Origin of the sequence: Actinokineospora sp. NBRC 105648 (genome assembly GCF_030269645.1) — a bacterium.
Lineage (GTDB): Bacteria > Actinomycetota > Actinomycetes > Mycobacteriales > Pseudonocardiaceae > Actinokineospora.
Map to the genome: position 1 here is coordinate 1 of NZ_BSTR01000024.1, position 83363 is coordinate 83363.

The window sequence follows — 83363 nt, forward strand, 5'->3', positions numbered from 1 at the left end:
CCACCCCGTACAACCGCGTCGCGACCTGGGCCTGGTCCCACTGGCGCCGGCGCCACCAATACCGCGCCCAACAAGCCCACTACCAGCGCAGACAGACCCAATACTACGAAGTGCGGCTGGAGTACTAAGCCGTAGCGACCGCCGAGGACGGGACACCGTCCTCGGCGGCTTTCGGCGGTATCCCGGTCGAGGACCGCGAGCGCGCGGACTACGCTCACGACCCGTGATTGACCTCAAGGTTCTGCGCGAAGACCCGGAGACCGTGCGTGCCTCGCAGCGCGCCCGCGGTGAGGACCAGGCCGCCGTCGACGCCCTGCTCTCCGCCGACGAGCGCCGCCGCTCGGTGATCTCCCGCGCCGACACGCTGCGCGCCGAGCAGAAGCAGTTCGGCAAGCAGGTCGGCAAGTCGCGCGGCGAGGAACGCGACGCGCTCCTGGTCAAGGGCAAGGAGCTCGCCGCCGAGGTCAAGGCCGTCGAGGCCGAGCAGTCCGAGGCAGAGACAGCTTTCGAGCAGGCCCACCGCGCCCTGCCCAACCTGGTCCACCCCGCAGCCCCGGTCGGCGGCGAGGACGACTACACGGTCCTCGACCACATCGGCACCCCGCGCGACTTCGACTTCACCCCACTCGACCACCTCGACCTGGGCGTCCGCCTCGGCGCCCTGGACATGGAACGCGGCGCCAAGGTGTCCGGCTCGCGGTTCTACTTCCTCACCGGCATCGGCGCCCAGCTCCAACTGGCCCTGCTGAACATGGCCGCCGCCCAGGCCACCGCGGCGGGCTTCACCCTGGTCATCCCCCCGGTCCTGGTCCGCCCGGAGATCATGGCGGGCACCGGCTTCCTCGGCGAACACGCCAGCGAGATCTACCGCCTGCGCGACGACGACCTCTACCTGGTCGGCACCTCCGAGGTCGCCCTCGCCGGCTACCACGCCGACGAGATCATCGACCTGACCGCAGGCCCCCGCCGCTACGCGGGATGGTCGACCTGCTTCCGCCGCGAAGCGGGCTCCTACGGCAAGGACACGAGGGGCATCATCCGCGTCCACCAGTTCGACAAGATCGAGATGTTCTCCTACTGCAAGCCCGCGGAAGCCGAAGCCGAACACCAGCGCCTGCTCGACTGGGAGAAGGAGATGCTGGCCAAGATCGAGGTCCCCTACCGGATCATCGACACCGCCACCGGCGACCTCGGCACCAGCGCCCACCGCAAGTTCGACTGCGAGGCATGGATCCCGACTCAGCAGGCCTACCGGGAACTGACGTCCACATCGAACTGCACGACCTTCCAAGCCCGCAGGCTCGGAGTCCGCTACCGCGACGAGAACAACAAGCCGCAGACCGCCGCGACCCTGAACGGGACACTGGCGACCACCAGGTGGATCGTGGCTATTCTGGAGAACCACCAGCAGGCAGATGGCTCGGTAGTGGTCCCGGAGGCACTACGACCATTCCTGGGCCTGGAAGTCCTCAAGCCGGTCAACTGATTTCCATCCTGGGCGCTGGTTTCTGACTTGGCTAGATTGCTCCCTGCTCCCTGCTCCCTGCTCCCTGCTCCCTGCTCCCTGCTCCCTGCTCTGTTCTCGGTTCTTCTGCTTTCAGCTCCCTAATAGCTAAGCCCTACGGAACGCAACACCCGTTACGGATGTGCTCGATCTGGCGGACTCCCTTTGTGTGGGGGAGGAGTGCCGCTAACCTTGACCTGGTGGTGGGGATGCCCTTCACCCCACGCTTTTTCCCCACAGCGGTGCTCTAGGGGCCCCGCGCAAAGGGAGTTCGCCAGATCGAGCCTGCGTCTTAGTCGGGCAACCTGTACGAGCTACGCGTCCTGAACCGGGTGTAGCTCATCCAGGTTGCCCGACTTAAGAGCGAGCTCGATTCAGTGAACTCACTTCGTGCGGGGCCCCTAGAGCACCGCGGTGGTGAAAAAAGGGCGGGTGAAGGGCATCCCCACCACACGGCAAGTTTAGCGGTGCTCTCCCCCCACACGAAGTGAGTCCACTGAATCGAGCACATCCGTAGCGGGTGTTGTGTAGCGTTGGGCTTGATTTTTCGAGACAAAGACAAAAGAGTAATAGCCAGCAGGGCCGGGGAATTCTTCAATTGGGGATTGCGAGTCGGGTGTTAGGCGTTTTCCAGCACCTGATTTGCGATGTGGTTGCCGATTTCCAGGGCGCTCGTGGCTGCCGGTGATGGTGCGTTGAGCACGTGCACCTGGTCGCGGGCCGTCTCGATCAGGAAGTCGTCCACAAGGGATCCGTCTGGCAGCAGTGCCTGTGCTCGCACCCCTGCTCCACTTCGGACCAGATCATCCGCCGTCACCGCAGGGACCAGTCTGGCCAGGCTTGCGGCGAAGCGGGTCTTGGACAGGGAGCGGCGGACTTCGTCCAGTCCGACCGGGTACGCGTACTTGCGTGCCAGTCGCCAGGTGCCTGGGTAGCGGGCGGTGTCGACCAGGTCTGCCAGGGACACGTCTCGCCAGCGGTAGCCCTCGCGGCGTAGGGCGAGGACGGCGTTCGGGCCTGCGTGGACGCTGCCGTCGAGCATTCGGGTCAGGTGGACGCCGAGGAAGGGGAGGGTCGGGTCGGGGACCGGGTAGATCAAGCCCCGGACCAGGGAGGCGCGTTCGGGTCGGAGCTCGTAGTACTCGCCCCGGAAGGGGACGATGCGGGCGCGCGGGGTCAGGCCCGCCATCTGGGCGACCCGGTCGCTGTGCAGTCCTGCGCAGTTGACCAGGGCGTCCGCTCGGATGACGGCGTCGCCGGTGGCCACCTCGACACCGCCGCCCAGGCCGGCGCGGATCGCCAGTGCCGGGGTGTCCAGTCGCAGGTCCGCGCCCGCCGCCGACAGTTCGCGCACGATCGCGGCGCAGACGGCCGGGAAGTCGATGATGCCGGTGCTCTCGACCCGCAGTGCCGCGACGGCCGCCACCTCGGGCTCGTACTCGCGTGCTTCCTCGGGGGTGATCAGCTTGGCCGGTACGCCGTTGGCCTCGGCGCGCTCGGCCAGGACGCGCAGCGCGGGGAGTTCGTCGGTCGAGGTGGCCACCACGAGTTTGCCGCACACCTGGACCGGTACGTCGTTGGCCTGGGCGTATTCCACCATCGAGTGGTTTCCGGCGACGGACATCCGCGCCTTCAGCGAACCCGGCTTGTAGTACAGCCCGGCGTGCACGACGTTGGAGTTGTGGCCGGTCTGGTGGGCGCCCCAGCGGTCTTCCTTCTCCAGGACCGTGACCGAGAGTCCACGACTTACCAACGATCGGGCGACCGCCAGTCCGACGATCCCCCCGCCAATGACGACTACGCTCCGCAACAAATACCCCATCCCCGGTTACGCAATGGAAACACCCGGCCTCTAGCTTTGCGCGATCTGCTACCCATCGAAGGAAGCGGGTTCCATCGTGAGCGCCACCGAGACCGAGGATCGGCTCGAGAAACCGGCCCCAGAGCGAAGTGTCGCACCAGCCCGGCCCGCCGTTTCTGTGAGACATCGCATCGGTGCGGTCGCCGCCGTGGTCACCGGGGTCGTCCTGCTCGCCGGGCACGCCGCGCTCTACGGGCACTGGATCATGGACGACGCGGCCATCACCTTCGGCTACGCCCGCAGTGTGGCCGACGGCCTCGGGCCGGTGCTGCAGCCCGGCGCGGAACCGGTCGAGGGCTACTCGAACCCGGTCTGGCTGCTGCTGCTCGCCCTGGGCTCGGTGCTGGGCCTGTTCGACCACGGCACGATCCTCGGCGTCCCCGACTACGTGCTCTTCCCCAAGGCGCTGGCCCTGGCCTGCTGCGCCGGGGTGCTGACCCTCTTCTACTTCACCGCCAAGGCCATCACCGCCCGGCCGCGGACTGCCACGCTGCTGGCAGGCGGCGCGCTCGCGGCCACGCCGTCTTTCGTGATCTGGTGCTTTTCCGGCCTGGAGAACTCCGTCTACGCGCTGTTCGTCACCGCGATCGCCGCGGTCCTGGTCCGTGCGATCGCGTCCGACCGCCTGCTGCGCCCCGGCACCGCCGCGCTGGCCGGTGTCCTCGCCGCGGGCGCCGCGTTGAGCAGGCCGGACGGCGCGATCTACGCGGGCGCGTTCAGCCTGGTCGCCCTCGTCCTGCTCCGGCGCGAACGGCTCCGGGCCACCCTGGTCGCCGCCGCGGTGTCCGTCGCGGCCTTCGCGGTGCCCTTCGGCGGGTACGTCGCCTGGCGGTGGTCGGTGTTCGGCCTGCTGGTGCCCAACACCGCGGTGGCCAAGTCCCAGCCGCTCCCCGAGATCGAGGACCTCGGGACCGCTGGCAACCTGGTCGTCTACGCGGGCTGGCCGATCGTGCTGCTGGTCGTGGGCTGTCTCGCCGCCGTGCTCACCCGGCCCGTGCCCGAGCGCGCGCGGTTCACCGGGCTGCTCGTGCCGCTGGCCCTGGCCGTCGTCGCGTTCTGCGTGCTGCTGCCGGACTGGATGGGGGAGTACCGCTTCGCCACCCCGGTGTGGGTGCTGGGCGCGCTCACCGGCGCGACCACGGTCACCGCGGTGTGGGACACCGTCCGGCCGCGGTCGAAGGTGCTGCTCGCCGGTGGGCTGGTGATCGCCGCGGTGCTCTCGCTCACCCAGCTCGTCGCCGCGGGCCGGGCGTTCCGGGCCGCGGTCAAGACCCCGATGTGCGTCGTGGTGGAGCGCGACGCGCGCACCCTCAACGGCTTGGCCGACATCCTCGGCGGCGACGACCTCAGCGCGGGCGTCATCGACCTGGGCGGCGTGGCGCTGGTCAGCAGGCTCCGGCTGGTCGACCTGGCCGGTCTGGGCGACCGGCGGATCGCGCGGTACCTCGGCGCGGGCGACCTGCCGGGCTTCCGCGACTACGTCCTCACCGAGGCCAAGCCCGATTTCATCACCCTGATCGGCACCTGGGACCGCACCCTCGGTCTCCCCGCCGACCCCCGCTTCGCGCAGGCGTACGACCTCGTCTACCACTCGCCACCTGCGGAGGTCCTGAGCCTGGCCACCGACAACGTCGGCTTCTGGGTGCGCAAGGACCGCGTGCCCGACCCGGCCACCCTCGACGAGATGCGCGCCTACGCCGCCGCCCGGGTCGGCTCGCTGCCCGCCCGCAACGCGGCGGCCCCGCGGCGCGCCTGCGGCCCGGTGCTGCGCCGTGGTCAGACGTGACTTGGAGCGGGTGAACCCGGACGGGGTACCTTCGCCCGGACGTACAGCCCGGGTGTGAACAACCAAGGAAGATCCCATGATCCCGATCTCCGCCGTCGATGTCGTCGGCGCTGAACCGTTGGTCCTGGAAGTCCTGCGGTCCGGAATGATCGCGCAAGGACCGATGGTCAAGCGGTTCGAAGACGCGTTCGCCGAGGTCGCCGGTGTGCCCCACGCGGTGGCGGTCAACAGCGGCACCACGGCTCTGGTCGCCGCGCTCCAGGTGCTCGACCTGCAGCCGGGGGACGAGGTGGTGACCTCCCCGTTCACCTTCGTCGCCACGCTCAACGCGATCCTCGAGGCGGGCGCCACCGCGCGCTTCGCCGACATCGGCGAGACCGACTTCGCCCTGGACCCGGACGCGGTGGCCACCGCCGTCGGCCCGCGCACCAAGGTCCTGATGCCGGTGCACCTCTACGGGCAGATGGCCGACATGGGCAAGCTCGCCCCGCTGGCCGAGGAGCACGGGCTGGCCGTGGTCGAGGACGCCGCGCAGGCCGTCGGCGCGTCCTTCGGGGGCCGCCAGGCGGGCAGCTTCGGGCTCGGCTGCTTCTCCCTCTACGCCACCAAGAACGTCACCACGGCCGAGGGCGGCGTGATCACCACCGCCGACGACCAGCTGGCCGACCGGCTGCGCGTGCTGCGCAACCAGGGGATGCGGGCGCGCTACCAGTACGAGGTCGCGGGCCACAACTACCGGATGACCGACCTGCACGCCGCCGTCGGCATCCCGCAGCTGGAGCGGCTCACCGAGCTGACCGCCGCCCGCCGGGCCAACGCGATCGCGCTGACCGCCGGGCTCGCGGGAATCCCGGGCCTGCGCACCCCCGACGTGCTTGCGGGCCGCACCCACGTGTGGCACCAGTACACGGTGCTGCTCACCGACGAGGCCCCCGTCGACCGCGACGAGTTCGCCGCCAAGCTCGCCGAGCGCGGTGTCGGCAACGGCGTGTACTACCCGAAGCTGGTCTTCGACTACGACTGCTACCGCGACCACCCCGGGGTGATCTCCTCCCCGGCCCCGGTGGCCGCCTCCGTCGCCGCGCGGGCGCTGTCGCTGCCGGTGCACCCGAAGGTCACCGCCGAGAACATCGACCACATCGTCGCGACCGTTCGGGAGGTGTTGGGCGCGTGAGCACCGGTCCCCGGATCGCCCTCGTCGGCGTCGGCTCGATGGGTTCCCTGCACGCCAGGGTCATCGCCCAGTCACCGGACTGCGAGCTGGCCGTGCTGGTCGACCCGCGCGAGGAGATCGGCACCGCGGTCGCCGAGCGCTTCGGCACCCGCTGGCGGCCCGAGCTCGGCGATCTGTCCGATGTGGACGCCGTGGTGGTGGCCGCGGCCACCGAGGCGCACCACGAGCTCGCCCTCCAGGTGCTCGGCCAGGGCACGCCGCTGCTGGTCGAGAAGCCGGTGTGCGCCAACCTCGAGCAGACCACCGAGGTGCTCGAGCTGGCCGAGTCCGCCGGTGTGCCGATCATGTGCGGGCTGCTGGAGCGCTACAACCCGGCGGTGATGACCGCGCTGAGCCTGATCGACGCGCCGGTGCACGTCGCGGCCAAGCGGCACTCGCCGTACGCGTCCCGGATCAAGACCGGGGTCGCCTGGGACCTGCTGGTGCACGACGTGGACATCGCGCTGCGCTGCTTCGGCGGCGCCGAGCCGGTGGCGGTCTCGGCCGAGGTGGGCCAGTTCCACCCGGAGTCGGTGCCCGGCGCCGAGGACGTCGTCGACGCGGTGCTGCGCTTCCCGACCGGCGTCGCGGCTGTGTCGGCCAGCCGGATCGGCCAGCGCAAGATCCGCACGCTCGCGGTCTACGAGCTCGACCGGCTCATCGAGGTCGACCTGATCAGCCGCACGGTGACCATCAACCGCAGCGTCGCCCAGGACGCGTTCACCCCGGACGGCCGCGGCTACCGGCAGCAGAGCATCATCGAGATCCCCGAGCTGCTCACCGCCCGCGAGCCGCTGGCCACCCAGCTCGACCGGTTCCTCGACCTGGTCGCCGGCCGGGTGGACGCCGACGAGGAGCGCCGCTCGATCCTGCCCGCGCACCGCACCGTGGCCGCCGTCATGGCGCGCACCCAGGGCTGACATGGGCAACCGCATCCACCCGACGGCGATCATCGGGCCGGGCGTCGAACTGGGCGAGGGCAACGTCATCGGCCCGTTCTCGGTGCTGGTCGGCCCGGCCCGGATCGGCGACGGCAACTGGTTCGGCCCGCGGGTCGACATCGGCCAGCCCGCCGACTACCGGGGCGGACCGCACCCGGTCGGCTGGGACGGCGAGACCGAGGGCGGCGGGGTCGTCATCGGTGACCGCAACACCCTGCGCGAGTCGGTCTCGATCACCCAGGGCATGTTCGCCACCACCGTCCTGGGCGACGACTGCTACCTGATGGGCCGCTCCTGGATCGCGCACGACTGCGTGGTCGGCAACGCGGTGACGATCACCAGCGGGGTGCAGGTGGCCGGGCACTGCTCGGTCTGGGACGGGGCGAACCTGGGCCTGGGCACGGTCGTGCACCAGCGGACGAACATCGGCCCGTGCGCCATGGTGGGCATGGGCGCGGTGGTGACCCGCGAGGTCGGCGCGTTCGCCAAGGTCGTGGGCAACCCGGCCCGCTCGATCGGCTTCAACACCGTGGGCCTGTCCCGCCGCGGCTGCGACGACGAGACCGTGCTCGCCCTCCAGCCCTACCTGTCGGGGGAGTCCGAGGTGCTGCCCGCGGGCGTGCCCGCCGAGGTCGTGGACCTGCTCAAGGCCTGGTCAGAGCGCTGAAACGCCGTTCGCCCGGTCGCGTGAGCACGCGAACCGGGCGAACGGCGACCAGGCGTCAGAGCAGGCTCAGCAGTGGCCGAGGCGCTGCAGCGTCTCGGCGATGATCTCGCTCGGCTGGTACTGGTCGACCAGCGACGGGCCGCGGCGGTTCTGGTAGGTCGAGAGGAAGTCGGTCAGCTTGTCCTGGCGCATCTCGGTGAGCACCACGGTCTCGCCGATGTGCTGCGGCGACTCGGTCCGCTCGCGGTGGATCGCGCACGGCAGGCCGAGGTAGTAGCACTCCGCGCCCAGGCCGCCGGAGTCGGTGACCACGAACTTCGCCCGGGCCACCACCGGCAGGAACCGCAGGTAGCGCAGCTTCGGCTGGATGATGAACCGCTTGTCGTCGAACAGCCCGCCCAGACCCAGCCGCTCGATGCGCTCGCGCTCGGGGCCACCGGCCATGTACAGGATCGGGATCTTCTCGCTGTGCGCCCGCAGCGCCTCCAGCGCCTCGCGGTACTTGTCCGCGCGCGACACCAGCTCGAACCGGTGCAGCGTGGCCAGGCCGTACTCGTCGGGCAGGTTCAGATCGGCGGGCGGCGGCTCGCTGACCGCCATCCGCAGCGCGTCGATCGCGGTGTTCGCGCCGGTGTCGACGACCGCGCCGCGGGCGTGGCGCAGGTTGTGCGCCTCCCGCTCGCTCGGCGCGAAGTGCAGGTCGACCAGCTTCGCGGCGACCTTGCGGTTGATCTCCTCGGGCAGCGGGCTGAGCAGGCTGCCGCTGCGGCACCCGGCCTCGACGTGGGCGACCCGGGCGCCGAGGAAGCGCTTGCCGACGAACGCGCCGCCGGGGGTGGTGAAGGTGTCGCCGTGCACGATGACCAGCGGCGGCTTGCCGTCCTCGGCCAGGATCGCGCGCAGCTCCGCGCGCCTGCTCCAGGCCGTCCTGGCCACCGTCAGCGCCCAGCCCGGCACCTGCTTGGGCGTCTCGAGCCCGTGCGCCTTGGAGCGCGGCACGAACCACATGTCCGGCTCCGGCAGCCGCAGGTCGGACAGGACGTCGGCGACCTCGTCGACGTGCTGGGCGGTGAACCAGATCTTCGGCTTGGTGCCCCGGTTGACGAGCGCGTGGTACACCGGGGCGATCTTGATCAGCTCAGCCGTGGTGCCGAGAATGAAGGAGATCACGGGTCAACCCTTTGGGCTCGACGGTGAAGAGTGGCCAGAATAGGTGAGCACCGCGCGCCCGCGGCCCCCGGGTATCCTCGCGGCCGATGTCCACCAACGGCCCCGCGCCCACCCTGAGCGTCATCATCCCCGTCTTCAACGAGGAGACCTGGATCGTCCGCTGCGTCGAGGCGCTGGTCGCCTCGCTGGCCCGTGCCGACTGGTCCGCCCAGGTCGTGGTGGTCGACGACGGCAGCACCGACGGCACCGCCGACGTGCTGGCCGACCTCGCCCGCAGGCATGGGCTGACCGTGGTGAGCCAGGCCAACCTCGGCCGGTTCGAGGCCCGCAAGGCCGGGCTGGGCAAGGCCACCGGCGAGCGCGTGCTGCTGCTCGACAGCCGGGTGATCGTCGAGCCGGAAGCCCTGGGCTACCTGCGTGACCAACTCGTGGCGCACCCGGAACGGCTGGTGTGGAACGGGCACATCACCGTCGCCTCGGCGGGCAACCCGTACGCCGGGTTCATGGCCGGGCTGGTCAAGATCCCGTGGCGGGCCTACACCGCCGACCCCAGGCTCACCTCGTTCGGCGAGGACGAGTTCGACCTCTACCCCAAGGGCACCGGTTTCTTCGTCGCCCCGCACGCCATGCTCGTGGGCGCGATGGCCGAGTTCGACTCGCTCTACGACGACATCAAGCTCGCCAGCGACGACACCAAGGTGCTGCGCTGGATCGTCGAGCGCGAGCGCATCCACCTCTCGCCCGGTTTCGCCGCCGTCTACAACGGCCGCGACACCCTGCGGAAGTTCGCCGCGCAGTCGCTCTACCGCGGTACGACCTATGTGGACAGTTACCTCACCTCGGCTGGCCCGGCCCGCACGGCGCTCTTCGGCGCGCTCGGGGTGGGTGCGCTTTCCTTGGCAGCGCTGGTGAAGCGGCCCAAGTCGACCATCGCGGCCGGGGTGGTCGGCTGCGCCGCGGCCGGGGTCGCGGTGCGCCGCTGCGGTGCGACGCCGGGGGAGGCGCGCGCGGTCAGCGCGCTGCTGCCGCTGTTCGCGGGCGGCTTCGGCCTCGGCGTGCTGCGCGGGCTGCTGATGGCGGCGAAGGCGCGGTTGCGCAAGTGAGCACCGAGCCCGAGGTCGCCACCACGGTCACGGGCCGCTCGGTCGGGCGGATCAGCGGCGCCATCCTGATCGGCTCGGCACTGGGCTTCGCGGTCGTCATCCTCACCGGTCGGGTCTTCAGCCCCGCCGACTACGCGGTCTTCATGACCTTCTGGGGTCTGCTGTTCGGCCTCGGCAGCGCGCTCTCGCCGCTGGAGCAGGAACTGGCCCGGGTGTCCGCGGTCGCCACCCAGAACCAGGCGAAGATCAGCCGCGACGCGGTGACGGCGCTGCTGGTCGGTCTGGGCGCGGTGGCCGTGGTCGGGCTGGTGCCGCTGGTCCCGGCGGTCAGCGACCGGCTGTTCCTCGGCCACTACGGGCTCGGCGTGGTCGTGCTCGTCGCCGGGGTGGCCTTCGCGGCGCAGTTCGCCGTGCGCGGCCTGCTGATCGGCAACGACCAGGTCGGCTCGTACGCCGGGCTGATCGTCGTCGAGGCGGCGGTCCGGCCGCTGCTCATCCTCGCCGCGGTGCTGGCGGCCGTGGCGGATCTGGTGCCGGTGGCCGTGGCGGTGGCCGTGGGCTCGTTCGCCTGGGTGCTGTTCGTGCCCAAGGTCCGCGCGCACATCGACCCCGCGCTGCCCGGCGACCCGTCCGGCGTGGTCGTGCGCCGGATGCTGATGCTGCTCTCCAGCGCCGCGCTCACCGCCAGCGTGATCACCGGCTACCCGGCGATGGTCAGCCTGCTGGCCCCCGGCGGCGACCCGAACGCGCTCGGCGGGCTCTACGCCGCGCTCGGCGTGGCCAGGGTGCCGCTGCTGCTGTTCGCCGCCGTCCAGGCGCTCGCCGTGCCGGTGGTGGTCCGGCTCTCCGCCTCGCCGGAGGGGTTGCGCAAGCTGCGCAGGCTGCTCGCGGCGGGCACCGTCGGCGCGGTGGCGCTCGGCGCGCTCGGCGCCCTCGTCGGCTACCTCGTCGGCCCGTGGCTGGTCGACCTGGTCTTCGGCCACAAGTACGTCGTCGCCGACTGGGCGGTCGCGGGCCTGGTGTGGTCCTCGGTGATCGTGGCCATCGTGCAGCTGCTCGCCGCGGTGCTGGTCGCGCGGGTGCGCCCGGCCCAGGTCCTGGCCATCTGGGCGGTGGTCGCGGTCGCCTCCGCGCTGGTCCTGGCCCTCGGCCCGGGCGACACGATCGCCCGCGCGGTGCTCGGCCTGGTGACCGGTCCCACCCTCGGCCTGCTGGTCGCGGTGGGCTTCGTGGCCAAATCGGACCCCCGGGACATCTCGGTGCAGGTCGCCGGCCCGGCGGCCGAACCCCCGCGCTAAGGTGTTCGGGCGCCGGGTACCGCTGAGCTGTCGCACGGGCGCGGAGAAGCCGTGATCGGCCGTCGACCGACTGTGGGTAGTTACTAGATGAATGTCCTCGTGGTTCTCCTGGCGTTCTGGCTCCCCGGGCTCGTCCTGGGCACCGCCATCCGACTGCGCGGCTGGACGCTCGCCGCGATCGCCCCGGCCCTGACCTTCGGCGGCGTCTCGCTGGGCGTGGTCTTCTTCGGCAAGCTCGGCATCACCTGGAACCTGCTCACCGTCGCCGCCTGGTTCGTCGGGCTCTCGGCCCTCGGTGCCCTGGTCGTCTGGCTGGTCGCGCGCCGCTCGCCCGCCGAGCCGGTCGAGGAGTACGAGACCGAGCTGAGCCCGCGCAGGCTCACCACCGGCGGCCACCTGGTCATCGGGCTCGGCGTGGCCGCGGGCATCGGCGTCGGCGTGCTGACCTTCCTGCGCGGCATCGGGAACCTGAACTGGCTCAACCAGGACTGGGACGCCCCGTTCCACGCCAACGCGATCCGCTGGATCGCCGAGCACGGCAACGCCTCGCCGTCCGGGCTGGGCACCATCGCGAACCTGCCCGCGCAGTCCGACTACTTCTACCCGGACACCTACCACGCGCTGCTCTCGCTGGTCCTCGACCGCGTCGGCATCGACATGCCGCACCTGCTCAACTTCGGCGCCATGGCCGGGGTCATCGCCTGGCCGCTCGGCGTCGCCGCGCTCGGCGTGGCGTGGCGGATGCCCTCGGTCGGCGTCGCCGCCGCCGCGGCCGTGTCCACCTGGTTCGGCACCTTCCCCTACGACTCGCTCTGGCGCGGTCCGCTGTGGCCCTACGTCGCGGGCATCGCGCTGGTCCCGGCCGTGCTGGCCGCCGTGCGGCTGCTCTTCGTCGGCCGCGGCGTCGGCGGCCCGATCGCGATCGCGCTGGCCACCGCGGGCCTGGTCGGCCTGCACACCAGCATCGCGTTCGTGCTCGCGGGCTACTTCGCGGTGATCCTGCTGACCGTGCTGATCCGGCTGGAGCCGATCGACTGGGCCCGGTCCTGGAAGCCGCTGGTCGGCACCGCGGTGCTCGGGATGGTGTTCGTGGTCATCCTGGTGCTGCCGTCGCTGTACAACGCCGCGGGCGTCACCTCGGCGATCTGGCCGTCGGAGGCCACCCCGGCCGAGGCGTTCGGCCAGTTCGTGCTGTTCTCCCCGTCGAGCGCGTTCCCGCAGTGGTGGCTGGGCATCCCGGCGGCCATCGGCCTGATCCTGATGTTCCGGCACCGCAGCATGGTGTGGCTGGCGCTGTCCTACCTCGCCTTCGGCGGCCTCTACGCGGTGACCGTGTCGCTGGAGTCCCCGCTCATCCAGAAGATCACCGGCCCGTTCTACAACGACGCCTGGCGGCTGGCCGCGCTGATGGCGCTCGCGGGCGCGCTGGCCATCGGCGAGTTCGTCTGGACCATCACCGAGGCAGCCGTCGCCCAGTGGCACGTCTTCGCCGACCGGTCCAAGACCACCCCGTACATCGCCGTCGGCGCCGCCGCCCTGGTGCTGCTGATCCTCGCCGGTCTCAGCGGCGCCTACGTCAACCGCAACGCCACCCGCCTGGCCGCCCAGCACCACGACGGCCCCACGGTCAGCACCGGCGAGCGCGAGGCGTACGCCTGGCTCGGGCAGCACGTCAAACCCGGTGAGCACGTCATGAACGACAACCTCGACGGCTCGGTCTGGATGTACGCCCTGGCCAAGGTCCAGCCGGTCGAGTGGACCTACTACGGCAACGTGGCGGGCACCGACGCCGCGCTGCTCACCCAGGACCTCAACAAGCTCGACTCCGACGAGGACGTGCGGGCCGCGGTGCGCAGGCTCGGGGTGCGGTACGCCATCCTGGGCTCCGGCTACGTCCGGCCGGGCAAGAGCCGGGCGGCGGGCCTGATCGAGCTGCCCAGCGTCCCCGGGGTGAAGCAGGTCTTCGAGAACGCCGACGCGATCATCTTCGAACTGCCCGACGTCTCGGGCGACCCGGTGCCCCGCGGCCAGGCCGCGGTCGGGAACAAGTGACCCACCTGCCGACGAGGATAGGTCTTCCCCATGACTGAGGTTGCCAGCAGGCGAATCCTCATCGTGCTACCCGCCCTGAACGAGGAGAACAACGTCGGCCCGGTCGTGCGGCACGTCCGCGAGACGCTCCCGGACGCCGGTGTCCTGGTCGTCGACGACGGTTCGTCGGACCAGACCTCGGCCAAGGCCCGCGAGGCGGGCGCCACCGTCGCCCGGCTCGCGGTCAACCTCGGCGTCGGCGGCGCGATGCGCACCGGCTTCCGCTACGCGGTGGCCAACGGCTACGACGTGGTGGTCCAGGTCGACGCGGACGGTCAGCACGACCCGGAGCACGTGCGCGAGCTGGTCGACAACCTGGTCGACGCCGACCTCGTGATCGGCGCCCGGTTCGCGGGCAAGGGCGAGTACCGCGCCCGCGGCCCGCGCCGGTGGGCGATGTGGGTGCTGGCCTTCGTGATCTCCCGGCTGGCCCGGACCAAGCTCACCGACGTCACCTCCGGCTTCAAGGCCGCGGGTCCGCGCGCGGTGAAGATGTTCGCGCAGTACTACCCGGCCGAATACCTCGGCGACACCGTCGAGTCGCTGGTGCTGGCCATCCGCGGCGGGCTGGTCGTCAAGCAGGTCCCGGTCGAGATGCGGGTGCGCAGCGGCGGTCAGCCGAGCCAGACCCCGATCCGGGCCGCGGTGTACCTTGTCCGTGCCGGTTTGGCCTTGCTCCTGGCGCTGGTGCGCCGTCGTCCGTCGGTCGAGTCGGCTGACGCTGCCTAGGAGGTCGCAATGGCTGGATGGCGTTTGCTCAGCGTCGTCGTCGCCTGCCTGGTGCTGCTCGTCGTCGTCGAGATGATGCGCCGCCGCAAGCTGCGCGAGAAGTACGCGGGCCTGTGGATCCTGGTCGGCATCGGCGTGGTCGTGTTCGGGATCTTCCCGAACACCGCGCAGGGGCTGGCCGACATGGTCGGGGTGCAGACCGCGTCCAACTTCGTGTTCTTCCTCGCCGGGACCGTGCTCGCGATCGTCTGCCTGCACCTGAGCAGTGAGGTCGGCCACCTCGAGGAGGAGACCAGGACCGCGGTCGAGGAGATCGCGCTGCTGCGCACCGAGCTGGAGCGCGCCCGGGCCGAGCTGGACGCCCGGATCACCGCCGTCGAGGACACCCGGGCACCGGCTGCGACCAGGGTCAACGGCACACACGCCACGACCGCGCAGCGCACGTGAGCGCGCCGGGTCCGCGGCCGACCCGCCCGGTCTGCGGCCGACCGGGTCGGACTCGGGCGAGCAGGTAGCCTTGGAGTGCCTCGGGCGCCGTGGAGCGCCCGCACCAGCCCCACGATCGGTCACCCATCGCGCCCGAGACCGCGGGTCCTGTGACCGGTCGACGACTGAGAAGGCCGCCCGGCGGCTCTCTGGAGGACCGAACCCGTCATGTCCCGTAGTGCGCCCAGTGCTGCTGTCAATGCCGACCCTGTCGTCGTGACCGAGGCGCCCGCACGCCTGGTCGCCCAGCGCGGTCTCTTCCGCGGGCCGGACCCGGTGTGCCCGGACGGGCTCTACACCACGGTGGTCTCCGGCGCGGCCGACCGCGAGCGCGCCCGGCTGACCGTGCGGCCCTACTCCGCGGTCAGCACCGACACCTACTTCGGCCGCTTCCCCGCCTCGTACTGGCAGCGCTGGACGGTCGTGGCCGAGGTCACCGTCGAGCTGGTCGTCACCGGCTCGGCCCGGCTGGCCCTGGTCGCCTCCGACTTCCGCGGCGAGTCCCGGCCGGAGAGCGTGCTCGACGTCGAGGGCGCCGAGGCCGAGACCGTCACGCTGACCGCCAAGCTGGACAAGTTCCTCGACGGCGGCTTCCTCTGGCTGGACATCACCACCGAGGGCAGCGCGCTGGCGGTCGAGCGGATGAGCTGGACGGTCGAGGCCCCGGAGCGGGCCAGGCAGACCTCGGTGGTCATCTGCACCTTCAACCGCGCCGACGACTGCGTGCGCACCCTGGGCGCGCTCGCCGCCGACGCCGACGCGCTCGCGGTGATCGACGCGGTCTACGTCGTCGACCAGGGCACCGACCTGGTGCAGTCCCGGCCGCAGTTCGGCGAGGTCGAGCTGGGCCTGGGCGACAGGCTCAACTACCTGCGCCAGCCCAACCTCGGCGGCGCGGGCGGCTTCGGCCGTGGCATGTACGAGGTCACCAAGTCCGGTGACGCGAACATCCTGCTGATGGACGACGACGTGCTCTGCGAGCCGGAGATCGCCGTGCGGCTCTCCGCGTTCGCCAACCGCAGCACCCGGCCCACCCTGGTCGGCGGCCAGATGCTGCGCCTGCTGCACCCCACCCGGCTGGTCGCGGGCGCCGAGTACGCCGACTTCGAGCAGCTCGTGCCGGGCAAGGTCGTCTACAACGGCCTCGACGACGTCGACCTGCTCGAGGAGGAGATCGACGAGGAGGGCGAGTCCACCGGCCGCCCGCCGCGCGGCGACCGGCGCGTCGACGCCGACTACAACGCCTGGTGGTCCTGCCTCATCCCGAACGAGGTCGTCCGGGAGCTGGGCCTGCCGATCCCGCTGTTCTTCCAGTGGGACGACGTCGAGTACGGCTACCGCGCCCGCGCGCGCGGCTACGCGACGGTGACGTTGCCCGGCGCGGGCCTGTGGCACGCCGACTTCGACTGGAAGGACGGCGACAAGTGGAACGAGTACTTCGCCGTCCGCAACGCGATGATCATCTCCGCGCTGCACTCGCCGTTCCCGCCCAAGCAGATCGCCCGGGTGATCATGTCCCGGGTGGCCCGCGCGCTGCTGGGCATGCAGTACGGCTTCGCCGCCACGATCATCAAGGCGGTCGAGGACTTCCTGGAGGGCCCGGCCATCCTGGCCGACGGCGGCCAGCAGGCGGCCGCGGCGATCCGCAAGCTGCGCGCCGAGTACCCGGACACCATCGCGCACCCGGTCTCCGCGCTGCCCGAGCTCGGCCTGGGCACCGTGCCGCTGGTGGCGGCCCAGCCGGAGCCCAAGCTGCCCCGCCTGGTGCTGCTCAAGCGGCTGGCCTACCTGACCCTGGGCAAGTCCGCGCACACCGTCGGCGCGGTCCCCGCGGTCGACTCCGCGTGGTGGCACATCTCCCAGTTCGAGAAGGCCGTGGTCACCGACGCCGCGCAGGACAGCGTCCGGCTGCGGGTCCGGGACAAGGCCATGACGATCGAGCTGGGCAAGCGGACCGCGGCGCTGGCCAAGCGGCTGCTCACCGAGTCGCCCCGGCTGCAGCAGGAGTACCGGGCCGCCATCCCGGAGCTCACCGGCGAGGACAACTGGGAACGGCTGTACGGACTGCGGTAGACCGCTCGCGCACGCAGGTTGGACACGCACAGCTCCCGGGGGGACGGTCTCGCCGGGTATCAGTCAGGCTCGCTGGAGGAGCGGAAGTGACCGAGCAGGACAGTACGAGGCGCAGCGGTGCCCAGGTGGTGCTCCAGCGGGTGATCCTGCCGCGCGACACCGACCCGGTGGATGTGCGGCCGCTCTACCTGGACGAGCCGGAGACCGCGCACTGCCACGTGTCCTCGCGCACCGCGGTGACCGTGCCCGCCTCCGCGCGGGTGTCGTTCGCGGCCTACTTCAACGCCTTCCCGGCTTCCTACTGGAAGCGCTGGACCCGGCTCACCGAGGTCATCCTGCGGCTGGACCTGCGCGGTGGCGGCCGGGTCGACGTCTACCGGTCCAAGCCCAATGGTGACCAGGTTCACGTCGCGGGCCAGGCCGTGCGCACCGGCGCGGACGCCGAGACGGTCGAGTTCCGGGTCGACCTGGCCCCGTTCGAGGACGGCGGCTGGATCTGGTTCGACGTGTTCACCGACGAGCGCCCACTGGTGATCTCGGACGCGTTCTGGGCCACCGACCTGGACCTGCCCGCCAAGCGGCTCTCGATCGGCACCACCACGTTCAACCGGCCGGACGACTGCGTGGCCGCGCTGCTGGCGCTGGGCGAGGACCAGGCGGTGCTCGACGTGCTGGCCAAGGTCTACGTGGCCGACCAGGGCACGAAGAAGATCGTCGCGCACCCGCGCTTCGCCGAGGCCGCCGCGCTGCTCGGTGCCCGGCTAGAGGTGATCGACCAGGGCAACCTGGGCGGCTCCGGCGGGTTCAGCCGGGCGCTCTACGAGTCCGTCGAGCACTCCGACGTCGACCAGATCGTGCTGATGGACGACGACATCGCCCTGGAGCCGGACAGCATCCTGCGGGCCAGCGCGTTCGCCCGCGCGGCGACCAGCCCGCTGGTGGTGGGCAGCCAGATGCTCAACCTGCAGGCCCGCTCGCGGCTGCACAGCATGGGCGAGGTCGTCGACCTGGGCAGCTGCACCTGGGGCCCGGCGCCGGGCGCGGTCACCGACCACGACTTCGGCACCGACTCGCTGCGCAAGACCAGGGCCCTGCACCGGCGGATCGACGCGGGCTACAACGGCTGGTGGATGTGCCTGTTCCCGCGCGAGGTCGTCGAGGCCAACGGCCTGCCGCTGCCGCTGTTCATCAAGTGGGACGACGCCGAGTACTCGCTGCGCGCGCTGGAGAAGGGCTACCCCACGGTCACCCTGCCCGGCTCGGGCGTGTGGCACATGCCGTGGACCGACAAGAACGACCTGTCGGACTGGACGGTGTACTTCCACCTGCGCAACCGGCTGGTGATCGCCGCGCTGTACAGCCCGCACGACCAGCGCAAGACGCTGCTCAAGCAGGGCCTGCGCTCGACCATCCGGCGGCTGCTGTCGATGGAGTACTCGACGGTGGCCATCGAGCTCAAGGCGATCGAGGACTTCCTCGCCGGGCCGGACCGGTTCTTCGAGCTGCTGCCGACCGCGTTGCCGCAGGTGCAGCAGCTGCGCAAGCGCTACACCGACGCCCAGCTGCTCGCCTCGGCCAGTGAGGTGCCGCCGCCCACCCTGGACGCCGCGCATGCCGAGCGGATGCTGCGACCGCCCACGCACCCCGCCAGGATCGCCGCACAGGCGTCCAAGGCCGTTCTGCGCAACCTGCGCCCACCGGCGCCGACGGCGCAGGAGCGGCCGCAGGTGAACGTGCCCGCGGGCAGTGCGCTGTGGTTCCTGCTGGGCAACCTGGACAGCGCCACCGTCTCGACCCCCGACGGCAGCGGTGTCGCCTTCCGGCGGCGCGACCCGGAGGTGTTCCGGGACCTGTCCAAGCGGGCGGCGGCCACCTACCGGCGGCTGGTGGCCGAGTGGCCGCAGGCCCAGGCGACCTGGAAGGCCGCCCTGCCGGAGCTGACCTCCACCGAGTCCTGGCGCAAGGTCTTCGAGAACTAGCGCGGGTGGCGGGCCGGTCTAGGTGACCGGCCCGCCCACCAGCGGAGAAGACGAACGGGCCCGCCCCCTTGTGGGGAGCGGGCCCGTCGTCAACGAACGAAGATCAGACGGCGCGGACGCCGGTGGCCTGCGGGCCCTTCTGGCCCTGGCCGATCTCGAACTCCACGCGCTGGTTCTCGTCCAGGCTCTTGAAGCCCGAGCCCTGGATCTCCGAGTAGTGCACGAAGACGTCGGCGCCGCCGTCGTCCGGCTGGATGAAGCCGAAGCCCTTCTCGGAGTTGAACCACTTCACTGTGCCCTGTGCCACGTCTATCTCCTCAACAGGTACCGCTTGGGACTGGGCGGGCGCCCAGACCCTGGTCGGTTTCAGACGGCGACTTCTCCGGCTTGACCTGGAGGAAAACCGCGCGCCCGCAACGATCTCTTGCGAGCGTGATCTAACACGTACTCAAGAAAATTCACGACCGGATACAGTCAACCACACACCTGATCGCTTCCGCACGTGTGTGCCGCCACGGACCCGGGGGTTGCGGCGGTCAACCGGCTGGGAGACGCTGTCAAGGTGAGCGAGCTCGCCAGCACCAACACCGAGTCCATCGCACTTCGCCTCGACGACGCCGGGGTCTCCGTAGACCTGCCGCGCCCGGCACACCAGGGTGACCAGGTCCAGGGCGTGCCGTACCGCCCGGTCGAGTTCCGCGACGACGACCTGCCCGCCGCCCTGGAGCGGGCCGCCTCGTGGCTGCGCAGCACCCAGGATTGGCTGGGTGAGCCGGTGGACGTCATCGCCATCCACCTGGACTACGACGACGGCGAGGGCAAGCCGTATTACGACGTCAAGCTCCTGTGCAACGAGGAAGACCTCGCCGGGGCCCCGATCGCGATGCGCGCGCACTCCGCCAAGGCCGTGAGCGGCTAGTGGCCGATCTCGTCTACCCGCCGGTCGTCCTGGCCGCGAAGACCCTGTTCCGGGTCATGGACTACCGGCTCGACATCCAGGGCACCGAGCACATCCCCGCCACCGGCGGGGCGCTCATCGCCTGCAACCACGTCAGCTACCTGGACTTCATCTTCTGCGGCTACGGCGCCCAACCGGCCAAGCGGCTGGTCCGGTTCATGGCCAAGCAGGAGATCTTCGCCAACCGGGTCGCGGGCCCACTGATGCGTGGCATGCGCCACATCCCGGTAGACCGCTCGGCAGGCGCGGCTTCGTACCAGGAAGCCCTGGCCAAACTGCGCGCGGGCGAGGTGGTCGGGGTGTTCCCGGAGGCCACCATCAGCCGCTCCTTCACCGTCAAGGAGATCAAGAGCGGCACGGTCCGACTGGCGGCGGAAGCGGGCGTCCCGATCGTGCCGATGGCACTGTGGGGCACCCAGCGGCTCTGGACCAAGGGCAGGCCCAAGGACCTCAAGCAGCGCCACATCCCCATCTCGATCCTGGCGGGCGAACCCTTCACGGTCGACGGCGACCTGGACGAGGCAACCAGGGACCTGAGGCTGCGCATGACGGCCCTGCTGGACCGCGTCCAGAAGGACTACCCAGAGGCCCCGGCAGGCGCCTGGTGGCAACCAGCCCACCTTGGCGGCACCGCACCGACACCGGACGAAGCAGCAGAACTGGACCGCCGCAAACCCGAGTAGCGAACCGGGACAGGCCTGCCCGGGTCCACCGGGCAGGCATCTGCCTGGAAGGTCGCCATTCCGGCTGCCCCAACCAGCCACTCCCAGCCCACGAGTCAGCCCACCAGACCAGAGCGAGCTCCCCACCCACCCACAGGACCGCAGCCGCAGACCACCCCGCCGGTGTCGCAGCGAAAGGTCGCCCTTGCTGGTGCCGGAGGGGAACTTTCGCCCCTCTTGGCTGGCGCCGCACCTGAAGGCCGCCCCCACCCACCAAACCGCAGCGGTGAGGCCGCCCCGCTGGTGAGGCCGACCGGCTGGTTCCGCAAAGGGGAAGCCACCTTCGCTGGTCCCGCAGCAGTCTGGTTCCGCAGCGGTGAGGCCGCCCCCATTGGTTCCGCAGAGGAGAAGCCGCCTTCGCTGGTTCCGCAGCGGTGAGGCCGACCCCACTGGTTTCCGCAGAGGACAAGCCGCCCTCGCTGGTTCCGCACAGGAGAAGCCCCGCTGCTTTCGCAGCGGCTGGGCCGACCCGGCTGGTTCCGCAGCGGTGAGGCCGACCCCGCTGGTACCGCCGGCCCCGCTACGGATGCTCGATCTAGTGGACTCGCTTCGTGTGGGGGGAGAGTGCCGCTAACCTGGCCCGTTGGTGGGGATGCCCTTCTCCCCACGCTTTTTCCCCACCGCGGTGCTCTAGGGGCCCCGCACGAAGTGAGTTCACTAGATCGAGCCCCGCTTGTAAGCCGGGCCACGCAGGGCAGCAACCCCACCAGACCGATCCCACGCATGCGACCCCGGCCAACGAAGACGGCAACGCCGAGCCGAGCGAGCCCCCGCTTCCACACCCTCGCGCGCAGAGAACCCCCAATATCAATCCTTCCAGGCCACCCCGACGGAAACCCGGTCACCAACCGGAGTTATCCACAGGGCGCCAACAGCCCACAGCAGCCCCAAACACAGCCCACCGCAGGCCCCGGTCAGCCCAGAGCAGCTCAAAGCGACCCGGAACCGGCCCGGAGAAACCGGCCTGGAGAACCGGCCCTGAACCGCCCCGCAGCAGCCCCGAACCAGGCTCAGAACCAGCGCTCCAGGACCAGTGCCACGCCGTCCTCGCTGTTCGGTGCCGTGATCTCGTCAGCGGCCGCCTTCACCTCGTCGTTCGCGTTCGCCATCGCCACTCCGTGCCCCGCCCAGCGGAGCATCTCGATGTCGTTGGGCATGTCGCCGAACGCGATGGTCGACTCCTGGGTCGCGCCCACCGCGAGGGCCACTTCGGCCAGGCCTGTGGCCTTCGTCACGCCGCGGGCCGAGATCTCGATCAGGCCCCGGTTCGTGGAGTAGGTGATGTCCACGGCGTCGCCGAGCAGTTCGCCCGCGGCTGAGGCCATCTCCGCGCTGGTCATGCCCTGGTGGCGGACCAGCAGCTTGGTCGCCGGGTGTCCGAGCACCTCCGCCCGCGGGTGGAAGTTGTTCTCCTGGTCGCCCCACGGGTTGCTGAAGCCCGGTTCCATCCGGTACGCCTCCAGGCCCAGCGCGGGGCCGGTGAACGCCCGCTCGGTCGCCAGGAACATCCCGGGCAGGGCCTTGTCCAGGACCCTCGCCACGTCGTGCAGCACGATCGGGTCGAGGGTGTGCGCGGAGAGCACGTGCCGGGTGCTGATGTCGTAGATGATCGCGCCGTTGGCGCACACCGCGTACCCGTGCAGTCCCGCCTGGTCGGCCACCGGTGGGATCCAGCGCGGCGGGCGGCCGCTGACCAGCACGAACGGTGTCCCGTCGGCCAGGATCCGGCTGATCGCGGCCAGCGTCCGCGGGGTCAGCTCCTCCTGGGGCGCGAGCAGCGTGCCGTCCACGTCCGAGGCGACCAGAGCGGGCTTGTCCACGGGCCACACCTTCCCAGAGCGTCGAGCGCCGGACGGTCCGATATCACCGGGGTCACACCTGTCCACTTCCTTACCGGTAATGAAACCTCGGACGGGTGACGGCGAGCGCTACCGGCTGTGCTGGTGTTGACCGCTATGTTCGTCGCGTGCGCGTAGGCATCGTCATTCTCCCCGAGCACCGCTGGTGGGCAGCCGAGCCGCGGTGGCGGGGCGCGGAGGAGTACGGCTTCGACCACGCTTGGACCTATGACCACCTCGGCTGGCGGACGCTGGTCGACGGGCCCTGGTTCGACGCCGTCCCCACCCTGACCGCGGCGGCGATGGTGACCTCGGAGATCCGGCTGGGCACCTTCGTCGCCTCCCCCAACTTCCGGCAGCCGGTCCCGTTCGCCCGGGAGGTGCTGGCCCTCGACGACATCTCCGACGGCCGGTTCCTGCTCGGCCTCGGCTCCGGCCAGAGCGGTGTCGGCGGGTACGACCGCCAGGTCATGGCCGCCCCCGAGCTCACCCCGGCCGAGGTCGCCGACCGGTTCGCCGAGTTCGTCGAGCTCACCGACGCCCTGCTGACCAGACCCAAGACCACCTTCGAGGGCACCCACTACTCGACCACCCAGGCGCGCAGCGCGCCCGGCTGCGTGCAGCGGCCCCGGGTGCCGTTCCTCGTCGCCGCCAACGGCCCGAAGGCGATGCGGGTGGCCGCGGAGTTCGGCCAGGGCTGGGTCACCACCGGCCTGCGCGAGGCGCCCTCGCTCGACGCCTGGTGGGCCGACGTCACCCGTCGCGCCGCGCGGTTCGACGAGGCGCTGGCCGCCGAGGACCGCGACCCGGCCACCGTCGACCGCTACGTCAGCGTCGACGCCTCGCCGCTGTTCGCGCTGGAGAGCGTCGGCGCCTTCACCGAGCAGATCGGCCGCGCCCGCGACGCCGGGTTCACCGACGTGGTCACCCACTGGCCGCGCCCGGACGGCCCGTACGCCGGCCGTGAGACCGTGCTCGAGCAGGTCGCCGCCGACGTGCTGCCGGTGATGGGCGGGCGCGCGACGCGAATGGCGGCCGCCGAGAGCAACGACAGCGGGGTCTTGGGCGTCCGTGATGGTGGGGGAGGCAGTTCGGAGGGGTAGGGGATCGCAGGGGTAAGGGGTAGTGGCAGGTCCCGGCGCCGGGGGTATCGGCACCGGGACCTGTCGCCGTCCCGGGGTGGATGGCCGTTTTCCTGGGGAGAGGCGCTTGGGGACCACTCGGCGGGCGCGGGTAGCCTCAGCCACCGTGAGCGCGGTTGCTGAAACCAATGACGACAACTACGACGGGTACGACCTGGTCGTCGTCGGGTCCGGATTCTTCGGCCTGACGATCGCCGAGCGCACCGCGAGCCAGCTGGGGAAGCGCGTGCTCGTGCTCGACCGGCGCTCGCACATCGGCGGCAACGCCTACTCCGAGGCCGAACCCGAGACCGGCATCGAGGTGCACCGCTACGGCGCGCACCTGTTCCACACCTCCAACAAGCGGGTGTGGGACTACGTGAACCAGTTCACCGAGTTCACCGACTACCAGCACCGCGTCTTCGCCAAGTACCAGGAGCAGGTCTACTCCCTGCCGATGAACCTGGCCATGATCAACACCTTCTTCGGCAAGTCGTTCTCGCCGGACGAGGCCAGCGCGCTGATCGCCGAGCAGTCCGCCGAGATCGACACCGACCAGGCGCAGAACCTGGAGGAGAAGGCGATCTCGCTGATCGGGCGCCCGCTCTACGAGGCGTTCATCCGCGGCTACACGGCCAAGCAGTGGCAGACCGACCCGAAGGAGCTGGCGCCGTCGATCATCACCCGGCTGCCGGTGCGCTACACCTTCAACAACCGGTACTTCAACGACACCTACGAGGGCCTGCCGGTCGACGGGTACACCGCGTGGCTGGAGAAGATGGCCGCGCACCACAACATCGACGTGCGGCTCAACACCGACTACTTCGACGTGCGCGACCGGATCCCGGCGGGCACCCCGACGGTCTACACCGGGCCGCTGGACCGGTACTTCGACTACTCGGCCGGGCGGCTGGGCTGGCGCACCCTCGACTTCGAGACCGAGGTCGTGCCGACCGGTGACTACCAGGGCACCTCGGTCATGAACTACAGCGACGAGGACGTCCCCTACACCCGGATCCACGAGTTCCGGCACTTCCACCCGGAGCGCACGCACTACCCGACGGACAAGACGGTCATCGTCCGCGAGTTCTCCCGCTCCGCGCAGGAGACCGACGAGCCGTACTACCCGATCAACACCCCCGAGGACCGCACCAAGCTGGCCTCCTACCGGGAGCTGGCCAAGGCCGAGGCGGCCCAGAAGAACATCGTCTTCGGTGGTCGGCTGGGCACGTACCAGTACCTCGACATGCACATGGCGATCGGTTCGGCGCTCTCGGTCTTCGACAACAAGGTGGCTCCGCACCTGACCGACGGCGCGCCGCTCGACGGGTCGCTGGACGGCTGAGCGAAACACCGCGGCTGTTCCCCCGATCCCACACCGGGGGACAGCCACAACTGGGAGGTCATGCACGTGAACCGCAGCACGTCCGGCGCCGGGCGGGAGACCGCGGCGCTGAGCCGGGTACAGGGCGCCATCGGCAAAGCCCCGGTGGTGAAGGCGGCACGTGGGCTCTCCCTGTTCGGTGAGCACAGCGCGGGGTGGTTCGCGCTCGGCCTGGTCGGCGCCGCCGTGGACAAGAAGCGGCGCAAGGACTGGCTGGTCGCCGCGGGCGGTGTGGTCGCCGCGCACGCCGCCTCGATCGCGGTCAAGCGCGTGGTGCGCAGGCCGCGGCCGGACGACCCGTCCGTGCAGGTGCTGGTCAGCACGCCGAGCAAGCTGAGCTTCCCGTCCTCGCACGCCACCTCGACCACCGCGGCGGCCGTGCTGTACTCGGGCCTCACCGGGCGCTCGCTGGTCCCGGTGCTGGTCCCGCCGATGCTGCTCTCGCGGCTGGTGCTCGGCGTGCACTACCCGAGCGACGTGCTCGCCGGCTCCGCCCTGGGCGCCGTCCTCGGCGGCGTGCTCCGGCGCAAGCTGCGCGGGGGCAAGCGGTGAGCCGCGCGGTCGAGGAGGACCCGGTGTCGGAGTCGGAGTCGGAGTCGGAGTCCACGAAGGTCGAGACCGCCAAGCCGAACATGCTGGTCGGCCTGGTCAAGACCGCCCGCCCGCGGCAGTGGGTCAAGAACGTGCTGGTGCTGGCGGCGCCGTTCACCGCCCAGCGGATCTTCGAGCAGGGCGTGCTGGTCGACGCCGCGATCGCGTTCGCGGCGTTCTGCCTGGTGTCCTCGGCGGTCTACCTGGTCAACGACGCGATCGACGTCGCGGCCGACCGCGAGCACCCGAAGAAGCGCAACCGGCCGATCGCGGCCGGGATCGTGCCGGTGCGGCTGGCCTACGTGGCCTCGGGCGTGCTGTTCGTGGCGGCCATGCTGGTCGGGCTGCTGGCCGGCTGGCCGCTGGCGATCGTGCTCGCGGTGTACGCCGCGGTGCAGCTGGGCTACTGCCTGGGGCTCAAGCACCAGCCGGTGATCGACCTGTGCATCGTGGCCTCCGGGTTCCTGCTCCGCTCGATCGCCGGTGGCGTGGCCGCGGGCATCCCGCTGTCCCAGTGGTTCCTGCTGGTCACCGCGTTCGGCTCGCTGTTCATGGTCTCCGGCAAGCGCTACGCCGAGATCATGCTCTTCGAGCGCACCGGGGCCAAGATCCGCGCGTCGCTGTCGAAGTACTCCAGCAGCTACCTGCGCTTCGTGTGGGCCACCGCGGCCGCGATCATGATCACCACGTACTCGCTGTGGGCGTTCGAGATCCGCGAGCGCAACCCGCACAACTCGGTCTGGGCGGTCATCTCGATCGTGCCGTTCGTCATCGCCGTGCTGCGCTACGCGGTCGACGTGGACAGCGGGCACGCGGGCTCGCCGGAGGACATCGCGCTCAAGGACCGGGTGCTCCAGGTCCTCGGCTTCTCCTGGGTCGCCTGCCTGGCCCTCTCGATCTACCTCTGAGCGGCGCCCTCAGACGATGTTGAGGTAGCGGTACGGCTGGTAGTGCCGGGACGAGTTCTCGTACGGGTACCGGATCCGCCGCCGTACCGCGCCCAGGCCGGGGCGCTGCTCCAGGCCCCAGAAGCTGTTCCCGGCCTGGTCCACCCAGTCCTCGAAGATCGCCACGTGGCCCGGCCCGGTGGCCCGCAGCAGCACGTCGCCCGCGGCCAGTTCGGTCTTGGTGATCGGCGAGCTGAGCTCGGCGATCACCTCGACCCGCGGGCCGCCCTCGGTGCCCTCGGTCAGCCGCCAGGCCATCGCCACGTAGCCCGCGCAGTCGGTCCGGTAGTCGCCGAACTCGTTGCGGTGCCTGGCCCGCCTGCTGTGCGGCACGGCCGACACCACCCAGCTGTGGGCGCGTTCCATGACCTCCGCCCTGGTGACCAGGGGGTCCTCGCCGGATATCGCCATGCCGCCAGGCTGGGCCACCCGGGTGGAGAATTCCTCCAGGAACCGGACCGGGGCCTATAGATCGCCTACAGGCCCCGGCCGGTCACGGGTTCGGCAGCGTGGCCCGGCTGGTGCTGCCCGCGCGGACCGCGCTCAGCCAGGCCGCGGGGGACAGGTCGGCCAGCTCGGTGGTCTCCCTGGTGGCGGCCTCGGTGAACAGCTCCACCGCCCGCCGCCAGTGCGCCTGCGCCGCCTCCGGGGCGTCGGTGGCCTCGGCCGCCGCCAGGTCGCGCAGCGTCCGCGCCTGCCACAGCGGCAGCGCCAGCTCGGTCCAGCGGGTCAGCGCGTCCGACAGCAGCGCCCGGGCGTTGAGCAGGTCGCCCTGGGCCAGCGCCAGCTCGCCCAGGGTCCGGGTGACCAGCGCGACGCCGAACCGGTCGCCCTGGCGCGCGCACAGCCGCAGGCAGTCCGCCAGCGCCTCGGCCACCCCGGCGGGCTCACCCAGCCGGATCCGGGCCTTCGCCGAGGACTGGGCCGCGTACGCCGCGCCCAGCACGTCCCCGGACGCGCGCAGGATCACCTCGGCCTCCTCGCTGAGCCGCGCCGCGCGGCCCCACTCGCCGACCGCGCGGTGGCACAGGCTCAGCCCGCGCAGGGCCAGGCCCTCGCCGCGGCTGTCGCCCAGCGCCCGGTAGCTGTGGGCGCAGTGGGTGAACCGGTCGATGGCCTCCGGGATGTCGCCGAGGTCGCGCTGGCTCGCGGCCAGCCCGTAGCACGCGGCGGCGACCACCCCGGTGTCGCCGATCCGCTCGGCGATCTCGGTGGCCCGGGCGAGGTGGTCGCGGGCCAGCGGGAAGTCACCCAGGTCGCGGTAGACCGTGCCGATCCCGACCAGCGCGACCGCCAGCGTGGCGTCGTCGCCGACCTGCGCGGACCGCTCGGAGGCCTGCGCGAAGTAGGACAGCGCCAGCGGGAACTCGTCCTTCTCGTAGTAGAGCTGCCCCAGCCCGGCCAGCACCGTCGCCTCGGCCTGGGTGTCGCCGCTGCCGCGGGCCGCGGCCAGCGCCACCTCGTGGGTGCGCTGCCAGCCGTCGAACTCGTTGCGGGCGGCGAACGGCGAGGACAGCAGCGAGGTGATCAGCATCGTGGTCATCTCGGCGATGCCCAGCTCGTGCGCGCGCTCCACCGCGCGCACCACCGCCGAGGTCTCGGACTTGAACCAGCCGGATGGGTCGTCCTCGGTCTCGGCCACCAGCCGCGGGTCCAGCTCGACGCCGGGCTGCACCGTCGGCCGCAGGCCCAGGGTGACCCTGGGCAGCTTGCTCGCGCCCGAGTCGACCAGCGCCATCCAGGTCGCCAGCGTCCGGCAGACCGCCGCGGCCACCGCGTCGGCGGGCTCGTCGCGCACCGCGTGCTCGGCGCCGAAGAGCTGCACCAGGTCGTGGAAGCGGTAGCGGACCCGGCCGATCGCGTCGATCCCGGCGACCTCCAGCAGCCGCAGGTCGACCAGCGCCTCGACCACGTCCTCGGCGTCGTCGAGCGGGATCTCCAGCAGCGGCGCGGCCAGCCAGGAGCCGAAGTCCGGCAGGTCGAGCAGGGTCAGCAGGTGGAAGGCGTGCCGGTGCAGGTCGTCGAGCTCGACGTAGTTCAGCCGCAGGCTCGAGCGCACGGCCAGGTCGCCGACGGCCAGCTCGTCGAGCCTGCGCCGCTCGTCGGAGAGCCTGCTCGCCAGCGCGCGCAGCGGCCAGTGCGGGCGGGCCAGCAGCTTCGCGCCCGCGGCCCGCACGGCCAGCGGGATGCCGCCGCAGAGCGCGGCGATGGTGTCGGCGGCGGCGGGCTCGTCGGCCACCCGACCGGCGCCGACGATCTTGCTGAGCATCCGCACCGAGGTCTCGGCGCTGAAGAAGTCCAGCTCGACCGGCACCGTCTCGGGCAGGCCGGTCAGCCGCGACCGGCTGGTGACGATCACCAGGCAGTTCGGGTCGCCGGGCAGCAGGCTGCGCACCTGCCGCTCGCTGCGCGCGTTGTCCAGCACGATCAGCAGCCGCTTGCCGTTGACCTGCCTGCGGAACAGGTCCGCCCGGTCGTCGGTGTCGGCGGGCAGGTCGGCGCCCGCCACGCCGAGCGCGCCGAGGAAGCGGCCGAGCACCTCGAACGCGCCCAGGTCGCGCTCGCAGCCGCGCAGGTCGGCGAAGAGCTGGCCGTCGGGGTAGTGCGCGCGCAGCCGGTGGGCGGCGTGCACGGCCAGCGCGGACTTGCCCGCCCCGGCGAACCCGGACACCACGACCGTCGGCGTGCCCGCGGCCCCGGCCTCGCGCAGCCGGGTGATCGTCGCCAGCTGCTCGTCGCGGCCGGTGAAGTCGCTCACGTCCGGCGGCAGGTGCCGGGGGACCGCCCGCTGCTCCTCGGTCCGCGCCCGCACCTCGGCGGCCCCGGCGCCCCGGCGCTTGGGCTCGGCGCCGTCCATCGGGCGCAGCGTGCCGTCGAGGATCGCGCTGTGCAGCCTGCGCAGCTCCTCGCCCGGCTCGACCCCCAGCTCGTCGAGCAGGTGCGCCCGGCCCTCCCGGTAGACCGCGAGCGCGTCGCCCTGGCGGCCGCTCTCGAACAGCGCGCGCATCAGCAGCCCGCGCACCTGCTCGCGCAGCGGGTGCGCGCTGACCAGCCTGCGCAGGTGCGTGGCCACCTCGCCCGCGCGGCCCTGCCGCAGGTGGCAGCGCGCCCGGCCCTCCTCGGCGCTGAGCAGCTCCTCGGCCAGCGAGGCCGACTGCGACCGCGCGAAGTCGGCCTCGATCCCGCCGAACGCGGGCCCCCGCCACAGCCGGATCGCCTGGTCGTAGAGGCCCGCGGCGGTCTCGTGGTCCACCTGCCGCTCGGCGTGGCGGGCGGCGTAGAGGTTGTTCTCGAAGCTCTCCAGGTCGCTGTCGGTCGGGTCGACGTCGAGCAGGTACCCGGGTGCCCGGGTGGCCAGCGCGGCTCGCCGGTCGGCCGTGGCGAAGCCGCGGCGCAACAGCGAGACGTAGGTGTGCACCAGGGCGTTCGCCGACGCCGGTGGCGACTCGTCCCAGATCAGATCGATCAACCGCTCGGTCGAGACCACCTGTCGGACCTGCAACAGCAGCGCGGCCAACAGCGCCTTGGGCTTGGGTCCGCCCAGGTTGACCGAATCACCCGAATCGTCCGATCTCAGCTCGACCGGCCCCAAGACCAGTATGCGCACGTCTCTACCCCCAGGTCAGTGTGCTCAATGACCACTATCGGCGCTCACGGGGAATTAGTCACCCACAATGTCGCGCCCCGCCCGGCGCTCACTCGATCAAGTCGCGCGGCCCCGTCCGCCCGTAGAGCACCGACCCGTCCACGAAGTCCACCCGCAGCACCCGGGCGAACGGGAACCCGCGCCCGATCAGCACCGGGGACCAGCCGAGCACCCGCTCCACCTCGATCTCCCACACCGACACCACCCGGTCGCCGACCAGCCACGAACCACGGCCGATGAAGTCGTTCACGTGCGACGCGGCCTGGCGCAGGAGGCCCTTCTCCCGGCGGGCGGTCCGCAGCTCCTCCTGCCTGCTCACCAGGAACTTCGCGGGCAGCAGCACGGCGAACCGCCGGGTGGTGATCGCGATCCCGGTCTCGCCGAGCCCGATCGCCAGGGCGTCGGCGGCGCGCACCGCGTCCCGGTCGGGATCGGCCGCCTGCGCCCACCAGGACAGGGTGTCGTCATCGGCCCACTCGTTCGCGGCGAACCGGCCCGCGGTGGTGAAGCTGCTGGGGTCCGGGTAGCTCCGGTCGATCCCGGTGGTCTCCTCGGCACCGGCCGGGACGGGGTGCGGCACCCGGACCCGCCCGGCGACCCGGGAACCCACGTTCCGCCTGCTGGCGTCGGTCGCGACCCGGACCACCTCGCCGGGCTCGGTCCACCACCGCCTGAGGTCCTCATCGATGTGCATTCGTCACTCCGGGGCGCCGTTGGTGAGCGCCAGCAGGCGCTCGTACTGGTCGGGCTCCTTACCCGCGCCGAAGAACAGGTCGAAACCGGAGCCGTCGACCAGTTGCATCCGCAGGCACGCGGACCGCTTGTGCGCGAACCCCCGCGCCGCGACGGAGAAACCGGCGATCTCGGTGCGCGGGACGTCCAGCACCGGGGTCAGCGCGCGGACCTCGGGCGAGGGCTCCAGCTTGTCGATCGGCTTGGTCAGCGCGGCCGCGGCGTCCTTGCCCACCTCGACGCCCGCTTCGACGATGTCGCCGAGGATCCCCCACCTGGACTTCTTCGCGGGCTCCGGCGGCGGCGGTGGTGGTGCGGGCAGGGGCGGCTGCTCTCGGATGGCGATGTGCAGCCGGTTCGGCGTCAGCACCCACAGGTGGTCGCCGTAGCCGATCAAGCGCAGGGCGTACCGCATCGCCAGCGCGTCCTTGTCGCGGCCCACGATCACGACGTCCGGGGTGGGTCTGTCCGGGGCTCCCCCGTCGCCCTCCTCGGAGTCGAAGTCGAGGAGGGCGTCGAGGGCGCGCTTGCCGAGGTCCGGTTTGACCCGGAAGTTGACCTGCGGCCTGCCCGCTGCCTCGAACGGCCGGTTGTCGACGCCGTAGGCGCAGGCGGCAGCGGCCCAGAGCAGGGGTTCCGGCGAGTCGCCGAGCAGGGTCCGAGCGTGGATGGCCGGACCTGCGACGTCGGCGTAGAGGGATGTCATCGGTTCCCGGCGGTCTCAGTCGGTGGTGAAGCCGCGCTGCTGCGCGGCCTTGCGTTCCTCGGGGGTGGACGGGTCCGCGGCGTGGTCGTAGACCTCGCCCGCACCCCATTCGACGGCCGCGCCGGGCACGTTCTCCAGCGTGCCGCGCCAGACCGCCGTGCCGGTTCTGGTCGTACCTGTGGGGCCCAGGTATCCCAGACCCGCCTTGACGACCTGCTGGGCCAGGGCCTCCTCGCCGGTGGCGTCCTTGCCGAACCGGGTGTGCGTCGAGGTCGTCCGGCGGTCGGCGGCGTTGCGCATCTTCTTGTTCGCCGCGGCCAGCACGCCGTCCTCCACCTCGCGGATCTTCGCGCTGTTGCCGGTAGCGCGGGCGGCGTCCATGGCCTCGTTCGCCTTGTCCAGGGCGCGCTGCGCGTCCCGGGTGTTGTCGAAGGCGGACGCGGTGTTGGTGATCGGGTTCGCCTTGATCCGCCTGCCGATCACCTTCGCGCCGCGCAGCTGGCTGGCCTTGTCCATGACCCCGCTGAGCTTGCCGCCGCGCAGCCCCTTGAGCAGGTCCTCCAACTTGGTGATCAGCGGCTTGAGCTGGTGCGCCAGCTTGGCGACCTTCTGCCCGAGCCGGGTGGCGGTGAGCGCGGACTGCGTCGCGGTCAGCCCGGTGGCCACGCCCGCCGAGGCGCCGAAGGTGATCCAGGAGGCGGCCAGCGCGGCCAGCCACTCGATGATCAGGCCGAGCACGAGCTCCTGGATGATGTCCACCACGACCTGGACGAACGTGTCGAAGATCGTGGCGGCGGTCTCCAGCACCCCGGCGATCTCGTCGATGTCGCCGGACATCGCGCGGGCGCCGTCGCCGAACTCGGTCATCTGGGCGCGGAAGGCGTCACCCGCGGCGCCCTGCCAGGCCGGTCCGGTGGACTGGGCGCGGGTGTCCTCGTGGTCGGCGACGGTGTTGAGCCAGTCGGCGACGTCCTGCCACCCCTTGGCGGTGCTGCGCATCTGCTCGGGGTCGCCGAGCGCGGGCTCCAGCACCAGGTTCACCAGCGGGCTGATCACGATCGAGATGAGCCAGCCCAGGCCGTTGTCGATGAACGCCTGCCCGGGGCTGGTGACCAGCTGGATCTGCTCCACCCGCGCGTTGAACGCGGCGAAGGCGGCGGCGGGCGGGTCGGACGCGTCGGCGGTGGCGGCGTTGTAGCCCGCGTCGGCCCAGGAGCTGCCGTAGGTGCTCGCCTGGGTGAAGTCGGACTTGCGGTCGGCGTCACCCGCGTGGTTGAGCTTGCCCAGGTCGCCCACGCCGGTGTCGATGTCGGCGAGCCCGGAGGCGTTGTCCGACTCGGTCGCGCCGTAGGCGGTGGCGGTGTCGCGGACCGCCCCCGAGATCTCCTCCAGGTAGGCCGCCGCCTGCTTGGCCATGCCCTGGCACTCCTGCAGGGAGTCGGCGTACTTGTCCTTGAAGTAGAAGAACAGCGGCCCGAAGCAGTCGTCGCTGACCCGGGCCTGTTCCAGCAGGCTCGCCAGCCCGGCGAGGTTCTCGGACTGCTTGTGCGACCCCTCGCTGTGCGCGAGCAGGGCGCCGCCGCCGACGCCGAAGCCGGTCACGGTGTGCCCCCGTAGACGCTCTCGTCGGAGAAGTCGCCGTCGTCGTCGGGCCGCGCGGGCCGGGGCGGCCGGGGTTGGCGGACCGGCCCGGGGTCGCTCGCCGCCGGTACCGGCAGCGATCCCGGCGGGGGCGGTGTCGTGGGCCCGAGTGGTTCGACGGCCGGTGCGTGCGCGCGCAGGGCGTCCTGGAACTGCTGGTAGTACGCGTCCCCCACGACCGGGCGGACGGTCTCCTCCACCAGCGCGGCGGCCTGCTGGGTCGCCTGCCTGATGGCGCCGAGGATCTCCTGGGTCAGCTGGGTGTGCGACCGGTTCATCGCCGCCGGGGTGAGCGCCAGGCCCAGCACCGCGCCCGACGGGGCCACGGTGACCGTGACCGAGCCGTCGGTGTTGCGGGCACTGCCCTTGAGCTCGGCGATCCGGTCCTTGAGCCCCGCCGCCCGCGCGGCCTGGTCCTCGAAGTGGCGCATGGCCTGCTGGAAATTGGCGTCGTCGATCGCCATCAGCCCCCCTGACTCGTCCGGGTGATGTTATCGGCGGCCCAGGGGGCGCACGGCCGGATTCGTCAGATGGGCAGCCTGCGGAAGATCGGCCGCGGGATGTGCCGCAGCACGGACATCACCGCGCGCCACTGACCGGGCGCCCACACCAGGTCCTTGCGCCTGCGCACCGCCTCGACGGCGATCTCGGCGACCTTCTGCGGGGTGGTGGCCATCGGCGCGGCCTTCATGCCCTCGGTCATCTTGGTGTGCACGAAACCGGGCCGCACCACCGTGACGGTGATGCCCTCCGGCCGCAGCGCCTCGCCCAGACCGAGGTAGAAGCCGTCGAAGCCGGCCTTGGTGGAGCCGTAGACGAAGTTCGAGCGGCGCACCCGCTCCCCGGCGACCGAGGACAGCGCGATCACCGAGCCGTGGCCCTGCTTGCGCAGCCGCTCGGCCAGCGCGATGCCCAGCGACACCGGCGCGGTGTAGTTGACCTGGGCCAGCTCCACCCCGCTGGCGTGGTCCTGCCAGGCCTGCTCGGCGTCGCCCAGCAGACCGAAGGCGACCACCGAGACGTCGATGTCGCCGTCGCTGAACGCCTCCTCGACGACCTTGGGGTGCGAGTCGAGGTCGCGGGCGTCGAAGGCCACCGTGCGCACGGTGGCGCCGAGGCCGCGCAGCTTGGCCACCGCGGCGTCCAGGCGCTCGGACGGCCGCGCGGCCAGCACGACCTTGAGCGGGCGCTGGCGGGCGTAGTTCTCCGCGATGGCGAGCCCGATCTCGGACGTGCCGCCGAGCAGGAGCAGGGACTGCGGGGTGCCGACTGCGTTGATCAAAGTCCGAGCCTTCGCGATTGGTCCGAGGTGAACAGGCCGTCCGGGTCGACCGCGTCGCGCACCTTGCGCCACTCGTCGAGCCTCGGGTACATCCGGTGGAAGGTCTCCGGCGCGGTGCGGGATTCCTTGGCCAGGTAGAGCCGACCGCCCGCGGCGAGCACCTGCTCGTCGAGCCGGGCGCAGAACTCGTGCAGCCCGGGCACGATCGGGAAGTCGACGGTGATCGTCCAGCCCGGGGTGCCGAAGGACAGCGGGGCGCGGTTGCCCGCGCCCATCCGCTTGAGCACGTTGAGGAACGACACGTGCCCGGACTCGGCCATCTGCCGCACGATCGAGCGCAGCTCGGCGTCGGCGCTGAACGGGATGATGAACTGGTACTGCAGGAAACCGTGCGAGCCGTAGGCCCGGTTCCACTCGCCGAACAGGTCGAGCGGGTGGTAGAACGCGGTCAGGTTCATGACCTGGCCGCGGCCCTGCTTGGGCGCCTTGCGGTACCAGGCCTCGCCGAGCAGCCGGAAGGTCAGCTTGTTGGCCAGCCCGTTGGGGAACACGTCCGGCAGGGTCAGCAGCTGCGGCGCGTCGAAGCGCAGCGGGTTCTTCCGGTACTTCGCGGGCAGCTCGTCCAGCTTCGCCAGCGAGCCGCGGGAGAACACCGCGCGGCCGAGCCTGCCGTCGGTGGAGATCGAGTCGAACCACGCCATCGAGTAGTCGTAGTTGTCGTCGGAGCCGTTGGAGAACATCGCCAGCGTCTCGTCGAGGTTGGCGGTGCGGTCGGTGTCGCTGATGAAGTACGCCGACTCGGTGTGCTTGAGGGCGACGGTGGCGCGCAGGATGACGCCGGTCAGGCCCATGCCGCCGACGGTGGCCCAGAACAGCTCCGCCTCCGGGCCGTCGGGGGTCAGCGTGCGCACCTGGCCGTCGGCGGTGAGCAGGTCCAGCGCGCGGACGTGGTTGCCGAAGCTGCCCGCCGAGTGGTGGTTCTTGCCGTGGATGTCCGAGCCGATGGCCCCGCCGATGGTGACCTGGCGGGTGCCCGGCAGCACCGGCACCCACAGCCCGAACGGCAGCGCGGCCCGCATCAGCTGGTCGAGGTTGACCCCCGCGTCGAGCACGGCCAGGCCGGTGTCGGCGTCGATGGAGTGGATCCGGTTGACACCGTTCATGTCCACGACCAGGCCGCCCGCGTTCTGCGCCGGGTCGCCGTAGGAGCGGCCGAGGCCGCGGGCGATGACCCCGCGCGGGCCCGCCGCCGCGACCGCGGCGATCACGTCGTCGGCGGTGCGGGGCTGGGCGACCGTGGCCACCGAGGGCGCGGTCCGTCCCCAGCCGGTCAGCGTGCGGGTCTCGAACTCTCCTGGCTCCACCGGGTCCAGGGTAGCGGGGCCGCCGGGCGCTCCTAGACTTGTCCCCGCGGTCGGGTGGTGCCACACACAGGACGGGACGTCATGACCGAGGTGCGGAACGACAGCGGTATCGAGAGCGCGGCCAGTGCGCGCTCCGGGCTGCTCCAGCAGCTGGTGCGCTTCGTCCTGGTCGGCGGGTTCTGCGCGCTGGTCGACTCGGGCAGCTACTGGCTGCTGCTGCAGAGCGGCCTGTGGGTGCACGCGGCCAAGGCCATCAGCTTCATCCTGGGCACGACGACGGCGTACTTCCTCAACAAGCGGTTCACCTTCACCGACGCGGCCGACCGCGGCGCGAGCCAGGCGGGGGCGTTCGCGCTGCTCTACACGGTGACGTTCTTCGTCAACGTGGGCACGAACGCGCTGATGCTCACCGTGCTGCCGACCTTCCGCTGGGAGTACGCGGTGGCCTGGATCGTGGCCCAGGGCGTCGGCACCGCGATCAACTTCGTGCTGCTGCGCACGGTCGTCTTCCGCAGCCAGGCCCCAACCGGCGGCGAGCCGGTCGGGGCCTGATCGGCCGCGACGGGGCACGAGGGCCCGCACAGCCCTGACGGCGCTGACAGCCCTGACGGCGCAAGCGACTCAGTCGGCTCAGGCGGGTTCGGTTCGGCGCGAGCCGCTCAGGTGCCGAAGCCGCTCTTCTTGTTCGGGGTGCCGTAGACGCGCACGTGCGCGGGCAGCACGTCCAGGTGGGCGGTGGCCACGTGCGCGAAGCTCACCGCCACCGTGGTGCCGTCGGCCAGTTCCAGCGTGTCGACGCCGCCGGAACCGAGCAGCACCGGCAGCCGGGCGGCCAGGCTCTTGGCGCTCTTGTCGGACAGGGAGAACACCAGCGGCTCGCCGCCACTGGCCAGGTGCAGCAGCAACGCTTGCCTCGAATCGCTCATGGACTGACTGGACCACAGGAAACCGTTGGCGTGCAAGGAAAGTTCACTATCAGCGGATCCGCTGACAGCGGACACGGCGTAACCTGCGGATCATGATCGAGGAGTTCTTGGCCGCCAGGGGAGCGCGGGAACTGGCCCACCCGGGGGGCACCCTGCTCGCCCACCTCGGCCGCACCCGCGACGCGCTGGCCGATTGGGGCGCCCGGCCCGCCCTGCAGACCGCCGGGTTCGCGCACGCCGCCTACGGCACCGACGGCTTCCCGCACGCGCTGGTCTCCACCGACGAGCGCGCGGTGCTGGCCGACCTGCTCGGCGCCGAGGCCGAGTCGATCGTGTACTCCTACGGCGCGCTGGACCGCGACTTCAGCTACCCCCGACTGCTCACCGGCGTGCTGCGCGACCGGTTCACCGGCCGGGAGTCACCGGTGGAGGCGGCCCGGCTGCGCGACATCGTGGAGCTGACCTACGCCAACGAGCTGGACATCATGGGCCACAGCCCGCACCTGCGCAGGCGCTACGCGACGAGTGTGAAGAGCAGGCTCGGCGCCTGGTCGGCGTACGCGAGCCTGCCCGCGGTGGAGGCGCTGGAGCGCCTCTAGCCGAGCTGCTCCCCAGGTGGCCCGCCGCCGCGTGGTCGTGCGGAGGACGCCGTGGCAGCGGCGGCCTAGTGCCGGAAGAAGCGTTCCCGCCTGCCCTTGCGCACCAGCTTGAGCCACTCCAGGAAGGCCTTCGGGTCGCGCTTGGTGCCCAGGAAGTACAGGCCGAACCGGAACACCTCGAGCGCGCCGAGCTTGCGCATCCCCGGCTGGGAGAGCAGGTACCCGCGGTTGCGGTAGGTGTAGTACCGCTTGACCTCGTTCTCCGGGTCCTGCGCGTGCAGCTTGCCGCCCAGCATCGGCTTGAACTCGTCGGAGCCGTCCGGGTGCAGGTAGGCCGCGCGCAGGCAGGTGCCGAACGCCAGCCCCGAGCGCACCAGCCTGCGGTGGATCTCCACCTCGTCGCCGCGGAAGAACAGCCGGTAGTCCGGCACGCCGACCACGTCGAGGGTGTCGGCGCGGAACAGGGCGCCGTTGAAAAGCGAGGCGATGCCGGGCAGGAAGTCCTCGCCGAGCTGGTCGGCGCTGCGCTTCCAGGTGAGGCCGCGGCGCAGCGGGAAGGCGAGCTTCTCCGGCTGGTCGATGTTGGTGACCACCGGCGACACCTCGGCCAGCCCGCGCCGCTCGGCCACCTCCAGCAGGGTCGCCAGCACGTTCTCATCGGCCGGGCGGCCGTCGTCGTCGGCCAGCCACACCCACTCCGCGCCCAGCGCGAGCGCCTGCAGCATGCCCAGGGCGAACCCGCCCGCGCCGCCGAGGTTGCGGTGCGAGACGACGTAGGTCGAGGGCAGCGGGCAGGACTCGACGATGTCGCGGGCCGGGTCGTCCGGGCCGTTGTCCACCACGATGAGGTGGTCCGGCGGCCGGGTCTGGGCGGCGATCACCTTCAGCGAGTCCGACAGCAGCCCCCGGCGGTGCCGGGTGACCACGACCGCGACGACCGCCCCGGCGGCCAGCGGGGTGCTCACCGGGTTTCCCCGATCCGCTCCAGGACGTCCTCGCTGAGGCTTTCGAACGGGTCGCGGCCCTTGTAGGCGGTCAGCACCTCGCGCAGCGAGCCGTGCATCTTCACCCGGCCCTCGTCCATCCAGATCGCGGTGTTGCACAGCTCGAAGAGCAGGTCGTCGGAGTGCGAGGCGAAGACCAGCATGCCGGAGCGGCGCACCAGGTCGACCAGCCGGTCGCGGGCTTTGGCCATGAACGCCGCGTCGACCGCGCCGATGCCCTCGTCGAGCAGCAGGATCTCCGGGTCGATCGAGGTGACCACGCCCAGCGCCAGCCGCACCCGCATGCCGGTGGAGTAGGTGCGCAGTGGCAGGTTCAGGTAGTCGCCCAGCTCGGTGAACTGGGAGATGTCCTCGACCCTGGCCTCCATCTGCTTGCGCGACATGCCCAGGAACAGGCCGCGGATCATGATGTTCTCCAGGCCGGAGATCTCCGGGTCCATGCCGACCGCGAGGTCGAACACCGGCGCGATCTTGCCCTTGATCTCGGTGGTGCCGATGGTCGGCTCGTAGATCCCGCCGAGCAGCCGCAGCAGCGTGGACTTGCCCGCGCCGTTGTGCCCGACCAGGGCGACCCGGTCACCCTCGTTGAGGGTGAGGTTGATGTCGTGCAGGGCCTCGATGATCGGGACCCGGGAGTCGGTGCCGATCTTGCCGCCGACCTTGCCGAGCACGGCTTTCTTCAGCGACCGCGTCTTCGCGTCGAAGATCGGGAAGTCGACGGAGGCGTTGCGCACCTCGATGCTGACCATGGTGTTTGCTGCCTCGCTCAGACCCAGTAGGGAACACGTGCACGGTAGTTCCGCATGGCCACGAAGGCCAAGGCCCAGCCGATGACGGTGACGCCGCCCGCGACCGCCCAGTGGTGCCAGCTCTGCTCGCTGCCGATCAGCGGCGCGCGCAGGATCTGGATGAAGTGGTAGAGCGGGTTCGCCTCGATGAGCAGCAGCTTCCAGTCCCCGGAGCCCAGCTTCTTGGTCAGGATGTCGACCGGCCAGACGATCGGGGTCATGAAGAACAGCAGCTGGATCAGCGCGCCGATGACCTGCGGGATGTCGCGGTAGCGGGTGCTGATGATGCCGAAGAGCAGCGTCACCCAGGCGCCGTTGAGCGCGATCAGCGCGAACGCCGGGATGGCGAAGACGATCGTCCAGCTCAGGCCGGGCTGCGGGACGCCGCCGCCCTGGGAGAGCGTGTAGCCCGGGGTGCTCAGCGGCCCGAAGAAGATGGCCAGCACGACCAGGTACACGAGCATGTTGTGCATCAGCATCAGCGTCTGGCGCCACACCGTGCGCAGCGCGTAGACCGTCAGCGGCGCGGGCAGGTGCTTGATCAGACCCTCGTTGGAGATGAAGGTGTCCGACCCCTCGGTGAGGCAGCCGAGGATGAAGTTCCAGACGATGAACCCGACCGTGAGGTACGGCAGGAAGGTACCGATCGGGCTGCCGAACAACTGTGAGTAGAGCAGGCCCAGGCCCAGCGCGGTGATCGCCATGCTCAGGGTGATCCACAGTGGACCGATCACCGAACGGCGGTACCGCTGCTTGATGTCCTGCCACCCGAGGTGGCCCCAGAGCTCGCGGTTGGCGATGCCCTCACGGATGTCCTGCGCCGCGCGCGCCCAACTGCGGCCCGAGTGGACCACGGGCACAGGGGGGATCTCTATCGCGCTGATTGCTTGCACGATCGTTGAGCCTACCGGCGAGCGTTGTGGCGCCTGTGCTGGGCGCGCGTCTGCTGCCCGGTGCGGGCCGGTTCGCCGTGGCAGCATTGCACGCCGTGACAGTCTCACCGGCGGTAGTCGCCGTCATCCCGGCGCGCGGCGGCTCCAAGGGCGTGCCCGCCAAGAACCTGGCCACGGTCGGAGGGGTGCCACTGGTCGCCCGAGCCGTGCGCGCGCTGGTGACCGCCGATCGAGTGGATGTCGTCATCGTGAGCACGGACAGTGACGACATTGCCGCGGCCGCGGCCGCCGCCGGGGCGGTGGTCGTGCGCAGGCCCTCGGAGCTCTCCGGTGACACCGCTACGTCCGAGTCGGCCGTGCTGCACGCCCTCGACGAGACCGGCCTCGAGCCCGAGACGGTGGTGCTGGTGCAGTGCACCTCGCCGTTCATCGCCCCCGAGACCGTCGACGCGGTGGTCGCCAAGGTCCGCGACGACGACTACGACGTCGCCTTCACCGCGGTCCGGGTGCACGAGTTCCTCTGGCGGGTGGCCGGGGGCACGGCCGCCGGGGTCAACCACGACCCGGCCTACCGCCCGCGCAGGCAGGACCGCGACCCGGAGTACCGCGAGACCGGCGCGGTCTACGCCATGCGCACCGCGGGCTTCCGGGCCGCCCGGCACCGGTTCTTCGGCCGGGTCGGCCTGGTCGAGGTGCCGCAGGCGGACGCCATCGAGATCGACACCGCCGCCGACCTGGACCTGGCCACCCGGCTGGCGGTGAGCCGGGCGGTGCGCGGGCCGGTGCCGGTGCGCGCCCTGGTCACCGACTTCGACGGCGTGCACACCGACGACCGGGCGATCCTGCTGCAGGACGGCACCGAGGCGGTCGTGGTCAGCCGCTCGGACGGCGCCGGGGTGGCCGCGCTGCGCGCCGCCGGGGTGCCGGTGATGATCCTCTCGGTCGAGGTGAACCCGGTGGTCGCCGCCCGGGCGCGCAAGCTCGGCGTCGAGGTCGCGCACGGCGTGGCGGACAAGGCCGAACGGCTGCTGACCTGGCTCGACGAGCACGGGCTGGACCCGGCCGAGGTGGCCTTCGTGGGCAACGACCTGCGCGACATCGGCTGCATGCGGCTGGTCGGCTGGCCGGTGGCGGTGGCCGACGCCCGGCCGGAAGTCCTGGCGGTGGCTAGGGTCGTGTTGGAAAGCAACGGCGGCGCCGGTGCGGTGCGCGAGATCGCCGACCTGATCCTGGCCGCCCCCCTCGCCCAAGGGAGTACTCGGACATGAGCACAGCCGCGCCCCCGGTGGTCCTCGGTGACCGGGCGGTCGGCGCGGGTCAACCGGCGTACCTGGTCGCCGAGGCGGGTATCAACCACAACGGCGACGTCGAGGTGGCCAAGCGGCTGGTCGACGTGGCCGCCGACGCCGGTGCCGACGCGGTCAAGTTCCAGAAGCGCACCCCGGAGATCGCCACCCCGCCGGACATGCGCGACACCCGGCGGGACACCCCGTGGGGCGAGATGAGCTACCTGGACTACCGGCACCGCGTCGAGTTCGGCGCCGAGGAGTACGCCGAGATCGACCGGCACGCCCGCGCGCGCGGCATCGCCTGGTTCGCCTCGCCGTGGGACGTGCCCAGCGTGGCGTTCCTGGAGCGCTTCGAGGTGCCGGTGCACAAGGTGGCCTCGGCCTCGCTCACCGACATCCCGCTGCTGGAGGCGCTGCGCGACACCGGTCGCCCGGTGATCGCCTCCACCGGGATGTCCACGATGGCCGAGGTGGACCGCGCGGTCGAGGTGCTCGGCACCGAGCGGCTGGTGCTGCTGCACTCGACCTCGACCTACCCGTGCCCGCCGGAGGAGTCGAACCTGCTGGGCATCGCCACCCTGCGCGAGCGCTTCGGCGTCCCGGTCGGGTACTCCGGCCACGAGCGCGGGCTGCAGGTGTCCATCGCCGCGGTGGCGCTGGGCGCGTGCCTGGTGGAGCGGCACGTGACCCTGGACCGGGCGATGTGGGGTTCGGACCACGCGGCGTCGCTGGAGCCCGACGGGCTGCGCAGGCTGGTCCGCGACATCCGGATCGTGGAGACCGCGATGGGGGACGGCGTGAAGCGCGTCTTCCCGGGTGAAGAGGCTCCTCGAAAGCGCTTGCGCCGCGCCTGATCCGGTTCCCGTTCAGACTTGTGTGCCGCACGGCCAACTCGCGTTCCCCCGTTGGCCACCACGCACCGTCCCCCCGAGGCCTCCCCACACCTATGCGTCCCGCCACCGCCTGCGCCGATCCCCCGGTGCGCCAGTCCCCGCTCGCGGCGCTGGTCGCCGCCTACGCCCGCCGCGACCCGCCGGCGACGGTGATGATCGTGGGCAACGCCCCGCTGGCCCCCGACCCGGCGCGCGCCGCCCTGGTCGACGCCGCCGACCTGGTCGTGCGGATGACCACCTTCGCGGTGGACGCGCCCGGCGGGCCGCCCGCGCTCGGCAGGCGCACCGACGTGGTGGTGCTGCACCGCGGCATCGTGGCGGGGCCGCACACCTTCGCCGACTACACCGCCCGGCTCTACCTGCTGGTCGAACCCGGGCGGCTGCACTGGGAACCGGAGGTCATCCCGGACTGGTGGCCCACCGACCTGGGGTTCGTGCCGGTGCCCAACGCCGAGTTCACGGTGCCGCTCAACGGGCTGCTCGGCTTCGACCCGCGGCAGCCGGTGTGGTCGACCACCGGGACGATGGCCGCCTACCTGTTCACCGAGCTGTTCCCGACCGCCACCGTGCGGATGACCGGCATGTCGATCGTGGACCGGCCGGACCAGACCACCTTCGCCCACGCCTGGGGCGAGTCGGTGCGGGTCACCGCCGAGCACCGGCTGGCCGCCGAGGCCGCGCTGCTGCGCGGCTGGATGGAAACCGGAAGGATCGAGGTGCTGTCGTGACCGAGGTGGTCGGCGTGAACCAGCGGGTGCTCGATGGCTTACGCGGCACGGCCCGACTGGTGACCGCCCCGGTCTGGCGCAGGCTGCGCCCGCGCATCGAGGCCATCGCCCGGGACCAAGCGGCCCCGGCACTGGTCGCGGCCAACCGGCGGGCCGACCGGACCGACCGGGCGATCGACGAGGTGCGCGGCGAGCTGGTGGGTCGGATCGCCGAGCTCGAGGGCAGGCTCGGCGAGGTGGGCGCGGCGCTGGCCTGGCTCGACGGCGAGCACCGGCGGATCGCCCCGCAGCTCGCGGCCCTGGAGTCCCGGGTGGCCGAACTCGAACACGCGGCCGCGGCGGTCGAGCCTGACGCGGTGGTCGAGCCGGTCTCGGCGGCAGCGGTCCTTGAGCCGGACACCGCCTCGGTCGCGGCGCTGGTGGAGGAGATCAGGGTCGAGCACGCCCGGGTCCGTGCCCGCCTCGGCCTGGTGTCCCGCTACGAGGAGCGCATCACCCGCCTGGAACGCGCCCAGGACTCCTGACCGGAGCGGAAGAGGCCACCCCGGGATCCGGGATGGCCTCTTCGAGTAGTGGACTTCTAGAGGTACTGCCCGGTGCCGCCGCCCCGCAGGGCAGGGCCCTCGGGCGCCTCCGCCGCCGGGCCGACGCCCGGCGGGAGGCCGCGGCGCATCTGCTCGAGTTGGACGCGGGCGGCCATCTGCTGGGCGAACAGGGCGGTCTGGATGCCGTGGAAGAGGCCTTCCAGCCAGCCGACCAGCTGGGCCTGGGCGATCCGCAGCTCGGCGTCGGAGGGGGTGTGCTCCTCGGTGAACGGCAGCGACAGCCGTTCCAGCTCCTCGCGGAGCTCGGGGGCCAAGCCGTCCTCCAGTTCGGCGATCGAGCGCTTGTGGATCTCGCGCAGCCGGTTGCGGCTGGCCTCGTCCAGCGGGGCCGCGCGGACCTCCTCGAGCAGCTGCTTGATCATGGTGCCGATCCGCATGACCTTGGCGGGCTGCTCGACCATGTCGCCGACTGACTCGCCGGGCGTCTGCGCGCCGTCGGGGATCCGGGCGGTGCCGAGGGGGGAGCCGTCCGGACCCACCACCATGACGTGGTGTGCCTGGTCGGCGTCGTCGGGTCCGTTGGTGGGTTGAGTCACCCCGCCGAGGGTAGTCGAGCGGCGCCGCCGCGCCGCCCCAGGCAGCGCCGGATCAGCCGCTTCTCGTACGGTGTGGCGCATGGCGTTCGACGTCGCTCGTATCCGTGGGCTGTTTCCCGCGCTGGGTGACGGCTGGGTCCACCTCGACTCGCCCGCGGGCATGCAGGTCCCCGAGCAGGTGGCGACCGCGGTGTCGACCGCGCTGCGCGCCCCGGTTTCCGGCCCGGGCGGGGTGTTCCCGGCCTCGCAGCGCGCCGAGGCCATCGTCGACGCCGCCCGCCGCGCGGTGGCCGACCTGGTCGGCTGCGACCCGGCGGGCGTGGTGCTGGGCCCCAACAACGCCGTCCTGCTGGCCAGACTGGCCGAGGCCCTGGGCGACGGCTGGCTGATCGGCGACGAGATCGTGCTGTCCCGCCTGGACCACCAGGGCAACACCGCCCCCTGGCTGCGGGTCGCCCAACGCGCGGGCGCGACGGTCCGCTGGGCCGAGATCGACATCGAGACCTGCGAGCTACCCGCCTGGCAGTACGAGAACCTGGTCTCCCACCGCACGAAGGTGGTCGCGGTGACCTCGGCCTCGGGCGCCGTGGGCACCAGACCGGACCTGAACAAGATCGCCGACGTCGCCAAGGCCCGCAACGCGGTCGTGGTGGTCGACGCGTCGTCCTCGGCCCCGTTCGTCCCCCTGGACATCCACGCCATCGGCGCCGACGTGGTCGCGGTCTCCGCGAGCGCGTGGGGCGGCCCGGCGGTCGCCGCCCTGGCCTTCGCCGACCCGGCGATGCTCGACCGCCTACCGGCCAGCTCCCTGGACCCACGCGCCCAAGGCCCGGAACGCCTGGAACTGGGCCCACACGCCTACCCACTACTGGCGGGCCTGGTCGCCTCCGTCGACTACCTGGCAGGCCTCGACGACACCGCCACCGGCACCCGCCGGGAACGCCTGCTCACCTCGCTCAGCTCGGCCAAGTCCTACCAGGCAGGCCTGCTGTCCCGCCTCATCGGCGACCTGCGGGGACAACGCCACGTGATGGTCATCGGCGACGCCATGCGCCGGATCCCAGCCCTGGCCTTCACCGTGGCCGACCTGAAGGCCCAGGACGCCGTGGTACACCTGGCAGAGCGCGGCATCTGCGCCTTCGCCGACGACAGCCCGAGCGGCGTATTCGCAACCCTGGGCGTAGGCGAGGTAGGCGGCGCGGTCCGAGTCGGACTGGCCCACTACACGAACTCGGTAGAGGTGGACCAACTGGTAGAGGCCGTCGCCGCCCTACGCGCCTGACACCCCAAACCGCGCCGCCCCACCAGGCTCTCACCAGACCCCAGCCAGACCACATCGAGATCCGGAGCCGCTGCCACCGCCAGCACCGCCACGGCCCGATCCTGGCCCTGGCCACAATCAACCTGCAGCGGAGCACCATCCCACCAACCTCACCCCCTCAGCACCCACCACCCAGCCGCAGCGGTGGGGCCGACCCCGCTGGAAAGCAAGGCCCGCTACGGATGCTCGATCTAGTGGACTCGCTTCGTGTGGGGGGAGAGCACCGCTAAACTTGCCGGTGGTGGGGAATGCCCTTCACCCGCCCTTTTTTCACCACCGCGGTGCTCTAGGGGCCCCGCGCGAAGTGAGTTCACTAGATCGAGCCCACTCCCTTACCTGGGCAACGAAGACGGCAACCTCACGACGCACGTCCAAGACCGAGTCCACGCTCGCGACCCGGCCAACGACGACGGCAGCGAGCCACAGACAGCTCAGCCCTCAACCACCAGCACCAACTTCCCGAACACCCCACCCCCCTCCAACACCCCATGCGCCCGTCCAGCCTCAGCCACCGGCAGCACCTCGTGCGTCACCGCCCGGACCCGCCCGTCCGCCACCATCGGCCACACGTACTCGGCCACCTCCGCCACGATCGCCGCCTTCTCCGCCGCCGGCCGCCCGCGCAGCCCGTTCGCGTGGATCGAGGCGTTCTTGCGCAGCAGCTGCCCGAGATTCAGCTCCCCGCTGGCTCCGCCCTGCATTCCGATCACGACCAGCCGCCCATTGCGGTTGAGGGCGGCGATGTTGCGCGACAGGTATTTCCCGCCCATGTTGTCGAGAATGACATCTGCCGCCACCTCCTCCTCGAACACACTGTCGCGATAGTTCAGCGTGATGTCGGCGCCCAATTCGGCGCAGCGGTTAAGCCGTTCGGCCGAACCGGCGGTGACGGCGACGGTCGCGCCCAGTGCTTTTCCGACCTGGATGGCGTGCGTGCCGATGCCGCCCGCGCCGCCGTGCACCAGCAGGGTCTCGCCCGCGCTCAGCCGCGCGGTCTGGACCACGTTGGACCACACCGTGCAGGCGACCTCCGGCAGACCTGCCGCCGTCACGAGGTCCACTCCGGACGGTATGGGAAGCAGTTGTCCCACCGGGACCGCGACTTTCTCCGCGTAGCCGCCACCGGCGAGCAGTGCGCACACCTGGTCGCCCACCTGCCAGCCGGTGACGCCCGCGCCGAGCGCGGCGACCGTTCCCGAGCACTCCAGACCGAGGATGTCCGAGGCCCCGGGCGGCGGCGGGTAGAAGCCCTGCCGCTGCAACAGGTCGGCCCGGTTGACCGCCGTGGCGGCCACCGCCAGCAGGACCTCGCCGGGTCCGGGCTCCGGATCCGGCGCCGTTGTCCAGTGCAGGACTTCCGGGCCGCCGGGTTCGCTGATCGTAATTGCGCGCATACGCCCACGTTATCCGGAACTTCGGATAGTCACAGTCCAACATGAACACTTGACCAGCGGCGATTTGCGAGCAAGAGTCACCGACGCCGGATTGTGCGGGTTCGGGTCGGGGGCCTGGTCGACACCGGCACTTTTCACCCCCACGAAGGGAAGTTGCCCATGTCGTCCCCAAGGACACCGGTCCGGGTAGGCGCCCTGCTGGTCGCCGCCTGCGCCGGGCTCGCGCTGGCCGCGGTGCCCGCCTCCGCCCAGGTCCAGCTGCCCGACGGCCCCGCGCTCGCGCGGAACCTGGTCAAGAAGGTCACGGTCTCGGGCGTCAACCGGCACCTGATCGCCCTGCAGCGCATCGCCGACAAGAACGGTGGCAACCGCGCCGCGGGCACCAAGGGCTACGACCAGAGCGTCGACTACGTCGCGGGTCTGCTGCGCGGTGCGGGCTTCGACGTCAGCACCCCGGCGTTCACCTACCCGGTGCAGATCAGCGACGCCGCCACGGCCAACGCGGGCGGCACCAAGGTCGACGCGTTCCCGATGGAGGAGTCGCCGCAGACCCCGGTCGGCGGTGTCACCGGACCGCTGGTGACCATCCCGCAGGACGCCACCCCGGGCTGCGAGGCCAGTGACTTCGCTGGCCTGCCCACCACCGGCGCGGTCGTGCTCGTGCGCCGCGGCGCCTGCACCTTCAACCAGAAGCAGGCCAACGCGGCCGCCGCGGGCGCGGTGGCGATCCTGGTGGCCAACAACGCCGACGGCCCCCTGCAGGGCGTCACCGTGGGCGAGGGCGCGACCATCCCGACCGGCGGCGTGAGCAAGGCCGACGGCGACACCCTGTTCGGCAAGAACGGCGTGTCCACCACCGTGGACATGCGGTTCCACGTCGAGGAGAAGCCCTCGCGCAACATCATCGCGCAGACCAAGACCGGTCGGAAGAACAACGTCGTGATGGTCGGCGCGCACCTCGACAGCGTCGAGGCGGGCCCCGGCATCAACGACAACGGCACCGGCAGCTCCACGCTGCTGGAGACCGCGCTGCAGCTGGGCGCCTCGCCCAAGGTGAGCAACGCGGTCCGGTTCGCCTGGTGGGGCGCCGAGGAGCTGGGCCTGGTCGGGTCGACCAAGTACGTCCAGTCGCTGAGCTTCGAGCAGCAGCTCGACATCGCGCTGTACCTGAACTTCGACATGCTCGGCTCGCCCAACTCGGCGTACTTCGTCTACGACGGTGACAACTCCGACGGCACCGGCGCGGGCGAGGGCCCCTACGGCTCGGCGCAGATCGAGGCGCAGCTGGCGGGCTTCCTCAACGCCACCGGCACCCCGACCGAGGGCACCGACTTCGACGGCCGCTCGGACTACGGCGAGTTCATCGCCAACGGCATCCCGGCGGGTGGCATCTTTACCGGCGCCGAGGGCGTCAAGACGCAGGCGCAGGCGGACAAGTGGGGCGGCCAGGCGGGCGTCGCGTACGACAAGTGCTACCACTCCAAGTGCGACAACCTGGGCAACATCGACCGCACCGCGCTCGACCGCAACGCCGACGCGGTCGCCTGGGTGACCGCGACCTACGCGATCAGCACCGAGGAGATCAACGGCGTGCCGCCGAAGAACGCCGTGGCGCAGTCGGCCAAGGCGGCGGCCCGCAAGGTCGCGGTGAAGACGCAGGCGAAGAAGCTGGTCAAGGCCAAGCACGCGCACGGCCTGGCCGCGTAGGCGGAAATCGTTATCTGCCGCCACTGCGGCATTCGGAGTAGGGAAGGGCCCCATGGCGACCACGCCATGGGGCCTTTCCGCTGCAGTTGGTCAGCCTCACGGGTGATCCATGCCTGCTTGGTAATGAACACCTCTTGACCAGGCCCCTCGTTCAGGTGAGGGTGTCACTCGCCGGAACACGGACCGCGTCGGGGCGGTCACGGGTTGCGGTCGTGCCCACCCGTGAATCCGAGGGGACCTGCATGCACAGAAGTCAGACGCTTCGCGTCGGAGCCGCCATCCTCGTGGCTGCCGGCGCGCTGGCGTTCACCACCATCCCGTCCTCGGCGGCGCCGATCGCGTCCGCCGAGCTCCCGGACGGCCCGGCGCTCGCGAAGAACCTGGTCAAGAAGGTGACGGGGGCCGGGGTCAACCGGCACCTCATCGCCCTGCAGCGCATCGCCGACAAGAACGCGGGCACCCGCGCGGCCGGTACCCCCGGTCACGTCCAGTCCGCGGAGTACGTCGAGCAGAAGCTGGTCGAGGCGGGCTTCGACGTCACCCGCAACGCCTTCCCGTTCACCTTCACCCAGACGCTGGCCGAGAAGCTGGTCGTCGCGGGCAAGACGGTGCCGATCTCGATCATGACCTACAGCCTGTCCACCCCGACCGGCGGCATCACCGCGCCACTCGTGGTCGTCCCCGCCGACGCCACCCCGGGTTGCGAGGCCGCTGACTACGTCGGCGTGACCGGCAAGATCGCGCTCGTGCAGCGCGGTGCCTGCCCGTTCGCGCAGAAGCAGCAGGCGGCGTTCGACGCGGGCGCGGTCGGCGTGGTCGTCTACAACAACGTCGACGGCCCGCTGACCGGCACGCTGAGCGACCCGGCCGCGGCCAAGCTCCCGATCGGTGGCGTCACCAAGGCCGACGGCGAGGCGCTGGTCGCCGCGTCCAACGGCGCCAGCACCACGCTGGAGCTGCGCGCGCTGCGTGAGGACCGCACGTCCTACAACGTGATCGCGCAGACCAAGACCGGCCGCAAGAACAACGTCGTGATGGCCGGTTCGCACCTCGACAGCGTGGTCGCGGGCCCGGGCCTCAACGACAACGGCTCGGGCAGCGCGGCGCTGCTGGAGACCGCGATCCAGCTCGGCGGCTCGCCCAAGGTCAACAACGCGGTCCGCTTCGCCTGGTGGAGCGCCGAGGAGCTGGGCCTGGTCGGGTCGAAGAAGTACGTCCAGGGGCTGCCGTTCGAGCAGCAGCTCGACATCGCGCTGTACCTGAACTTCGACATGATCGCCTCGCCGAACACCGGCTACTTCGTCTACGACGGCGACAACTCCGACGGTGTCGGTGCGGGCGAGGGCCCGTACGGCTCGGCGCAGATCGAGGCGGCGTTCGTGAACTTCCTGGGCGCCACCGGCACCCAGACGGAGGGCTCGGACTTCACCGGCCGCTCGGACTACGGCGAGTTCATCGCCAACGGCATCCCCTCCGGTGGCCTGTTCACCGGTGCCGAGGGCGTCAAGACCCAGGCGCAGGCGGACAAGTGGGGCGGTCAGGCGGGGGTGGCCTACGACAAGTGCTACCACGCCAAGTGCGACAACCTGGGCAACCTCGACCGGGTCGCCCTGGACCGCAACTCCGACGCGATCGCCTGGGTGGTCGGCACCTACGCGATCAGCACCGAGGAGATCAACGGTGTCCCGCCGCGCGACCTGCGCGCCAAGGCCCGCGTCGCGGCCAAGTCCAAGATGCGGCTGCAGCTCGCGGCCGAGGACGCCGCCGCCCACGGCGGCAACGAGGGCGTGGGCTGCATCCACGTCGACCAGGTCTCGGCGTAACACGGATAGTGCATGACGGGAAGGGCCCCTGCCGGAACTCCGGCAGGGGCCCTTTCGCTTACGCGAGAACGGGTTCCTCGTCCTTGACCACGACCTCGGTCTGCTCGGTCCTCTCCTGCGGCCGGGGGAGCAGGCTGATCGAGGCGAACCCGGCGGCCAGCAGGGTCGCGAACAGCGCGATCACCTGGTGCTTCACGCCTTCGATGCCCTCGGCCAGCGCCGCGAGCGGGAACTGCCCAACCGCGGTGAGCAGCAGGAACAGCACCACCACACCGAGCTCGCGCGACCCGCGGCGCAGGGCGCGGATGCCCAGCCAGGCGATCAGCAGCCACAGCGGCAGCAGGGCGAACAGCCCGGCGGGGGCGATCAGCCCGGTGATCCCGGAGAGGACGGGGACGCGGTACTCCTTGGCCTTGGCGGGCAGCCCGGCGTCGGCGCCGAAGTTGCCCATGTTCGCCGGGCGCCCGGTCAGCAGGTCCTCGGCGGCCTGGTTGAGGATCTGCGCGGTGCGCACCGGGTGCGAGGCGTAGTAGCGCACGATGTTGCCGTTGCTGATCTTGTCCCGGTACTTCGGGTACTCGGGGTCGGTGTAGGCGGGCCTCGGGCTCCACCACTGCGTCCCGACGTACTGCGCGAACGACGCGGGCAACCCGAGATCAGCGAGGTCCTGGGCGGTGTCGTGCTTCCCGTCGACGATGCTGTCGAAGATCGCGTGGTAGGCGTTGGCCTCGCGGTACTCGGTGTTGGCGAAGTCCCCGGTGTTCTGCAGGGCCAACGTCCCCGCCCCGACGGCGACCACGACCACCGCGGCGGGCGCCCACTTGGCGACCCCACGCCCACGGTCGCCGACGGCCAGCACGACCACCGCGATCACCAGCAGCGGCAACACCATCAACGTCTGCGACTTGGCGTTGACCCCGAGCACCCCACCGGCCACGACGACGGCGACCCCCAGCCAGCGCTGGAAGCCGGGGCGCCGCAGGAGGAGCAGCCCACCGGCCATCAGCAGCAGCCCGGCGAACGCGGCCCCCTCACTGATCACGGAGGTGAGGTACCCGAAGAAGGCGGAGTCCAGCACGACCAACCCGATCACGAACGCGGCCAGCGCCCGGTACCACCCCCGCACCGGAAGCGCCCAGACCACAACGGTCAACCCCACGGCCACGACGAGGATGCCGATGGCCCCCACGACCTTCAGGTTCAGCCCAGGCGGGTCCCCGAGCACCTGCCCCAACCACAACGCGACCCGGTCGACCCAGAACTGCGACGACACGTACGAACTAGGACACGGCGCCGCGGGGGCGTAGAAGAACTGCACCACGCTCTCGGACACGCGGGCCCGGTCGTTCACCCCGAGCTTGCACAGCAGGCGCCAGCCGTCACCGTTGTCGGCGATCCCGACCGGCCGGGGCACCAACCACCGCACCACCAACACCGCCACCCACGCGACGAAGGTCCCCGCCCACTTCCACCGTTTCCACACCCGGCCCAGGGTAACTACCCACCCCCAGGTACCGCGTACGCCCCGCACACCCCACCGCGACCACCGAGCAAGCCCCATCCGACCTGGATTGATCTTCAGCGGTACCACCCGCGACCGCTTGCCGCGCACGGCGCCATGCCGGTAGATACCGTGCGCCATACGTCGGGCGGGTAATTAAGCAGCAGGTACAGGCAGACGTTGGGACCAGGATGAACTCTCCTACGCCACGCGGGACGGCAGCACGCGCGGCCACTAATCGTCGCTGCGCGGGGTGTGCTGCCGCACTAGCGCTCGACAACACCTCGCGGCTGTGTAACAAGTGTCGTCGGAAAAACTGCGACCGGCTAAACGCGCCTCCGCTGCCCGAACACGACTTCTGGAGCACCGCTGAGTTTGTCGACGCCTTTGCGACCCAACACATCGGAAAAGTCGTCAAAGTCTACCGACATCACCCGCTACACCTCCGGGTCTTCGGCAAGGCGTTGAGCCAGGAGCTACTTGGCAGGTGGCTAGGCATCGCCCAGGCCCAAGTCAGCAAGCTGGAGAACGGTAGGCCGAAACAGAACCTTGAAGCGCTCCGCGCCATTGCTCAGAAACTCCATCTGCCGCAGCATTTGCTGTGGTTTGATCTGCCCGAACAGAGTCGCCTTACCCCACCGCCGGTGCGGACAACAGATGACACCGCCGCCGATGTGTTCGGGACGATGACAATCGGGGATCTTGGCGATGTGAAATGTGCTGCCAGCGGGTATGGAGAAGTCCCGACGTGCGCCAGCCTGCTCGCGAACTACGAGCACCTTACCGACAACTACCGACAGATCGACTATCAGGCGGGTTCGCAGGCCATATACGCCGACACGGTGACTCACTTGCGTCGACTGATGGCAGCCTCCGATCAGGTGCCTTCCAGTCTCTATGCGCGATATGTCGGACTACTTGGCGATACCGCCCAACTGGCTACATGGCTTGCGATTGACCGTCAGGACTACACGGCGGCGCGACACCTCTGTTCCATTGCCTTGTCCAGTTCGGTAGAGAACGAAGACCTCGCCATGCACTCGTACGTGCTGGGTGTCATGAGCTACGTCCACTTGCATGCGAAGCGTGGGAACGAGGCCCTTCGACTGCTGGACAGCGGCCTGCGAATCGCCAATACGCCACGCTTCGGCGTTAGCCACGCCATCCGATCCTGGTTGTATCAGGCATCGGCGGAGGCGTACGCGTTCGCTGGTGACATGGAAGCAGGAGCAAAAGCGTTGGCTACCGCAGAACGCCTCTTCGATACCGTGCGAGTAGACGATATACCCGCTTGGCTGGGTTTCTACAACACCCAAGACCACGCAAATCGGCTCAGAGGGCGCGGCTTGCTCCGCCTCAGCGACGGTCGCGCAGCGATCGCAACCCTGGAGAACGCCTGCGAATCGTTACCCGAGCACTTTGTGCGGGAACGGTCCGGTGCAATGATTGATCTATCTGCTGCACACCTCTTGAGCGCGGGAAACGCCAAGCCTGAACCCGAAGCAGCCGCAGTCACAGCGCAGGAAGCTTGGCGGCTCGCCGTGATGACCAGGTCCAAGCGCAATCAGTACCGGGTGATCGAACTCCTTCCATCGTTCAATCCATACGCACACTTGAATGCGGTCCAGTACTTGACGTCTATGATCGACACCTCCGTTTGACACTCTTCAATGAAGGCATCACCCGCGCTGGGCCCCCGAGACGCTGAGACAGGTGTCCGGAAGGCCTAGGACGACCCGGTAATCCGGGGTCCGCCACGAGCGGCTGTCTCGGCCGCCAGTGCGGTGGCGGCCGCCCCTGTCCGCGCACAGGGGCGGCCAAAGGCCGCGGAGGCGGAGGGATTTGAACCCCCGGACGGTTGCCCGTCTTCCGCTTTCAAGGCGGATGCATTCGGCCGCTCTGCCACGCCTCCCTACCCGTCCAGACTAGCCAACGGTGGCTACGTCAGGTCGAGGTGTTCGATGACCCGCTCGAAGACCGCGGCGACGACTCGCTGTTCCTCCGGGGTCATCAGGTCCACCAGGTGCTCGCGGACGCCGTTCACGTGGACCGGGGCCGCTGAGCGCAGGGTGTCCATGCCGTGCGGGGTGAGTTCGGCGATGACGCCGCGGGCGTCCTCGGCGCAGCCGACGCGGCGGACCAGGCCCGCCTTCTCCAGCCGGGAGATCTGGTGCGACAGTCTGCTCTTCGAGGAGGCCAGTTGGCCCGCGAGCTGGCTCATCCGCATCTGCCAGGCCTCGCACTCGGAGAGGCGGACCAGCACCTCGTAGTCCGGCAGGGCCAGACCGTGGTTGTCCTGGAGTTCCCGGTTGAGCTGCTGGCGCAGGAGCTCGCCGCCGATCACGTACGCGCGCCAGGCGCGCATCTCGTCGGGGTCGAGCCACCGGGGGTCGGCTCTCACTGATGTCACGCATCCAGGTTACGGCGTTCACCTCATGGGCCTGGTCTTAGCCATCTGGCCACGGCAGACTCGCTTGCCTTGCGCTCGGTCGGGTGACCCGGGCGTGCGGACGGAGGACTGATGCTCGTTCCCAAGAGAATCGCGGCGGCGATCGCCACCGCGTGCCTTGCCGTGACCGGACTGGCGACCACCGCGACCGCGGCGCCGACCGCCACGACGGACCTGCGGCTGATCGCGTTCAACGACTTCCACGGCAACCTCCAGCCCCCGGCGGGCTCGTCGGGCCGGGTGACGCTGCCCAACGGCACGACGGTGGACGCCGGTGGTGCCGCCTACCTGGCCGCGCACGTGGCCAGGCTGCGCGGGGAGGCGCCGAACTCGTTGGTGCTCTCGGCCGGTGACGCGGTCGGCGCGTCGCCGCTGACCTCGGCGCTGTTCCACGACGAGCCGACGGTGGAGTTCCTGAACAAGATCGGCACCGACGCGGCGGTGATCGGCAACCACGAGTTCGACGAGGGCTACCGCGAGCTGCTGCGCCTGCAGTTCGGCGGCTGCCACCCGACCGACGGCTGCCAGTTCCGCCCGACCTTCCGCGGGTCGCGCTTCCCGTACCTGGGCGCCAACATCACCTTCGACAACGGCCTGCCCGCGGCGCTGCCGGTGTCGGTCAAGTTCGTCGAGGGCATCCCGGTCGGGGTCATCGGCGTCACGCTCAAGGACCTGCCGTCCGTGGTCACCCCGGAGGCGATCAAGGGCTTCCAGTTCGGCGACGAGGTGGCCGCGATCAACCGCACCTCGCGGCTGCTGGACCTGGCGGGCATCCGCGCCCAGGTCGTGCTGCTGCACCAGGGCGACAGCACCGAGGGCGGCGGCCCGGACGACTGCCGCACCCTGCCCGGCCCGGCCCGGCAGATCGCGACCGCCGCCTCGGCCTCGGTCGACGCCTTCTTCACCGGCCACAGCCACCAGCAGTACAACTGCGTGGTCAACGACCCGGCGGGCAACCCGCGGCCGCTGATCCAGGGCGCCTCCTTCGGGCGGCTGCTCTCGGTGGTCGACCTCAAGCTCGACCGCAAGTCCCGCGACGTGCTGCGCGCCCGGACCACCGCGCACAACGAGATCGTCACCCGCACCATCACCCCCGACGCGGGCGTGCAGGCGCTGGTCGACGAGGCGGTGGCCAAGTCCGGCCCGATCGCCAACCGGCAGGTCGGCACGATCAGCGCCGACCTGGTCCGCGCGGCCCCGGTCTCCGGCGAGTCCCCGATCGGCGACGTGATCGCCGACGGGCAGCTGGCGGCCACCCAGGGCAACCAGGCGCAGATCGCGGTGACCAACCCCGGCGGCATCCGCACCGACCTGACCTACGCCGGGTCCCCGGCCGGTGAGGGCAACGGCGTGGTCACCTACGGCGAGGCGTTCGCGGTGCAGCCGTTCAGCAACATCCTGCAGACGATCACGCTGACCGGCGCGCAGCTCAAGACCGTGCTCGAGCAGCAGTGGCAGCCGCAGGCCAACGGCACCACGATCACCCGCTTCCTGCAGGTGTCGGACTCGCTGCACTACTCGTGGTCGCAGTCGGGCACCCAGGGCAACCGGGTCTCCGCGGTCACCGTGGCCGGTCAGCCGCTCGACCCGGCCGCGTCCTACCGGGTGACGGTGAACAACTTCCTCGCCGCGGGCGGCGACGGGTTCACCGAGCTCGCCAAGGGCACCAATCTCAACGGTGGCCCGGTGGACCTCGACGCGTTCACCGCCTACCTCACGGCGCACCCGAACCTGGCGCCCCCGGCGCCCACCCGGGTCACCGTGATCCCGTAGCAGCTCGAAACGTCAAGGGGGACAGGCGAATCCGCCTGTCCCCCTTGGTTTTTCCCGGACTGTCCGACTGGGACGGGTTCACCCGGTCCGGGCCATGGGGTTGTCCTGCCGGGGTTCGAGGCGCACGATGGGAGGACGGCCGGCCCGCAGGACCACGCAGTCCGGAGGCAGTGGTCTCGAGCCCGCCGGGAGAGGTCAGGTGGTGCCGTGGCGATGCAGCAACCCCGCGCAGTGACCTGCCGCCTGCCGCGACCCCGCGGCTGAGCCGACAGCACGACCCAGCCGTGGACGAGAACGGCAGCTCGACGGGCATTCGAGTGCCCCGTGCGCGACGCGCACCGGATCCGCACCTCGACGATGTTGAACCCCGCTTCGGGCCGCGTTAGTCGATCCACCCGGCCGGGCTCCACGCCGACCGCCGAAACGGTGGGACCTGCGACGTGATGATCACCCGGGTGCGGTAGCCGACCAGGCACCGCACCCGGGTGCGTCCTCGTCCCCGCGGACCGCGCTCGCGCACTATCGTCTACCGCGACAGCGATGACGACCCGGACGCGGAGTGTGCGGCGTGGAGTTCGACGACGATGTGGCGCTGGACACCTCCCAGGTGCAGGACACCCGTGGCTCGGGTGGGGGTGGTGGTCTAGGCGGCCGGGTCGCCCTCGGCGGCGGTGGCCTCGGGATCGTCGGCTTCATCCTCTACTTCGTGCTCTCCCAGCTCGGTGGCGTCCCCGCGAGCGTCCCGCTGAACACCGACAACGTCGGCAGCGGCCAGGCGGTCAGCAACACCGACCTCGCCAAGGACTGCCGCACCGGCAAGGACGCCAACACCAAGGACGACTGCGCTCTGGTCGCGGTCATCAACTCGATCCAGGGCTACTGGACCGACGAGTTCGCCCGCTCCGGCAGCACCTACCGCCAGGCCCCCACCAACTTCTTCAGCGGCTCGGTGAACACCGGCTGCGGCGGTGCCACCGCCGACGTCGGCCCGTTCTACTGCCCGGCGGACAAAGAGGTCTACATCGACCTGACGTTCTTCAAGGAGCTGCAGACCCGCTTCGGCGCCCAGGGCGGCACCTTCGCCGAGGCCTACGTGCTGGCCCACGAGTACGGCCACCACGTGCAGAACCTGCTCGGCACCTCGGACAAGGTGCGCCCCGGCAGCGGCGCGAACTCCGACAGCGTCCGCCTGGAGCTGCAGGCCGACTGCTACGCGGGTGTGTGGGCCAACCACGCCACCACGGTGCCGACCTCCAGCGGCAAGCCGCTGATCAAGTCGATCACCCAGGACGACGTGAACCGGGCGCTCGACGTCGCCTCCCGGATCGGCGACGACTTCATCCAGCAGAACCTCGGCGGCGGCCGGGTGGACGAGAGCCAGTTCACCCACGGGTCCTCCGAGCAGCGGGAGAAGTGGTTCACCGCGGGCATCAACAGCGGCAACCCGGCGCAGTGCGACACCTTCGGCGCCCGCACCCTCTGACCGCCCCGGCGGACACCTTCGACGCCCGCGCCCCTCTGACCGACTCGGCCGGCGCGATCTGCCTTCGCGCTCCTCGGACTGTCTCGACGGATTGTTGAACAATATGACAATTCAGCAATCCTCAGGTTGACTTGTTCGAACATTGACTTGTTCAACGATCTGGGGGCTGGGCATCGTGGCGGTGGACGAGGTCGGTGCACGGCTGACGCAGCGGGTCAGCGAGCAGCGGCGCGAGCGCAACTCGGCGGCCGAGAACGCCGCGGCGGCGCTGCGCGGGCTGATCATGGACGGCGCGCTGCGGCCGGGGGACCGGGTGAACGAGGAGACCTTCATGGGTCCGCTCGAGGTCTCCCGCAACACCCTGCGCGAGTCGTTCCGGCTGTTGGCGCACGAGAAGCTGCTCGTCCACAAGCTCAACCGCGGCGCGTTCGTGCGCAGCCCGCAGGTCGACGACGTCACCGACCTGTTCCGGGTCAGCCGGGTGGTCGAGCTGCCGGCGCTGTCGCACGCCGAGGAACGCCACGTCTCGCGGATGGCCGACATCGTCGCCGAGGGCCGCGAGGCCGTCCGCGGCGAGGACTGGGCCCGCGCGGGCACCGCCGACCTGCGCTTCCACCAGGCGATCGTCGCCGCGGCGAGCAGCCCCCGGCTCAACGAGCTGATCGGCCAGGTCGCCGCCGAGCTGCGACTCGCCTTCGACGCCGTGCCCGACCAGCGCGCGTTCCACGAGAAACACCTGGCCCGCGACGGCGCGATCGTCTCGGCGCTGAGCACGGGTGACCGCGCGGGCGCCCACCGCCTCCTCGAATCCGCGCTCGACGACGCCGAGGCCGAACTGGTGACCGCCCTGCGGGCCCAGCGCTGAATGACCGGACGACGCCCGCTGGTTCCGCAGCCGAAGCCACCCACTAGACCCCAGCGGTGAGGCCACCGTCGCTGGTTCCGCAGAGGACAAGCCAACTCCGCTGGTTCCGCAGCGGTGAGGCCACCGTCGCTGTTCCGCAGAGGACAAGCCGACCCGCTGGTTCCGCAGCGGTGAGGCCACCGTCGCTGTTCCGCAGAGGACAAGCCGACCCGCTGGTTCCGCAGCGGTGAGGCCCCCGTCGCGGGTTCCGCAGCGGAGTGGCCGCCCTCGCTGGTAGGCAACAGGATCTTTCACCCCGCTGGTTCCGCAGCGGATAGGCCGACCACGCTGGTACCGCCGGCCCCGCTACGGATGCTCGATCTAGTGGACTCGCTTCGTGCGGGGGGAGAGCACCGCTAAACTTGACCAGGTGGTGGGGATGCCCTTCACCCCACGCTTTTTCCCCACAGCGGTGCTCTAGGGGCCCCACACGAAGCGAGTTCACTAGATCGAGCCCACGCTTCTAACCCGGGCAACCCAGGGCAGCAAAACCCCTAGATCTCAACCCGAGCAACGAAGACGGCAACGCCAGGACGAGCCGACCAGAGCAACTCCGCCCGAAACCCCGGCGCGGTGGCTCAGCCGAGCACCTCGCGGTCGGCGGACTCCCAGAACGCGCAGATGTCCACGACGTCCTTGGGGCGCCGCAGGTCCAGCTTGTAGGCGAGCACGTCCCGCAGGTCGGCGTAGCGCAGCCCGTCGATCACCTCGGCCCGGCGGATGAGCTCCTCCGCCGTGTCGGCGGGCGGGATCCAGCGCTGCGAGAACTGGATCCGGCCGCCGTAGAACTGGGTCACCGGGTCGCCGCTGATCGCGCCGACCGCCGCTTCCCCGATGGCGACCACCCGCTCCCAGGTCCGCCCGGTGGCCACGATGTCGAGGTCGCGGATGTCGGCGCGCAGCCCGTGAGCGAACAGCGGGGCGCTGCCGAAGATGACGAACTCGTCCGGGTCCAGGTCCAGCTCGCGCAGCCGCCGGATGAGCTCGTTGCCGCGCAGTCGTTCGCGGGCCGGTGGGCTGGGCATGGTTGTCGTCCTCATTGGATCCCCTTGGCGCGCAGCACCATGGCGATGACCGGGTTCGTCGCGGCGGGAGCGGGAGCGGCCGCCGGGTCCGACTCGTTCGCCGCGGCGGGGTCGCCGGTCGAGCGGTTCTCCAGCTCTCCCTGGGCGCGGATGATATCCGGGCGTTCGTGCGGGCTGCTGCCCTCGATCACCCGGCACAGCCGGACTGTGCGGGAGGTCTCCTCGAACCGCTTCGCGCGCAGCGACACGACGTGCTTGGTGACCGCGACGACGGCGAGCGCCACTATCGAGGCCACGGTGGCGATTTCGGACATCATGGCGGTCCCCCCGGATCACTGCTGCGCGGTGTACTCGCCCGCCGCGATCAGGCGGAGCGTCTTGTCGTCCATGACCCACAGGGTCTGCCTGCCGGTCTCGACGATCCCGCGCTCGCGGAACGCGCGGATGATCTTCTTCACCGAGTCGGTGGACAGCCAGGCCAGCGAGGCGATGTCGGGCTGGCTCATGCCCAGCACGGTGGCCCCGTCCTCGGGTGGCCACGCGCCGCGGTCGACCAGCTGCACCAGCGCGCGGGCGAGCCGCTGCTCGGCGGCCATGTCCGACTCGACGATCTTGCGGGTGACCTGGTCGAGCCGTTCGTCGGCGTTGTACAGCTGGGCGACCATCGCCCGCGGGTGGTGGTGGAGGAAATCCATCCAGGCGCCCGCGGGCAGGTGCAGGACCTCGACGTCGTTGATCGCGACGATGCTCGCCGAGCGCGGTTTGCGCCGGATGGCGGCCATCTCGCCGACCACGTCCCCGGGGCCGCGGATCGCGATGATCCGGGCGGGTTTGCCCGCGAGTGCCTTGACGTGGCCCGCGCGGATCACCAGGGCGAAGTCCGTCTCCTCGCCCTCGCTGATGAAGATGTGCCCGGCCTGGCGCCTGATGACGTTGCCCACCAGATCCAGATCGGCGAGTTCTCCCTTGGTGAGGAGCGGTTGCCCGGCTTCAAAGAGGTCTTCGCCCATGACTTGAGTGTATTGATACACCTTCAATGGGTGCAAGCCACCGATCGGGGGTGGTGGAGCGACGTGCGCCACCAATGCCCGGTGGGGTGCCCACGTCCGGGTTAGGGTCGACGGCGTGCGGATCACAGGGCGTCGGCGATGACCGGCTGGGAGGCCGTCGGGGTGCTGCTGGCCGGGGTGTTCGCGGGCGGTATCAACACCGTCGTCGGGTCCGGCACCCTGATCACCTTCCCGGTGCTGCTGGCGGTGGGGTACCCGCCGGTGGTGGCCAACGTGTCCAACACCCTGGGGCTGGTGCCCGGCTCGGTCGCGGGCGCCATCGGCTACCGCCGCGAGCTCACCGGTCAGCTGGGTCGGATCCTGCGCCTGGGTGTCGCCTCCCTGCTGGGCGGTGTGGTCGGCGCCGTGCTGCTGCTCGTGCTGCCGCCGGGGGCGTTCGAGGCCATCGTGCCGGTGCTGATCGTGGTGGCGCTGGTGCTGGTGATCGTGCAGCCGTGGCTCGCGCGCAAGCTCGCCGAGCGCGAGTCCGAACGCCCGGCCCACGGCGGTGTCGCCCTCTTCGCGGGGGTCTTCGCCACCGGTGTCTACGGCGGCTACTTCGGCGCGGCGCAAGGGGTGGTGCTCTTGGCGCTGATGGGCATCCTGATGGACGACAACCTGCAGCGCATCAACGGCATCAAGAACGTGCTGGCAGCGCTGGTGAACCTGGTCTCCGGCGTGATCTTCATCTTCGTCGCCGACGTGGCCTGGCCCGCGGTCGCGCTGATCGCCGCGGGCGCGACGGTCGGCGGCGTCGTCGGCGCCAAGATCGGCCGCAAGCTCTCGCCCGCGGTCCTGCGCGGGGTGATCGTCGTGGTCGGCACCGCCGCCATCATCCAGCTGCTCACCCGCTGAACCCGGTGCGGCCCGCCCCGGGGCGGGCCGCACGACCGGGTCCAACGCGGAAGGTCTACCGCGGGAAAGCCAGTGCCGCGGCCAAGAACGTGTCGTTCTCCTCCGCGGTCCCGATCGTCACGCGGGCGCCGTCGCCGACGAACGCGCGCACCACGACCTTGTGCGCCAGGCAGTGCTCGTTGAACTCCGCCGTGCGCGCGCCCAGCGGCAGCCACACGAAGTTCGCCTGCGTCTCGGGCACCTCGTACCCGGCGTCGACCAGCGCCGACCGCACCCGGCCGCGCTCGGCCACGATCTCGCGGCAGCGGGCGAACAGCTCGTCCTCGGCCTCCAGCGAGGCCAGCGCCGCCACCTGGGCCAGGGCGTTGACCCCGAACGGCACGAAGACCTTGCGGACCACCGCGGTCACCGCCTCCGGGGCCACCAGGTAGCCCACGCGCAGGCCCGCCAGGCCGTACGCCTTGGAGAAGGTGCGCAGGACGGCGACGTTGTCGCGGCCGCGCGCCCACTGCTCCTTGGCCACCTCGACGCCGTCGGGGACCTCCGGGTCGGAGACGAACTCGCGGTAGGCCTCGTCGATCACGACCAGCACGTCGGCCGGGACGGCGTCGATGAAGCGCTCCAGCTCCTCGCGGCGCAGCGCGGTGCCGGTCGGGTTGTTCGGCGTGCAGACGAACACCAGCCGGGTCGCCGGGGTGATCGCGGCGATCATCGCGTCGACGTCGAGGGCGTGCCCCCCGGTCAGCGGGACCCGCACCTGCGCCGCCCCGACGACCTGCGTCACGACCGGGTAGGCCTCGAACGAGCGCCACGGGAAGAGCACCTCGTCGGCCTCGGTGCAGGTGGCCTGGATGAGCTGCTGGCACAGGGTCACCGAGCCGCAGCCGACCGAGACGTTGTCCTCGGCCACCCCGAGCTTGCGCGCCAGCGCCGCCACCAGCTCACCCGCCGCGCTGTCCGGGTAGCGGTTGATCCGGCTCGCCGCCTCGGCGACCGCCTTCACCACGCTGGGCAGCGGGCCGAGCGAGACCTCGTTGCTGGCCAGCTTGATCGCCCCGGGCACGCTCTTGCCGGGGACGTAGCCGGGCAACGCGTCCAGGTCGGCGCGGGTACGCACGGTCATCGGGGCTCCTCATCGCTCTCGGTCGGGCTCCATGATGCTACCGAGCGGACACCAGTGTCCGGTCTCCGTGCCATGATCGCTGAAAATGGCCTTCTTCCTGCGGATGGGTGAGCGGGTGATCACGTTGACTGCTATTAACCCGGCCATGGTTGGGTATGTCATGGCCCAGACACGCACTGAGGACTTCCGGCTCGATGACGGCCGGGCGCTGCGCCTCAGCTACGCCGAGCCAGACGGGGTGACCCGGGGCGGGCTCGTCGTCCTGCACGAGGCGCGCGGCATCACCGACGCGGTGACCGGCATCGTCACCGGCCTCGCGGCGGAGGGCTGGCTGGTCGTCGTCCCGCACCTCTACCCCGGTGCGGAGGGCTCGGCCGAGGTCGGCCACGCCGAGGCCGCCGACAAGGTCAGCGAGCTCTCCGGCGACTCGGCGCTGGCCGCCACCGACATCGCCTTCGCCTGGCTGGCCCGGCACGGCCTGACCGCCGACCGGATCGGCGTCATCGGCTTCGAGCTCGGCGGCGCGGTCGCCCTGGTGGTCGCGGCGGGCCGGGACATCGGCGCGGCGGTCACCGTCTCCGGCGGCGGCATCCTGGAGCCGCTGTCACACGGCCTGCCCGCCCTCGTCGAGGTCGCGGGCGAACTGCGCGTCCCGTGGCTGGGCCTCTACCGCGACGACAGCGGCGACGGCATCAGCCCGGAGCAGGTCGAGAAACTGCGCGAGGCCGCGAGCACGGCCAAGATCGCCACCGACGTCGTGCGCTACCACTTCGACACCGGCGCCTCCGAGGCCTGGCAGCGCGCCCTCAACTGGTTCGACGCCCACCTGCGGTGAACGTCACCGCACTCTCCCGACTCGAGTTCGACCTGGTGTGGGAGTCGCTCGGCCTGGCGGAACGTCCCTACCCCCTCGACATCCCCTCGTTCGGCGAAACCCTCGACGAACGCTCGACGCTGCGCAAAGAGGTCATCGAGGGCCTGGTCGCCCGAGGACTGCACAACGGAACCGACCTGGACCGCAGGTTGGAAGACCAGCTACTCCTGTTGGCCCGCAACGAGTTCAGCGTCGACGCCCTCCTCCAGATCGGCAGAGGGGCGCGAATCCTAGGTGCGGGCAGGGGAAGCGCGGTGGTGCTGGCGGTGCAGACCGGCGAACGGATCCGCATCGGCCCGCCCGCCGCCGGGGGAGTGGTCGCCGAGATCGCGGGCATGCTCCCGGACGCCGAAGCGGGCCCGGGAACAGCGGTGACCCTGCCGAAGTCGGTGTTCCACAACGCCATCGACGCCTACGTCGAGTCTGGTTTCGCGGGCCTGGAAACAATCCTGAACCAGGGTGGCGTGAGCGGCCGGGACATGCGAACCATCGCCACCCTCGTGGAGAACTCCCGCCACGGCGGCGGCCAAGTGGCGGCCAACTGCGTGGACAGACTCGGCAGACGAACCCGCACAGACGTGGTCAACTGGTTCGACACGACCGCGGGCCGCTACCTGGCCCTACCTTCCCGCCAGGACAACACGGACTGGCTGACACTGGCCCCAGCGGACTCCACAAGACTGGTACAGCGCCTCAAGGACCTGGTCGCCTCGGTCCGATAAGGACAGTGAAGGTCTGAAGTCCTCGCCCCACAAGGAAACCCACGTGGCCAGCCGCGTCCGACCACTCCCTCCCCCCTCAGCGCACGGCGCCCCCACAATCCCGACCCGCTGACCACTCCCGCCCCTGCATCCCATACACAGCCCAAAACACGGACTGAACGGGGTTGTCAAGGCATCTTTCCCGCCTTGACAACCCCGTTCAGTCCGTAGTCACAATCATGTGTAGGGGAAGCAGGAACTAGCCAAACTCAGACGCCAGCCATCTCCACAACAGAGGGCCCAACACTCAACGCAGGCTCAGTCTTGGCGACGACCTCATCCACCGAAACCCCAGGCGCCACCTCCCGCAGCACCAGCCCATCCGCGGTCACATCGATCACCGCAAGATCAGTGATGATCCGCTGCGCCACCCGCAACCCGGTGAACGGCAGCGAACAGGTCTTCACGATCTTGAAGGACCCGTCCTTGGCCACGTGCTCCATCAGCACCACGACGTGCTTGGCCCCGTGCACCAGGTCCATCGCCCCGCCCATCCCCTTGACCATCTTCCCGGGGATCATCCAGTTGGCGATGTCGCCGACCTCGGAAACCTGCATGGCGCCGAGGATCGCGGCGTCGACCTTCCCGCCGCGGATCATCCCGAACGACAGCGCGGAGTCGAAGAACGAGGCGCCGCGGCGGATCGTCACCGTCTCCTTGCCCGCGTTGATCAGGTCGGCGTCCTCTTCCCCCTCGAACGGGTAGGCGCCAACGCCCAGGATCCCGTTCTCTGACTGGAGCACGATCTCCACGTCTTCGGGCACGTAGTTCGGCACCAGTGTCGGCAGTCCGATGCCCAGGTTCACGTAAGAGCCGTCCGACAGCTCCGCCGCCGCGCGCGCGGCCATCTGCTCACGGGTCAACGCCATCTCAGGCCTCCTTCGTGCGGACGGTGCGGCGCTCGATGCGCTTCTCGGCGGCCTGCTCGGGCGTCAGCGCGACCACGCGCTGGACGAAGATGCCCGGCAGGTGGATCTCACCCGCCGCGAGCTCGCCCGGCTCGACCAGTTCCTCGACCTCGGCGATGCTCACCCGCCCGGCCATGGCGCACAGCGGGTTGAAGTTCTGCGCGGAGTCGCGGAACACGAGGTTGCCGTGCCGGTCGCCCTTCCACGCGCGGACCAGGCCGAAGTCGGTGGTGATGGAGTGCTCGAGGACGTAGTCGAGGCCGTCGAACTCGCGCACCTCCTTGGGCGGGGAGGCGATCGCGACGTTGCCCGCGTCGTCGTAGCGCCAGGGCACGCCACCGTCGGCGACCTGGGTGCCGACCCCCGTCCGGGTGAAGAAGGCCGGGATGCCCGCGCCGCCCGCGCGCAGCCGCTCGGCGAGCGTGCCCTGCGGGGTCAGCTCCACCTCCAGCTCGCCGGAGAGGTACTGGCGGGCGAACTCCTTGTTCTCGCCGACGTAGGAGCTGGTCATCCGCGCGATGCGCTTCTCGCGCAGCAGCAGGCCCAGGCCCCAGTCGTCGACGCCGCAGTTGTTGGACGCCACGTCCAGTCCGGTGACGCCCTTGGCCAGCAGCGCCTGGATGAGCACGCTCGGTATGCCGCAGAGACCGAACCCGCCCACCGCCAGGCTGGCGTTGTCGGCGATGTCGGCGACCGCATCGGCGGCGCTTGGGACGACTTTGTCCATGTGTGCCCCTCCTTCTGGGTGTGGCAAGGGCGACTCTAGCGCTGCCGGTGGCCCGGTCGATGTGTTCGAAATCGCCACAAATCGCACGCGGTGGGTGGTCATGGACACTGTCGGGGTGACCGAAGACGTTCTACCCCGGCGGTGGCGGCCGTCTGGTGAGACGACCGTGCGCCTGCTGACCTGGGCGGCCCGCCTGGTCGGGTTGCTCGCGGTGGCCTCCGTGGTGTTCCCGGCGGGCCGCAGGCGGCTGCGCGACACCATCGGCGGCTGGCTCGACCTGCCCGCCGAGGCGACCCTGGCGGCGGGCGTGGTGGCCCTGGCCAGCGGCGTCATGCTGATCATGCTGGCGACCGCGCTGCGCAGGCGGAAGCGCCGGGCCTGGCAGGTCGCGGTGGTGGTCACCGGCCTGATCGCGCTGGCCCACCTGGGCTGGCGGCACGGGATCGGGTCCGGGGTGACCGCGCTGGGGCTCTGCGTCGCGCTGATCGCCACCCGGCGCTACTTCACCGCCCGGGCCGACCCGGTGCACGGCAAGTGGCGGGCGATCCGGGTGGCGCTGCAGCTGCTGCTGGCCGGGTTCGCGGCCAACTTCGTGCTGCTCTCGTCCACCCCCCGGCGCTTCACCGGGCCCTCGACGATCGGCGACCGGGCGCTGCACGCGCTGCTGGCGCTGGTCGGGGTGTCCGGGCCGGTCGCCCCGGTGCCCTGGCTCGACGACCTCACCGCCGCCATCGGGATCGTCTTCGGCATCGGCGCGGTACTGCTCGGCGGCTACTTCCTGCTCCGCTCGGCGGAGCCGAAACCGGGCCTGGACACCGAGGACGAGGCCCGGTTGCGCACCCTGCTCGCCACCCGCGGCGCGGACGACTCGCTGGGCTACTTCGCGCTGCGGCGGGACAAGTCGGTGGTGTTCTCGGCCTCCGGCAAGGCCGCCGTGCCGTTCCGGGTGCTCGCGGGGGTGGCGCTGGCCTCCGGCGACCCGCTGGGCGACCTGGAGGCGTGGCCGGGCGCGATCGACCGCTTCCTGGGCGAGTGCCGCGACCACGGCTGGGTACCCGCGGCGATCGGCTGCTCGGAGCGCGGGGCCACGGTCTGGGTGCGCTACGGCCTGGACGCGATCGAGCTGGGCGACGAGGCCATCGTCGACGTGCCCACGTTCAGCCTGGACGGCCGGGCCATGCGCGGCGTCCGCCAGGCGGTGGCCAAGCTGCGGCGCGCGGGCTACACGGTGAGCGTGCGCCGCTCGGCCGACCTGGCCGAGGACGAGCGGGCGGAGCTGGCCGTGCTCGCGGAGCAGTGGCGCGGCACCGAGACCGAGCGCGGTTTCTCGATGGCGCTGTCCCGGCTCGCGGGCGCCGACGACCCGGAGTGCGTGCTGGTCACCGCCGAGCGCGACGGGGCGGTGGCGGGCCTGCTGCAGTTCGTCCCGTGGGGCCGCGACGGCCTGTCCCTGGACCTGATGCGCCGCGACCGGGCGGTCGGCGACAACGGCCTCAACGAGCTGATGATCGCCGACCTGCTCGGCGCGTGCCGCGGCCTGGGCGTGGACCGGGTGTCGCTGAACTTCGCGGTCTTCCGCGCGGCGCTGGAGCGCGGCGGCCGCATCGGCGCGGGCCCGGTGGCCCGGCTGTGGGCCCGCGCCCTGCGGGCGGGCTCGCGCTGGTGGCAGATCGAGACGCTCTACCGCTTCAACGCGAAGTTCGCCCCGGACTGGGCCCCCAGGTTCCTGGTCTTCCCGGCCGTGCGCGACCTGCCCCGGGTGGCCCTGGCCGCGATGGAGGCGGAGGGCTTCGGAGGCCGCCCACCAGCGCTTTTGCGTGCCCTGCGGCGTTAGGAGGGGGGCGTTTTGCCTCCGGGACAGGGGTCTGTGTAGTCTTATTTCCCGAGCGGCCTGGGGCCCCGGGAGGCTTCGCCTAGTCTGGTCTATGGCGCCGCACTGCTAATGCGGTTGGGGTTAACTGCCCCTCCCGGGTTCAAATCCCGGAGCCTCCGCTGGACACCCGGTTCGCTGGGTGACAACTAAACATGCACCCGTAGCTCAACGGATAGAGCATCTGACTACGGATCAGAAGGTTAGGGGTTCGAATCCCTTCGGGTGCACCACGCGAAACCGCGGGTCGACACAGTCGGCCCGCGGTTTTCGTTTGCCGCCGACGTCCAGGGTGGTCGGCGCGGACCCGTCCACTGTGGTCGCGCGGGCCAACTGCCGTTGTGGGGCAACGGTTCCGCCAAGGGCATCGTTGGGGGGTTGGCACCAGGGACAGGCCGGGGCGCCGGTTGCGATGCTCGGACCATGGTGATGATCAAACTGGGGGTCGCGGCCATTGTCGCGGTGGGGGTGCCGGTGCCCGCCGCTGCGGTGGTGTCGGCGATCGAGTGGGAGCCGTGTGCGAACGGCTACGAGTGTGCGACCTACGAGGTACCGCTGGACTACCACCGACCCGGTGGTGCCCAGGTCCGGCTCGCATTGGGCAGGTTGCCCGCGCTCGACCAGGCGGGCAAGCTCGGGACGATCTTCTTCAACCCCGGTGGTCCGGGGAGCCCCGGCCGCTTCCCGCTCCCGTTGACCGCTGACCTGCACCGGCGGTTCGACATCGTCGGGTTCGACCCGCGCGGGGTCGGGGCGAGCACGCCGTTCCAGTGCTTCACCGATGCCGCGCAGGCCGAGCCGATGACGCGGATCCTGGGGCAGTTCCCGATCACCGAGGCCGAGCGGGTGCGGCAGGTCGGCGAGACCGAGGCGATCACCGACCTCTGCGAGCGCAACGGCGGGGCGCTCGCGGGTCACCTGTCCACCGGGACGATCGCGCGGGACCTCGACCGGTTGCGGGCGGCCGTCGGTGAGCGGAAGTTGCGCTACTACGGGCGTTCTTACGGTTCCTACCTCGGTGAGGTGTACGCGAACCTCTTCCCGGACCGGGTCGGGGCCATGGTCTTGGACGCCGTCGACGACCCGGTGAACTGGTCGACCGGGTACCGGCCGTGGGACTCGGCGGTCCCGATGAGCTATCGGCTCGACGGGTTCCCCGACGCGCAGCGGGCGCTGGGGGCGTTCCTCGACGCGTGCGCCGCCGCTGTGGAGTGCGCGTTCCGGGAGCCGGGGGTGGACCTGCAGGCCAAGTACGCCGCGGTTCTCGACCGGTTGGCTGGCGGTCCGGTGGCGGTCACCGATCCGGTCTCCGGGGTGTCGACCACGATCCGGTACCAGGACGTCGTCGGCCGCGCGCACAACGCGTTGACCGATGCGGGCCGGTCGGTCGCCCTGGCGAAGTTCCTGCAGGCCGTGGCCACCGCGCCGGCCGCCGTCGGTGTACCCGTGCCGCCCGCTGCCGCACCCCCGGCCGCGCGGACGGGGCCGCCGGTGACCACCTCCTTCGACTCGATCCTCGGTGGCGGGGCGACGCTGTGCTCGGACTCGGCGAGCCCGCGGGACCCATTGGTCTGGCAGCGGTTCGCGGCCGCCGCCGACCGGCAGGCGCGTGGGTTCGGCTCGTACGACACCTACCTGTCGCTCCCGTGCGCGAGCTGGCGGATCAGCGACCGCGACCGCTACACCGGTCCGTGGAACCGGCCGACGGCGCCGATCCTGCTGGTCGCCAACCGCCAGGGTGACCCGGCGACGCCGTACTCCGGCGCCCAGCGCACGGCGCGCCTGCTGGGCAACGCCACGCTGCTGACCCTCGACACCTTCGGCCACGGGTCGCTCGGCAAGAGCGCCTGCGTGGACACCGCGGTCACCAGCTACCTCACCGGTGGTCCGACCCCGCCCGCGGGGACGGTGTGCCAGCCCGATCGTGGGCCGTTCGGCTGATGTTTGGGCTGGTAGGGGTGGTGGAGGGTAACGATGGGCCACCATGTGCCGACGGATTGGGTGATCACTTCCACCGACCGCGGAGGTAGCGCAGGGTGGCGTTGACGGGGCGGCTCCGCTCAGCGGTGCGGCGGACCGCGGGCAGGTTCACCCTGTTCGCGGTCGTCGCCGCCGTCCTGGCTGTCGCGGTGGCGGTGTTCGGGTGGCTTGCGGTGGACTACCGCCAAGACCGGCTGACCGACGCGGTCGACCGGCAGGGGGAGCTGACTACCGCCGCCCTCGACGCGTACCGGGCGATGGCGGACGCCGACGCCAGCTCGCTCAACGCGGTGATCGTCGGCCCGGAGCGGGCCGTCGTGCTGCGGCAGCGGTTCCGGCAGGACGTGTTCGCCGCGGCGGACGCGTTGCGGGTCGCGGCGGTGCGGAGCCAGGACGCCGGTTCCGTTGCCACGACGCAGATCCGCGAGCTGACCGGCCTGCTGCCCGAGTACGCCCGCCTGGTCGAGACCGGGTGGACCAACAGCGACGCGCGCCACCCCGTCGGCACCTCTTACCTCGCGAACGCCTCTTACCTCGTTCGCACCAAGCTCCTCCCGATGGCGGGGGAGTTGCACACCCAGCAAACCGAGGCCCTCATCAAGGCGCAGCAGGACGCGGGGAGCACGCCGTGGTTCCCGCTCGTGCTGGGGATCGCCGCGCTGGTCGTGCTCGTCGTGGTGCAGCGGGATGTGACCCGGCGGACGCGGCGGCGGGTCAACTACGGCCTGGCCGCCGCCACCGCGTTGACCTTGGTCGTCGTGGTGAGCCTCGCCGTGGTCGTGCAGGTCGTCTCGGCCAAGGGCAGCGACAGCGAACGCGAGCTGCACGACGTGGTGGCGCCGCTCGCCCGCGCGCGCAACCTCGGGCGCGAGTCCGACGGGGCCGAGGCCCGGATCCTGATCTTCCCCAAGGTCGGCGACATCGGCGAACTGGTGCGCAACCTCGACGAGATCGAGGCCCTGGTGGCCCGCGCGGGCGCCGAGCCCGATCGGACCGAGGCGGCGCTCAGCGCGCTGCGCGCGTGGCGGGCGCACGACCAGGGGCTGTTCGAGCAGGCCGCGCCGAACCCGCAGACCAAACCGCTGCTCTTCACCGAGGTGGCCGCGGTGATCACCGACCCGCCGCCGGGTGAGTCGCGCACCGACGCCCAGCGGCTCGACGACGCGCTCAACACCCTCATCGAGTCGCACACCGCCGCCGCGGGCGACTCGACCCGGTCGGCGAAGCGGACGCTGGCGAACTGGGACGGGGTGGTCCTGCTGCTGATGTTCGGTGCCGCGGTGGCGGCCGTGCTCGGGCTGCGCCCGCGGATCAGGGAGTACCAGAAGTGAGCAGACTCCTCGCCCTCGCGGCCGCCCTCGTCTGCCTGGCCGGGTGCTCGGCGCCACCGGTCGCCCCGCCCGAACAGCCCGGGGGGCCGTTCGCCATGCCGGAGGGCTACGTCGAACTGCCCGGCCGCAGCGGCACGAACTGCACGGACGTACCCGATCGCAGCCTCGACCCGGCACTCGGCCCGCACGGCGCCGACGGGCGCCCGGACGGCGACGCGGTGGCCCGGATCCGGCGGGAAGGCCTCGTGGTCGGCGTCAGCCAGACCGCCTCCTTCTTCAGCAAGCGCGACCTGGTGACCGGGCAGCTGGACGGCTTCGAGGTCGACATCGCCAACCGGATCGCGGCTGCCCTGCTGCCCGGCTTCGTCGCGGGCGACGAGCGGCTGAGGCTGGTCAGCCTGCCGACCGGCAGGCGGCTCGGCGCCCTCGACACCGCCGAGAACACCCAGGCCAAGGCCGCCAACCCGACGCTGTCCGAGGTGCCCAGGGTGGACATGGTCATCGCCGATGTGAGCGTCACCTGCGGCCGGGTGGCCACCTACGGCCTGCGCTACTCCAAGCCGTACCTGGCCACCAACAGCGGACTGCTCGTCCGGCAGGGCGTCGACGGCGTCAAGACCCCGGACGACCTCGGCGGCCGCAAGGTGTGCTCGGGCGGCCAGACCACCAACAGCGAGGAGATGATCGACACCCGCGCCCGGCAGGTGCAGGCCGACCAGCCCGCGCTGATCCCGGTCGCGGTGGCCGACACCAGTGACTGCCTGATGCTGCTCCAGCGCGGGCTGGTGGACGCCATCTACACCGATGTCCTCATCCTGCACGGCTTCCGCGACCAGGACCCGGGCACCGTGCTGCTGGACTACCACGACGAGGGCCAGGGCAAGGCGGCCGTCGCGGTCAGCAACAAGCACGACGACCTGGTCCGCTTCGTCAACAGCGTGCTCGACGACATGCGCCGCGACGGCTCGCTCCAGCGCGGCTACGACACCTGGTTCAAGGATGTCCCCGCCACCCACCGGCGCGCGCTGCCCAACGACCCGTACCAGGGCTAGGCCGTGTTTCATGGGTGGTGTAGTCAGGTGTTGATGGTGGTGATCGTAGTGGTGGCCTGGTAGCGCGGGGCGAGTTTGTCGTGGCGGGTGGCGACTGCCCGGTGTTGTTCGAGCAGGTTGATGCCGCATTCGACACGCCCAAGATCCACATCTGAGACACGTCCTAGGACTCCTCGACGGTCACCTCGTCGACCGGCAGGTCGTCCGCGCGCCGCCACTTGAGCTTCACCTCGAACTGGCCCTGGACGCCGGTGCGGGCGATCACCGCGCCCGCCTCGACGTCGAGCTTCATGCCGAACTTCAGCTCCACCTCGTCCGGCGCGCGGGTCATCGAGCTGAACTGGGTCAGCGCCGCCGCGGCGGCGTCGCGGACCTGGCCCACGGCGTTCTCGAACACCGTGCGGGCCTCGGTCATCACCTTGCCCGGCCTGCTCGCCCGGGCCACCCCCGGCACCTCGTCCACCTCGACGAGCACGGAACCGCCGTCCGCCAAGGGAAATCGCGCTATCTCCACAGCCACAACGGTTTCTCCTCGCTCAGCGCGCGTTTCCGCACGGTAGGTCCAGCCGGGCCTCGGTGACACCCGCGTCTGTCTTGTCAAGGCGTGCGAGCACGTCGGGCAGCCGCCCGGGGTCTTCCAGCACGTTCAGCACGGCCTGCTCGAAGGCGGTGCGCTGGACGACCGGCATCAGGTCGGAGGCGTCGAAGCACAGCTTGTTCGACTGGGCCAACGCGGTCTGCACCATCGACTCGGAGGACCCTGGGACCTCCCGGTCCTGCCGGACCTGCGGGTCGACCGGGAACCCGGAACCCGACTCCAGCCACGCGCGCTGGGTGTCGCGGCTCGCGAGCTTGCCGAGCACCGCGGTGGCCGCGTCGCCCCTGGTCACCAGGGCGGCGAAGTCCGCGGACACCACGGTCCCGACGCCGGTGTCGAAGCGGCGCGGGGTGAACGGCCGGTAGTCACCGAGCACATAGGACGATCGGCGGTCGTTCTGGCAGGTGCCGCGCGGGTCGAGCAGCGGCAGCCCGGTGTTCGAGTCGGCGAACTTGTTCAGCAGCACCGCCTTCGAGCCGCCGCGCACCTTGGCCACGTAGTCCTTGAGCCAGCTCGACCACGCCGAGCGCACCTGGTCGCCGGTCCACGGGACCTGGCCCGCGGCCCACTTGCGGTAGGTGCCCGGACCCCCGTCGCGCAGCAGGATGTCCTCGACCCAGTCCGTGCCCGGCCAGCCGGGGGCGGAGGCGTCGCCGACCCCCATGCACCACTCCTCGCCCGGTCGCTTGGCCCAGGTGAGGCTCTTGAGCTGGGCTTTCACCGCGACGCCGTAGCGCGGGCCGCGCGCCGAGCCGAGCCGCTCCCAGACGTTCCACGGGTAGGGGTGCTCGGCGGAGTCGATCGGCTGCACGAGTCCCTGCCGGGCGTACTCGGCCAGCTCACCCAGGCTGGGCATGATCACGATGTCGGCGGGTTTGCCCTGTGCCAGGCCGAGTTCGAGCACCTGCCGGTACGACGAGGTGCCGACCGGCACGATCCGGTAGGGCTCGCCGTCGTCCAGCTTGTCGAGGATGGCCTTGAACGCGGTCTCCTCGGCCCCGCTCCAGGGGTGCAGGACGGTCACCGTGGTGGTGCTGAAGTTCGCGCAGCCGGACAGGACCGCGGCCGTCAGGACGAGGGTGGCGAGCAGTGCACCGCGGCGGCTCATCGTCGCTCGTACCGGTACTCGGCGAGCCGCGGGTGGAACCCGAGCACGACCAGCCCGATCACCAGGCCCGCCGCGATGGGCAACACGGGCAGCCAACCCCCGGCGCTCGCGTCGGCGATCTCGCTGGTGGCGGCCTTGGACCGCGCCGCGGCCGCCACGGTGTCCGGCTCGCGGCCGGGGTCGCGGACGGTGGTGCGGAACCGGTCGACGCTCGTGCCGCACCGGGTGTCCGCGCACTGGTGGTCCAGGAAGTCGCGCAGCAGCCGGTCGCCGCGCGCGCTGGTGTCCTCGACGACGGCGGTGTGGTCCGCGGCGGCACCCCGCAGCGTCGCCGCCGCGGCCCGGAGGTCGAACCGGGCCAGCAGGCTCAGCAGCCCGGTGAACAGCACCAGCACCGCCAGCGCGGTGGCCCCGACCAGCGCGGGGTTGACCCGCCGCCGGAAGCGCACGCGCAGGACCCGTTGGCCCAGCACCAGAACCACGACAAGGGCGACGGCCAGCACCAGCGGGGCGAGGTCGACGACCGGCTTGGGGCGGATCTGCTCGTCGAGCCGCTCCTGCTGCAACCGGGCGAGGGCCTCGAGCCTGGACTGCACGTCGTCCATCAGCCCCGAGGCGTACCAGAGGTTCGCGGTGGCCAGCGGCGGCACCGTGCCCGCCGCGCGGTCCTGCTGGGCGTCGGCCTGCTCGATGAGTCCTATGTAGTCGATGAGCAGGCCCTGGATGGACAGCAGCAGCGTGCTGCCCCGCTCACCCGCGGCGTTGTCGGCGGAGACCTCGGTGAGCGCCTGGTTCGCCAGCGCGATCTGGTTCTGGTACTGCTCACCGGGCCCGGTCAACGAGCTGCGGTCGCTCGCGAAGGTCTCGGTCACCGAGCGCTCCGCCTCAGCCAGCGCGGTGCGCGCGTTGGCGATGCCGAGCAGCGCGGGCGCGGTCGTGGTCGCGACGGCGGTCGTCTCCGCCTCAACCGAGCGGAAGGCCAGCCAGGACAACAGGAGCGTGAGCGCGGTCAGCACCACCAGGGCGTTACGCAGCAGGAGCAGGGAACGCCCGGTGGACCGGGGTGCGAGCGGCCCCTTCACGCGCCGAGCCGGGTGCCGCAACCGCCGCAGAACACCGACCCGGCGGGCCAGCCGCGCTTGCAGTTCGGGCACTCCACCGCGGGCCCGGCCGGGGCGGCGGCCCGCGGTGGGGTCTCGGTCAGCTCCGCCGACGAGGCCGGGCTCATGCTCGACAGCGTCGAGCCCACCGCCATCGACAGCAGGTCCTCCACGGCCAGGTGCGCCTTGACCCGCACCACGCCGTTCGCCGGGTCGCCCTCGATGTCGACCAGCCTGCGCAGCCGGACGAGCACCCGCTCGTTGCCCAGCTCGGTGGCCAGCCGCACCGCCGTGCCCCACTCGGCCGCGGCGGTGACCAGGTCGTCGCGCTCGTGCGCGGTACTGCCCGCCAGCACCGCCTCGCGCAGCTCGGTCTGCCCGGTGAAGTGCGCGATCTTCGGGTCGATCCGGCTGGACAGGTCCAGGTCGTCGGTCCAGTGCGCCAGCACGGTCGCCGGGTCGCACGCCCGGCTGAACTCGCTCGCCCCCGGTGCCCGCACCTCCAGGTCCACCCGGGCGATGCGGGTGTTGGTGTTGGCGGGCCTGCCGGTCGAGTCCACGGTGAGCCGCAGGTGGTACTCCCGGCTCTCCGCGCCCCAGGAGCCGGTGCCGAACCAGGTGGTCCGCTCGTCGACCCGCTCGCCGTGCAGCTCGGCCTCGGCGGGGTGGCGCTGGCGCACGAAGTCCAGCGTGGTCCTGGCCATCGTCTTGACCACGATCCGCAGCTCCGGCACCACCTTCTCCATCGCCGCGCCGGTCATCGCGGTGAAGTCCGCGGCCAGGTCGGCGGGTTTGCGGATGGCGTCAGCCGTGCCGTGCAGCGCCTCGGCGATGCGCAGCAGCTCCTGCGGCGCCCAGTCGGTGCCGATGCCGCGCGCGTCGCAGCTGAACTCCGACCGGCAGCTCGCCAGCACCCGGTCGAGCTCGCCCGCGGACTGGTTGTTCTGGCCGTCGGTGAGCAGGATGACGTGCCGCACGGCCAGCGGGTACTCGCCGAGCAGGGTCCTGGCCAGCCGCAGCCACTCGCCGATCGCGGTGCCGCCGGAGGCCGAGAGCCCCTGGACGGCGGCCTTCGCCGCTCGCCGGGTCTGCGCGTTCGCCCGGACCAGGCCGCGGGCCGGGTAGACCTGCCGGGCGCCCTGGGTGCCCTCGATGACGGCGAAGAGCGCGCCGTCGCGCAGCGCGTCGACCGCCGCCTTGGTGGCCCGCCGGGCGGCGGCGATCTTGGTCTGCGGGTAGGACATCGAGCCGGAGCAGTCGATCGCGATCACCTGGGCGACCTCGGCGGCGGGACCGGCCGCGGTCGCGCCGGTGGCCGTCACGACCAGCGCGGCGTGCATCTTGTCGTCCTCTGTGGACAGGTACTCGCTCTGGCTGAGCAGCAGGCCGAAACCGGGTGCGGCGTCCATGTCGTCTCCCGACGCGAGGTCAGCTGAAGGTGTACGGGCGGTGCTGGTTGGCCAGGTCGACCAGGTCGCAGTGGTGGTCGCGGTCATCGGCCTGCTGGGCGAGCGCGCGGTAGGACCGCTCCAGCGCCGACCGCAGCCGGTCCTCGTCCGGGCGGGTCGAGGTGGTCGCCAGCAGCCGACCGAGCTCGGCCTCCTGGACGACCGTCTCCAGCCGGGTGCGCGACTGCCCGGTCGGCGCGCCACCGTCGAGGTAGAGCCTGCCCAGCCGGGTCGTGGCGGCCCGCAGCTCCTCCGGGGTCGGGCGGGTGCCGTCGGGCAGGGTGCCGCTGAGCACCCACACGGTGGCGACCTGGGCGGCGTCGAAGTGCCGGGACACCGCGGGCGTCTCGTCCAGCTGCGCCACCGCGCCCGCCCGGTCGCCCCGGGCCAGGTGCACCCTGGCCAGGCCGAACGCGGCGCTGACCACCGAGTGGTCGCGTCGCCACACCGCCTCGTAGTACGACTCGGCCAGCGCCAGGTCGCCACTGATCTCCGCGCAGTAGGCCAGGGCCAGCTTGGGGGTGTCCTCACCGGGCAGGGCGCTGTACACCGCGTCGAAGCTCGCCCGCGCCGCCGCGGTGTCCCCGGCGGCCAGCCGCAGCAGGCCGTCGTGCCACCACAGCCGCCAGTCCAGCGTCGCCCCGAGCAGCTCGCGAGCCTGGCCCAGGCTCGTCTCCGCCGCCCCGGCGTCCTCGGCGGCCAGCGCCGCGCGGGCCCGGGCCAGGCTGGCCTCGACGGTGTGCAGGTCCGCCTCGTCCAGCTTGGCCAGCAGCCGGGACGCGTCCTCGTCCGCGGCCGCGGTGAGCACGTCGGCGGCCGGGTCGTCGGCGTACACCCGGTGCGCGGGCAGCCCGACGGCCACCGCCAGCGGCCCGGGGCGGCCGACGTCGAGCGGCAGGTCGGTCAGGTCCGTCCCCAGTGGACGGTCGAGCCAGCGGCGCAGCGGCGGCACCCGGCCGAGGCCGTCGTCGAGCAGGGTCGCGGTGGCCTCGAACTGCTCCGAGGCCACCGGCCGCTGCTTGCCGTCGCGCAGCGCGGCGATCTCGCGCTGCACCCCGCGCAGCTGCTCGGCCATCTCGGCCGCGGAGCCGAACCGGCGGTCCGGGTCGACGTCGCGGGCCCGCCCGTAGGCCCGCTTGAACGACTCGATGCCCACCGCGATCCTGGCCTGGGTGGCCAGGTGCTCGGCGGGCGGCACGTGCTGGCCGGTCCGGTCCGAAGTGGACCGGTAGAGCTGGTGCAGCGTCTCGCCGACGGTGTGGATCTCCGACTGCACGGTCAGGCCGCGCTGCTTGATCTCGTCCTCGGGCACCTGGTAGCCGCGGGTGCCGACGATCGGGCTGGTCCGGTCGCCGACCGGGCGCACCGCGCCGAGGTCGATCAGCTTGATCCGGTTGACCCGCCTGCCCTGCCGGGCCGGCCGCATGATCACGTTCTCCGGCTTGAGGTCGCAGTAGAGCAGGCCGCGCTCGTGCAGGTAGTCCAGCGCGGCCAGGACCTGCAGCGCGCAGGTGATGACGTGCTCGGTCAGCAGCGGCTCGCTCAGCTTGGGGTCGCCGTGCTGGGAGTCGTTGGCCACCGTGCTCAGCGGCAGGCCGCCGACGTACTCCATCACGATGTAGTCGCGCTCGGCGCGGGTGTGCGCGTCGGCGTGCTTGACGAAGTTGTAGACCCCGACGATGTTCGGGTGGTCGATCTCGGTGAGCGCCCACAGCTCGGCCTCGGCCAGCGCGCTGTCGGTGGTGTCGATCAGTCCTTTGAGGACGGAGAGGCGGCCGTTGAGCCGCCTGTCCTTGGCCAGGTAGATCCAGCCCAGGCCGCCGCGGTCGATGCAGCCGAGCACCTCGTAGCGGTTGTCCACCAGGTCACCGGTGGTGAGGCTGGGCAGGAAGGAGAACGGCGTGCCGCAGCTCAGGCAGAACCCGGCGCCCTGGTCGGGCAGCGAGTTCGGGTCCGGGCAGTCGGCGTTCGAGCAGACCCGCCTGCGCTTGGGCACCCGGAAGTCGGTCATGATCCGGCTCGACGGGTCGGGGTAGTCGAAGACCGGCAGCGAGAACGGGTCCTCGCCCAGGGACCGCCGGACGCCGCTGCCACCGGAGACCACCGAGCTGGTCGTGGTCGACGAGGACGAGGCGGCCGCTAGGGGCTCGAGCCCGCACTCGTCGCAGTAGCCGGTCTCGTCGATGCCGCCCGCGCAGCCGGACCGCACGCACTTGGTCATCTGTGCCCCCTGTTCGCCAGTGCTTGTCGCACCGCGGCCTCGTAGGCGAGGACCGCCGCGTGCGCGGCGGCCTGGTCGACCGGCTCGGCGGCCAGCAGCTCGTCGGCCCGCCGGTACGCCGCGGCCAGCCCGATGTCCTCGCCCAGGCCCTGGTCGTTCGCCCGGGCCTGCGTCGCCACCAGGACGCCGCGGTCGATGGACGTGCTCTCGTCGACCCTGTGCCGCCGCCGCTCCCGCCGCTCGTCCCGGCGCAGCCGCTCCTCCATCTTGGGCAGCACACCGGCGACGGCCCCCGCGTCCCGCGCGGCGGCCTTGCGCAGCGCGGTCAGCCGCAACTGCCAGTCGGTGTCGTCGGGCAGCGCCTCGACCCGCTTCGCGATCGCGGCCAGCCTGCCGGTGACCAGCTCCCCGCGCAGGTCCCGGGCCGAGGCCAGGCTGGCCGACTCGTCGTGCCGGAACCCCAGCACCAGCCGGGCGCCGCTGTCGACCATCGGCTTGAGCACCTCGTCGAGCAGCGCGACGGGCTGCTCGGCCTCGTCCACCCCGTCGAGCACGATCGTCATCGGCGGGGTGCCCGCGCGCAGCCGGTCGCTGGCGGTGTCGGCACCCTCCGCGGCCAACCCGGCCCGCTCCACGATCCGCCGCGACACCTCGTCGACGGTCCGCCCCCCGACGTCGAGCGCCAGGTCGACGCCGCCGAGGGTGCGCGCGTCCCCGGCGTCCACCCGCCCACTGGACACGGCCACCGCCTGCCGCACCGCGGCGATGTCGCGGCGCAGCACGATCAGCACGGCCGGGCCGTCGTGCCTGCGCTCGATCCAGTCCACCAGCCGCTCGGCCTCGCCCAGCAGCTCCGGGCCCACCGCGGTGGGGGCGAAGCTGGGGTCGATCCCGCTGTCGCCGACCACCCACTCCGACACGATCGGCAGGTGCCGGACGATCGCCTCGACCGGCAACATCCAGGACAACCCCGCGGTCGCGTCGGTGTACTCGCTGACCACGATCCCCAGCACGTCCCCGGTCGCGTCATCGGCCACCCCGGCGCCGCTGAAGCCCGAGCGCACCCGGGTGTCGTTCACCGAGGACCGGTTCATCTGCAGCCACTCGGCCCCCGCGTGCCCGGCCAACGTCATCCGGGTCCACTCACCGATGTCGAGGCCCTCGCCGGTCGGGTACCCGAGGGTGTGCACCCGCCGGTCCCAGGTGAGCGCCACCCGCCGCAACCGGGCCGCGCAGTCGGCGGGCTGGGGTGAAAGCAGCTCGAGCAGGGCGACGTCACCGCGCTCGTCGTCCATCGGCGGCACGCACAGGTTCTTGATCACCCGCGCCCGCGAACTAGGCCGCCCCGGCAACTCCACCAGGTCCACGGCGAGATCGTCGACCCCGAGGACGACGTGCGCGCAGGTCAGCACGTGCGTGCTGTCGACGAGCACCCCCGCCCCGAGAACCCGGGCAGGGTGGGACCGGCTGCGGACCCGGACCCGCCACCTCTCCCGGCCGGAATGCTCGACCGTCCCCTGGCTCGCGGTCATTCCAGGCACGATAAGGGAATACACACCCCCACCAGCCCCGCTTCGCGCACTCCGCCCCGTTCGGACTAGTCGATCAGTGGATTGCGGCGACAGCCAAGACCCAGCCCCCTGACCCGACAGCCGTGCGATGTGGACCACGCCGCAGACATGCCGACCGGCCGCGCCGCGGGGTGTCCGGGCCTTCGCGCGTTCACTCCGAACTGCGGCCTGACCTACTGGCAGCTGTCACCCAGGACCTTCCAGGACGACAGCCATACCCGACCCGACCCGGCACACCAGCCCGACCCGACCTCGTCCAGACCGAGCACAACCGACCTCAGCTGACCCGTTCCGACTCAGCTGGCCCACCCAACCCGGCCCAGTCGAACCCGGGGCCGATCCGGCCGAACCCAGCCCTGTCCAACCCAGCCCGAAACCAACTCGGCCCGGCCGAAGCCGGCCTAGCCCTGTCCAACCCAACCCAGCTCTGTCCAACCCAGCCCTGCCCAACCCAGCCCTGTCCAACCCAGCCCGAAACCAACTCGGCCCATCCGAATCCGGCCTAGCCCTGTCCAACCCAGCCCTGTCCAACCCGGCTCAGCCGAACCCGGCTCAGCCGAACCCGGCTCAGCCGAACCCGGCTCGGCCCAACCGGGCCCGGCCGAAGCTGGCCCTGCTCAGCCCGACCTAGTCCAGCCCGACCCGGCCGAGGAGCGCTGGAGCCAGTCGCGGTCCCGACTGCCGTGGTCGCCGGATGGGTGTTGATCACTGCTCGCGTTGTGGTTCGGCGATGCCGCGCCGTCCGCAGGGGTGTGGGCTAGTGGCCCGTCCGCACCGTGAAGTGGGCCTTGGCCTCGCCTGCGGGGGTGGTGACCGTCAGTGTTCCCTGGTAGGTCCCGTGGCGTGGGTAGCGGTGCTTGTCGATCGTTACCCGCCAGACCCCCGGTGCGGCCAGCGGCCCGGCAGGTCGGGCCGGTGTCACCGTGGCCGTGGTGGTGTTGCCGTCGCCGAAGTCGACGACGGCGGTTGGTGTCGCGGTCGTCGGGGCGGTGAAGCGGCCGATCTCGCCCTCGATCGTGCGGCTGTGCTGGGAGCGGGCGGTGATGTCGGTGGTCCAGGGGACCGCCGGGCTGGGCCGGAAGTTGACCCCGGCGATGGTCAGCCTGCTGCCCTGGGTCGCCAGCCTGCCGGTGAACCCGGTCAGGTCGCGCGCGGCCTTGGGCGTCCAACCGATCTCGGCGAGGGAGATCAACCGCGGGTAGCTGAGCCATTCGGCTTGGTCGAGGCTGCGGACGGTCTCCGACCACAGTGGACCGGCGACGCCGAGCACGTCGGACTCGGCGAGGCCGTCGCGGACCGGTTCCCAGTCGTAGTAGCGGTCGTAGTCGCAGGTGTTGCGGCAGGCCCAGCTCAGGCCGATCGGGGTGCTCGGCTCGTACTTCTGGTCGAGGTAGCTGGTCCCGGCGGGGGACATGACCACCTTGGCGCCGCGGGCCACCTGGCGCAGGACCGGTTCCAGTGCGCCGCGCCAGTAGTGCACCACCGCGCCGGGTGGGAGGTCGACGGCGGCGTACTCGTTCCAGCCCATCGGCAGCTTGCCCAGCTTGGCGACGATCGGCAGCGTCCGGGTGAGGTAGGTCAGGTAGTTGTCGTGCCCGGTGACCAGGGCCTCGTCCCCGCCGATGTGCAGGTACGGCCCGGGGGTCAGCGCGGCGAGCTGCGACAGGACGGTGGTGAGGAACTCGTAGGTCACCGCCGCGTTGGCGTCGAGGGTCGAGTAGCCGACGTCGGCGGTGTTGTTCATCGGCTTGGTCTGGCCGTTGGGGTTGAGCTGCGGCACCGACGCGAGCGCGGCGTTGGTGTGCCCCGGCCCGTCCACCTCCGGCACGACCGTGACGAACCGCGCACGGGCGTGTGCCACGATCGCCGTGTAGTCACGCTGGGTGTAGAACCCCCGGCGAGCGGGGCCGGTGCCCAGCGGCGTGCCGTTCCCCAGGGTGTCACTGCCGCCGGTGCCCCCGACCCGGGTCAACGCGCCGTAGTCCAACCCCGCGGGGTTCACCGGGGGCGGGTTGACCGCGATCCGCCAGGCCTGGTCGTCGGTGAGGTGCAGGTGCAGGGTGTTGACCTTGTACCGGACCGCGCTGTCGATGTACCGCTTGACCTCGTCCACGGTGAGGAAACTCCGGGCGACGTCGAGCATCACCCCCCGGTAGGCGAATCGCGGGTAGTCGGTGACGGTCGCGGCCTGCGCACTCCACGGCCCATCGACCCGCGACGGGCTGTCCACCCAGGCGGGCAGCAGTTGCCGCAGGGTCTGCACCCCGAGGAACAACCCGGCGGGGGTGTCCGCCGAGACCCGGGCCACCCACCGGTCGGTCACCAGCCGGTACCCCTCCGCGGTGTGGCCCGCCGGCCCCTTCCCGGCCCCGACCTCCAACACGATGTCCCCGCGTCGCGCCTCGCGCGTGCTCACCGGCAGGCGGTATCCCGTCGCAGGCCGCAAAGCGCCTGCGAGGTACTCCCCAACCTCGCGAGCCGCCCCCCGAGCCACGACGTGCGCGTCCTCGTCGAGCACGAACCGCCCCCGCCCGGTGTCGGCCGCGACCGGCTTGGGCACGAGCGACTCGACCCCCGGGCTCATGACCACCGACGACACCGCGGGTACCGCCGCCGCTGGAATGGTCAGCAGCACAGCCACACCGACCACAGCCACACGCCACCGAGCTCGCACAGCACCTCCCAGGACGAGGGTCACATGGTCTAGACCATAAGAACGGTGATCAATCCCCGTCAACCGCCAACCCGGGCGTACCCGACAGAACCCCCACGACCCGGAGCCCGCGCCGGGCCGCTGACCGAACTCCCACCCACCGGTGGCTTCTCGAAGACCCGCCCCCGGCACGACCAGGTGGCGCCCCCAGCGCGACCCGTGCCCACATCGGCAGACGGCGCCACCGCGGGCGAAAGCAGCCCAACCCCGCTGGGTCGCGCGCAGCAGAAGTGCGCGCCAATTGCGCATCCCCACGCACTGTGCAGCCGTGTTGTCCGGCGATGCCCTTGTGGGGCGCACTTCACCGGCAACACCATCGCGCGACAGGATTTCCCGCCATCACTCGACAGGATTTCCGCGACGACTCGCGTGTCTCCATGTGGCGGAGCAGTCCTGCCGCGTGGCCGACTCTGGCGGGACGGGCCGCGCCTTGGCGTGCGTGTTTCGGCCGGACATGCCATGCCATGACCCGACCCGACCCGACCCGACCCGACCCGACCCGACCCGACCCGACCCGACCCGACCCGACCCGACCCGACCCGACCCGACCCGACCCGACCCGACCCGACCCGACCCGACCCGACCCGACCCGACCCGACC

General features: G+C 71.3%; 71 protein-coding genes and 3 tRNA genes. 40 read left to right on the forward strand and 34 right to left on the reverse strand.

All coding sequences use genetic code 11. From position 1 onward, the window contains the following. The first annotated feature begins 223 nt into the window (after positions 1 to 223). Entirely contained in the window at positions 224 to 1486 is a 1263-nt protein-coding gene (gene serS, locus QSK30_RS20925) for a serine--tRNA ligase (protein WP_285505068.1), read from the forward strand. A 637-nt stretch (positions 1487 to 2123) separates the two neighbouring features. Here the strand turns inward: serS and lhgD are convergent. Next, positions 2124 to 3314, reverse strand: a complete 1191-nt coding sequence (gene lhgD, locus QSK30_RS20930; protein WP_285505069.1) for an L-2-hydroxyglutarate dehydrogenase — start codon at positions 3312 to 3314, stop codon at positions 2124 to 2126. A 169-nt stretch (positions 3315 to 3483) separates the two neighbouring features. Between lhgD and QSK30_RS20935 the strand changes: the two genes are divergently transcribed. The 4 genes from QSK30_RS20935 to QSK30_RS20950 all read left to right on the forward strand — a co-directional run bounded on the left by QSK30_RS20935 (position 3484) and on the right by QSK30_RS20950 (position 7972). After that, positions 3484 to 5151 carry a hypothetical protein gene (locus tag QSK30_RS20935; RefSeq protein ID WP_285505071.1) on the forward strand — a complete coding sequence of 556 codons (1668 nt, stop codon included), beginning with the start codon at positions 3484 to 3486 and terminating at the stop codon, positions 5149 to 5151. A 76-nt stretch (positions 5152 to 5227) separates the two neighbouring features. Then, on the forward strand, positions 5228 to 6325 hold the full coding sequence (locus QSK30_RS20940; RefSeq protein ID WP_285505072.1) for a DegT/DnrJ/EryC1/StrS family aminotransferase: 1098 nt from the start codon (positions 5228 to 5230) through the stop codon (positions 6323 to 6325). Continuing rightward, a complete protein-coding gene (locus tag QSK30_RS20945; protein WP_285505073.1) occupies positions 6322 to 7284 on the forward strand; it encodes a Gfo/Idh/MocA family protein in 963 nt (320 codons plus the stop codon). Before QSK30_RS20940 ends, QSK30_RS20945 begins: the two co-directional genes overlap by 4 nt. A gap of 1 nt (position 7285) precedes the next feature. Further along, positions 7286 to 7972, forward strand: a complete 687-nt coding sequence (locus QSK30_RS20950) for an acyl-ACP--UDP-N-acetylglucosamine O-acyltransferase family protein (protein ID WP_285505074.1) — start codon at positions 7286 to 7288, stop codon at positions 7970 to 7972. Between the two features lie 66 nt (positions 7973 to 8038). Here QSK30_RS20950 and QSK30_RS20955 read toward each other — a convergent pair whose 3' ends face one another. Further along, complete coding sequence (locus QSK30_RS20955; protein WP_285505075.1) at positions 8039 to 9142, reverse strand: UDP-N-acetylglucosamine 2-epimerase; 1104 nt, start codon at positions 9140 to 9142, stop codon at positions 8039 to 8041. Between the two features lie 86 nt (positions 9143 to 9228). On the opposite strand from QSK30_RS20955, the gene QSK30_RS20960 reads away from it, so the two are divergent. The 7 genes from QSK30_RS20960 to QSK30_RS20990 all read left to right on the forward strand — a co-directional run bounded on the left by QSK30_RS20960 (position 9229) and on the right by QSK30_RS20990 (position 18901). Next, positions 9229 to 10245 carry a glycosyltransferase family 2 protein gene (locus QSK30_RS20960; RefSeq protein WP_285505076.1) on the forward strand — a complete coding sequence of 339 codons (1017 nt, stop codon included), beginning with the start codon at positions 9229 to 9231 and terminating at the stop codon, positions 10243 to 10245. Next, on the forward strand, positions 10242 to 11543 hold the full coding sequence (locus tag QSK30_RS20965; RefSeq protein ID WP_285505078.1) for a lipopolysaccharide biosynthesis protein: 1302 nt from the start codon (positions 10242 to 10244) through the stop codon (positions 11541 to 11543). Before QSK30_RS20960 ends, QSK30_RS20965 begins: the two co-directional genes overlap by 4 nt. 87 nt (positions 11544 to 11630) lie before the next feature. Then, on the forward strand, positions 11631 to 13595 hold the full coding sequence (locus tag QSK30_RS20970) for a DUF6541 family protein (RefSeq protein ID WP_285505079.1): 1965 nt from the start codon (positions 11631 to 11633) through the stop codon (positions 13593 to 13595). Between the two features lie 30 nt (positions 13596 to 13625). Beyond that, entirely contained in the window at positions 13626 to 14363 is a 738-nt protein-coding gene (locus QSK30_RS20975; protein ID WP_285505080.1) for a glycosyltransferase family 2 protein, read from the forward strand. A 9-nt stretch (positions 14364 to 14372) separates the two neighbouring features. Next, the gene (locus QSK30_RS20980) at positions 14373 to 14810 is read left to right on the forward strand and encodes a DUF2304 domain-containing protein (RefSeq protein WP_285505081.1); all 438 of its coding nucleotides are present in this window, start codon (positions 14373 to 14375) and stop codon (positions 14808 to 14810) included. A 207-nt stretch (positions 14811 to 15017) separates the two neighbouring features. Continuing rightward, positions 15018 to 16922 carry a glycosyltransferase gene (locus QSK30_RS20985; protein ID WP_502871858.1) on the forward strand — a complete coding sequence of 635 codons (1905 nt, stop codon included), beginning with the start codon at positions 15018 to 15020 and terminating at the stop codon, positions 16920 to 16922. 86 nt (positions 16923 to 17008) lie between these two features. Continuing rightward, positions 17009 to 18901: a glycosyltransferase gene (locus QSK30_RS20990; protein WP_285505085.1), complete on the forward strand. Its 1893-nt coding sequence runs from the start codon at positions 17009 to 17011 to the stop codon at positions 18899 to 18901. A gap of 103 nt (positions 18902 to 19004) precedes the next feature. On the opposite strand, the gene QSK30_RS20995 is transcribed toward QSK30_RS20990, so the two are convergent. Next, positions 19005 to 19208, reverse strand: a complete 204-nt coding sequence (locus QSK30_RS20995; RefSeq protein WP_091449812.1) for a cold-shock protein — start codon at positions 19206 to 19208, stop codon at positions 19005 to 19007. Between the two features lie 255 nt (positions 19209 to 19463). Here QSK30_RS20995 and QSK30_RS21000 point away from each other — a divergent pair, with 255 nt between their 5' ends. After that, positions 19464 to 19820: a hypothetical protein gene (locus QSK30_RS21000; RefSeq protein WP_285505087.1), complete on the forward strand. Its 357-nt coding sequence runs from the start codon at positions 19464 to 19466 to the stop codon at positions 19818 to 19820. Beyond that, on the forward strand, positions 19820 to 20542 hold the full coding sequence (locus tag QSK30_RS21005) for a lysophospholipid acyltransferase family protein (protein WP_285505089.1): 723 nt from the start codon (positions 19820 to 19822) through the stop codon (positions 20540 to 20542). Before QSK30_RS21000 ends, QSK30_RS21005 begins: the two co-directional genes overlap by 1 nt. A gap of 1049 nt (positions 20543 to 21591) precedes the next feature. Here the strand turns inward: QSK30_RS21005 and QSK30_RS21010 are convergent. Further along, on the reverse strand, positions 21592 to 22401 hold the full coding sequence (locus QSK30_RS21010) for a Cof-type HAD-IIB family hydrolase (protein ID WP_285505090.1): 810 nt from the start codon (positions 22399 to 22401) through the stop codon (positions 21592 to 21594). Positions 22402 to 22547: 146 nt separating this feature from the next. Here QSK30_RS21010 and QSK30_RS21015 point away from each other — a divergent pair, with 146 nt between their 5' ends. From QSK30_RS21015 to QSK30_RS21030, 4 genes are all read left to right on the forward strand, one after another. Next, positions 22548 to 23522: an LLM class flavin-dependent oxidoreductase gene (locus QSK30_RS21015; RefSeq protein WP_285505092.1), complete on the forward strand. Its 975-nt coding sequence runs from the start codon at positions 22548 to 22550 to the stop codon at positions 23520 to 23522. 145 nt (positions 23523 to 23667) lie between these two features. After that, positions 23668 to 24885 (forward strand): UDP-galactopyranose mutase, encoded by a 1218-nt coding sequence (gene glf / locus QSK30_RS21020; protein ID WP_285505094.1) that lies wholly within the window; start codon positions 23668 to 23670, stop codon positions 24883 to 24885. Positions 24886 to 24993: 108 nt separating this feature from the next. Next, a complete protein-coding gene (locus QSK30_RS21025; RefSeq protein WP_285505226.1) occupies positions 24994 to 25476 on the forward strand; it encodes a phosphatase PAP2 family protein in 483 nt (160 codons plus the stop codon). A gap of 23 nt (positions 25477 to 25499) precedes the next feature. After that, positions 25500 to 26423, forward strand: a complete 924-nt coding sequence (locus tag QSK30_RS21030; RefSeq protein ID WP_285505228.1) for a decaprenyl-phosphate phosphoribosyltransferase — start codon at positions 25500 to 25502, stop codon at positions 26421 to 26423. A gap of 9 nt (positions 26424 to 26432) precedes the next feature. Here QSK30_RS21030 and QSK30_RS21035 read toward each other — a convergent pair whose 3' ends face one another. The 8 genes from QSK30_RS21035 to dprE1 form a co-directional block, all read right to left on the reverse strand. Continuing rightward, on the reverse strand, positions 26433 to 26873 hold the full coding sequence (locus QSK30_RS21035) for a hypothetical protein (protein ID WP_285505096.1): 441 nt from the start codon (positions 26871 to 26873) through the stop codon (positions 26433 to 26435). Between the two features lie 82 nt (positions 26874 to 26955). Then, a complete protein-coding gene (locus tag QSK30_RS21040; protein ID WP_285505097.1) occupies positions 26956 to 30069 on the reverse strand; it encodes an AfsR/SARP family transcriptional regulator in 3114 nt (1037 codons plus the stop codon). An 88-nt stretch (positions 30070 to 30157) separates the two neighbouring features. Next, entirely contained in the window at positions 30158 to 30802 is a 645-nt protein-coding gene (locus tag QSK30_RS21045; RefSeq protein WP_285505099.1) for a hypothetical protein, read from the reverse strand. Positions 30803 to 30805: 3 nt separating this feature from the next. Beyond that, positions 30806 to 31546: a hypothetical protein gene (locus QSK30_RS21050; protein ID WP_285505100.1), complete on the reverse strand. Its 741-nt coding sequence runs from the start codon at positions 31544 to 31546 to the stop codon at positions 30806 to 30808. A 15-nt stretch (positions 31547 to 31561) separates the two neighbouring features. After that, complete coding sequence (locus QSK30_RS21055; protein ID WP_285505101.1) at positions 31562 to 33148, reverse strand: WXG100 family type VII secretion target; 1587 nt, start codon at positions 33146 to 33148, stop codon at positions 31562 to 31564. Continuing rightward, positions 33145 to 33651 (reverse strand): YbaB/EbfC family nucleoid-associated protein, encoded by a 507-nt coding sequence (locus QSK30_RS21060; RefSeq protein WP_285505102.1) that lies wholly within the window; start codon positions 33649 to 33651, stop codon positions 33145 to 33147. Before QSK30_RS21060 ends, QSK30_RS21055 begins: the two co-directional genes overlap by 4 nt. Positions 33652 to 33713: 62 nt before the next feature. Next, a complete protein-coding gene (gene dprE2, locus QSK30_RS21065; RefSeq protein WP_285505103.1) occupies positions 33714 to 34469 on the reverse strand; it encodes a decaprenylphospho-beta-D-erythro-pentofuranosid-2-ulose 2-reductase in 756 nt (251 codons plus the stop codon). Next, positions 34466 to 35833, reverse strand: coding sequence for a decaprenylphosphoryl-beta-D-ribose oxidase (dprE1, locus tag QSK30_RS21070; RefSeq protein ID WP_285505104.1), 1368 nt, complete (start codon positions 35831 to 35833; stop codon positions 34466 to 34468). The genes dprE2 and dprE1 overlap by 4 nt, the downstream gene beginning before the upstream one ends. A gap of 81 nt (positions 35834 to 35914) precedes the next feature. Between dprE1 and QSK30_RS21075 the strand changes: the two genes are divergently transcribed. After that, positions 35915 to 36385 (forward strand): GtrA family protein, encoded by a 471-nt coding sequence (locus QSK30_RS21075; protein WP_285505105.1) that lies wholly within the window; start codon positions 35915 to 35917, stop codon positions 36383 to 36385. 107 nt (positions 36386 to 36492) lie between these two features. Here QSK30_RS21075 and QSK30_RS21080 read toward each other — a convergent pair whose 3' ends face one another. Then, complete coding sequence (locus QSK30_RS21080; protein ID WP_285505107.1) at positions 36493 to 36759, reverse strand: hypothetical protein; 267 nt, start codon at positions 36757 to 36759, stop codon at positions 36493 to 36495. Between the two features lie 92 nt (positions 36760 to 36851). Between QSK30_RS21080 and QSK30_RS21085 the strand changes: the two genes are divergently transcribed. After that, entirely contained in the window at positions 36852 to 37358 is a 507-nt protein-coding gene (locus tag QSK30_RS21085) for a DUF6817 domain-containing protein (protein ID WP_285505109.1), read from the forward strand. Between the two features lie 65 nt (positions 37359 to 37423). Here QSK30_RS21085 and glfT1 read toward each other — a convergent pair whose 3' ends face one another. The 3 genes from glfT1 to wzm are packed head-to-tail and all read right to left on the reverse strand — an operon-like array spanning position 37424 to position 40019. Further along, a complete protein-coding gene (gene glfT1, locus QSK30_RS21090) occupies positions 37424 to 38323 on the reverse strand; it encodes a galactofuranosyltransferase GlfT1 (protein ID WP_285505111.1) in 900 nt (299 codons plus the stop codon). Then, positions 38320 to 39111 carry a galactan export ABC transporter ATP-binding subunit Wzt/RfbE gene (gene wzt, locus QSK30_RS21095; protein ID WP_285505112.1) on the reverse strand — a complete coding sequence of 264 codons (792 nt, stop codon included), beginning with the start codon at positions 39109 to 39111 and terminating at the stop codon, positions 38320 to 38322. The genes glfT1 and wzt overlap by 4 nt, the downstream gene beginning before the upstream one ends. A 17-nt stretch (positions 39112 to 39128) precedes the next feature. Further along, positions 39129 to 40019, reverse strand: a complete 891-nt coding sequence (gene wzm / locus QSK30_RS21100) for a galactan export ABC transporter permease subunit Wzm/RfbD (RefSeq protein WP_502871859.1) — start codon at positions 40017 to 40019, stop codon at positions 39129 to 39131. A gap of 119 nt (positions 40020 to 40138) precedes the next feature. Here wzm and QSK30_RS21105 point away from each other — a divergent pair, with 119 nt between their 5' ends. The 4 genes from QSK30_RS21105 (at position 40139) to QSK30_RS21120 (ending at position 43477) form a co-directional block, all read left to right on the forward strand. After that, positions 40139 to 41311, forward strand: a complete 1173-nt coding sequence (locus QSK30_RS21105) for an acylneuraminate cytidylyltransferase (RefSeq protein ID WP_285505114.1) — start codon at positions 40139 to 40141, stop codon at positions 41309 to 41311. After that, a complete protein-coding gene (locus tag QSK30_RS21110) occupies positions 41308 to 42186 on the forward strand; it encodes an N-acetylneuraminate synthase family protein (RefSeq protein ID WP_285505115.1) in 879 nt (292 codons plus the stop codon). The genes QSK30_RS21105 and QSK30_RS21110 overlap by 4 nt, the downstream gene beginning before the upstream one ends. A 125-nt stretch (positions 42187 to 42311) precedes the next feature. Continuing rightward, on the forward strand, positions 42312 to 42953 hold the full coding sequence (locus QSK30_RS21115; RefSeq protein WP_352231602.1) for a hypothetical protein: 642 nt from the start codon (positions 42312 to 42314) through the stop codon (positions 42951 to 42953). Continuing rightward, positions 42950 to 43477, forward strand: coding sequence for a hypothetical protein (locus tag QSK30_RS21120; protein ID WP_285505116.1), 528 nt, complete (start codon positions 42950 to 42952; stop codon positions 43475 to 43477). Before QSK30_RS21115 ends, QSK30_RS21120 begins: the two co-directional genes overlap by 4 nt. A gap of 56 nt (positions 43478 to 43533) precedes the next feature. Here QSK30_RS21120 and QSK30_RS21125 read toward each other — a convergent pair whose 3' ends face one another. Further along, complete coding sequence (locus tag QSK30_RS21125; RefSeq protein ID WP_285505231.1) at positions 43534 to 44043, reverse strand: bacterial proteasome activator family protein; 510 nt, start codon at positions 44041 to 44043, stop codon at positions 43534 to 43536. 130 nt (positions 44044 to 44173) lie between these two features. On the opposite strand from QSK30_RS21125, the gene QSK30_RS21130 reads away from it, so the two are divergent. Next, complete coding sequence (locus QSK30_RS21130; RefSeq protein ID WP_285505118.1) at positions 44174 to 45376, forward strand: cysteine desulfurase-like protein; 1203 nt, start codon at positions 44174 to 44176, stop codon at positions 45374 to 45376. 470 nt (positions 45377 to 45846) lie between these two features. Here the strand turns inward: QSK30_RS21130 and QSK30_RS21135 are convergent, their stop codons facing one another. Then, entirely contained in the window at positions 45847 to 46809 is a 963-nt protein-coding gene (locus QSK30_RS21135) for an NAD(P)H-quinone oxidoreductase (protein WP_285505120.1), read from the reverse strand. Between the two features lie 159 nt (positions 46810 to 46968). Between QSK30_RS21135 and QSK30_RS21140 the strand changes: the two genes are divergently transcribed. Together QSK30_RS21140 and QSK30_RS21145 are read left to right on the forward strand one after the other, a co-directional pair. Beyond that, positions 46969 to 48516: a M28 family metallopeptidase gene (locus QSK30_RS21140; RefSeq protein WP_285505122.1), complete on the forward strand. Its 1548-nt coding sequence runs from the start codon at positions 46969 to 46971 to the stop codon at positions 48514 to 48516. A 242-nt stretch (positions 48517 to 48758) separates the two neighbouring features. Further along, complete coding sequence (locus tag QSK30_RS21145; protein WP_285505124.1) at positions 48759 to 50339, forward strand: M28 family metallopeptidase; 1581 nt, start codon at positions 48759 to 48761, stop codon at positions 50337 to 50339. 58 nt (positions 50340 to 50397) lie between these two features. Here the strand turns inward: QSK30_RS21145 and wsfD are convergent, their stop codons facing one another. Next, positions 50398 to 51822, reverse strand: a complete 1425-nt coding sequence (gene wsfD / locus QSK30_RS21150; RefSeq protein ID WP_285505125.1) for a glycan biosynthesis hexose transferase WsfD — start codon at positions 51820 to 51822, stop codon at positions 50398 to 50400. Positions 51823 to 52304: 482 nt separating this feature from the next. Here wsfD and QSK30_RS21155 point away from each other — a divergent pair, with 482 nt between their 5' ends. Further along, a complete protein-coding gene (locus QSK30_RS21155) occupies positions 52305 to 53501 on the forward strand; it encodes a helix-turn-helix domain-containing protein (protein WP_285505126.1) in 1197 nt (398 codons plus the stop codon). A gap of 166 nt (positions 53502 to 53667) precedes the next feature. Here QSK30_RS21155 and QSK30_RS21160 read toward each other — a convergent pair. Both QSK30_RS21160 and QSK30_RS21165 read right to left on the reverse strand, forming a co-directional pair. Then, positions 53668 to 53752, reverse strand: a tRNA-Ser gene (locus QSK30_RS21160). A 27-nt stretch (positions 53753 to 53779) separates the two neighbouring features. Further along, positions 53780 to 54250, reverse strand: a complete 471-nt coding sequence (locus QSK30_RS21165; protein WP_285505127.1) for a MarR family winged helix-turn-helix transcriptional regulator — start codon at positions 54248 to 54250, stop codon at positions 53780 to 53782. A 111-nt stretch (positions 54251 to 54361) separates the two neighbouring features. On the opposite strand from QSK30_RS21165, the gene QSK30_RS21170 reads away from it, so the two are divergent. The 3 genes from QSK30_RS21170 (at position 54362) to QSK30_RS21180 (ending at position 58410) form a co-directional block, all read left to right on the forward strand. Further along, positions 54362 to 56062, forward strand: coding sequence for a bifunctional metallophosphatase/5'-nucleotidase (locus QSK30_RS21170; protein WP_285505128.1), 1701 nt, complete (start codon positions 54362 to 54364; stop codon positions 56060 to 56062). A 568-nt stretch (positions 56063 to 56630) separates the two neighbouring features. Continuing rightward, positions 56631 to 57545, forward strand: a complete 915-nt coding sequence (ypfJ, locus tag QSK30_RS21175) for a KPN_02809 family neutral zinc metallopeptidase (RefSeq protein WP_285505130.1) — start codon at positions 56631 to 56633, stop codon at positions 57543 to 57545. Between the two features lie 175 nt (positions 57546 to 57720). Further along, the gene (locus QSK30_RS21180) at positions 57721 to 58410 is read left to right on the forward strand and encodes a GntR family transcriptional regulator (protein ID WP_285505132.1); all 690 of its coding nucleotides are present in this window, start codon (positions 57721 to 57723) and stop codon (positions 58408 to 58410) included. A 617-nt stretch (positions 58411 to 59027) separates the two neighbouring features. Here QSK30_RS21180 and QSK30_RS21185 read toward each other — a convergent pair. The 3 genes from QSK30_RS21185 to QSK30_RS21195 are packed head-to-tail and all read right to left on the reverse strand — an operon-like array spanning position 59028 to position 60484. Continuing rightward, positions 59028 to 59474, reverse strand: a complete 447-nt coding sequence (locus QSK30_RS21185) for a hypothetical protein (RefSeq protein WP_285505134.1) — start codon at positions 59472 to 59474, stop codon at positions 59028 to 59030. Positions 59475 to 59485: 11 nt separating this feature from the next. Next, positions 59486 to 59791: a hypothetical protein gene (locus QSK30_RS21190; protein WP_285505136.1), complete on the reverse strand. Its 306-nt coding sequence runs from the start codon at positions 59789 to 59791 to the stop codon at positions 59486 to 59488. Between the two features lie 15 nt (positions 59792 to 59806). Beyond that, positions 59807 to 60484: a Crp/Fnr family transcriptional regulator gene (locus tag QSK30_RS21195; protein ID WP_285505138.1), complete on the reverse strand. Its 678-nt coding sequence runs from the start codon at positions 60482 to 60484 to the stop codon at positions 59807 to 59809. Between the two features lie 138 nt (positions 60485 to 60622). Between QSK30_RS21195 and QSK30_RS21200 the strand changes: the two genes are divergently transcribed. Further along, the gene (locus QSK30_RS21200) at positions 60623 to 61378 is read left to right on the forward strand and encodes a sulfite exporter TauE/SafE family protein (protein WP_285505139.1); all 756 of its coding nucleotides are present in this window, start codon (positions 60623 to 60625) and stop codon (positions 61376 to 61378) included. A gap of 55 nt (positions 61379 to 61433) precedes the next feature. Here QSK30_RS21200 and hisC read toward each other — a convergent pair whose 3' ends face one another. Continuing rightward, positions 61434 to 62501: a histidinol-phosphate transaminase gene (hisC, locus tag QSK30_RS21205; protein WP_285505141.1), complete on the reverse strand. Its 1068-nt coding sequence runs from the start codon at positions 62499 to 62501 to the stop codon at positions 61434 to 61436. Between the two features lie 160 nt (positions 62502 to 62661). Between hisC and QSK30_RS21210 the strand changes: the two genes are divergently transcribed. Together QSK30_RS21210 and QSK30_RS21215 are read left to right on the forward strand one after the other, a co-directional pair. Continuing rightward, a complete protein-coding gene (locus QSK30_RS21210; protein WP_285505233.1) occupies positions 62662 to 63336 on the forward strand; it encodes a dienelactone hydrolase family protein in 675 nt (224 codons plus the stop codon). Further along, positions 63333 to 64097, forward strand: a complete 765-nt coding sequence (locus QSK30_RS21215) for an ESX secretion-associated protein EspG (RefSeq protein WP_285505143.1) — start codon at positions 63333 to 63335, stop codon at positions 64095 to 64097. The genes QSK30_RS21210 and QSK30_RS21215 overlap by 4 nt, the downstream gene beginning before the upstream one ends. A 248-nt stretch (positions 64098 to 64345) precedes the next feature. On the opposite strand, the gene QSK30_RS21220 is transcribed toward QSK30_RS21215, so the two are convergent. Then, on the reverse strand, positions 64346 to 65005 hold the full coding sequence (locus QSK30_RS21220) for a 3-oxoacid CoA-transferase subunit B (RefSeq protein WP_285505144.1): 660 nt from the start codon (positions 65003 to 65005) through the stop codon (positions 64346 to 64348). A 1-nt stretch (position 65006) separates the two neighbouring features. Next, positions 65007 to 65771, reverse strand: coding sequence for a CoA transferase subunit A (locus QSK30_RS21225; RefSeq protein ID WP_285505145.1), 765 nt, complete (start codon positions 65769 to 65771; stop codon positions 65007 to 65009). Positions 65772 to 65886: 115 nt separating this feature from the next. Between QSK30_RS21225 and QSK30_RS21230 the strand changes: the two genes are divergently transcribed. The 6 genes from QSK30_RS21230 (at position 65887) to QSK30_RS21255 (ending at position 72004) form a co-directional block, all read left to right on the forward strand. After that, on the forward strand, positions 65887 to 67605 hold the full coding sequence (locus QSK30_RS21230) for a phosphatidylglycerol lysyltransferase domain-containing protein (protein WP_285505147.1): 1719 nt from the start codon (positions 65887 to 65889) through the stop codon (positions 67603 to 67605). Between the two features lie 68 nt (positions 67606 to 67673). Then, a tRNA-Ser gene (locus QSK30_RS21235) sits at positions 67674 to 67763 on the forward strand. A 35-nt stretch (positions 67764 to 67798) separates the two neighbouring features. Next, positions 67799 to 67874 (forward strand) — tRNA-Arg (locus QSK30_RS21240). 190 nt (positions 67875 to 68064) lie between these two features. Continuing rightward, positions 68065 to 69582 (forward strand): alpha/beta hydrolase, encoded by a 1518-nt coding sequence (locus tag QSK30_RS21245; protein ID WP_285505149.1) that lies wholly within the window; start codon positions 68065 to 68067, stop codon positions 69580 to 69582. Positions 69583 to 69677: 95 nt separating this feature from the next. Beyond that, entirely contained in the window at positions 69678 to 70952 is a 1275-nt protein-coding gene (locus tag QSK30_RS21250) for a GlnX family signal transduction membrane protein (protein ID WP_285505150.1), read from the forward strand. Next, positions 70949 to 72004 (forward strand): transporter substrate-binding domain-containing protein, encoded by a 1056-nt coding sequence (locus QSK30_RS21255; protein ID WP_285505151.1) that lies wholly within the window; start codon positions 70949 to 70951, stop codon positions 72002 to 72004. Before QSK30_RS21250 ends, QSK30_RS21255 begins: the two co-directional genes overlap by 4 nt. Positions 72005 to 72167: 163 nt before the next feature. On the opposite strand, the gene QSK30_RS21260 is transcribed toward QSK30_RS21255, so the two are convergent. The 7 genes from QSK30_RS21260 to QSK30_RS21290 form a co-directional block, all read right to left on the reverse strand. Next, positions 72168 to 72524, reverse strand: coding sequence for a CU044_2847 family protein (locus QSK30_RS21260; RefSeq protein WP_285505153.1), 357 nt, complete (start codon positions 72522 to 72524; stop codon positions 72168 to 72170). Positions 72525 to 72540: 16 nt separating this feature from the next. After that, positions 72541 to 73710 (reverse strand): ABC transporter substrate-binding protein, encoded by a 1170-nt coding sequence (locus tag QSK30_RS21265; RefSeq protein WP_285505155.1) that lies wholly within the window; start codon positions 73708 to 73710, stop codon positions 72541 to 72543. After that, on the reverse strand, positions 73707 to 74792 hold the full coding sequence (locus QSK30_RS21270; RefSeq protein ID WP_285505157.1) for a GlnX family signal transduction membrane protein: 1086 nt from the start codon (positions 74790 to 74792) through the stop codon (positions 73707 to 73709). The genes QSK30_RS21265 and QSK30_RS21270 overlap by 4 nt, the downstream gene beginning before the upstream one ends. Next, on the reverse strand, positions 74789 to 76219 hold the full coding sequence (locus QSK30_RS21275) for a vWA domain-containing protein (protein WP_285505159.1): 1431 nt from the start codon (positions 76217 to 76219) through the stop codon (positions 74789 to 74791). The genes QSK30_RS21270 and QSK30_RS21275 overlap by 4 nt, the downstream gene beginning before the upstream one ends. A gap of 19 nt (positions 76220 to 76238) precedes the next feature. Then, entirely contained in the window at positions 76239 to 78479 is a 2241-nt protein-coding gene (locus QSK30_RS21280; RefSeq protein WP_285505161.1) for a tetratricopeptide repeat protein, read from the reverse strand. Further along, positions 78476 to 80011, reverse strand: coding sequence for a S1 family peptidase (locus tag QSK30_RS21285; protein WP_285505163.1), 1536 nt, complete (start codon positions 80009 to 80011; stop codon positions 78476 to 78478). Before QSK30_RS21285 ends, QSK30_RS21280 begins: the two co-directional genes overlap by 4 nt. Positions 80012 to 80807: 796 nt before the next feature. Then, the gene (locus QSK30_RS21290) at positions 80808 to 82700 is read right to left on the reverse strand and encodes a beta-N-acetylhexosaminidase (RefSeq protein ID WP_285505164.1); all 1893 of its coding nucleotides are present in this window, start codon (positions 82698 to 82700) and stop codon (positions 80808 to 80810) included. Between the last annotated feature and the right edge of the window lie 663 nt (positions 82701 to 83363).

What these genes read in the sequence shown, in the direction of transcription:
- QSK30_RS20940 (WP_285505072.1), top strand. Translation starts at nt 5,228, where the DNA reads ATGATCCCGATCTCCGCCGTCGATGTCGTCGGCGCTGAACCGTTGGTC.
- QSK30_RS20950 (WP_285505074.1), top strand. Translation starts at nt 7,286, where the DNA reads ATGGGCAACCGCATCCACCCGACGGCGATCATCGGGCCGGGCGTCGAA.
- QSK30_RS20960 (WP_285505076.1), top strand. Translation starts at nt 9,229, where the DNA reads ATGTCCACCAACGGCCCCGCGCCCACCCTGAGCGTCATCATCCCCGTC.
- QSK30_RS20970 (WP_285505079.1), top strand. Translation starts at nt 11,631, where the DNA reads ATGAATGTCCTCGTGGTTCTCCTGGCGTTCTGGCTCCCCGGGCTCGTC.
- QSK30_RS20975 (WP_285505080.1), top strand. Translation starts at nt 13,626, where the DNA reads ATGACTGAGGTTGCCAGCAGGCGAATCCTCATCGTGCTACCCGCCCTG.
- QSK30_RS20980 (WP_285505081.1), top strand. Translation starts at nt 14,373, where the DNA reads ATGGCTGGATGGCGTTTGCTCAGCGTCGTCGTCGCCTGCCTGGTGCTG.
- QSK30_RS20985 (WP_502871858.1), top strand. Translation starts at nt 15,018, where the DNA reads ATGTCCCGTAGTGCGCCCAGTGCTGCTGTCAATGCCGACCCTGTCGTC.
- QSK30_RS21035 (WP_285505096.1), bottom strand. Translation starts at nt 26,873, where the DNA reads ATGGCGATATCCGGCGAGGACCCCCTGGTCACCAGGGCGGAGGTCATG.
- QSK30_RS21045 (WP_285505099.1), bottom strand. Translation starts at nt 30,802, where the DNA reads ATGCACATCGATGAGGACCTCAGGCGGTGGTGGACCGAGCCCGGCGAG.
- QSK30_RS21050 (WP_285505100.1), bottom strand. Translation starts at nt 31,546, where the DNA reads ATGACATCCCTCTACGCCGACGTCGCAGGTCCGGCCATCCACGCTCGG.
- QSK30_RS21060 (WP_285505102.1), bottom strand. Translation starts at nt 33,651, where the DNA reads ATGGCGATCGACGACGCCAATTTCCAGCAGGCCATGCGCCACTTCGAG.
- QSK30_RS21075 (WP_285505105.1), top strand. Translation starts at nt 35,915, where the DNA reads ATGACCGAGGTGCGGAACGACAGCGGTATCGAGAGCGCGGCCAGTGCG.
- QSK30_RS21080 (WP_285505107.1), bottom strand. Translation starts at nt 36,759, where the DNA reads ATGAGCGATTCGAGGCAAGCGTTGCTGCTGCACCTGGCCAGTGGCGGC.
- QSK30_RS21085 (WP_285505109.1), top strand. Translation starts at nt 36,852, where the DNA reads ATGATCGAGGAGTTCTTGGCCGCCAGGGGAGCGCGGGAACTGGCCCAC.
- wzt (WP_285505112.1), bottom strand. Translation starts at nt 39,111, where the DNA reads ATGGTCAGCATCGAGGTGCGCAACGCCTCCGTCGACTTCCCGATCTTC.
- QSK30_RS21110 (WP_285505115.1), top strand. Translation starts at nt 41,308, where the DNA reads ATGAGCACAGCCGCGCCCCCGGTGGTCCTCGGTGACCGGGCGGTCGGC.
- QSK30_RS21125 (WP_285505231.1), bottom strand. Translation starts at nt 44,043, where the DNA reads ATGGTGGTGGGTCCGGACGGCTCCCCCCTCGGCACCGCCCGGATCCCC.
- QSK30_RS21130 (WP_285505118.1), top strand. Translation starts at nt 44,174, where the DNA reads ATGGCGTTCGACGTCGCTCGTATCCGTGGGCTGTTTCCCGCGCTGGGT.
- QSK30_RS21135 (WP_285505120.1), bottom strand. Translation starts at nt 46,809, where the DNA reads ATGCGCGCAATTACGATCAGCGAACCCGGCGGCCCGGAAGTCCTGCAC.
- QSK30_RS21140 (WP_285505122.1), top strand. Translation starts at nt 46,969, where the DNA reads ATGTCGTCCCCAAGGACACCGGTCCGGGTAGGCGCCCTGCTGGTCGCC.
- QSK30_RS21145 (WP_285505124.1), top strand. Translation starts at nt 48,759, where the DNA reads ATGCACAGAAGTCAGACGCTTCGCGTCGGAGCCGCCATCCTCGTGGCT.
- QSK30_RS21170 (WP_285505128.1), top strand. Translation starts at nt 54,362, where the DNA reads ATGCTCGTTCCCAAGAGAATCGCGGCGGCGATCGCCACCGCGTGCCTT.
- QSK30_RS21185 (WP_285505134.1), bottom strand. Translation starts at nt 59,474, where the DNA reads ATGCCCAGCCCACCGGCCCGCGAACGACTGCGCGGCAACGAGCTCATC.
- QSK30_RS21190 (WP_285505136.1), bottom strand. Translation starts at nt 59,791, where the DNA reads ATGATGTCCGAAATCGCCACCGTGGCCTCGATAGTGGCGCTCGCCGTC.
- QSK30_RS21195 (WP_285505138.1), bottom strand. Translation starts at nt 60,484, where the DNA reads ATGGGCGAAGACCTCTTTGAAGCCGGGCAACCGCTCCTCACCAAGGGA.
- QSK30_RS21200 (WP_285505139.1), top strand. Translation starts at nt 60,623, where the DNA reads ATGACCGGCTGGGAGGCCGTCGGGGTGCTGCTGGCCGGGGTGTTCGCG.
- hisC (WP_285505141.1), bottom strand. Translation starts at nt 62,501, where the DNA reads ATGACCGTGCGTACCCGCGCCGACCTGGACGCGTTGCCCGGCTACGTC.
- QSK30_RS21210 (WP_285505233.1), top strand. Translation starts at nt 62,662, where the DNA reads ATGGCCCAGACACGCACTGAGGACTTCCGGCTCGATGACGGCCGGGCG.
- QSK30_RS21220 (WP_285505144.1), bottom strand. Translation starts at nt 65,005, where the DNA reads ATGGCGTTGACCCGTGAGCAGATGGCCGCGCGCGCGGCGGCGGAGCTG.
- QSK30_RS21225 (WP_285505145.1), bottom strand. Translation starts at nt 65,771, where the DNA reads ATGGACAAAGTCGTCCCAAGCGCCGCCGATGCGGTCGCCGACATCGCC.
- QSK30_RS21245 (WP_285505149.1), top strand. Translation starts at nt 68,065, where the DNA reads ATGGTGATGATCAAACTGGGGGTCGCGGCCATTGTCGCGGTGGGGGTG.
- QSK30_RS21265 (WP_285505155.1), bottom strand. Translation starts at nt 73,710, where the DNA reads ATGAGCCGCCGCGGTGCACTGCTCGCCACCCTCGTCCTGACGGCCGCG.
- QSK30_RS21275 (WP_285505159.1), bottom strand. Translation starts at nt 76,219, where the DNA reads ATGGACGCCGCACCCGGTTTCGGCCTGCTGCTCAGCCAGAGCGAGTAC.
- QSK30_RS21280 (WP_285505161.1), bottom strand. Translation starts at nt 78,479, where the DNA reads ATGACCAAGTGCGTGCGGTCCGGCTGCGCGGGCGGCATCGACGAGACC.
- QSK30_RS21285 (WP_285505163.1), bottom strand. Translation starts at nt 80,011, where the DNA reads ATGACCGCGAGCCAGGGGACGGTCGAGCATTCCGGCCGGGAGAGGTGG.